At 60.1% G+C, this 115,343-nt stretch carries 95 protein-coding genes (1 of these 95 running past the window's edge); 31 read left to right on the top strand and 64 right to left on the bottom strand.

From position 1 onward, the window contains the following. The 4 genes in view from bioD to bioB are tightly spaced (at most 27 nt apart) and all read right to left on the bottom strand, a layout consistent with a single transcriptional unit that may run on beyond the window. Positions 1-583, bottom strand: the 5' portion of a protein-coding gene (gene bioD, locus DKW72_RS12560; RefSeq protein ID WP_111642730.1) for a dethiobiotin synthase. It extends 95 nt beyond the left edge of the window; 583 of the gene's 678 nt are visible here — the first part of the coding sequence; its start codon is at positions 581-583; the stop codon falls past the left edge of the window. Further along, positions 583-2,214, bottom strand: coding sequence for a malonyl-ACP O-methyltransferase BioC (gene bioC / locus DKW72_RS12555; protein ID WP_111642729.1), 1,632 nt, complete (start codon positions 2,212-2,214; stop codon positions 583-585). Before bioC ends, bioD begins: the two co-directional genes overlap by 1 nt. Further along, positions 2,214-3,416 carry an 8-amino-7-oxononanoate synthase gene (bioF, locus tag DKW72_RS12550; protein WP_111642728.1) on the bottom strand — a complete coding sequence of 401 codons (1,203 nt, stop codon included), beginning with the start codon at positions 3,414-3,416 and terminating at the stop codon, positions 2,214-2,216. The genes bioC and bioF overlap by 1 nt, the downstream gene beginning before the upstream one ends. Positions 3,417-3,443: 27 nt before the next feature. Next, positions 3,444-4,502 carry a biotin synthase BioB gene (gene bioB, locus DKW72_RS12545; protein ID WP_111642727.1) on the bottom strand — a complete coding sequence of 353 codons (1,059 nt, stop codon included), beginning with the start codon at positions 4,500-4,502 and terminating at the stop codon, positions 3,444-3,446. A 176-nt stretch (positions 4,503-4,678) separates the two neighbouring features. On the opposite strand from bioB, the gene DKW72_RS12540 reads away from it, so the two are divergent. Beyond that, entirely contained in the window at positions 4,679-5,476 is a 798-nt protein-coding gene (locus DKW72_RS12540) for a ComF family protein (RefSeq protein ID WP_111642726.1), read from the top strand. Positions 5,477-5,522: 46 nt separating this feature from the next. Continuing rightward, positions 5,523-6,500 (top strand): serine/threonine protein kinase, encoded by a 978-nt coding sequence (locus DKW72_RS12535; protein WP_111642725.1) that lies wholly within the window; start codon positions 5,523-5,525, stop codon positions 6,498-6,500. Between the two features lie 195 nt (positions 6,501-6,695). Here the strand turns inward: DKW72_RS12535 and DKW72_RS12530 are convergent, their stop codons facing one another. Then, complete coding sequence (locus DKW72_RS12530) at positions 6,696-7,451, bottom strand: glycerophosphodiester phosphodiesterase family protein (protein ID WP_111642724.1); 756 nt, start codon at positions 7,449-7,451, stop codon at positions 6,696-6,698. Positions 7,452-7,504: 53 nt separating this feature from the next. Continuing rightward, the gene (locus DKW72_RS12525) at positions 7,505-8,737 is read right to left on the bottom strand and encodes a right-handed parallel beta-helix repeat-containing protein (RefSeq protein WP_111642723.1); all 1,233 of its coding nucleotides are present in this window, start codon (positions 8,735-8,737) and stop codon (positions 7,505-7,507) included. Positions 8,738-8,810: 73 nt separating this feature from the next. Between DKW72_RS12525 and DKW72_RS12520 the strand changes: the two genes are divergently transcribed. From DKW72_RS12520 to DKW72_RS12510, 3 genes are all read left to right on the top strand, one after another. Continuing rightward, a complete protein-coding gene (locus DKW72_RS12520; RefSeq protein ID WP_111642722.1) occupies positions 8,811-10,235 on the top strand; it encodes a phospholipase D-like domain-containing protein in 1,425 nt (474 codons plus the stop codon). A gap of 131 nt (positions 10,236-10,366) precedes the next feature. After that, positions 10,367-11,080: a DUF599 domain-containing protein gene (locus tag DKW72_RS12515; RefSeq protein ID WP_232522402.1), complete on the top strand. Its 714-nt coding sequence runs from the start codon at positions 10,367-10,369 to the stop codon at positions 11,078-11,080. Positions 11,081-11,192: 112 nt separating this feature from the next. Then, positions 11,193-11,408, top strand: coding sequence for a DUF2061 domain-containing protein (locus tag DKW72_RS12510; protein WP_111642720.1), 216 nt, complete (start codon positions 11,193-11,195; stop codon positions 11,406-11,408). Positions 11,409-11,449: 41 nt separating this feature from the next. Here the strand turns inward: DKW72_RS12510 and DKW72_RS12505 are convergent, their stop codons facing one another. From DKW72_RS12505 to DKW72_RS12465, 9 genes are all read right to left on the bottom strand, one after another. Continuing rightward, on the bottom strand, positions 11,450-14,596 hold the full coding sequence (locus DKW72_RS12505; protein WP_111642719.1) for an efflux RND transporter permease subunit: 3,147 nt from the start codon (positions 14,594-14,596) through the stop codon (positions 11,450-11,452). After that, complete coding sequence (locus DKW72_RS12500) at positions 14,593-15,711, bottom strand: efflux RND transporter periplasmic adaptor subunit (RefSeq protein ID WP_198411338.1); 1,119 nt, start codon at positions 15,709-15,711, stop codon at positions 14,593-14,595. The genes DKW72_RS12505 and DKW72_RS12500 overlap by 4 nt, the downstream gene beginning before the upstream one ends. A gap of 196 nt (positions 15,712-15,907) precedes the next feature. Next, positions 15,908-16,714, bottom strand: a complete 807-nt coding sequence (locus DKW72_RS12495; protein WP_111642717.1) for an MlaA family lipoprotein — start codon at positions 16,712-16,714, stop codon at positions 15,908-15,910. Further along, the gene (locus DKW72_RS12490) at positions 16,715-18,052 is read right to left on the bottom strand and encodes an alpha/beta fold hydrolase (RefSeq protein WP_111642716.1); all 1,338 of its coding nucleotides are present in this window, start codon (positions 18,050-18,052) and stop codon (positions 16,715-16,717) included. It abuts the gene before it with no gap. Continuing rightward, positions 18,042-18,203 carry a hypothetical protein gene (locus DKW72_RS12485; RefSeq protein ID WP_198411337.1) on the bottom strand — a complete coding sequence of 54 codons (162 nt, stop codon included), beginning with the start codon at positions 18,201-18,203 and terminating at the stop codon, positions 18,042-18,044. Before DKW72_RS12485 ends, DKW72_RS12490 begins: the two co-directional genes overlap by 11 nt. A gap of 188 nt (positions 18,204-18,391) precedes the next feature. Next, the gene (locus tag DKW72_RS12480) at positions 18,392-19,828 is read right to left on the bottom strand and encodes an efflux transporter outer membrane subunit (RefSeq protein WP_111642715.1); all 1,437 of its coding nucleotides are present in this window, start codon (positions 19,826-19,828) and stop codon (positions 18,392-18,394) included. Then, complete coding sequence (locus tag DKW72_RS12475; RefSeq protein WP_111642714.1) at positions 19,821-22,964, bottom strand: efflux RND transporter permease subunit; 3,144 nt, start codon at positions 22,962-22,964, stop codon at positions 19,821-19,823. Before DKW72_RS12475 ends, DKW72_RS12480 begins: the two co-directional genes overlap by 8 nt. A 2-nt stretch (positions 22,965-22,966) precedes the next feature. Continuing rightward, the gene (locus DKW72_RS12470; protein WP_111642713.1) at positions 22,967-24,097 is read right to left on the bottom strand and encodes an efflux RND transporter periplasmic adaptor subunit; all 1,131 of its coding nucleotides are present in this window, start codon (positions 24,095-24,097) and stop codon (positions 22,967-22,969) included. Positions 24,098-24,190: 93 nt separating this feature from the next. Beyond that, on the bottom strand, positions 24,191-24,808 hold the full coding sequence (locus tag DKW72_RS12465) for a TetR/AcrR family transcriptional regulator (RefSeq protein WP_111642712.1): 618 nt from the start codon (positions 24,806-24,808) through the stop codon (positions 24,191-24,193). Between the two features lie 155 nt (positions 24,809-24,963). On the opposite strand from DKW72_RS12465, the gene cysE reads away from it, so the two are divergent. Next, the gene (cysE, locus tag DKW72_RS12460) at positions 24,964-25,767 is read left to right on the top strand and encodes a serine O-acetyltransferase (RefSeq protein WP_111642711.1); all 804 of its coding nucleotides are present in this window, start codon (positions 24,964-24,966) and stop codon (positions 25,765-25,767) included. 8 nt (positions 25,768-25,775) lie between these two features. Here the strand turns inward: cysE and DKW72_RS12455 are convergent, their stop codons facing one another. Further along, on the bottom strand, positions 25,776-27,422 hold the full coding sequence (locus tag DKW72_RS12455; protein WP_111642710.1) for a cation:proton antiporter: 1,647 nt from the start codon (positions 27,420-27,422) through the stop codon (positions 25,776-25,778). Positions 27,423-27,602: 180 nt separating this feature from the next. Between DKW72_RS12455 and DKW72_RS12450 the strand changes: the two genes are divergently transcribed. The 3 genes from DKW72_RS12450 to DKW72_RS12440 all read left to right on the top strand — a co-directional run bounded on the left by DKW72_RS12450 (position 27,603) and on the right by DKW72_RS12440 (position 30,173). Next, on the top strand, positions 27,603-27,941 hold the full coding sequence (locus tag DKW72_RS12450) for a hypothetical protein (RefSeq protein WP_111642709.1): 339 nt from the start codon (positions 27,603-27,605) through the stop codon (positions 27,939-27,941). Positions 27,942-28,021: 80 nt separating this feature from the next. Beyond that, positions 28,022-28,564 carry a DUF6436 domain-containing protein gene (locus DKW72_RS12445; RefSeq protein WP_111642708.1) on the top strand — a complete coding sequence of 181 codons (543 nt, stop codon included), beginning with the start codon at positions 28,022-28,024 and terminating at the stop codon, positions 28,562-28,564. Positions 28,565-28,646: 82 nt separating this feature from the next. After that, positions 28,647-30,173, top strand: a complete 1,527-nt coding sequence (locus tag DKW72_RS12440) for a methyl-accepting chemotaxis protein (RefSeq protein ID WP_111642707.1) — start codon at positions 28,647-28,649, stop codon at positions 30,171-30,173. On the opposite strand, the gene DKW72_RS12435 is transcribed toward DKW72_RS12440, so the two are convergent. Next, positions 30,170-30,730 (bottom strand): HNH endonuclease, encoded by a 561-nt coding sequence (locus DKW72_RS12435; protein ID WP_111642706.1) that lies wholly within the window; start codon positions 30,728-30,730, stop codon positions 30,170-30,172. The two genes, DKW72_RS12440 and DKW72_RS12435, sit on opposite strands and share 4 nt — an antisense overlap. A gap of 450 nt (positions 30,731-31,180) precedes the next feature. Between DKW72_RS12435 and ahpC the strand changes: the two genes are divergently transcribed. Then, complete coding sequence (ahpC, locus tag DKW72_RS12430; protein WP_408631109.1) at positions 31,181-31,753, top strand: alkyl hydroperoxide reductase subunit C; 573 nt, start codon at positions 31,181-31,183, stop codon at positions 31,751-31,753. 149 nt (positions 31,754-31,902) lie between these two features. Beyond that, positions 31,903-33,495 carry an alkyl hydroperoxide reductase subunit F gene (ahpF, locus tag DKW72_RS12425; protein WP_111642704.1) on the top strand — a complete coding sequence of 531 codons (1,593 nt, stop codon included), beginning with the start codon at positions 31,903-31,905 and terminating at the stop codon, positions 33,493-33,495. Between the two features lie 57 nt (positions 33,496-33,552). On the opposite strand, the gene DKW72_RS12420 is transcribed toward ahpF, so the two are convergent. The 5 genes from DKW72_RS12420 to pomA all read right to left on the bottom strand — a co-directional run bounded on the left by DKW72_RS12420 (position 33,553) and on the right by pomA (position 37,983). Further along, a complete protein-coding gene (locus tag DKW72_RS12420) occupies positions 33,553-33,960 on the bottom strand; it encodes a hypothetical protein (protein WP_111642703.1) in 408 nt (135 codons plus the stop codon). 101 nt (positions 33,961-34,061) lie between these two features. Beyond that, positions 34,062-34,730 (bottom strand): response regulator, encoded by a 669-nt coding sequence (locus DKW72_RS12415; RefSeq protein ID WP_111642702.1) that lies wholly within the window; start codon positions 34,728-34,730, stop codon positions 34,062-34,064. A 1-nt stretch (position 34,731) separates the two neighbouring features. Beyond that, on the bottom strand, positions 34,732-36,156 hold the full coding sequence (locus DKW72_RS12410) for an ATP-binding protein (protein ID WP_111642701.1): 1,425 nt from the start codon (positions 36,154-36,156) through the stop codon (positions 34,732-34,734). A 70-nt stretch (positions 36,157-36,226) separates the two neighbouring features. After that, a complete protein-coding gene (locus DKW72_RS12405; RefSeq protein WP_111642700.1) occupies positions 36,227-37,207 on the bottom strand; it encodes a flagellar motor protein MotB in 981 nt (326 codons plus the stop codon). Positions 37,208-37,218: 11 nt separating this feature from the next. Continuing rightward, positions 37,219-37,983, bottom strand: a complete 765-nt coding sequence (pomA, locus tag DKW72_RS12400; protein ID WP_111642699.1) for a flagellar motor protein PomA — start codon at positions 37,981-37,983, stop codon at positions 37,219-37,221. A 169-nt stretch (positions 37,984-38,152) separates the two neighbouring features. On the opposite strand from pomA, the gene DKW72_RS12395 reads away from it, so the two are divergent. The 4 genes from DKW72_RS12395 to DKW72_RS12380 all read left to right on the top strand — a co-directional run bounded on the left by DKW72_RS12395 (position 38,153) and on the right by DKW72_RS12380 (position 42,947). Further along, positions 38,153-38,404: an exodeoxyribonuclease VII small subunit gene (locus DKW72_RS12395; protein WP_111642698.1), complete on the top strand. Its 252-nt coding sequence runs from the start codon at positions 38,153-38,155 to the stop codon at positions 38,402-38,404. A gap of 7 nt (positions 38,405-38,411) precedes the next feature. Next, positions 38,412-39,299: a (2E,6E)-farnesyl diphosphate synthase gene (gene ispA, locus DKW72_RS12390; RefSeq protein WP_111642697.1), complete on the top strand. Its 888-nt coding sequence runs from the start codon at positions 38,412-38,414 to the stop codon at positions 39,297-39,299. Between the two features lie 60 nt (positions 39,300-39,359). Continuing rightward, on the top strand, positions 39,360-41,267 hold the full coding sequence (dxs, locus tag DKW72_RS12385; protein WP_111642696.1) for a 1-deoxy-D-xylulose-5-phosphate synthase: 1,908 nt from the start codon (positions 39,360-39,362) through the stop codon (positions 41,265-41,267). Between the two features lie 252 nt (positions 41,268-41,519). Beyond that, positions 41,520-42,947, top strand: a complete 1,428-nt coding sequence (locus DKW72_RS12380; RefSeq protein WP_111642695.1) for a cellulase family glycosylhydrolase — start codon at positions 41,520-41,522, stop codon at positions 42,945-42,947. 250 nt (positions 42,948-43,197) lie between these two features. Here DKW72_RS12380 and DKW72_RS12375 read toward each other — a convergent pair whose 3' ends face one another. The 4 genes from DKW72_RS12375 to DKW72_RS12360 are packed head-to-tail and all read right to left on the bottom strand — an operon-like array spanning position 43,198 to position 47,011. After that, on the bottom strand, positions 43,198-43,560 hold the full coding sequence (locus DKW72_RS12375; RefSeq protein WP_111642694.1) for a DUF2750 domain-containing protein: 363 nt from the start codon (positions 43,558-43,560) through the stop codon (positions 43,198-43,200). A 28-nt stretch (positions 43,561-43,588) separates the two neighbouring features. Then, positions 43,589-44,284, bottom strand: coding sequence for a M48 family metallopeptidase (locus DKW72_RS12370; RefSeq protein WP_111642693.1), 696 nt, complete (start codon positions 44,282-44,284; stop codon positions 43,589-43,591). Beyond that, positions 44,281-45,417 (bottom strand): GNAT family N-acetyltransferase/peptidase C39 family protein, encoded by a 1,137-nt coding sequence (locus DKW72_RS12365; RefSeq protein ID WP_111642692.1) that lies wholly within the window; start codon positions 45,415-45,417, stop codon positions 44,281-44,283. The genes DKW72_RS12370 and DKW72_RS12365 overlap by 4 nt, the downstream gene beginning before the upstream one ends. Beyond that, on the bottom strand, positions 45,410-47,011 hold the full coding sequence (locus DKW72_RS12360; protein ID WP_111642691.1) for a Na/Pi cotransporter family protein: 1,602 nt from the start codon (positions 47,009-47,011) through the stop codon (positions 45,410-45,412). Before DKW72_RS12360 ends, DKW72_RS12365 begins: the two co-directional genes overlap by 8 nt. Before the next feature lie 159 nt (positions 47,012-47,170). Between DKW72_RS12360 and asd the strand changes: the two genes are divergently transcribed. Beyond that, the gene (asd, locus tag DKW72_RS12355; RefSeq protein ID WP_111642690.1) at positions 47,171-48,019 is read left to right on the top strand and encodes an archaetidylserine decarboxylase; all 849 of its coding nucleotides are present in this window, start codon (positions 47,171-47,173) and stop codon (positions 48,017-48,019) included. A gap of 6 nt (positions 48,020-48,025) precedes the next feature. Here the strand turns inward: asd and DKW72_RS12350 are convergent, their stop codons facing one another. From DKW72_RS12350 to gltB, 4 genes are all read right to left on the bottom strand, one after another. Next, positions 48,026-49,384 carry an HD-GYP domain-containing protein gene (locus DKW72_RS12350; protein WP_111642844.1) on the bottom strand — a complete coding sequence of 453 codons (1,359 nt, stop codon included), beginning with the start codon at positions 49,382-49,384 and terminating at the stop codon, positions 48,026-48,028. Positions 49,385-49,472: 88 nt separating this feature from the next. Further along, the gene (hemE, locus tag DKW72_RS12345; RefSeq protein WP_111642689.1) at positions 49,473-50,540 is read right to left on the bottom strand and encodes a uroporphyrinogen decarboxylase; all 1,068 of its coding nucleotides are present in this window, start codon (positions 50,538-50,540) and stop codon (positions 49,473-49,475) included. 189 nt (positions 50,541-50,729) lie between these two features. Continuing rightward, the gene (locus tag DKW72_RS12340) at positions 50,730-52,148 is read right to left on the bottom strand and encodes an FAD-dependent oxidoreductase (protein ID WP_111642688.1); all 1,419 of its coding nucleotides are present in this window, start codon (positions 52,146-52,148) and stop codon (positions 50,730-50,732) included. A gap of 32 nt (positions 52,149-52,180) precedes the next feature. Beyond that, positions 52,181-56,632, bottom strand: coding sequence for a glutamate synthase large subunit (gltB, locus tag DKW72_RS12335; RefSeq protein WP_111642687.1), 4,452 nt, complete (start codon positions 56,630-56,632; stop codon positions 52,181-52,183). A 426-nt stretch (positions 56,633-57,058) separates the two neighbouring features. On the opposite strand from gltB, the gene DKW72_RS12330 reads away from it, so the two are divergent. Continuing rightward, a complete protein-coding gene (locus tag DKW72_RS12330) occupies positions 57,059-58,984 on the top strand; it encodes an Ig-like domain-containing protein (RefSeq protein WP_111642686.1) in 1,926 nt (641 codons plus the stop codon). A 53-nt stretch (positions 58,985-59,037) separates the two neighbouring features. On the opposite strand, the gene DKW72_RS12325 is transcribed toward DKW72_RS12330, so the two are convergent. The 8 genes from DKW72_RS12325 to DKW72_RS12290 form a co-directional block, all read right to left on the bottom strand. Continuing rightward, on the bottom strand, positions 59,038-60,513 hold the full coding sequence (locus DKW72_RS12325; protein WP_111642685.1) for an AAA family ATPase: 1,476 nt from the start codon (positions 60,511-60,513) through the stop codon (positions 59,038-59,040). Between the two features lie 52 nt (positions 60,514-60,565). Next, positions 60,566-61,645 carry a 3-dehydroquinate synthase gene (gene aroB, locus DKW72_RS12320; protein ID WP_111642684.1) on the bottom strand — a complete coding sequence of 360 codons (1,080 nt, stop codon included), beginning with the start codon at positions 61,643-61,645 and terminating at the stop codon, positions 60,566-60,568. 80 nt (positions 61,646-61,725) lie between these two features. Then, positions 61,726-62,259 carry a shikimate kinase AroK gene (gene aroK, locus DKW72_RS12315; protein ID WP_111642683.1) on the bottom strand — a complete coding sequence of 178 codons (534 nt, stop codon included), beginning with the start codon at positions 62,257-62,259 and terminating at the stop codon, positions 61,726-61,728. A 6-nt stretch (positions 62,260-62,265) separates the two neighbouring features. Next, a complete protein-coding gene (locus DKW72_RS12310; RefSeq protein WP_111642682.1) occupies positions 62,266-64,416 on the bottom strand; it encodes a type IV pilus secretin PilQ in 2,151 nt (716 codons plus the stop codon). Between the two features lie 36 nt (positions 64,417-64,452). Continuing rightward, complete coding sequence (locus DKW72_RS12305) at positions 64,453-64,983, bottom strand: pilus assembly protein PilP (RefSeq protein ID WP_111642681.1); 531 nt, start codon at positions 64,981-64,983, stop codon at positions 64,453-64,455. Between the two features lie 5 nt (positions 64,984-64,988). Next, positions 64,989-65,597, bottom strand: a complete 609-nt coding sequence (locus DKW72_RS12300) for a type IV pilus inner membrane component PilO (protein WP_111642680.1) — start codon at positions 65,595-65,597, stop codon at positions 64,989-64,991. Further along, positions 65,597-66,169, bottom strand: a complete 573-nt coding sequence (locus tag DKW72_RS12295; protein WP_111642679.1) for a PilN domain-containing protein — start codon at positions 66,167-66,169, stop codon at positions 65,597-65,599. The genes DKW72_RS12300 and DKW72_RS12295 overlap by 1 nt, the downstream gene beginning before the upstream one ends. Next, the gene (locus tag DKW72_RS12290) at positions 66,169-67,236 is read right to left on the bottom strand and encodes a pilus assembly protein PilM (protein ID WP_111642678.1); all 1,068 of its coding nucleotides are present in this window, start codon (positions 67,234-67,236) and stop codon (positions 66,169-66,171) included. The genes DKW72_RS12295 and DKW72_RS12290 overlap by 1 nt, the downstream gene beginning before the upstream one ends. A 215-nt stretch (positions 67,237-67,451) precedes the next feature. On the opposite strand from DKW72_RS12290, the gene DKW72_RS12285 reads away from it, so the two are divergent. Next, a complete protein-coding gene (locus tag DKW72_RS12285; RefSeq protein WP_332835792.1) occupies positions 67,452-69,854 on the top strand; it encodes a penicillin-binding protein 1A in 2,403 nt (800 codons plus the stop codon). Between the two features lie 4 nt (positions 69,855-69,858). Here DKW72_RS12285 and DKW72_RS12280 read toward each other — a convergent pair whose 3' ends face one another. Next, positions 69,859-70,602, bottom strand: a complete 744-nt coding sequence (locus DKW72_RS12280) for a thermonuclease family protein (protein WP_157960484.1) — start codon at positions 70,600-70,602, stop codon at positions 69,859-69,861. Positions 70,603-70,693: 91 nt separating this feature from the next. Continuing rightward, positions 70,694-70,912, bottom strand: a complete 219-nt coding sequence (gene rpmE, locus DKW72_RS12275) for a 50S ribosomal protein L31 (protein WP_111642675.1) — start codon at positions 70,910-70,912, stop codon at positions 70,694-70,696. Positions 70,913-71,174: 262 nt separating this feature from the next. On the opposite strand from rpmE, the gene DKW72_RS12270 reads away from it, so the two are divergent. The 6 genes from DKW72_RS12270 (at position 71,175) to DKW72_RS12245 (ending at position 77,783) form a co-directional block, all read left to right on the top strand. After that, positions 71,175-73,382 (top strand): primosomal protein N', encoded by a 2,208-nt coding sequence (locus tag DKW72_RS12270; protein ID WP_111642674.1) that lies wholly within the window; start codon positions 71,175-71,177, stop codon positions 73,380-73,382. Between the two features lie 81 nt (positions 73,383-73,463). After that, a complete protein-coding gene (locus DKW72_RS12265) occupies positions 73,464-74,060 on the top strand; it encodes an SPOR domain-containing protein (protein ID WP_111642673.1) in 597 nt (198 codons plus the stop codon). A gap of 72 nt (positions 74,061-74,132) precedes the next feature. Beyond that, entirely contained in the window at positions 74,133-74,672 is a 540-nt protein-coding gene (gene hslV / locus DKW72_RS12260; RefSeq protein WP_111642672.1) for an ATP-dependent protease subunit HslV, read from the top strand. Between the two features lie 72 nt (positions 74,673-74,744). Beyond that, a complete protein-coding gene (gene hslU / locus DKW72_RS12255) occupies positions 74,745-76,064 on the top strand; it encodes an ATP-dependent protease ATPase subunit HslU (RefSeq protein ID WP_111642671.1) in 1,320 nt (439 codons plus the stop codon). A 208-nt stretch (positions 76,065-76,272) separates the two neighbouring features. Further along, positions 76,273-76,647: a gamma-butyrobetaine hydroxylase-like domain-containing protein gene (locus DKW72_RS12250; protein WP_111642670.1), complete on the top strand. Its 375-nt coding sequence runs from the start codon at positions 76,273-76,275 to the stop codon at positions 76,645-76,647. A gap of 131 nt (positions 76,648-76,778) precedes the next feature. Then, complete coding sequence (locus DKW72_RS12245; protein ID WP_111642669.1) at positions 76,779-77,783, top strand: sensor domain-containing diguanylate cyclase; 1,005 nt, start codon at positions 76,779-76,781, stop codon at positions 77,781-77,783. Here DKW72_RS12245 and DKW72_RS12240 read toward each other — a convergent pair. Both DKW72_RS12240 and DKW72_RS12235 read right to left on the bottom strand, forming a co-directional pair. Then, entirely contained in the window at positions 77,780-78,031 is a 252-nt protein-coding gene (locus tag DKW72_RS12240; protein WP_111642668.1) for a DUF1244 domain-containing protein, read from the bottom strand. The genes DKW72_RS12245 and DKW72_RS12240 overlap by 4 nt on opposite strands. Before the next feature lie 24 nt (positions 78,032-78,055). Next, positions 78,056-78,856: an undecaprenyl-diphosphate phosphatase gene (locus DKW72_RS12235; protein ID WP_111642667.1), complete on the bottom strand. Its 801-nt coding sequence runs from the start codon at positions 78,854-78,856 to the stop codon at positions 78,056-78,058. Positions 78,857-78,959: 103 nt separating this feature from the next. Here DKW72_RS12235 and DKW72_RS12230 point away from each other — a divergent pair, with 103 nt between their 5' ends. Continuing rightward, positions 78,960-79,508: a DUF4136 domain-containing protein gene (locus DKW72_RS12230; protein WP_111642666.1), complete on the top strand. Its 549-nt coding sequence runs from the start codon at positions 78,960-78,962 to the stop codon at positions 79,506-79,508. Between the two features lie 9 nt (positions 79,509-79,517). Here the strand turns inward: DKW72_RS12230 and msbA are convergent, their stop codons facing one another. From msbA to DKW72_RS12205, 5 genes are all read right to left on the bottom strand, one after another. Next, complete coding sequence (gene msbA / locus DKW72_RS12225) at positions 79,518-81,299, bottom strand: lipid A export permease/ATP-binding protein MsbA (protein ID WP_111642665.1); 1,782 nt, start codon at positions 81,297-81,299, stop codon at positions 79,518-79,520. Next, positions 81,292-82,113 (bottom strand): glycosyltransferase family 2 protein, encoded by an 822-nt coding sequence (locus DKW72_RS12220; RefSeq protein WP_111642664.1) that lies wholly within the window; start codon positions 82,111-82,113, stop codon positions 81,292-81,294. The genes msbA and DKW72_RS12220 overlap by 8 nt, the downstream gene beginning before the upstream one ends. A 78-nt stretch (positions 82,114-82,191) precedes the next feature. Next, on the bottom strand, positions 82,192-83,121 hold the full coding sequence (locus DKW72_RS12215; protein ID WP_111642663.1) for a branched-chain amino acid transaminase: 930 nt from the start codon (positions 83,119-83,121) through the stop codon (positions 82,192-82,194). A gap of 43 nt (positions 83,122-83,164) precedes the next feature. Beyond that, complete coding sequence (gene glnE, locus DKW72_RS12210; protein ID WP_111642662.1) at positions 83,165-86,119, bottom strand: bifunctional [glutamate--ammonia ligase]-adenylyl-L-tyrosine phosphorylase/[glutamate--ammonia-ligase] adenylyltransferase; 2,955 nt, start codon at positions 86,117-86,119, stop codon at positions 83,165-83,167. A 23-nt stretch (positions 86,120-86,142) separates the two neighbouring features. After that, positions 86,143-87,924 (bottom strand): GspE/PulE family protein, encoded by a 1,782-nt coding sequence (locus DKW72_RS12205; RefSeq protein WP_111642661.1) that lies wholly within the window; start codon positions 87,922-87,924, stop codon positions 86,143-86,145. A gap of 228 nt (positions 87,925-88,152) precedes the next feature. On the opposite strand from DKW72_RS12205, the gene argE reads away from it, so the two are divergent. From argE to ilvD, 3 genes are all read left to right on the top strand, one after another. Then, entirely contained in the window at positions 88,153-89,301 is a 1,149-nt protein-coding gene (gene argE / locus DKW72_RS12200; RefSeq protein ID WP_111642660.1) for an acetylornithine deacetylase, read from the top strand. A 554-nt stretch (positions 89,302-89,855) separates the two neighbouring features. Continuing rightward, positions 89,856-91,172 carry an amino-acid N-acetyltransferase gene (argA, locus tag DKW72_RS12195; protein ID WP_111642659.1) on the top strand — a complete coding sequence of 439 codons (1,317 nt, stop codon included), beginning with the start codon at positions 89,856-89,858 and terminating at the stop codon, positions 91,170-91,172. Between the two features lie 125 nt (positions 91,173-91,297). Next, positions 91,298-93,142, top strand: a complete 1,845-nt coding sequence (gene ilvD, locus DKW72_RS12190; RefSeq protein WP_111642658.1) for a dihydroxy-acid dehydratase — start codon at positions 91,298-91,300, stop codon at positions 93,140-93,142. Positions 93,143-93,241: 99 nt separating this feature from the next. On the opposite strand, the gene DKW72_RS12185 is transcribed toward ilvD, so the two are convergent. The 11 genes from DKW72_RS12185 to DKW72_RS12135 all read right to left on the bottom strand — a co-directional run bounded on the left by DKW72_RS12185 (position 93,242) and on the right by DKW72_RS12135 (position 103,756). Next, entirely contained in the window at positions 93,242-94,660 is a 1,419-nt protein-coding gene (locus tag DKW72_RS12185) for a tetratricopeptide repeat protein (RefSeq protein ID WP_111642657.1), read from the bottom strand. 11 nt (positions 94,661-94,671) lie between these two features. After that, positions 94,672-95,292 carry an energy transducer TonB gene (locus DKW72_RS12180; RefSeq protein WP_111642656.1) on the bottom strand — a complete coding sequence of 207 codons (621 nt, stop codon included), beginning with the start codon at positions 95,290-95,292 and terminating at the stop codon, positions 94,672-94,674. Between the two features lie 6 nt (positions 95,293-95,298). Continuing rightward, complete coding sequence (locus tag DKW72_RS12175; protein ID WP_111642655.1) at positions 95,299-95,703, bottom strand: ExbD/TolR family protein; 405 nt, start codon at positions 95,701-95,703, stop codon at positions 95,299-95,301. 43 nt (positions 95,704-95,746) lie between these two features. Next, positions 95,747-96,274: a MotA/TolQ/ExbB proton channel family protein gene (locus DKW72_RS12170; protein WP_111642654.1), complete on the bottom strand. Its 528-nt coding sequence runs from the start codon at positions 96,272-96,274 to the stop codon at positions 95,747-95,749. 10 nt (positions 96,275-96,284) lie between these two features. Beyond that, positions 96,285-97,664, bottom strand: coding sequence for a MotA/TolQ/ExbB proton channel family protein (locus DKW72_RS12165; RefSeq protein ID WP_111642653.1), 1,380 nt, complete (start codon positions 97,662-97,664; stop codon positions 96,285-96,287). Further along, complete coding sequence (locus DKW72_RS12160; RefSeq protein WP_111642652.1) at positions 97,661-98,446, bottom strand: DUF3450 domain-containing protein; 786 nt, start codon at positions 98,444-98,446, stop codon at positions 97,661-97,663. The genes DKW72_RS12165 and DKW72_RS12160 overlap by 4 nt, the downstream gene beginning before the upstream one ends. A 294-nt stretch (positions 98,447-98,740) precedes the next feature. Continuing rightward, on the bottom strand, positions 98,741-99,235 hold the full coding sequence (locus DKW72_RS12155; protein WP_232522401.1) for a dihydrofolate reductase: 495 nt from the start codon (positions 99,233-99,235) through the stop codon (positions 98,741-98,743). Positions 99,236-99,273: 38 nt separating this feature from the next. Then, positions 99,274-100,113, bottom strand: coding sequence for a thymidylate synthase (locus tag DKW72_RS12150; protein ID WP_111642650.1), 840 nt, complete (start codon positions 100,111-100,113; stop codon positions 99,274-99,276). A 22-nt stretch (positions 100,114-100,135) separates the two neighbouring features. Then, the gene (gene lgt, locus DKW72_RS12145; protein ID WP_111642649.1) at positions 100,136-100,936 is read right to left on the bottom strand and encodes a prolipoprotein diacylglyceryl transferase; all 801 of its coding nucleotides are present in this window, start codon (positions 100,934-100,936) and stop codon (positions 100,136-100,138) included. A gap of 49 nt (positions 100,937-100,985) precedes the next feature. Further along, positions 100,986-103,268, bottom strand: a complete 2,283-nt coding sequence (gene ptsP, locus DKW72_RS12140) for a phosphoenolpyruvate--protein phosphotransferase (protein ID WP_111642648.1) — start codon at positions 103,266-103,268, stop codon at positions 100,986-100,988. Next, the gene (locus DKW72_RS12135; protein ID WP_111642647.1) at positions 103,262-103,756 is read right to left on the bottom strand and encodes an RNA pyrophosphohydrolase; all 495 of its coding nucleotides are present in this window, start codon (positions 103,754-103,756) and stop codon (positions 103,262-103,264) included. The genes ptsP and DKW72_RS12135 overlap by 7 nt, the downstream gene beginning before the upstream one ends. Before the next feature lie 190 nt (positions 103,757-103,946). On the opposite strand from DKW72_RS12135, the gene DKW72_RS12130 reads away from it, so the two are divergent. Together DKW72_RS12130 and DKW72_RS12125 are read left to right on the top strand one after the other, a co-directional pair. Continuing rightward, entirely contained in the window at positions 103,947-104,603 is a 657-nt protein-coding gene (locus tag DKW72_RS12130; RefSeq protein ID WP_111642646.1) for a histidinol-phosphatase, read from the top strand. Positions 104,604-104,605: 2 nt separating this feature from the next. Then, on the top strand, positions 104,606-105,748 hold the full coding sequence (locus DKW72_RS12125) for an imelysin family protein (protein ID WP_111642645.1): 1,143 nt from the start codon (positions 104,606-104,608) through the stop codon (positions 105,746-105,748). 10 nt (positions 105,749-105,758) lie between these two features. Here DKW72_RS12125 and DKW72_RS12120 read toward each other — a convergent pair whose 3' ends face one another. Next, entirely contained in the window at positions 105,759-106,202 is a 444-nt protein-coding gene (locus DKW72_RS12120) for a hypothetical protein (RefSeq protein ID WP_157960483.1), read from the bottom strand. Between the two features lie 119 nt (positions 106,203-106,321). Between DKW72_RS12120 and DKW72_RS12115 the strand changes: the two genes are divergently transcribed. After that, positions 106,322-107,557, top strand: a complete 1,236-nt coding sequence (locus DKW72_RS12115; RefSeq protein WP_157960482.1) for a flagella assembly protein FlgT middle domain-containing protein — start codon at positions 106,322-106,324, stop codon at positions 107,555-107,557. Here DKW72_RS12115 and DKW72_RS12110 read toward each other — a convergent pair. The 5 genes from DKW72_RS12110 to DKW72_RS12090 all read right to left on the bottom strand — a co-directional run bounded on the left by DKW72_RS12110 (position 107,551) and on the right by DKW72_RS12090 (position 115,128). Next, on the bottom strand, positions 107,551-108,375 hold the full coding sequence (locus tag DKW72_RS12110) for a hypothetical protein (RefSeq protein WP_157960481.1): 825 nt from the start codon (positions 108,373-108,375) through the stop codon (positions 107,551-107,553). The genes DKW72_RS12115 and DKW72_RS12110 overlap by 7 nt on opposite strands. Beyond that, entirely contained in the window at positions 108,375-108,953 is a 579-nt protein-coding gene (locus DKW72_RS12105) for a hypothetical protein (RefSeq protein WP_111642641.1), read from the bottom strand. The genes DKW72_RS12110 and DKW72_RS12105 overlap by 1 nt, the downstream gene beginning before the upstream one ends. A 165-nt stretch (positions 108,954-109,118) precedes the next feature. After that, positions 109,119-111,587: a glycoside hydrolase family 3 protein gene (locus DKW72_RS12100; protein WP_111642640.1), complete on the bottom strand. Its 2,469-nt coding sequence runs from the start codon at positions 111,585-111,587 to the stop codon at positions 109,119-109,121. A 146-nt stretch (positions 111,588-111,733) separates the two neighbouring features. Beyond that, positions 111,734-113,992: a LamG-like jellyroll fold domain-containing protein gene (locus DKW72_RS12095; protein ID WP_111642639.1), complete on the bottom strand. Its 2,259-nt coding sequence runs from the start codon at positions 113,990-113,992 to the stop codon at positions 111,734-111,736. Positions 113,993-114,111: 119 nt separating this feature from the next. Further along, on the bottom strand, positions 114,112-115,128 hold the full coding sequence (locus DKW72_RS12090; RefSeq protein WP_111642638.1) for a nucleoid-associated protein: 1,017 nt from the start codon (positions 115,126-115,128) through the stop codon (positions 114,112-114,114). Positions 115,129-115,343 lie beyond the last annotated feature (215 nt).

Genomic DNA, 115,343 nt, shown 5'->3' with positions numbered 1-115,343 from the left:
GCCCCAAAGTGCCCAGGTTTTCCTTCAGACAGGGCATATCCGGTTCGAGAATGCTGCCTACCCAGCCCGCCAACGTCAGGCCATCGCGGCGGATCGCCTCGGCGGTGAGCAAGGCATGGTTGAGGCACCCGAGGCGCATCCCCACCACCAGAATCACCGGCAACTTGAGCTCCCGGGCCAGATCCGCCAGGGTTTCGGTCGGGTTCAGTGGCACCCGCCAGCCGCCTGCGCCTTCAACCAGGGAGAAATCGGCTTGCCCCAACACGCCCCGGCAGTAGCCCGCCAGGCGCGAGACCGAAAGCATTTTGCCGGCGTGCTGAGCGGCAATATGGGGCGCGATGGCCGGCGCCAGCGCCACCGGGTTAATCTGCTCGTAGGTGAGCGGGGTATTGATGACCGCCTGCAATTGCAGGGCGTCGTCGTTGCGCAGTCCGTCCGGCGTGTCTTCGCAGCCCGCTGCCACCGGCTTGAGGGCTGCGGTACTCAGACCCTGTTGCCCGGCCTTGTATAGCAGGGCCGAGGCCACCAGGGTCTTGCCGACACCGGTATCGGTGCCGGTCACAAAGTAGGTGCGTTTACTCATCAGCTATCACTCGTTACTTGGGCTTGGGCTTGGCCATAAAACACCTGGTAGCTGGCCGGCAGCCAGCCCTCGGCATCCCGGTGCTGCTCGTAGGCCAACTTCAGGGCGTCGATCTTGTGCCGACCGGTCAGTCCCGCGGCCTGGCCACTATTGATGTTATGAGCCCCCAGCGCTTTCAGCTCCCGGGTCAGCTCGTGCAGTTTCGGGTACCCCAAAACACGTGTTTGCGCCTGCCAGTCGCGCTCCGCCAACCCTGCGGCATCCAAGGCCTGACGCACGGCCGTGGCGGTGGCAAAGCGATTGACATGGGTATAGCCATCGACTTGCTGCCAGGCCCGTTTGAGCTCCCACAAGGTCTGCGGACCCAAGGTACTGAACAGCAGGTGGCCCCCGGGTTTCAGCACCCGGCGCAGCTCCGCGAACAACGCCGGCAGGTCGCTGCACCACTGAATGGCCAGGCTCGAATAGATGATGTCTATGCTCGCGTCCGCCAGCGGCAGGCTCTCGGCGTCGCCCCCGAGCCAGTAGCCGGGACCCGGGCGCTCGCGCCGCGCGAACTGCAACATGCCCTCGGCGATGTCCAGGCCGATCACTTGAGCGCCCGGGCTACGCAGGGCCAATTGCTCGGTGAAATAGCCGGTGCCGCAACCGAGGTCGAGAATCATGGGCGCCTGCGCGTCCGACACAAAAGTCGTCGAAGGCAGTTGGGTCAGCAAGTGCTCACCCACAGCGCGCTGTAGCCGGGCCACGCTGTCGTAGGTCGCCGCTGCCTTGCTAAAAGATTGGGCGACCCGGCGCTTATCAAGCGTGGCCGGACGCAAAAACTGGGCAATCTCCTGCGCTACCGCCTCCGGCTGACTCCAATGTAGAGCATGAGCCGCACTGGGGATCAGCGCCAACTGTTGAGCCGGATTGAATGTCTGCATGGCGCCCAGGGCCTCGGCAGGTACCAGCGCGTCCTGCTCTGCCAGCAGGTGGAGGCCCGGCTGACGCAGTTGCGCATAGGCGGCGCGGTTGTCCATACGCGCCAGCAGCGCCAGCGCAGCAGCCCAATCCGGTGTCAATCGAGCGTCGGTGAACAGCGGTCGAAGCTGTTTGAGCAGAGCCCGCTCGGCGCCGTCGCCCTTGGCGAGCAGCCCGGCGAAATGCTTCAGGGTCTGCTCGGGCTGCTGCTCAAAGCTCTTATTGAACTGGCGGTTGACAGCCTTGGGCATCGCCGCTGGCCACTCAGGGCGGGCGACAAAGCACAGGTTGCTTGCCAAGGTCACCAGGTGCGTGATCCGCTCGGGTTGGCGTGCGGCCAGGGCGGTAGCGAGCATTCCTCCAAACGACCAGCCCAGAAGCACGGCCCGGGCGGGCAGGCTGTCTTCAATACGGGTCAACAGGGCCTCCAATGCACCCTGACCGGCCCCGTCGAGCAGGGGCTCGCTGCCCCCAAAGCCTGGCAGATCCAACGTCCAGACTTCCCCCAGTTGTTGCAGGTGCGGCAGTAGAGGCGCCCAGCTGCGGCTATCGCAGCCCCAACCGTGCAGCAGTACCAGCGGCTCGGCCAGTGCCTGCTCGGGGCGGGTGGCCGGGTGGCGCTGTACGGCCAGTGACAGGCGCTCGGGTCGGGCGGCGGTTAGCGCCATCAAGACGTTACTCCTCGTTGTGTCAGGGTGCGCGGCACCAAGTCTGCCAGAGCGTCGAGCAGCTGATCCACCTGGGCCTCGGTGTGGGCGGCGCTCAAGGTGACACGCAGGCGCGCCGTGCCTTCGGGTACGGTGGGCGGCCGGATCGGGATGACCAGCAGGCCGCGCGCAGCCAGAGCATCGCTCATCGCCAGCGTATCGGCATCCGAGCCAATCACGATGGGTTGAATGGCGGTCGCCGAGTCCATGAGTTGCAGCCCCAGAGATTGCGCCCCCCGACGAAATCGGGCGATCAGGGTATGTAAGTGTTCACGGCGCCAGGGCTCCTCGGCCATCAGGCGTAAGCTGACCCGGCTCGCAGCCGCCACGGCGGGCGGCATGGCGGTGGTGTAAATGTAGGTACGGGCAAATTGGATCAGCGTCTCGATCAGGGTCTCACTGCCGGCGATAAAAGCTCCGGCAGTACCAAAGGCCTTGCCCAGGGTGCCCATCAGGACCGGCAGCCGGTCCTGACCGAGTCCGAAGTGCTCGGCGCACCCGGCGCCGGTGGCCCCCAGACAGCCAAAGCCGTGGGCATCGTCCACCATCAGCCAGGCACCCTCGCGCTCCGCCAGATCAGCCAGGGCCGGCAAGGGCGCGGTGTCGCCATCCATGCTGAATACCCCGTCGACCACGATCAGCTTGCGCCGGGCATCGCTGGCGCCCAGGCGCCGAGCCAGGTTATCGGTGTCATTATGCAGAAAGCGCTGAAAGCGGGCGCCGCTGGCCAGCCCCGCGTCGAGTAGGGAGGCGTGGTTGAGTTTGTCCTCAAACACCCCATCGCCCTTGCCCACCAGGGCACTCACCGCCCCCAGGTTGGCCATATAACCGGTGGAAAACAGCAGCGCGCGCTCACGCCCGCAAAAGGCCGCCAGCTCTTCTTCAAGGGCGTGATGCTCAAGGGAGTGACCGTTGACCAGATGGGAGGCGCCGCTGCCCACGCCCCAGCGCTCGGCACCGGCGTGCAGGGCGGCGGTCACCGCCGGGTGATTGGCCAGGCCCAGGTAATCGTTGCTGCAAAAGGCCAGATAGTCCCGGCCATCGACGCGCACCAGTGGCCCCTGAGCCGAGCCCAGGGTGCGCCGGTGCCGGTAGCGGTGCTCAACCTTGCGCTGTATCAGCGCCGGGCCCAAGACGCTGTCCAGGTGTTGAGAGGGGTTCATCGCCCGATATCCCACGTGCGCAAAGGCTTACTTGACCGCGTCGTAGAAAAACTCGTCGAGCTGGGCCTCCTGCACCGCGCCCAAAAGCGCCGCTTCCTGCTCTTCTTCGTCCTGGTGAACCTCATAGGCCTCAGGCTGGATGCCCAAGCGCTTGAACAGCTGCATATCCTCGTTGGCTTCCGGGTTGGCGGTGGTAAGCAGCTTCTCGCCGTAGAAAATGGAGTTGGCGCCCGCCAGAAAGGCCATGGCCTGCATCTGGTCGTTCATCTGTTCGCGCCCGGCGGACAGGCGCACATGGGAGGCCGGCATCAGAATGCGGGCCACCGCAATGGTGCGGATAAAATCGAAGGGATCGAGATCCGCCTGATCCGCCAGGGGCGTGCCCTCGACCTTGACCAGCATGTTTACCGGCACCGACTCCGGGTGCTCGCTCATGGTGGCCAACTGCAACAGCAGACCGGTGCGGTCGCTGGCTTCTTCACCCATGCCCACAATGCCGCCACAGCAGACTTTCATGCCCGCTTTGCGCACATTGCTGAGGGTATTGAGGCGATCCTGGTAGGTGCGGGTGGTGATGATGTCGCCGTAAAATTCCGGCGAGGTATCCAGGTTGTGGTTATAGTAGTCGAGCCCGGCGCCGGCCAGCTCACCGGCCTGTTCTTCACTCAGCATCCCCAGGGTCATACAGGTCTCCAGGCCCAGGGATTTGACACCCTTGACCATCTCGGTGACATAACCCATGTCCTTGCCCTTGGGAGAGCGCCAGGCGGCCCCCATACAAAAGCGGGTAGCCCCACCGGCTTTGGCCGCTTTGGCTTCTTCGATGACCTTCTCCACCGCCATCAGTTTTTCCCGCTCCAGGCCGGTATCGTAGCGGGCCGATTGGGGGCAGTAGGCGCAGTCTTCCGGGCAGGCGCCGGTTTTGATGGAGCAGAGCGTGCTCACCTGAACCTCATTGGGGTTGAAAAACGCCCGGTGCACGGTCTGGGCCTGGTACATCAGGTCGCTAAAAGGCAGATCAAACAGGGCCTGTACTTCAGCGCGTGTCCAGTCGTGGCGTATCGGGGCTTGGTGAGTTGCGTTCATAACCGCTCCGGTCAATCGTAAAAAGGGCTGTCAAATGTCAAAGCCCTCTATCTTAGCGGCCCCCAAACCGCTGTCAACCAAAAAACTGAAAAAGGGTTAACTGACGCAAACTTGCGTGACGGGCGATCCGATCTATAATGTTAAGCCCTGGCATTGGTAACACGGAGGTCACAACGATGCTCACCTTCCCTCTTCACCGCGTCTCCCAACGCCTGTGGCGCGCCGTGCCGACGCTCGGCAATCAGTTGCTGCCGACCCGCTGCCTGTTGTGCACGACCCCGCTGGGGGGCGAACTGCTGTGCCCGGACTGTGTCCATCATCTGCCCTATCTCGATACCCACCACTGCGTCCAATGCGCCCTGCCTCTGGACAGTGCCGCCGAACGCTGCGGGCAATGTCTGCAGCAACCACCCGGATTTGAGCACGCTGTGGTGCCTTTTCGGTACGCCTTTCCCCTCGACGCTCTGATCCACAACTTCAAGCACAAGCACCAACTGGCGGCTGGGCGCGCCCTGGGACAATGTCTGGCCGCCCACATAGAGCACCATTACGACGAACACCCTGAGCTAACCTGGCCCGAGCTGATCGTCCCTGTACCGCTGCACTGGAGTCGCCGACTGGCGCGGGGCTACAACCAGAGCGACCTGCTCGCCCGACAGTTGCAACGGGCCCTGGACATCCCTGTGGCGACGCGGGTATGCCGCCGGGTACGCCGCACGTCCACGCAACAGGGGCTGAGCCGTCGTCAGCGGTTGCACAACCTGCACTCCGCCTTTCGCATCAACCCGTCGACACTGGCAGCGGTCAAGGGCAAGTGTGTGGCGCTGCTCGACGATGTGATCACCACCGGCAGCACTGCCCGAGTGGTGAGCCAGGTCCTGCTGGGTGCAGGCGCGGCAGAGGTGCACTTGTGGGCGCTGGCGCGCACGCCCGAGCCCGACCGCCGGGACCCGGCTCAACATCCCGAAGCATAAGTGCGTACAATGGCGCTCCACCCATTTGCCAGAGCGCCCATTGATCATGACCCACGCCTACGAACGCCTGACTCCGGACCTGGTGCTCGACGCCGTTGAGGCCTGCGGCTATCTGAGTGATGCCCGGGTGCTGACCCTGAACAGCTACGAGAATCGCGTCTACCAGGTGGGTATTGAGGGCGCAGAACCGCTCATTGCGAAATTTTACCGGCCGGCCCGCTGGCGCGACGCGCAGATTCTGGAAGAGCATGTGTTTACCCAGGCATTGGCGGATCTGGAAGTGTCGGTAGTGCCGCCATTGGCCAACGCCCAGGGCGAGACCCTACACAGCTTCAGCGACTACCGCTTCAGCCTCTACCCGCGCCAGGGTGGCCACGCGCCGAACCTCGACGACTTCGACCAGTTGCTCACCCTGGGCCGGGTGATCGGGCGCATTCACGCGCTGGGTCAAACCCGCCCCTTTGCCGAGCGGCCTTCGGTCGATATCCAAAGCTACGCCCGAGACAGCTACGACTTCCTGCTCAATAACGCTTTTATTCCGGACAACCTGCGCGAATCCTACCGCACTCTGGGCGCCGACCTGATCGCGCGCCTCGAACGGGTGTTTGAGCAGGTCGAGTACACCCCCATCCGCCTGCACGGGGATTGCCACCCGGGCAATATTCTCTGGCGCCACGACGCGCCTCACTTTGTGGACTTCGACGATGCCCGCAACGGCCCGGCGGTGCAGGATTTGTGGATGCTGTTATCGGGCGAGCGCGAGCAGCAGACCGCGCAGCTGTCGGAGATCATGGAGGGGTATCAGGAATTTTGTGATTTCAATTTTGCCGAGCTGAATCTGATCGAGGCGCTGCGCAGCCTGCGCATCATGCATTACAGCGCCTGGTTGGCCCGGCGCTGGGATGACCCGGCATTTCCGCACAGTTTTCCGTGGTTCAATACCGAGCGTTATTGGGGCGAGCATATTCTGGAGTTGCGCGAGCAGCTGGCGGCGTTGGACGAGCCGCCGTTGGCGTTGTTTTAAGTTTTTTGCTTGGGTGCCTCAGTGTCGGATTACGCTTCGCTAATCCGACCTACTCGGACGATGGTGCGGGGTATCGGGTTGGGTGCCTTATTGTCGGATTACGCTTCGCTAATCCGACCTACTCAAGCAATGGCACGGTGTATCGCGTAGGTCGGATTAGCCCGCAGGGCGTAATCCGACACTGAGGCACCTATCCTATTCAATAATATCGTGGTTGGTGAGCACCTCATCGACCCCCACCGCCAACGAGTGGCGAACATCGTCTTCGGTCTCCGGCAGATAGGACAACACCCGGCCACCGTACCGACGGAAACGTGCGATCATCGCCGGGCGCATCAGGTTGATCCCCCCCAGGCGTGGCGGCAGGGCATAAGTTTTTCCCGGTTCAATCCCACCAAACACCGGCAGCCCCAACAAGCAGGCAACACCGGCACGCCGGCACTCACTGACACTGGCCAGACAAACGGCCTCCGGGTGGCGCTCAAGCAGGTATTGCTGCTGACGTTTATCCCAGAGCAGCAAGCGCACTCGACGCTTGAAAAACTCGCGCCAATCCGGCTTCTGCCACCAGTCAAACAGCGTATCGAGCGTGCGCATACCTTGCTCGGGCTTGATATCAAAAATCCAGTGGACGTCGGCAAACTCGGGCAAAAACTGATCAAAAAACAGCAGCGCCTCGCCGCCGTTCAGACGCACTTCGGCCAATTGCTCGCGGGTGCTTTCACACACGTCGAGATCCCAGTCGCTGATGCGGCGCAGGTTCCGGTCATGAGCCAGAACCAGCTCGCCGTCAACCGTCGAGCGCAAATCGGTTTCCAGGTGGGTAAAGCCCCGGGCGCGTGCCGCGCGAAACGCCTCAGCGGTATTTTCCGTCGCCGTCGCGCAGGCGCCGCGATGGCTGATCCAAAGCGCCTGGGGTTGAGCTGTACGAGACCGGGCGGTGCCGCTCATGCTGGATAAACCTCCGGGGTCGATTGGCAGAAACCCTAGCTTAGCAGCTCCCGCTATTCAACGCAGACATTATCGCTCTCGGTATTAGTCGCCCCAATGTCCTTGCAGATTCGACCAAATTCAGTCGAAACCGAGTTGCCGGTCACGGTATTGTTATCCCCATAAATCCGCAGCCCGTAGTTGCGCTCTCCACCCATAGCACGAGTATCTTCAATGATATTATCCCGAATCACATTGCGATCGGCGATTGACGGCGTGGGCGACGATTCGGCCACCGCATCCTGCACCAGGAACGCCTCATCCCCGGCATTGATTACCGTATTGCCCTCAAAGACGTTGTCCGACGCCTCAATAAAGACACCCTGATAGGCGGTGGTATCCACGACGTTGTTGCGCAGCGTGTTATGGGTCGAGCTGGACAATACAAATAACCCTCGACCGTGGTTGGTAATGGTGTTGTTCTCAACCAGGTTGTTGTGCGCATTGTTGGGCAATCGAATACCCGCATACCCGGACTGGATCACGTGATCGGCCGTAATGGTATTGTTCGCCACGTAGCTGTGGGAATGGCGACTGAGATTGATACTGCCATCGACGATTGAGTTGAAGGTGTTATTGGTGAGAGTCATGTGCTCGCACTGGTCGCTGGAGTAGGCGGCGGACGCCTGGTTTTCCAGGAACAAGCTGCTGTCGATAGTGACGTAACTGCTGCCTTCAAAACGCACCAGGCCGCCGTGAAACTCCACTTCCCGAAAGGCCAGGTTGCTGACATTCTGCAACAGTACGGTGCGCACCGGGTTGTGCAAACTGAGTTTGGCGATGACCACGTCCGCAAGATCCCGGTCGCGAGCGGCGGCCACCAGATAGCCATCGGGGTTGTTGCGCACCAGTACCGTTTTGCCGATACCATCACCGACAATATTGACCCCGGCGCGCGGCCTCAGATTACCCGCTACCCGATACACACCTTCGGGGATATACAGGGTATCGAGCCCCTGGTCGTCGTAGACCTGATCGACGGCCGCATTGAGCGCGTCGGTTTGATCCGTGCCGTCATCCGCCACCACGCCCGCCTCAAGCGCATTGAGAGACGCCGACAGATCCCACTCCAAGGTATGCTCAAACTCTGCCCGGGGAATATCGTCCAGTGGCGGCTCGGATGAAGCGCTGCTACTATGCCCGGACTGGTCCTCGGGAGTAGCGGGCGGCGGGCTACTATCACTGCCGCAGGCGGCCAGCAGCAGGCTCACGAGAACCCCCAGAGACAGGTGTCGAAAATTATTCATTGTTAAGCTCCTTGTCGCTTGTTATTGGTTTCACAGATTACTTCACGAAAATCATCAAAGGACGGGTGCGCCTATGCTCTACTGGCTAATAGCCGTTTTTCATTTGGTCGTCATGTCAGCGGCGGTTCTGCACGCACTCATCTGCAAGCGCGATCACCGCGCTGCGCTGGGCTGGATGGGGGTGATCATTATCTTTCCCATCGCCGGACCGCTGCTGTACTTTCTCTTCGGCATCAATCGGGTGCGCACCAAGGCCAAGTCGTTTACCGGTCGCCGTATACCCGCCTTGCATTTTGGTTATGAACGCTCGACCCGCACCGATCGGCCTTTTCACGAGCCGCTACTTGGCCATATGCCCCACCCACACCTGGCTGAAGTCGGAGGCCGGGCGACCCGTCACCCACTGATCAAAAGCAGCCATGTCACCGCGCTTTATAACGGTGAAGCGTTTTTCCCGCGCCTGATCGGCGCCCTCGACGACGCCGAGAACCTGGCTTTTGTTTCCAGCTATCTATTCGCCGCCAACGGCGTCGCCCGCGAGGTCATCGACGCGCTCTGTCGGGCCGCCGAGCGCGGTGTCGACACCCGCGTGATGATTGATGGCGTGGGCGCACTCTATTCGTTTCGCCGTGCCCTGCGACCGCTGCGTCGCGCCGGCGTGAAGGTCGCGCTCTTCGCGCCGCCGCAATTGCTCCCGCCGACACTCGATATCAATCTGCGCAACCACCGCAAAATTGCGGTAATCGATAACCGGGTCGGTTTCTTTGGCGGCATCAATGTTGATCACCGGCACATGGTCGAAGCGGAGGACAACCGCCACCCCACCGAAGATGTACACTTTCAGGCCCGCGGGCCAGTGGTCAGCGCCCTGCATGAACTGTTCGGGCGCGACTGGCACATGGTGACCGGTACCGAAGTTCCTCCCCCCACCCCCCCGGAGCCGAGCGGCAATACCCGCTGCCGGGTGATCGACGACGGCCCGGACGATACCCTTAATCACCTGGCTATGACCTTGAACGGCGTCTTTGCCGCAGCGCGCAAGCGCATCACCATCATGATGCCGTACTTTCTCCCCAGCGCCGATATGATTGCCATGCTCCAGGCGGCCGTGCTGCGCGGTGTACAGGTCAGCGTCGTGCTGCCCGAACGCAGCAATCTGCCCTATGTCGACTGGGCCTCCCGCAACATGCTCTGGGAGCTGGTGCTCTGGGACGTGGCGGTCTACTACAAGCCCGCGCCTTTTGCGCACACCAAACTGGTGATTGTGGACGACCACTATGTGCTGGCCGGTTCGGCCAATCTGGATGCGCGCAGTCTGCGCCTGAACTTTGAGCTGGGCGTCGAAGTCTTCGATGACGAACTGGCGCTGGAGCTGCAGGCTCACGTCCAGCGAGCGATCGCTGTCAGCACCCCGGTAACCCTCGAGTCACTCGACGGGCGTCCGCTGTGGCAACGTATACGCGACGCTGCGTTCTGGCTGTTTTCAAGCTACCTCTAACAACCACCTTAAAATATTATGATAGTACAATATAGGCGAACGAGAGCGCCCGCGCAACCCGCTGTCCGGTAACGCTGTTGCAAGGCTGTGCTATGCTCGCTAAAACAACCCCCTCCAGCGGAACGATGTCGATGACGCCACAGGATCTGACCACCCTGGCCGCCGTGCTTTGGTTTTTTACCGTCTGGCTTGGCTATGCCAGCTTTGCCCGACACCGAGCCCGGCGCTCTTACAACCTGTCCTCGGTGCTGCAAATCTATCGCAAGCAATGGATGCACAACATGTTGCGCCGGGATAACCGGATCGGCGACACCGCACTGCTGGCGGAGCTGGAACGCCAAGCCACGTTTCTGGCCTCTACCTCGATTTTTATTATTGCCGGTCTGGTCACGATCATGGCCTCAATCGAGCAGGTACATAACACCCTGGTGAGCCTGCCCTTTGCCAACAGCGACATGACCCCACGGCACCTGCAGTTTAAAATCATGCTGATGCTGGGCATCTACGCCTATGCCTTTTTCACCCTGACCTGGGCCGTGCGCCAGTACGGCTTTAGCGCCATCCTGCTGGGCGCGGCACCACTGCACAACGATGCCACTGTGTCCGACGAGGCCCGGCACCGCTACGCCAATCACTCGGCCAAAATCATCGACCAGGCCGGACACAGTTACAATTACGGCCTGCGCGCCTACTATTTCTCCCTGGCGGTGTTGCCCTGGATGCTCAATACCTGGCTATTTGTATTGGCCACGACCCTAGTCATGGCGGTGCTTTACCGACGGGAGTTTCGCTCCAAGCCGCTGCAAACGTTGGTGGACGAGATAAGTTCGGAGAAAACGGAGTGACAGGCCGAATCCATACCTTTTTACAATCAAAGATATAAAATCAATTAACTTTATTAAAAATATTGCTTGGTTATTATGGTGAAGAACCTGGTGCCTTCCCTGGAGAACGATAATGACCAAGACCAAAACCTTGTCCTTCGGCTTTGTCCATGTCCTTGTGGCCTTTTCTGTGACCTATGCGATTACCGGCGATCTGGTTATTGGCGGCGCGGTGGCGTTGATTGAGCCAGCAGTGAACACCGTGGCCTACTACTTCCACGAAGTCCTGTGGAAGAAAATGGAGAGCCACAAAGAGACGCTGCAAACCTTCTTTGCCGAGACAGTGTAAGACGCCGCGAAGTCGGATTACGCCCGGCGGGCTAATCCGACCTACGAATCCCGGCGCTGGGTGGCGGTGTCGGGGATGGTGAGCGCTGCGCTCATCTCCCGCGCCAGACGATCGCCTTCGGCGGCGCGCGGCTTGGCAAAGCGGGCCAGCCCGAAATAGACCACTGGCGTGAGGAACAGCGTGAACATCGCGGCCAACCCCAGCCCGCCGAAGATCACCCAGCCGATGGCCCAACGGGCTTCCGCGCCGGCTCCGGTACTGAGAATCAAGGGCAGGCCGCCGAGCACCGTGGACATCAGGGTCATGGCGATCGGGCGCAGGCGCACCTGGGCCGCCGTGCGTACCGCGTCGTAGACAGAGTGCCCCTGATCGCGCAGCTGATCGGCGAACTCCACCAACAGAATACCGTTTTTGGCCATCAACCCGATCAGCATCACCAGCCCGATCTGGGAATAGATGTTGATGCTGGTGCCGGTAATCACCAGCGCCAGGATGGCAGCGGCAATACCGAAGGGCACGGTCACCATCACGATCACCGCACTGGTGAAACTTTCGAACTGGGCACACAACACCAGGAACACCACCAACAGCGCGATGATGTAGGTCAGCGCCACTTCGCGCGAGGTTTCGTCGAGGGTTTGGGCCTCACCCTGGAACACCAGACCGATGCCGTTGGGAAGCACCTCGTTGGCCACAGCGCGAACATCTTCCACCGCCGCCCGCAGGGGATAATCGCTGTCGAGGTTGAAGTCCATCTCGATAGAGCGCCGCTGGGCATTGCGCTCCAGTTCCGCGGCTATGTTGTCTTCGCGCAAACGCACCACACTCGACAGCGGCAAGAGCTCACCGTCGCGGGTGGTGACGTAAAGATTGTTCAGGTCGTTGGGACTGCGAATCTGCCCCGTGGCAGATTCGAGCATCAGCGGAACCGCCTCGTCATCAATACTCAGATCCACCACCCGGAAGCCGTCCACCATGGCGCGCAGGGTGGTCGCCACATCGTTGAGGTCGACCCCCAGCTCCGACGCCCGACGCCGATCAATATCCACGGACAATTGCGGCTTGTTCGGATCGTAGTCAATATCCGGATCAGAGAGGTGTTCGTAGCGCTCTTCAACTTCGCGCATCAGGGTGCGAGCGGCCGCGTAGATGCTCTCGTAGTCAGGGCCGGTCAGGGCCAGCTCGACGCTACTGCCGCCACCGCCGCCGCGCAGGTTCAGACTGTTGCCTGCGCCCACCCACAGGCTGACGCCCGGCAGGTCCCGCAGCGGTTCGCGAATTTCGTCGGCGATTTGCTGTTGCGTGCGTTCGCGCTCACTCCAGTCCGCCAGCGGCAATACGATCAGCGAGCGGTTGGGATCGCGCCAGCCGATGATGGAAAACGCCAGGCGCGCCTCACCCGACTCGAGGATCGGGTGAATGATATCGTGCATGGCGTTGACCTGGCGCTCCATGTACTCGATTCCCACGCCTTCGGGGCCGCGCGCACCGATGTAGAGAATGCCGCGATCCTCTTCCGGCAACAATTCTTGAGGCACCTGGGTGTAGGCATAGCCCGCCGCCGCCACAATCAGTAGCGCCAGCCCAAAGGTGACCCAGGCGTAGCGCAAGGCCCGCTCGATCAACCATTGATAGCCGTTCGCCAGGGCGTGGCCGAAACGCTCCAGGCGATCGCGCAGCGGATGCGCCCGACCGGCAGGTTCCGGAGAAATCCGGGCGGCCGCCGCCGGCACCAGCGACAGGGCGACAAACGAAGAGATGGCCACCGCCACCGCGAGCACCAACCCAAACTCGCGGAACAGGCGCCCGGCAGTACTCGGCAACAGCGCAATCGGCACGAAGACCGAAATCAACACTGCGGTGGTGGCTACCACCGCAAAAAACACCTGCCGGGTACCGAGCACCGCCGCCGCGCGCGCGCCCAAACCCTGCTGACGCCGGCGCTGGATATTTTCCAGCACCACAATCGCGTCATCCACCACCAGCCCGGTGGCCAGCACCAGCGCCAGGAGAGTGAGCACATTGATCGAAAAACCCATCATCCAGATGGCCGCGACGGTGCCGATCAGGGCAATGGGAATGGCCACACTCGGGACCAGGGTGATCCGCAGCGACCCGATAAACAACCAGATGGTGGCCACAACAATCGCCACCGTCAGCAACAAGCTGGTGATGACTTCCCGCACCGAGCTCTTGATAACAATCGCGTCGTCTTCCGTCACGGTCAGCTCGATATCGGCGAAGCGTTCGTTCAGCGGGCCGAGAACCTGGCGAATACTGTCAGAAATTTCCAACGTGTTCGATTGCGCCTGGCGGATGACGCCCATACCCACCACAGGCTGTTCGTTAAAACGGACCAGTGAGTTGGCATTGCGCGGCGCAAAGAACACCCGCGCCACATCACCCACTCGGGTATTGCCGCTAATCACTATGTCGCGAAGATCTTCTTCAGTGACTGCGGTCGCATCAGCGCGCACCAGCAGCTCCTGATCGCTCCCACGAAAACTGCCACTGGGGACGTCAAAAGGGGCGGTGCGCAGGGCATCAGCCACATCGGACATCCCCAGGCCATGGCTGGCCAGGCGTAACGGGTCGATGACCACCCGCAAGGAGCGGGCGCGCCCGCCAAACACCTGGATGTCGGCTACACCTTCAACGGAAATCAATTCCGGGACGATATCGCGCTCGATGCGCTCGGTAAGCTCTGTGTCCGAGAGAGTGTCACTGATGGCGGCAATATTGATGATGGAGCGCGCATCGGGGTCCGCTTTGACAATCGAGAGCTGCTCGACATCTTCGGGCAGTCGACGCTGTACCTGGCTGACCGCCTCGCGCACCTCCGAGGCGGCATCGTTGATCGATACCCCCGGGGAGAACTCGAGCACCATGCGGAAGTTGCCTTCCTCACTGCGTGCACGAATATTGCGCAGACCGGTAACCCGTGAGACAGCGCCCTCAACGATGCTGGTGACTTCCGCATCCATGGTTTCGGGCGAGGCACCCGGGTACTCGGCGCGCACTACAACGATGGGACGATCGACATCGGGCAGTTCGCGCACCTCGACCGCCAGCAGCGCGGCCAGGCCCGCCAGGGCAATCAGAAGATTGATCACCAGCACCAGAATCGGCCGGCGAATACTCAGGCTGGGAAGATCGTTGACTTCGGGGGGTTGCTGCGCAGCGCTCACGACTCGGCTCCGCTCTCAGCCTCTACCTTGGGCGGCGCTTTAAGCTCCTTCCGGGTCAGTGCGGTATTGACCACCTGCACATCCATCCCCGCACGCACGATGTGCACGCCCTCGGTCACGATCGGCAGGCCTTCCGGTAAATCGGCATCCACCAGGACGCCACGGTCCGTGCGCTGTACCACATTGACATAGGTCCGCACGGCTTCGCCGTCTTCTACGGTCCAGACGTAGGCCCCTTCACTACCCCACTGCAGGGAAATATCCGGCACCAGTGGATAACGATTACCCTCGAGGTTGAGCGCAATTCGAAAGCTCATGCCCGGTCGCAACAGATCGCCGGGATTATCCACGTGGGCGCGCAGGGTGAAGGTACGCCGGCTTTCATTCACCCGCGAATCCACATCGACCACTTCGCCATCAAGGCGCAGGGCATTATCGTTCCAGGTGCGCAACTCAATCCTCTCACCTTCGCTCAGGCGTCCGAACAGCGTCTCCGGCAACTGGAAGCTGACCAACAAGGTGTCTCGATCATCCAAGGTGGTGATGACATCGGCAGTGGAAACCCAGGCCCCGGGATCGACGTTGGTGAACCCCACATAACCGGAAAAAGGCGCTTCGATAGTGCGGTACGCCAGATCCACTTCAGCCCGACGCAAGGCAATCCGTGCGCGCTCGACTTCGCTGCGCGCGTCGTCGAGCATGCTCTCGGTGACACCGCCGGCACCGGCGCTACGGCGGTAACGATCGAGACGGCGCTCGGCATCTTCCAGCTCCACCTGGGCCAACTCGACCGCCAGGCGCTGGTCGCGATCATCCAGGCGCAAAAGTACGTCCCCGCGAGCCACCCGCTGGCCCGGGCTGAACTCGACACTCATCACTTCGCCCGTCACCGAGGGGCGCAGCTCGATTGAGCGCAGCGCGCGCGAGGAGGCAACGGCCTCAACCCGCGTCAGCTCGCGCTGGTAGACGATACCTTCGGTCATCACCGGTTGTTTGCGCTCAGAGCGGCCGCCCGGCTCATTGGCGTCCTGGTCAGACTGGGAGCACGCCGTTGCAAACATCAGCGGCACAAAAAGCGCGGCCAGCGCCACAGCCTTACACAGTGGAATATTCATCATCGTAGACGTTTATCAGATTGCATGGGGCCCGGGTAAAGGGCGACTCACTACCCTACGTTAAAATCATACAAATGGCGAGGGCAACACCAGCACGATCGGCACAAGCAACGTAAAGAATGGTTAGCCGGTGTTAGCTGGCCTTTGGTTGTTGAGGGAAGCATTTATAGGGGTACGCAGAGAAGACGCAAAACGATCAAAATCCAGATCGCTCACCGGGCTCACACTCAGGCGCGCGCCCCCACAAGGACGGGCGCCGAGCACGGGCGCCCTCAACCTCTATCGCGCGCTTCTGCATATACAAAAAACGCAGCAGCTCATATTCAAACGGCGACCCGCTTTCGTAGTAGCGGAAATTAATCCCTTCACGCAGGTCCACCGCCAGCAGGGTACCCATGGCCCAGGACTCTTTGCCGGAGTAGATGCCACCGACATTGACAACACGTCCGATCCCCAGGTCTGCCAATTCGCCAACCCCGTCACGCAGATTGGACGGGCCCAGCACCGGCACCACCAGGTAGGGCCCCGCCCCCAATCCCCAGCGCCCGAGAGTATCGCCGAAGCGCGTCGGCGCCGGGTCGATGCCCATCGACGATGCGACGTCAAACAACCCGAGCAGGCCCAGCGTGGTATTGAGCGTAAAGCGGCCTGTGGTACGTACACCGCGCCCGAGTCGCCCCTGCAGAATGTGGTTGGCGGTGTTGGGGATCTCGCGCAGGTTGCTGAAGGCATTGCGAATACCCGCGCGCGCCTCCCGAGGGACATAGCGTCGGTAGCGCACCGCTACGGGCCAATGAATCGCCTCGTCAAAGCGCGCATTGAAGCGGTAAGTGGCCCGATTCATCCGCTCCATCGGGTCGTAGATATCAAACATCAGATCAGCGCCATTATCCACCGCCACGCTGTCGTCATGACAGGCGTCGAGATCATGACTGGCGGTGCTGCTACACCCACTCAGAAAAGCCGAAAAAACCATAAGCAGAAATACACAACGCTTGCGCATCTAGGGCCACCGCCCTTCAAGCATTCTGAGCAGATCGTCGACCTGCTCACGCTCGCCCAGCCCGCCCAGGTGCCCCCCGACAGGATACACTTTCAGACGCTCGCCAAGCGCACCTTTCAGCCAGGTCATATCGTCTGGCCCGAGAATAAAGTCGTCGCGTGAATGCTGCGCAAAAATATCTGAGCCGTCACTGAGCAGAGGCTCGAGCACTCGCAAGTGACTGCGCGCAATCAACGCCTCTTCAGTCAGTTCAGGCTCCCGCGCCAGATAAAAAGGCACAAAAACATGACGCATGTAATCCGCAAAGGGGCGGGCTCGTAGTTCACGTAAAACCGGTTCTAGCGAGCTACTGCGAGTAGGAGGATCATCCGGATCGACCACCACACCGGTGCCGGCAAAATAATCGCCGGCAAAGAACATATTCACGAGCGACACCCGAAACGTGAGCGCGATTGCCGCCGCATACTCTCGGCTACCTTCGAGTAACCGGGCTGCGGCCTCGAGCAGAAACTGTTCATCCATTTCGAGCGATCCAGACTGGCGATACATCCTGACCAGATCCGAATAAAGCCAGCGAAACAGCGCTTCGATGTCTTCCTGCTGGTCACCAATGCTGACCGAAAACAGTTCGTCCAGCCGACTGATGGAAGTAAACAGACTCACCGGTGGGTTGATCATCACGACACGCTCAATACCCAGGCCATCGGGGCGTTGATCGAGCGCCTTGAGTGCGGCAGCGTGGGCGCCACCCAAACTGTAACCAACCACATGCAGGCCGTCGATTTCCAAGCGCCCAGACAGTTGCACAAGAACTTCGGCCAGCAACCGGTGAAGATCCTCCGCATCCTGCAGAAGGTCCCCCGCGACACCGGTACTGGACGCACCCACGATAAAACCGGGAAAGGTCGGAGAAGGCACGGTCAGCACATGGTAACCGGCCTGGTATAACGCCCTGCGTAAGAGCTGATTTTTTTGAGTATTGGCGCCGCCACCGGTACCCGCAACAACAATTACCAATGGTGCCGGCTGGGACTGAGCGGCGTACCAGACACGCACATCACGGTTAAACCAAAACACATCCGGCAACGGGCGGCCGGTGTCTATTTGCACCAAAAGCTCCCGGGCGTTGATACGGTCGGGCAGTTGAGCTCTATCGTCGAGAGCGGGGCCATGGACTGTGCGCGTCAAGGCCGCGCGGGTCGCGAGCGATTCGGGAATCGTATTCCCCGGCACGGTATCGGGCGCAGACTCTCCACCATGCCCGCTCGCTGCCAAAACCAAGAGCGCCAGCAACACATGAGCTTTGACACACAACAACGATGAACGCTTAATGGGCACGCTTCTCCAGGTGTTTGAGGCGCTTGACGATGTCGTCGAGCTGGGTATAACGAACGGTATTCCGGCGCCACTGACCCACCGGCTGGGCCGGCAGAGGCGAAGCATAAACTCCAGGCTCGGTGATGCTGCCGGTTCCACCGGTCATTCCCATCAGGGTAACACCGTCACTGCAACACCCGCATTACTTTTCATACGTTGATCCCTCACTGAATGGACCGGCCGCTGAACACTCAGCTACGCGAATACATGAGTATTGAAAAGGCCCAAAAATTGTTGGATAGCCTAGTAGAATCCGCCGGCTGTGCGAAGCAAAACTCTGTAAAAACGTGTACATCACGCTTACAGAGCCATTGCATCCGGCTGCCAGCCACCCCCCATCGCTTTAAATAAGGTGGCGGTTGCGGCCAGGCGATCGCTGAGGGCTTCGCTCAATGCCATTTCAGCATCGAGCAATGCTCGCTGTGCATCCAATAACTCGTAAAACCCAATGGCGCCGCGCTCGTATTGCAGCTCGGCCAACACCAAGGTCTGCTCAACCGCCTCAACTTGGCGCCGAATAGCGCTTATACGTTCCTCCGCACTGTCATACAACGTGAGTGCATCCCGGGCATCGCGAAAGGCACCCGTCACGGCCAACTGATACTCGGTTTGTGCCACCTCGTATCCAGCCTTGGCAGCCTCAACGCGGGCCCGTGTGCGACCAAAGTCAAACAAGGGCGCCGCCAGGTTGGCCCCCAGACTCCAGGTCTGTGCAGGTGCGGTAAAAAGATCGCTGGTATCAAGGGCCGCACTGCCCACCATGCCGGTGAGATTGAGATTGGGCCAGCGGGACGCTTCGGCCACGCCAATTTGAGCATTGGCCGCGATCAACCCCGCCTCGGCGGCACGTACATCCGGGCGACGACGCAACAGCGCCGAAGGCATGATCGCCGGCACACTGTCGGGCAAGCGAATGTCGGTCAGACGGGTCTCGCCAAAATCCAATTCCCCGAGCAGCTCCGCCGACGAGTAGCCCACCAGCATCGCCAGGGTATTACGGCTCATCGCAGCCTGCTGGCGCAACGCGGGCAACTGAGCACGCACACCCTCAAGCTGGGCTTCCGCCTGACGTATTGCCAGTGGGTTGCTCGCGCCACTGTCGTAGCGGGCCCGCTCGATCTCCAGCGTACGCTCGCGCGAGATGCGGGCATCCCGGGCGAGCGCGTACTGCTGCTCCACCGCGCGCAAATTAAAGTACGCCGTGACCACATCGGCAATCAGACTCAAGCGCACCGCTTGCGCGCCAAAAGCTGATTGCTCCAGCTGGGCACTGGCCGACTCGCGCTCGCGCGCCAGACGACCCCAGAGATCGAGTTCATAACTCAGAGCACCGGCCACCACGAATTGATTGCGCGCTTCGCCACCACCCAGACCCGGGGGCATCAAGGCTTCCGGTTGCTGTTCGCGGCTGGCATCGGCCTGGCCACTCAAGCTTGGCCAGCGATTGGCCCGAGCCAGACCAAGCTGGGCGCGGGCCTGTTCAATACGCTGGACCTGGGCACGTAGAGTCAGGTTATCGTCCAGCGCCCGCTCGACCAGTTGGTTGAGCACCGGATCGTCAAAGCGCGTCCACCACGCTTGCCAATCGAGCAGCGCCTGACCTTGCGCGGCCCCCTCAAGCAGGTCGTGCTCGGGCCAGGCATCGGGCAAATCAAGGGTTTGGGCCTGATAGTCAGGCCCGAGGCTACAGCCACCAAGCAGGGCAATGGCGACCGTCACTGTCATCAGCTTACGCATGCTTCGCATCTCCTGCTTCGGTGTGGTCTTTGCGCGCCTGACGCCAGGTCGCAAGGTCTTCCAAAAGTTTGTAAGCCAAGGGAACAAACAGTAGCGCCAGAGTGCTGGCGGCCACCATGCCACCTACCACCACTGTACCGATTTCCTGCCGACTGGCGGCACCGGCACCGGTGGCAAACATCAGCGGCAAGGTGCCGATGATGAAAGTGGCAGCGGTCATGATGATGGCCCTGAAGCGCTGGCGCGCCGCGGTCACTGCCGCCTCGTGCGAGGTCATTCCCGCACGCCGGTTTTGAGCGGCGAACTCTACGATCAGAATCGCGTTTTTGGCCGCCAGGCCGATCAATACCAACAGCCCCACCTGAAAATAAATATCGTTGGGAAAGCCGCGCAAGGTCCCTGCGAGCGCCGCGCCGAGGACACCGAAGGGCACGGCTGTGGCCACTGCCAGAGGCAAGGTGACGCGCTCGTATTGCGCGGCGAGAATCAAAAACACCATCAACAACCCCATGGCAAAGGCGGCGCCGCCGGTGCCCGCAGCCACGTCCAACTGGTAGGCTTCGCCGGTCCAGCCCAGCTGCATGTCGTACGCCTCCCGCAGCTCAGCGACGACCTGCTCCAGCGCTGCCTTGGCCTCACCCGTGGTATAGCCCGGCGCCGGATCACCCATCAATTTGGCGGCGGGAAAGACATTGAAGCGGTTGATGATGTCCGCCCCGGCGCGACGTTCAAGCGTGACCACCGAACTGAGGGGCACCATCTCGCCGCTGCTGCTGCGCACAAACACATGGCGCAGATCGTCGGGCTGGCTCCGGTATTGGGCTTCCGATTGCAGGTTCACCCGCCACAGACGGCCCTGGTAGGTGAAATCATTCACATACATGGCGCCGAAGGTGCTCTGCAACGTACTGAAAATTTCATTGATGGGCACCCCCATGGCCTTGGCTTTTTCCCGGTCGACCTCGGCGTGGTAGCGGGGAATATTGGTCTCCAGGGTGGTGCGCACATTGGTGAGCGCCGGGTGCTCATTGGCTTTCGCCGCCACCTGGTTGGCAATCCGGGCAATGCCCGCCGTATCGGCGCTTTCGCGCACCTGCAAGTAACCCTCAACCCCACCGGTCAATGACAGCCCCTGAATCGGAGGCGGCGTGAAGGCAAAGACATTGGCTTCCTGAATACCGAAACCCATGCCCATCACCTGCTGGGCAATCTCGGCGGCACTCTGGCCCTCGCTGGTACGTTCGTTCCAGTCGCTCAGGTTGATAAAGCCCGCCAGCGCGTTGGTGCGCAGAGAGCCCGCAATCATGTCGAAGCCGGCAAAGGCGGTGAACTCTTCAATCCCGTCGAGCGCCACCAGCTGTTCGGCCAGTTGGTCGCGCACGGCTTCTGTGCGACCCAGCGCAGACACCGCTGGCAATTGCCCCACGGCCATGGCCACGCCCTGATCTTCCTGGGGCACCAAGCCAGAGGGCATGCGCACCAGAAGCAACACGGTAAGCAGACAAAATCCGGCAAAAAGCGCAACACCGATGATCCAGCGGCGCAACAACCAACTGACTGCAGCCACAAAGCCATGGGTGAGCTTGTCGAACCAGCGGTTAAACAGCTGGAAGGGCTTGGCGACGGTGTGCGGTTCCTTATCGAGCAAGAGCGCGCACATGGCCGGCGTCAGCGTTAGCGCCACAACCCCGGAAACCACCACCGATACCGCAATGGTGACCGCAAACTGGCGATACAACTCTCCACTCAGACCACCGAGGAAAGCCACCGGGGCAAACACCGCCACCAGCACCAGGGTTGATGACACCACCGCGCCGGACACCTGCTTCATGGTTTCAACGGCCGCCTCGCGCGCCTTCATGGATTTTTCCACAATCAGGCGCTCAACGTTTTCCATCACAATGATGGCATTGTCCACGACAATACCGATGGCCAGCACCAATCCGAACAGGGTCAACATATTGACCGAGAAACCCAGGGCCTGCATACCCGCGAAGGTGCCGATCAGAGACACGGGAATAGCCGCGACCGGAATCAACGTAGCGCGAATGTGCTGCAGAAAAAGAAAAGTGACCGCCACGACCAACGCCACGGCAATCAACAAAGTGATGATCACTTCGCGCACGGACACCTGAATAAATTCGGTGGTGTCGTAAGGGACATTGAATTCGAGCCCGTCCGGGAAGCGCGTCGCCAAATCCTCAAAGGTCGCGTGCACCCGCTCGGCGGTCTCCAGGGCGTTCGCGCCCGGCTGCAGGTAGACGCCCATGGGCACTGTGGACTGCCCGTTATAGGTAGCGGAAAAGTCGTAGCCTTGGGGACCCAACTCGGCGCGGGCGACATCGCCCAGGCGCAACGTGGCACCGTCTGAATCACTGCGCAGAATAATCCGCTCAAAGGCTTCTGCGCTGTCCAGCTGGCCCTGACTGGTTACCGTAAAGGTAAACGCCTGACCGTTGGTTGTGGGCTCGGCGCCAATACGGCCAGCGGCGTACTGAGCATTCTGCTCGCGAATCGCGGCGGCCACATCGGTGGGATTGAGTTGATGCTGGGCCAGCTTTTCCGGATCAAGCCAGATGCGCATGGCGTAGTCCTGAGCACCGAACAAGGAGGCGTCACCGACACCCTCCAGGCGCACCAGTTCGTCGAGCACATTGAGCAGCGCATAGTTACTCATGTCGAGTGAACTCAGGCTGCCATCGGGTGAGGTCAGTACCGCCACCAACAGGATATTGGTGTTCTGGGACTGCACCCGCACCCCCATGTCGCGCACCACCTGAGGCAAGCGCGGCAATGCCGCCTGCACCCGGTTGTTGACGTTGATCGCTGCCTGATCCGGGTCGGTCCCCATTTCAAAGGACACAGAAATTTGCAGCGAACCGGCATCGGTACTGGTGGACTCCATGTAAATCATGTCGTCCACACCGTTGATTTCCTGCTCCAACGGTGCGGCCACGGCCTCAGCCAGAACGTCGGCGCTGGCACCCGGATAAGTGGCCGAAACCACAACCTGGGGCGGCACCACATCCGGGTACTGCTCCACAGGCAGGCCGCGCAAGGCCGCAAAGCCCGCGAGCACGATCAGAATCGAGATGACCGACGCAAAAATTGGCCGGTCAATAAAGAACCGCGACATACTTACGCCTCCTCGCCCAGGGTGTGAACCACCTGCACCGGCGCGCCATTCCCCAGCGCCACGTGCCCGTTCACCACCAGGCGATCGCCGCCGGACAGCCCCTCGTGCACCACCTGCTTGCCGTCGACCACCGGACCGAGGCGCACGGGACGAGCTTCGGCGGTGTCATCGGCGACAACAAAGACCTGAGGACCCTCCGGGCCCTGGCTCACCGCCGCCGGATCGATAAGAAAAATATCGTCGTAGACCGCCAGGGTCACCCGCACGCGCACAAACTGGCCTGGCACCAGGTCACCCTCGGGATTGGGAAATTCAGCACGCATGCGCACGCTGCCGGTGGCTGGATCGATCCGGCTGTCGGTGAAATCAATCTGACCCTGCGCGGGATAATCCTCGCCACTCGACAGAATTAGCTGGGCCGCTCTCGCCCCTTCTCGATCGCCGTGCGCACGCTGAATCGCCGCGTCGGTTTCGGGCAAAGCAAAATGCAGGTGTACCCGATCCTGCTGAGTCAGGGTGGTCAAATGCATGCCCGGCTCCACCAGGTTGCCTTCGTTGAAGCCTTCGATACCGGCGATGCCGCTCACGGGTGCCTCCACCCGGGTATAGCGCAAATTGCGCCGGGCATCGTCGAGCGCCGACTGAGCTCTCGCCAGGCGCGCCTTGCCCGCCTCGCGATTGGCTTCGGCCTGATCGCGCTCACGCCGACTCACCGCGTCGCGCTCATACAGACCAGAGACCCGCTCCCACTCGCGCTCGGCCTGGGCGTTAGCGGCACGGGCATCGGCCCGCTCGGCCTCCGCACTGCGCACCGCCAGCTCGTAGGACTCGGGCTCAATCTGAAAAAGGGTCTGGCCCTGCTCGACCACGTCGCCCTCCCGGTAACGGCGCTCCTGCAGGATGCCCGGTACCCGCGCGCGGACATCCACCTCTCGCAGGCCACGCACTCGTCCAGCATACTCGGCGCGGTGAGTCAGGCTCTGCCGGTCAACGGTCTGGACGGTAACCGGCGCGGGCGGCATCCCCTGCTGACCCTGCGTTTGCTGCTCGCTGCTACAGGCGCTGATCAGTGCCAGCGCACACAGAGGCAGACAGGCGCGAATCGCAACCCGGGAAAATGAAAATTGGTTCATTGTCAGACGCTCCAATGGTTTGGTTTAGATGTCAAAGTGATAGCGGTAAATCAGTCAATCTTGCGCACGGCACCCAGAGGGGTCCAACAAGACTCAGTGCGGAGGCTTCAGAATCCCCTGCATGAAAATCTCGAACAAGGTGTCAAAGCGCTCGCTCAGGGGCTTGGTCCGGTGCGGCGAACATTGCAAGAAAACCGCGCCATGGATCAGGTCAGCTCCCGCATCCATAATGTCCTCCAGCGCAAAATCTCGCAGCTCACAGGTCTGTGCCAGACGCTCGAACAGCGGTAAGCCGATTTCCTCGCGCCCTTCGGGGGCACGGGCAAAATAACTCGAGGCCTTGCGATCCGGAAAGGCAATCCGCTCCTCGGCGAGCAACTCGATAACCTCGGGATTGTTTTCAAAGAACAACAGGTAGGCACGCATCAGCTCGCGCAGCTGCTCAATGGGGTCCTCTCGGCTCTCTACGCCCTCGGCAATCGCCTGCATCAGGCGCTCCAGACAATCATCCAGCACGGCCGAAAACAGCTCCTCCTTGCTCGCCAAATGCCGATACACCGTACCCTTGCCAACCCCGGCGGCATCGGCCACCGCCTGCATATCGGCCCGCTGATAGCCTTGCTCGGCAAAGACGCGACAGGCGGCTGCGAGAATTTCGGAACGGCGCTGATCTGCGGGCTTATGGACTCGCTTCGGTTTAAGCTCGGTCATTTCGGGCTGGCCTCAATACGGACGGACTGGTCAGTCCGTTAATGTAATGACTCTGGCCCTTGCTGTCAACCGCGCGATGGCAACGCCGGGGGTAGAAATTCCGCCGCCCACCCCCAATAATGGGGACCTGACACTTATGAGAATCAGGAACCGCCATGACTGCCACCGTCGCGCCGCTGAGCAATGACCCCGTCTGGGAAGAGATTCGTCGCCACACCCGGGACCAAGCCCAGGCCGAGCCGGTGCTGGCGAGCTTCCTCTACACCACCATTCTCAATCACGACACCCTGGAGGCAGCGCTGAGCTTCCACCTGGCGAACAAGCTCGACAGCCCGGCGGTACCCGCCATGCTGGTGCGCGAAGTGATCGAGCAGGCCCTGGCGGATGATCCCGCCATCGGCGCTGCGGTACGCGCCGACCTGATGGCGGTAAACGAGCGCGACTCCGCCTGCCACGCTCTGACCACACCCTTTCTGTTCTACAAGGGCTTTCATGCTTTACAGAGCTACCGTATTGCCCACTGGCTCTGGCAACGGAACCAGCAATCCTTGGCGCTGTATTTACAGAACCGGATTTCGGTGGTGTTCGGTGTGGATATCCACCCGGCCGCGGTCATCGGCAAGGGCATCATGTTCGATCATGCCACGGGCATTGTCATCGGCGAAACCGCCGTCGTCGAAGACGATGTGTCGATGATGCAATCGGTGACCTTGGGCGGCACCGGTAAAGAGAGCGGCGATCGCCACCCGAAAGTGCGCCGCGGCGTACTCATCAGTGCCGGCGCGAAAATTCTGGGCAATATCGAAATTGGCGAGTGTGCCAAGGTGGGGGCAGGCAGCGTCGTACTCAAACCGGTGCCCGCGCGCAAAGTGGTCGCGGGCGTCCCGGCTACCGTCGTAGGTGACAGCAACTGCAACCAACCGTCGCGCTCCATGGACCACCGGCTGCAGGACAAATAGTCATCCGGTCAGGCTTTCTCCAGATGCTCGCAAATCTGTTCCGCAGCATCGATAAAGGGCATCAACACCCGGTCAATACCGGGTTCACGGCGCAGCACCGCAGCTTGGCCTTCATGGTGAGCGGTAACAATGACTTTACCCTCAAAGCCATTCGCGCGTAGGCTTTTTACCAAGCTGCGATTGCCATGCACCATGGGCACGGAGCTGATCACGAAGCGCGCGCCGCTGATGGGCAACTGCTCCGCCAGGTCCGGGTCCTCCAGGTCGCCATACTGGGTATCGATGCCCTCCTCCTGAAACAGACGCACGGCTTGGGGATCAAAATCCACCGCCAGCACACTGTTACCCTGAGCCTTGAGTTTGCGGGCCATGCTGCCGCCATAGCGGCCCAGCCCAAACACAATCACGTCGAACTGGCGCCCGGCATTTTTGCGTTCCTCCGACTCCCGATGCGGCCGATCTTGCTCGAAAATACTGAGCAGGGGCGACAAGCGCTCGAACAGCGGATGGGAATAGAGAATCATGTAGGTAGACATGGCGATGGTGATCAACCCCACCAGGGTAATCAAGCCGACCACCTCGTCACTGATATGGCCAAGGGTCAACCCCAGGGCCGCAAAAATCAAAGAGAACTCACTGATCTGCGCCACCGTCAAACCGGCGAGAAACCCGGTGCGCTTGCGATAGCCCATCAACCCCATAATCACCATGACAATGATCGGGTTGCCCACGAGCACAAAAACTGACAACGCCAACGCCGCCCAGACCTGCGCCCCGAGCAGCGACAGGTCCAGCTGAGAGCCCAGGTGGATAAAGAAGAACAGCAGCAGGAAATCCCGGATACTGACCAGGCGGCCACTGATGACCTCCCGATAGTGGGTCGATGCCAATGAAACACCGGCAAGGAAGGCTCCCACCTCCCGGCTGAACCCCATCAGATCGCTACCGGCGGCCAGCGCCACCGCCCAAGCGATGGCAAAGAGCACCAACAATTCCTGGTTGCCCGCGAGGTAGTTGGTAAAACGCGGCAACACATACTTCATCATCAGGCCGGTGAAAACCACAAGCGCAAACCCTTTGAGCACCACGCCACCAACAATCATCCCCATACTGCCGGTCCCCTCCAGCGCCATGGCCGAAAGCACGATCATCACAAGGATCACGACGATGTCCTGAACGATCAAAAAGCCGATGGCGATCTGCCCGTGCAAGGCGTCGATCTCGCGCTTGTCCGAGAGCAGTTTGACAATGATGATGGTACTGGAGAACGTCAGCGCGATAGCAATATAGAGCGCGGCCATCGCGCTGAAACCGAGCGCGAGGGCAATCAGAAAGCCAAACAGGGACGTAAACAGGACCTGCCCCAGCCCCGTCGACAGCGCCACCCCACCGGTGGTTTTTATCAGGCTGACGTCGAGCTTAAGCCCCACCACGAAGAGCAGTATGGCAATACCCACCTCCGCCAGCAGGTGCACCTGATCGGTGGAGTAGATGAGGTCGAGCGCGGAAGGGCCCGCGATAATACCCAGTGCGATAAACGCCACGATCAGCGGCTGCTTCAAGAAACGGGCAGCGATGCCAAACACCGCCGCCAACAGCAACAAGGCCGAGAACTCCAGGAACGGGTTATCGGCTAATAAGCTGGTATCTAACACTGACTACTCCCCAGTCAATCCTATTGGAAGCCCACATTAAGGCAGAAAACAGATCACCTTGCACCAAATTGGTGCGCCCGCACGGAGACCTGGCCCAGCGACCGGGCACCCGGTACAGCATGGCCAGATTCTTGCTGCATAAAAGCCAATGCGCTTATGCCCTAGTCGTTGGAGTCACCCATGCAATATACCAGAGCCATGATCGAACTGGTTTACGAAATCAGACGCCGGGTACCTTCGGATATGAAACCAAGCATAAAAATGGCCAACCCGGACATGTTCCATGAGCTGGCCGCGTTTTACCATCAAAGCAAGGACGTTATCAGCAAAACCCTGATCAAGGAACTGTTTGAGCTGGCCGGCGAACCCTGGACCGGGGTGCTGGCGGCACACCAACCAGAGCTGCCCAAGCAGACCACAAAAGTCTACCGGGGCCAGGTGACCTTGACCGACAGCAAGCCCAGCGGCGATACCGCCGCCAAACCCAAGCGGATGTATCGGGGGCGGGCGATCGACTGAGCTCGACACCGTCAGGCTGACAGCATGTGCCCGGGCCGCTACAATAGGGCCAGCCGCACCCATGCCGACCAGGTACCCTCATGACACGCCCAGCCACCCTTCGACATCGCGCCCTCGCCTGGCTGGTGGTTGGTTCCTGGCTGCTTATCTGCGCGGTCGCCTTCTGGTATTTTCAGGCCCGCTGGACCGGCGCCTACGACAATAACCAGTGGTACACCTTCCGCACCGAGGGCACGCCGCCGCCCCCGCCTGCAACAGCCCCCGACGGGCAGATTGTAATGGTGCATTTTGTTGACCGCCGTTGCCCTTGCACCCGCTTCAGCTTGCCACACATCGACGTATTAGAAGCTCAATATGATCCTGCCGTACACAGCCTGCGTATTGATGCTTCAGACGCCAAAGCAACTGACTTTGATTGGATCCCGGCTTCACCCGCTGTTGCAATCTGGGACGCCAAAGGCGACCTCGCTTACCTGGGCCCCTATAACAGCGGCGTCATTTGCGGTGTCGGCGACGACCTGGTAGCGCGGGTGATGATCGCCCTGGAAAGCGGCGAGAACCCGCACTGGGTCAATCAGGAAGCGGTCGGCTGTTACTGCCAGTGGCCACTTGCTCATAACTGAGTATTTCAGTTTTAACCGACACGGCCGATCTTGTTGGTAAGCACTCGCACTCCCCCTTGTGTTCTATAGTTACGGTACTTTTATGAACAACGCCTCCCTGCACGCCCACCTGCAAACCCATTACGCCAACGCGGACAGACTGGTCCTTGCCGTGGCCTATGGTCTGATGGTGTACAGCCTGCTCTTGGCCTTCTGGTACAACACCTGGGCGGAGGCCCTGATCGTTGGCGGTGCCACCCTCGCCGCCATGCACGCCCTCAGCCTCATCGCCCCCGGGGAGATCCTGACGCGCGCGGTGATGGGCGCCGGCCTGATGGTCTTTTCCGCCCTTAATATTCACCAGGCTCACGGCATGGTGGAGTTTCATTTCGGCATTTTTGCATTGATGGCAGTACTGCTCTACTACCGTGACTGGGTGCCCATTGTCGCCGCTCTCGCGGTGGTGGCTGTTCACCACTTGAGCTTTTTTTACCTTCAGAGCCAGGGCGCCGGGGTGTGGCTGGTGACCGACACCGCAACGGGCTGGTGGATCATCTGGGTACACGCCGGCTACGCCACCGCCGAGGCCCTGATTCTGATCTGGATTGCATTGCGCGCACGAGGCGACGCCATCCAGGGGCAGGCCTTGATGGCCGCCATCGACGAGAGCACTCGGGACCCGAGGGTGGTCGACTTGCGCCCGCGCACCGATGGCTCGCAGCCAGCCCTGGTGCACTTCAACCGTTATGCGGACGCCCTTGATCAGTTGGTGAGCGAAGTCAAAAGTGTCAACCAGGCGGTTGGCATCAGCGGCCGGCGCGTAGGTGAACTCACCGCCGATATTCACACCCGCGCCAGCGCCCAGCAACAGGATACCGACCGGGTAGCGCGGGCAGCCGAAGAGCTTTCTGTAACCGCACGCGACATCTCGGGCAGCGCCCAACGTGCGGCCGAAACCGTCAATGAGATCGATCGGGACATCGATGCCGCCAGCAACGCAGGCCAACAGACCGAAGAAGCCATTAACCTGATGGCCGAAGACATCCGCTCAGCCGCCGACACCATTCGGGCTCTGGACCAGCGCACCGCCGATATCGACCGGGTACTGGAAGTCATCCAGGGAGTCGCGGAACAGACCAATCTGTTGGCACTTAACGCCGCCATCGAAGCGGCGCGCGCCGGGGAGCAAGGGCGCGGCTTTGCCGTGGTCGCCGACGAAGTGCGCACCCTGGCCCGACGCACCCAGGAGTCAACTCAGGAAATTCGCACCATCATTCAGGACCTTCAGGATGGCAGCAAGCAGGCTGTGGCCGCGATCGATACCAGCCAGACCCAGGTCGCAACCTGCGTGGACCACATCAAAAGCAGCCAGGCGCGTTTGGCCCAAGTCGTGAGCGCCATGGATCGGATCACCCAGCTCAATACCCAGGTAGCCCAAGCCACGGAAGAGCAGGAAAGTACGGCGGGAGAAGTAAGCGCCAGCATTGGCAATATTGTCAGCAGCAGCGCCCAGAATCTGAGCAATGCCGGCAACGCCGCCAATGCGGGGCAAGAGCTGATCGCCTTGGCGCAAGCGCTGGAGCGACTGGCCAACCGCTTTCAGGTGTCAGGGGGCGACTCCGACCGCTAGTGCCAATCCCGTCGCCGACTAAACTGCGGGCGTAAAAACTCCATCTGATCACCGCGAATCCGGTCGCTGTTGATCAGCGCCAGGTACTCGGCGGTATTGGGACAGAAGGGCAGTGCCAGCAACTCCATGTTGATATCACTCAACAGGCGGTTGCCTTTGTGCTGATTGCAACGTTTGCACGCCGTGACCACGTTGCTCCAGATGTCGCGCCCGCCGCGGCTGATCGGGTGGACATGGTCACGCGAGAGCAGGCCAAATTCAAACAGGCGGCCGCAGTACAGGCATTGATGGTGATCACGGGCAAACAATGCCCGATTGGTCAGGGGCGGCACCCGCCGCATTTGGGCCAGACGCCCGCCGCCGCAGGCGATGATGGCCGGTAAGTCCATGGTGGTCTGCTGGCCGGTGATGCGCGAGCGCCCGCCGTGTACCCGGCGCACAAAGCCACCCAGGCTCCAGCAGACCAGATCACGGGCATACAGACAGACCGCATCTTTCCAGTGCAGCCATTCGATGGGCTGCCCCGCCGCATTGAGTCGCAGAATTCTCGCTTCCATCAACACCCCCGGGTAAACAGGCTTTGACGCCGGCTCTTACACCTAAATACTCTTACGGATAACTATGAACATTTAATGACCAAAGCGCCAGTTTTTTGTGCATATTGCCTGCCAAACCCACAAAAAAAGCCCCATACGACAGGGGGATGCCGTATGGGGCTCACTTACAGGATGGGCCTTGCCTGGCCCTGTAGTTGCATTCATCCTTTCCCTCGCTCACACTCCTTGTGCCGTATCCCTACGCTGATCAGTTTTCCCGTTTTAACCGTTTGATTCCAGAGGCAAAAGGCGGAGATTACTGTGGGATATCTCCTACACGCCGGACGTCTTCGGCGGTTATTACCTAAGGCTATTACCGCTATTGGTATTTGTTACTTCAATTAAATCAGCAGATTTAATAGGATACGCACCGTTATCACTTATTCCACCCATCTATGAACAAGGAGCTTCATGACTATGTCACGTTATATCAACTCTGAACTGCAAGCCTTTTCCGCCAAAGCCTACCACAACGGCGAGTTCGTCGACGTCAATGACGCCAGCGTTAAAGGCAAGTGGTCTGTATTCTTCTTTTACCCCGCTGACTTCACCTTTGTATGCCCCACCGAGCTGGGTGACCTGGCGGACAACTATGCCGAATTCCAGAAGCTGGGCGTAGAGATCTACTCGGTTTCTACCGACACCCACTTCACCCACAAAGCGTGGCACGACTCTTCTGAAACCATCGGCAAGCTGCAATTTCCGATGCTGGCTGATCCCACGGGTCAACTGAGCCGCAGCTTCGGTGTTCTGATCGAAGAAGAAGGCATCGCCGATCGCGGTACCTTTGTTGTCGATCCCGAAGGCCGCGTACAGATCGTTGAAATCACTGCCGGTGGTATCGGCCGCAACGCCGAAGAGCTGCTGCGCAAGATCAAAGCTGCTCAGTACGTTGCCGCTCACCCCGGTGAAGTTTGCCCGGCCAAATGGAAAGAAGGCGAGGCCACTCTGGAGCCGTCTTTGGACCTGGTTGGCAAAATCTAAGCTTTGCCCTCTTCGGGCGGCGCCCCCGCTGCCCGGAACCTGTGCCCGGCCAGTCTTTTAGCCGGGTATGTAAGCTCGTGTTTTTGCCCACCGCAAGGTGGGCTTTTTTACCCCCTTTTTAGCCACCCTATCGACGACAGGACACACCGATGTTGGATGCCAATCTGAAGAAGCAACTGGACACCTACCTGCAGAATATCGTCAAACCGATTGAAATCCGTGTGTCCAGTGACGACAGTGACAAAGCCAAAGAACTGCAAAGCCTCGCGGAAGAAATCGCCGGGCTTTCTGACAAAATCGCCCTCCAGCCAGGTACTGACAAGCGCACCCCGAGCATGGCAGTAGGGCCTGCGGGCGAGCAGCCGCGAGTCAACTTTGCCGGCATCCCGATGGGCCACGAATTTACCTCATTGGTACTCGCCCTGCTGCAAGCCGGCGGCCACCCGTCCAAGGCGGACCCCGCACTGCTCCAGCAGATTCGCGAACTCAAGGGCGAGTACCATTTTGAGACCTATATTTCCCTGTCCTGCCAGAACTGCCCGGACGTGGTCCAGGCTTTGAACCTGATGGCGACCCTGAACCCCGGCATCACCCACGTGATGATCGACGGCGGCCTGTTCCAGGAAGAAGTCGAGCAGCGCCAGGTGATGGCAGTACCCGCAGTGTACCTCAACGGCGAGCACTTTGGCCAAGGCCGGATGAGCCTGCAGGAGATCGTCAACAAGGTCGATACTGGCGCCGCCCAGCGCGCCGCCGAGGCCCTGAACGACAAGGAACCCTATGACATGCTGATCGTTGGCGGCGGACCTGCCGGCGCCGCAGCGGCCATTTATGCCGCGCGCAAAGGCATTCGCACAGGCCTACTGGCCGAGCGTTTTGGCGGCCAGGTGATGGACACCATGGGCATTGAGAACTTTATTTCCGTGTCCTACACCGAAGGACCGAAGCTGTCTGCCGCCCTGGAGCAGCACGTCAAGGAATACGGTGTCGACATCATCACCGAGCAGCGCGCGGCCAGCGTCGCCCGCCACAAGCTGGTCGATGTTGAACTCGAAAGCGGTGCCACCCTGTCGAGTAAATCCATCGTCCTGGCCCCCGGTGCCCGCTGGCGCGAACTGGGCGTACCCGGCGAAGCCAAGTACCGCAACAAGGGCGTGGCCTACTGCCCGCACTGCGACGGCCCCTTCTATAAAGGCAAGCACGTGGCGGTGATCGGTGGCGGTAACTCCGGCATTGAAGCGGCCATTGATCTGGCGGGCATTGTCGAGCATGTCACCGTACTCGAATTTGCTGACACCCTGAAGGCAGACGACGTACTCCAGCGCAAAGCCCGTTCGCTCAAGAACGTCGACATCATCCTCAACGCCCAATCCACCGAAGTGAACGGCAACGGCGAGAAAGTGACCGGCATCACCTACAAGGATCGGGTCAGCGGTGAACTGAAAAGCATCGAACTGGCAGGCATCTTTGTCCAGATCGGTCTGGTGCCCAACACCGAGTGGCTCAAGGGCAGCGACCTGCAACTGAACCGCTTTGGCGAGATTGAGATCGACGCTCACGGCGCGACTTCAATGCCCGGTGTGTTTGCCGCCGGTGATGCCACCACCATCCCCCACAAGCAGATTGTCATTGCCATGGGTGCCGGTGCGACTGCGGGGCTGAGTGCCTTTGATTACCTGATTCGTCAGTCGGTCGACGACGAGGTCGCGGCACCCGAAACAGCGGAAGCCGAACCCGCCTAGTACTCCGTGGTTGAACGTCGAGCCCGGGTCCGGGCTCGACTGCATCGGAGAACTGAACTAGCGCGAGCGCCACTCACCGCGTTTGCCCCGGTGCTGACGGGCGTGGCCACGCTCGCCTCGATGGGCATCCATATAGGTCAACAAACCGTCCACTTGCTCGGCTGAGATGACTTCACCCAGGCGATAGGTGAGGGTCTCTCTGGCTTCGGCGCGTGCTTGTTGTCGGTCCTCACGGCTCGGGCGTTCAGCGCCGGCTGTACGCGCTGCGCGCATCATCTCACGTCGTTCCTGCATCACCTCACGCATGACCTCGCGCACCTGCTCGCGCTCGGCATCGGTCAACTCAAGCTGCTCAAAAATGTAAGTGAAGCGCTCGGCACGGGGGTGCTGTTGGCTATCGGCCAGGGCCGGAACGGCACTGGTCATCAGGGCGGCGCTCAGCAAGGCAATGGTCATCAGTTTCATGGCTGTTTCCTCAGGGGTTTGATAATCGGGGCGGGGGTTGCCCTCTCACCGTAGCCACTATGCCCACCACATTTGCACAGAGTGTGGAGAAACCGAGGAACTTAGCCTTCGTATTTGTAACCGGCGCCGTATACCGAGCGCACAAACTCCTGCTGTGGCGCGAGTTGCTGGAGTTTTTTGCGCAGATTTTTGATGTGGCTGTCGATGGTGCGGTCGCTGACCACCCGCTGGTCCGGGTAGACCACATCCATCAACTGATCGCGTGAATAGATGCGCCCCGGACGTTGAATCAGCGTGTCCAGCAGGCGCATTTCAATGGCCGTCAGCTCCACGGAGGCATCCGCCAAGTGCACCCGATTGCTGTCGGGCTCGAGCCTCAATGCCTCGCTGTTCTCCGGCTCGGGCAAGCTTTGCGTTCGGCGCAATACGGCGCGCACGCGCGCAACCACTTCCCGCGGACTGTAGGGTTTGCAGATATAATCGTCGGCGCCCAGCTCCAGCCCCAGCAGGCGGTCAATTTCCTCGACCCGGGCGGTGGTCATGATCACCGGTGTGGTTCTGGTTTTGCGCAGCTCCCGGCACAGGGACAGACCGTCGACACCCGGCAACATCAGATCAAGCAGGATCAGGTCTGTGCTGTTGCGGGCGAGCCAATCGAGCGCGCTGTCGCCCCGGTAACAGCACTGCACCGCGTACCCCTCGCGGATGAGATACTGTTCAAGCACCTGTGCCAGTTTTTGCTCGTCTTCGACAATCAGAATATGGGACATCTCACACCCTCGCGGCAGGCAGTGTCAGTCGCAGGGCCAGACCGCCCAACGGGGAGTGGGTCGCACGAATCTCACCACCGTGAGCGTGCACAATTTCCCGGGCAATGGCCAGGCCCAGGCCCGACCCGCCACTGGCGCGGTCGCGCGACCCATCGACCCGGTACAGACGCTCAAACAAATGGCTCAAGGCCTCGTCCGGCACGCCCGGGGGTGAGTCCTGCCAGGACACCCAGACCTGCTCCGGGGTTACCTGAACCTCAATCACCAATGTTCCCGGCTGCTCGGCACTGCCCTCGGTGTAGTCCAGGGTGTTGCGTATCAGATTGTTGAACAACTGGGTCAGGCGTTCATTGTCGCCACGCACCGGCACGGCTGTGTCGGGCCCCTTGAGCGTACAGCTGATACACCGCTGCGCCATCAGCGGGCGGGCGTGTTCCAGAGCCTGGCGCAGCACCGCCATGAGGTCGAGGGAATGCATGCGGTAGCTGAGCGCCCCGGCGTCGGCGAGCGACAGTTCGTGCAGGTCACCGATCAGGCGCCCCAGGCGGAGAATTTCCTGATGCAATGAATTGAGGGTCTCGGGGTCGGGTCGACTGATGCCGTCGCGCAGGGCTTCGAGCTCCGCTTGCAGCACCGCCACGGGGGTGCGCAACTCGTGGGAAATATCCGCAACCCAGCGTTGACGAGCGCTGAGATTGTCTGCCAACGCCGCGGCCAAATGATTGAAGTCACGGGCCAGGTCGGCCAACTCATCGCGGCCCTGTTCAGGCAAGCGCTGGCTGTAGTCACCCGCGGCCAGGCGCGCACTCGCACCTTGCAAGCGACTGATCGGGCGCACGATGGCGGCCGCGAACGGAATGGCAATCGCCGCCGCGAGACTGAGGGCAATCAGGGTGATCCAAAACAGCTGTCGACGCTGCTGCTCGGCAAAGACCTGATCAAACTCATGCATCAAGCGCAGATTGCGCGGCACCCCGAGCTCGCCCACCGCCTCGCCATCGACCTCAATGGCATACCAGCTCAGCGCTTTGTCGGATGCGCCGATACGCCATACCAACTCACCACTGGCACTGCGTAATTGCATGGGCGGGTCGGGCTTGTCACCGCTCCCCTGCCGGGCGCGCCGATAGTCCGGCTCGCCGGGGCGCTCACTGCGGCCTCTGCGGTGCTCTGGCCAGAAAAAACGCCGCCCGATCCGGGCGAGGTGTTCGGCGCGGTCATCGACAAAGTCCCAGCTGCCCTCGCGCCGGTACTCGTCCGCCAGACGGTCGAGTAAAGGCGAAAGCCGCCGGTATTGCACCTGGTTCAAATAAGTATCGAAACTGTCGCTGAAAGCGCGACTGTTGGCATACAGAATAGCGCTCGCCAGAGCCGCGTTGGCGAGCAGTAGGAGCGCGAAGAGTTTGTACCTCAGACGGATACGCATAACCGGGATCCGGTAGTAACACTGTCGGCCAGACTAGCGGTTAAATGTGCAGACAGTATGAATTCACCAATCAGAAGACCTCATCCTCGTCCAGATCAAAGATGTAATCCGGCTCCAAGTCCAGATCGCGCATGATGTCCTCCCCCTCGGTACTGCGCAGGAGCTCCAACTCTTCGTCCGTGAGTTCGTCGTCCAGGCCCTGACGAATGACAATCTCGACGCGCCGGTTGCGCGCTCGACCATCCGGGGTAGCGTTGGTCGCCAGTGGCCGGGTATCGGAGAACCCGGATACCTGAAAGCGCCGCTCCTCCAGATAGTCTCCGCGCATCAGCTCGTGTGCCACCGACACGGCGCGCGCCGAGGACAGATCCCAATTCGAACGGAAGCGCTCCGAGCTGATGGGCAAGCTGTCGGTATGACCGTGGACTTGAATGCCCCCGGGCTTGAGCATCAGTACCGCCCGAATCTCGTCCATCACGTCAAAATAATCGGGGTTGAGCTGAGCCGACGCCGAGGGAAATGAGCCCTGCTCACGAATACGGATGATAATCTGTCGGCCGCGGGTTTCGATCTCGATTTGCCCGGAAACGATACGACTCTCGAGCCGCTGAGCCAGATCCGCCGCGGCCTCCTCGGTCTGGGCAATCAGCGCTTCCAGCCGCTGGGTGACCGCCTCTCGCCCGGTCTCATCAATTTCGCCGCGCTGAATGTCATACTCTTGCGCACACAGGACTTCCAGGCTCATCTGGGTGATGTCGTCGGTGCTCTGGAAAATCTCATTGATTGGGGTCGGCTCCGGGCGCCCCGGGCTGAACTCCTGGGCGATGATACTGGTGCCTTTGGGGACCTCATCGACCCGAATTTCCTGTTGCACACCAAACGCCTGTGCCAGCGAACCGGCCAAACGCCGGAATTGCATGGCGTCCATCTCGGAAAACGACAACAGCAACACAAAAAAGCACATCAAGAGTGCCATCAGGTCGGCAAAGGTGGCCATCCAGGGTGGCAGCGAACGGGCCTCGGGCGGCTTGAACTCGGTATCGTCACTCATGGCGCCAGCCGTCAGCCTCCAGCGTCAATAACATCGCGCTTGTTCTCGGGCAGGTAAGCACGCAGGATGGCATCGATCACCCGGGGGTTCTGGCCCTGCTGAATCGCCAACATACCATCGATAATCATGTTCTTGTTCATAGACTCCTCTGCCGCACGCAGCTTGAGCTTGTCGGCAATGGGGAGGAATATGGCATTGGCCAGAAGTACGCCGTAGAGGGTGGTCAGCAGGGCGATGGCCATGGCCGGGCCAATGGCCTTGGGGTCGTCCATATTGGCGAGCATCGCCACCAGGCCGATCAGGGTACCGATCATCCCCATGGCCGGGGCCACTTCCCCCAGGGAGGCAAAAATGGAGGAACCGTTGTAGTGCCGCTGCTCCGCCAGGGACTTGTCCTTCTGCAGCATGGTGCGCACCACATCCGCCTCGTGACCATCCACCAGCAGTTGGATGCCCTTGGCCAGAAAGGGGTTGCTGACCTCGCGGTTCTCCAGGGACAGAAGACCGCCTTTGCGGGCATTGTCCGCCAGGTCAACGATCTCATCAATCAGGTCCATCGGGTCATCGTTTTTGAACACGAAGCTCTTGCCGGCGACTTTGAAGGCGCCAAAGTACTGGCCCAGGCTGTATTTGGCCATGACCGCAAAGGTACTGCCCCCGATCACGATCACCAGGGAAGCCGGGTTGACAAACATGCCAAACTCCCCCGACATGTACATGGACACGAAAATCAGGCCGACCGCGCCGACCAGCCCTATGAGTGTTGCCAGATCCACAGAACGACTCCCCAGTTAATCACACATTGCCGGCCATTATCCGCTATCGCCGGGCGCAGGTCATCTTGTTGTACACCGCTGACCGAACTGCCCTGCCAAGATGGCCGCTGCAGGTTTATACTAGGTCATCGGCGGCAACGCCAAATTCTCAACCTGTCAGAGACACATTATGCCAACAAAGAAGAAATCGGCCGATTTTGAGCAGAGCTTGAGCGCTCTTGAAGGCCTGGTCAACCGTATGGAAAGCGGCGACTTGAGCCTGGAGGAGTCCCTCAAGGCCTTTGAGGAAGGTATTGCCCTGACCCGCGACTGCCAGGCCCGACTCGCGGCCGCCGAACAGCAGGTACAGAAACTGACCGAAAACCAGGGCGAGCTGACGCTGCAGGCGTTCGACGCCGAGCCCGACAGCGCCGAGGGCTGAGGGCCGCATGAGCGACGACTTTACGCACTACGCCCAAACCTGCCGCGAACGTGTGGATCGGGCACTGGACGCCTGCCTGCTCGACATCACCGAGGACAATCCGCTCCTGAGCGCCATGCGCTACGCGCTGCTCAACGGCGGCAAACGGGTACGCCCGTTATTGGTCTACGCCGCTGCCCGGGCGCTGGGCCGCAGCGCCGATGCCACGGTGGATCAGGCGGCTTGCGCACTTGAGGCCATCCACGCCTACAGCCTGGTCCACGATGACCTTCCCGCCATGGACGACGACGACCTACGCCGCGGGCAGCCCACCTGCCACATCCGTTTTGGCGAAGCGACCGCCATTCTCACCGGCGATGCGCTCCAGACTCTGGCGTTCGAACTGTTGACCACCTTACCCGCGACCGCCGCAACAGCCCGCCTGCAGGCCCTGCGAACGCTGACCCAGGCGAGCGGCGCGCAGGGCATGGTGCTCGGGCAGGCCATTGACCTGGCCGCCGTGGACAAAACCCTGGACCTGGCTCAGCTTGAACGGATGCACCAACACAAGACCGGTGCCCTGATCCGCGCCAGCGTTACCATCGGTGGGCTGCTGGGCGATGCTGACGCGACCCAGTTGCAGGCGCTGGATGACTACGCAGACGCCATCGGTCTGGCCTTTCAGGTGCAGGATGACATCCTCGACGTCACCACGGAAACTGCCGTGCTGGGCAAGCAACAGGGCGCCGATGTCGCCCGCAACAAACCCACCTATGTCGCCCTGCTTGGACTCGAGGGTGCTCGCACCAAAGCCGACGAGCTGCGCGATCGGGCCCTGAACAGCCTACGCCCCTTCGATGATCGGGCCGACGCGCTGCGCCAACTGGCGCAATATATTGTCGACCGGGGCAACTGAGCTAGGCACAACCGGGCAAACTCCCTACAATGTACCGTTTTTCGGTCAAGATAAGTCGCGATGTTTGACGAGATACCCACAAGCCGCCCCCGCACTCCCCTGCTGGACGCCATCGATTCACCGATAGACGTGCGTGCACTGGCGGAGAAGGACCTGCCCCGACTGGCCGAAGAGCTGCGGGCATTTATGCTCTACTGCGTAGGCCAGACAGGGGGACACTTCGGTGCCGGTCTGGGCGTGGTCGAACTGACCATCGCGCTGCACTACATCTACCACACCCCCGACGACCGCCTGGTATGGGACGTTGGCCACCAGGCCTATCCCCACAAAATCCTGACCGGGCGGCGCGAGCGCATGTTCACCATGCGTCAACAGGGCGGGCTGTCGGGCTTCCCCAAGCGCGACGAAAGCGACTACGACACCTTTGGTGTCGGCCACTCCAGCACCTCCCTGAGCGCCGCATTGGGCATGGCCATCGGCAGCGAAATGGCGGGCAGCAAGCGCAAATGTGCCGCCATCATCGGCGATGGCGCCATGACCGCAGGTATGGCCTATGAAGCCCTGAACCATATCGCCCACACCGACACTGACATGCTGGTGGTACTCAACGACAACAACATGTCCATCTCGCCCAACGTCGGCGGGCTGGCCACCTACCTGTCGAAAGTCTGGGGCAGCAAGTTTTACAACTCCCTGCGCGAAGGCAGCAAACAGGTACTCACCAAAATCCCCACCGCCTGGGAGTTTGCCCGGCGCACCGAGGAGCACCTCAAAGGCTTTGTCTCCCCGGGCACCCTGTTCGAGGAAATGGGTTTCAACTATGTTGGCCCCATCGACGGCCACGACCTGGGCGAACTCACGCACTACCTGCGCAACCTGCGCGCGGTCAAAGGCCCCAAACTGCTGCATGTGATCACCCGCAAGGGCAAGGGTTTTGGGCCAGCGGAGGATGACCCGGTCGGTTACCACGCGCTCACCAAAATCGAGCCGCGCAAAGCCCCGGCCGCCACGACAACAAAACGCCCCAAATACCAACAGGTGTTCGGACAATGGCTGTGCGACACCGCGGCACAGGACCCGCGCCTGGTCGGGATCACTCCCGCCATGTGCGAGGGCTCGGGCATGGTGGACTTTGCCAGACAGTACCCCGAGCGCTTTTACGATGTCGCCATTGCCGAACAACACGCGGTGACCCTGGCGGCGGGCATGGCCTGTGAAAATCAAAAGCCGGTGGTGGCCATCTACTCCACCTTTTTACAGCGCGCCTACGATCAACTGATTCACGATGTCGCGCTACAGAATCTGGATGTGACCTTTGCCATCGACCGGGCCGGCATGGTCGGTGAAGACGGCGCCACTCACAGCGGGGCCTTTGATATCAGCTATCTGCGCTGTGTGCCCCATATGGTAGTCGCCACCCCCAGTGACGAAAACGAATGTCGCCAACTGCTGACCACCGCCTATCAGCACGCCGGCCCGGCGGCCGTACGCTACCCCCGGGGCACCGGCCCCGGCGCCGAGATCGACCCGGCACTTGCGCCGCTGCCCCTGGGTAGAGGCCGACAGCTTCGAGTCGGGGAGCAGGTCGCGATACTGAATTTCGGCACTTCCCTGCCCGCCGCGCTCAGTGCCGCCGAAGCCCTCAATGCCAGCGTCTGCGATATGCGCTTTGTGAAACCCCTGGATACGGCGTTGATCGACCAGATGGCAGAAAGCCATGCACTGCTGGTCACCGTGGAAGAGAATGCCATTGCCGGGGGCGCGGGCAGCGCCGTGAGTGAATACCTGAGCACCCAGGGACGAAATACACCGGTGCTGCATCTGGGCTTTGCCGATACCTTTGTAGAGCATGACACTCAAAGGCAACAACTGGCCGATCAAGGATTGGATGCCGAGGGACTTGAGCAGGCCGTGCGTACACACTTGTCTGGTCTGCCCTTGAGCAGCGCCTTACCCTCAAAAGGGTAACCGCTCACTTCCGCAGCCCCCCTGAGATCACTCCGGCCACTCGTTGGCGGATAAATGCAGAATAGCGACTTCGCTGACAAAAGCCGTTTTTGCCAACAGATTCGCAGATTTTCTCTTTGACATGACTACACTCTGGCCCTGAACGTAACCGGTAGTCACTTTGAGCTCCCCGGAATTGAATACCCTAAGGGATAGCATACCTCGAACTTGTAACCGGTTACAAAACAAGACCAACTCTGAGGATGCATAACGATGATAAGATCCGTAAAAACACTACTCGCGATCACCGCACTGTTGTTGAGCTTCTCCGCGCAGGCTGGCTTTAGCGTCTCTGGCACCCAATTGCTGGACGCCAACGACAACCCCTTTGTGATGCGCGGGGTCAACGTCCCGCACGCCTGGTTCACTCATCAAACGGCACAATCCTTTGAAAACGCTGCTGCCCGCGGGGCCAACAGCGTACGCGTGGTGCTCAGCAATGGCGTCCTCTGGCAGCGCACCAGCGCCGCCGAGGTGGCCGATATCATTGCGATGGCCAAGGCCAGAAATATGATCGCGGTACTGGAGATTCACGACACCACCGGCTGGGGCGAGCAAACCGCCTCGACTCTGGCCCAGGCCGTGGATTATTGGCTGGACATTCAGGATGTCCTGGCCGGTCAGGAACGCTATGTCATTATCAACATCGGCAACGAGCCCTTTGGCAACGGACCCTCAGCCAACGACTGGACCGACGGCCACATCACCGCAATCCAGCGTTTGCGCAATGCCGGCCTGAGCCACACCTTGATGGTGGATGCCGCCAACTGGGGCCAGGACTGGGAGCAGATCATGCTCAACAACGCCCCCACCGTGTTCGAGGCTGACCCGGAACGCAACATTGTGTTCAGCGTACACATGTACGAGGTCTATCCGGATGATGCCGCCGTCAACAGTTACCTATCCGCTTTTCAGGACATGAACCTGCCTCTCGTGATCGGCGAGTTCGCTGCCGACCATTACGGGGTGGCCGTCGCTGCCGAGGCGGCCATTACCCGGGCGGAAGAATATGGCTACGGCTACCTGGGCTGGTCCTGGTCCGGCAACAACCCGGAGCTGGCCTCCCTCGACATCGTCTACAACTTCAGCAACGACCTCACCCCTTGGGGCGAACTGCTTTTTAACAGCACCAACGGCATCAGCCATACCGCACAAATCGCCAGTATCTTTACCGAGGACGATGATGGCAATGGCAATGGCAATGGCAATGGCAATGGCAATGGCAATGGCAATGGTGACGAGGATAGCGGCACCGAGGGACAACAATGCAACTGGTACGGCTCACTCTACCCACTGTGCGAAGCGCAAGATCACAGTTGGGGCTGGGAAAACAATCAGAGCTGTATCGGATCAGAGATTTGCCAGGATATTGTTGGCGACACCGAACCAGCCTGCGGCACAGCCGACAACGGCTACCCCTACTGCTGCGACTCCTCATCGGCCACCGGAGACGGCTGGGGCTGGGAGGACGGGCGCAGTTGTGTCATCAACGACAACGATGACAATGGCGATACCGACCCCACCACCTGCGACTGGTACGGCTCGCTCTTCCCCATGTGCCAACAACAAAGCGATGGCTGGGGTTGGGAGAATGAGCAGAGCTGTATCGGCGTGAATACCTGCAATTCACAGGGTAATTGATAGCTTCCCTTGCTGGATTTGGGTGCCCAACTGTCGGATTGCGCCCTGCGGGCTAATCCGACCTACTTGGGCATGGGCACGGTGTTTTGGGTTGGGTGCCTGACTGTCGGATTACGGCTGCGCCTAATCCGACCTACAGGAGACAGCGCGCCATTGTTCAAGTAGGTCGGATTAGGCGCAGCCGTAATCCGACAATGGAGCACCGAATGCCGATCTACTTGGGGTGAGTGCCGCGCTGCTGCGGGGCGTTTCAGCTCAGTTCTTGTTCGAATTCGTGGAGCAGATCGAGGGGCTCTATTTCTTCACCTTCGAGCTCATCATTCCAATTGACGCCGATCAGCAGTCCGTCATCGTGCATCCCCGGCAGCCAGTCGTCGAGCAACTCTTCCAGAGAAATCGGTTGCGGCTTGTAGTCTTTCCATTCGTCCTGGCAGTGCGCGAGCGCGAATTCCTGCTGTGACCAAAGCGGCATGACATCGCTGGTATTCCAGACCTCGGACGGACACAAAGCCCAACCCTCCGCGCCTTCAAGCCCCCAAACACAGCCGGTCGCTATGGCTTCGACAACAAAGCGGTCGAAATTTTCGGTCAGATCATCGCTCAGGGGTTCCATAGTGATTCCTTTGGGTTGCATCCGGGGGTCATAGCACCAGAGTATGACCTTGAGTTTTTAGCCAGTCGCGCTCGGCACGATAGTTGGGACAGACACTGGCCACACACTGCCAATAGGCTTTGCTGTGATTCGGGTGGCGCAAATGGCACACTTCGTGCGCCACCAGGTAGTCGATCACCGATGCGGGTGCCAGCAGAATGTGCCAATTGTACTGCAGCTCGCCCCGGTGGGTGCAATGGCCCCACTTGCTGCGCGTAGCCCGCACTTTTACATTGGCAACACGAAGCCCCATGCGTTCGGCCAGAGCGTGGCTCTTGGCTGCGAGCAGGTTCAGCGCCTCGGTCCTGTACCACTGCTCCACCAGACGCCGGGCCTGCTCGGTATCGTTGAGCCGGCTGCGTGTGGAAAGCACCACACGCAACGCTGTTCCCGCTCGTTCGATATTGGCTCTCGTCGCGCGCTCGATCACCAGCGACAGTGACTCACCGCAAAACGGCAGCGACTCGCCTGCATGGTAACGGCGCTCGGGTATTTCCGCCAGGCGCTTGCGCTGGCGGGCAAGTTTATCCAGCACCCAAGGCACGCGCGCCTGAAGTAAAGCCAGTACATTCGCCTGGGGAATCGCCCGAGGCGCTCGCACAATCACCTGACCTTTGTTCACTTCCAGGCCAATGGTGCGCCGCCGGTCCGAATGGCGGAGGGTGTAGTCGAACGGCAAAGTCATGTGCGCGGCGTTTCCTCTTGCCCGTACACCATCACCGCCGTACGCAAGCGGCTGCGACCAAAGGCGGTCATATGTTCAAAATCACTGCGCGCCAGCGGCATAAACTGACAGTCGAGCGCGGTCTGGCTGTTATCGTCAGGGTCGGGATCATGCACATAAATACAATCATCGTCGTAACCGCTCATGACTACCCAGTGGGGCGCCTTTTTGCTATCCATACGCCAGGTGCTGATCAGGATCAGGGGAACCGCGCCCTGCTGGAAGGCCGCGATCAGATCCTCCTGACGCACTTCCCGGTAATGCACCGGAATCTCCGCCTGCACCAGCGCCTGACGATAGTCTTCGTGCACGCTCGCCATGACGGTTTTCTTGTGTTCGTCGCGCACACCATCGAGAAACAGCGGCCCCTCCTGACTGACCCAAGCCTCGACTCTGAATCCACGCTTGGCCGCAGCAGCGGCCAAGCCCATGGGGTGGCACCCGCCATGCCCAGAGGTCATAAAAATCGTGGTCGCTTCACGCCAGATGCGCAGCTCTTCCATCTGCGAGGCTTGATAATTTTGATCGAGAGCCGTCATTGCCATCATCAGGGACGCCGGGCCACAAGTGAAGTGTGTGGTCTGGGCCAGCCAGGGAATGGCACCGTGACTGCTACCTTCACCCGCATAGACACGGATACGCTTCTGATAGCGCAAGGCATCACTGTGATCTTCGTAGTAATCGTGATACAGGCCAAAACGCCGATAACCGAGCGTTTCATACAGGCGAATGGCCCCGGTATTGAGGCTGCTCACCTCCAGGCGCATCTCCAACCGGCCACTGGCGCTGGCGCCCTGCTCGCCCGCCGCAATCAGGCGCGCGGCCAATCCTCGCCCGCGCCACTGAGGATCGACCGCGAGCGAATAGAGTCGGGCCAAGCGTGTGCCCCGGTGAAACAGCACCAGGCAGTAACCCACCAGTGCCCCAGCCTTCTCAGCCACCAGAAAGACGCTCTGGTCACTGTCGAGCCAACGCTTGAAACTGCGCCGACTCAGGCGGTCGCTTTCAAAGCAGCGCTTCTCCAACGCCAACAAGGCGTCGAGGTCCTGCGCTTGAGCGCTGCGTAGTGCAATATCGTCGGCAGTGTCAGTCATGATGTCCTGAGCCGGGGTCGGCACTTTGGGGTTGTCGGTAATTGAGCTCACGCATATAGGCGCCGATCTTCTCGATGTGCACCGCGACATGCTGCAACCAGCGGATCAGGTCCATCATGCTCACGCCCTGTTTGAGCTCCATGCGGCCCTGAGCCACTTGCTGTAAGGTCAGTTGGCGCACATTGTCTTCCATTACCGTCAGTTCGTCGACCCATTCACGCACCTGTTCGGCTGTTAATCCCTTGGGATGGAGCAGCTCCGCCGCCATTTGCGACACCAACTGTTTAGCCTCAAGCATGCGCTCTTCGCTGCGCAACGCCATACGGATACTTTTATTTTCGCTCCGATCCTGCAGGCGTTGCAGATGATCGACCACATGCAGAGCCGCCAATAACCGCTCCCACTGGCTGCCCTGGGTCTGCTCCAGGTGGATAGCATCAATATAGTCTTCCACCGCGTCCAGTTCACCGTCCCCCTCTCCCAGAGGGCGCGGGCGTGAACTGTCGCCCAGCAAATAGGCCAACTGTTCAGCGGTTCGCTGCACTTCTTTGGTCAACACCGTATGTACCGCCGTCAGCGCCAATTCCGGGTATTGCAGAAGACCCCGATCCAGAATTTTCTGATAAGGGTACACTTTGTCCGGAAATAGGCGCTCAATAAAGTGGGCGAACTGGCGGGCAAAAGGTAGCACCAACACCACACCGAGCAGATTGAAAGACGTGTGGAAGGCCACCAAAGCGACTTCAGCGTTGGCGTACAACTGCCCCGGTGCCCACCACTGCCACAGCGCGATATAGGGCGTGATCAGAAACACCGCCAGACTACTGACCGTGGTGTTGTAGAGCACATGGGAAAAGCCTGTACGCCGGACATGGATATTGCCGCCGATGGTCGCCGCAGCCGCCGTAAAACTGGTGCCGATATTCATCCCCACGACCAATGCGGCGGCCTGCTCGAAGTTGATGGTCCCCGCAAAGAGGGCGGTCAAGGCCGCGACCACCCCGGCACTGGAGGACTGGGTGATGATGGTAAAGATCACCCCGATCGCCACCAGCTTGAGCTTACCCCAAAGGCTGTCAACCGCGAAGCCGCTGAAGTCCACATAGCCTCGCAGGCCGTCGAGGCCCTCCTGCAACCCGGCGATACCGATAAAAATCAGACCAAAACCGGCCAAGGCGTAGCCCAGGCCACCCCAGCGTCGCCCGGCAAACAGGCGCATCAGCGCACCGGCAAAGACCAGCACGGCCGCCACCGCCGTAATCTGGAGCTTAAAGCCGAGCAGCGCCACCAGCCAACCCGTAAACGTGGTTCCCAATGCCGAACCGATGATGATGCCCAGGGCCTGAGAAAAACTCAGCAATCCGGCCCCCACGAACCCCACCGTCGCGATGATGGTAGCACTGGAAGATTGGAGCACCGCCGTGCCCACAACGCCGGTCAACATGCCGGTGAAGGGGCTCCGGGTAAAGCGCATCAGCGCCCCGCGAATGGCGTCTCCGGCCAGTGTCTTCAGGCCCTCGGTCATGAGTGCCATACCCAACAGAAACAAGCCCAAACCGCCGGCCACGCCGACAAAGACGGTCATCAGATCCATGCGTACTCTCTTTTCAGCTTCTGGTGCACCACACTTTCAGCGCTAGTCGTATAAGCATAACCGAAATTGGCCCCTTGGCCGGTGTGATACAGGCCCTTTCAGCGCGGCTTTTTTTTGCTAAGATGCCTGCCAACCTTCCGACACGATGACCGGCCGTTTATGAACGAGAAACTCTTCGCTGCCCTGCAGTACATCACGCCTCAACACCCGCTTTCGCGCCTGGTGGGGAAAATCGCCAACTGCCGCAAGCCCTGGGTAAAGAACACCTTTATCCGCTGGTTCGTACGCCGTTACCAGGTCAACATGGCCCTGGCCGCACAGGAGAACCCTCTGGCCTACGAGTGCTTTAACGACTTTTTTACGCGCGCCCTCAAGCCCGATGCGCGCCCCATCGCACAGGAGCCAGGGGCCATTGTCTGCCCCGCGGACGGCGCTGTCAGTCAACTCGGAGCGATTCGTGACGGGCGAATCTTTCAGGCCAAAGGCCAGGACTACAGCACCCGGGAACTGCTCGGGGGCGACGCCGAGCTGGCGGCACAGTTTGACGGCGGCCAGTTTGCGACAATTTACCTCTCACCCCGGGACTACCACCGCGTGCACATGCCCTATGGTGGCACTCTCACGCGCATGATCAGCGTGCCCGGACAGCTGTTCTCCGTCAATAATGCCACCGCCAATCAAGTCCCGCGACTGTTTGCCCGCAACGAGCGACTGGTGGCGATCTTCGACACGGATATCGGCCCGATGGCAGTGGTTCTCGTGGGCGCCATGATTGTGGCGGGTATTGAAACCGTCTGGGCGGGAGAGGTGGCGCCTTGCCGGGGCGAGGTGACCGATGCCCACTATGCGGAGCAAAATATCAGCCTGGCCAAGGGCGCAGAAATGGGCCGGTTTAAACTCGGTTCAACGGTGGTTTTATTGTTTCCGAAAGACGCGAATGAGTGGTCGTCGGTATACGGGGCCGGGAGCACCACCGTGATGGGCCAGGTGCTGGGCCGCAAAATCTGATATTGCCTAGCGAGCCAATCCCAGGGAGGGGAGCCAGGTAGGCCAGCGGCGGCTGTGCAGGTAAAAATCGCGTACCAACTCCAGATCAACAGCCAGTCCTTCACTGCGTAAATCGTGCATGATCCGGTAACCGTCAGGATCCGGGAAGCGCTCACCGCGCTCCAGGCGTCCGGCATACGCTGCCAGATCACGCACTTCGTATTCAGACACGGGCTGATGTCGACGGTCGAGCACACACACAACGCGGGGCTTGAGTCGCCACTTGAAGTTCTGTTCCACGACCACGGCAATCTCACCGGTATCCAGCTCCACCAGACTGCCTGTAGGGTAAAGACCAATGGCGCGAATAAATTCCACCACCAGCTGCTCCTGAAAGAAGATATTACGCTGCTCGTAGAGCCGGGCAACCGCCTTCGAGGGGGCCAGTGGTTCTTGCGCCGCGCGCGGATAGGTAATCTCGTCGTAGAAGGTCACGATACCCGCAATACGCCCGAGCAACGGAATCTTGTCGCCTTTGAGCCCGAGGGGAAAACCCGTACCGTTGAGGCGCTCGCAATGGGTTTTGACTATCCCCATCACCCGCGGATCGATATTGGGAACCGTACGCAGTATCTCGACCCCAAAATTGACAAAGCGACGGTACTGTTCTTCTTCCCAAGGCGTGCGCTCGGCGTTTTCCAGGGTCACCCGATCGAGCCGGGTCTTGCCGACATCCTTGAGTAACAAGCCCTGGGCCAACGCCTCCAGGTCGGGTTTTGACAGCCCCATATGCCGCCCCAGCAGAATACCCCAAACACTGGCACGCACGGCGTGATCATAGGTGTGGCGATCATGCCCTTCAATACGGGCAACCCAGGTGATGGCATCGGGATTGCGCAACGCCGAGTCCACCAAATCACCCGCCACCTCACGCAGCTCGGCCACCGAACCATCCGCACCCTCCTTGAGGCGCTCAAAGGTTTGCTCCAGTACCTCACAGGCTTGCAGGTGAGTTTGCCGTGCGACCTGGATCTCGCGCGACAGCTTATGGGTTACCGGGTAGCGGTCAGGCTCGACTTTGATCGGGGCAACCGGCTTGGCCAGCTTGCGCAACTGAGGACGTCGGGTGTCGGGAGCAGTGTCTTGGGATGGTTTTCTATCGGCGTAGGCATAGGCGCGCAGGTTCGCACGCGCCGGGGCATCGCAGCGTGCCACGTCAATGCTCACCTGCTTGCACAGGCTCTGCAGTAGGCGAATATCGTCTTGGGTCTTGACCGGAAAGCCCTGCAGGGCAAAAGGAGTCTGACTCCACGGTCTATCGAGACCGGAGACAAACATGCCTACAGTGACTTGGCTGACGTCCAATTTTACTTGTTTTACGGCCACGCCGCGCTCCACCTAACGCTGATCCATACGCCAGTGTAGCCGGTTATTTTACGGCTTGCTAGAGCGAAAAATGCGCCAAGTTAGCCTATCACTCCCCGTGATAGACTGCCGACAGCTCGTGCACTGCCTCGATAAAAGCCCCGGCATGGGCTGGATCCACCTCAGGGGTGATCCCGTGACCAAGGTTGAAAACATGGCCACTGCCCCGGCCGTAACTCTCAAGAATCTGACCAACCTCGGCCCGAATACGCTCGGGACTGGCATACAGAATGGTGGGATCCATATTTCCCTGCAGCGCCACCCGCTGACCAACCCGGCTGCGCGCCTGACCGATGTCTGTGGTCCAGTCCAGGCCCAGGGCGTCGGCACCGGTGTCAGCCATCTGCTCCAGCCACTGGCCGCCGCCTTTGGTAAACAGAATCACCGGGACCCTCCGGCCATCGTGCTGGCGAATCAGACCCGATACGATCTGTTGCAGATATTTGAGCGAAAACTCCTGGTAGGCCGCGTGAGACAGTGCTCCGCCCCAGGTATCGAAAATCTGTACCGCTTGAGCGCCAGACTCAATTTGAGCATTCAGGTAAGCGGTGACCGACTGCGCCAGGGTGTCGAGCAGCTGGTGCATCACCTCCGGCTGATCATAGGCCATGGTTTTGGCACGGCGAAAATCCTTGCTCGAGCTGCCTTCGACCATGTAGGTGGCCAGGGTCCAGGGGCTACCGGAAAAACCGATCAGCGGCACCCGGCCGTTAAGTTCTCGGCGGATGGTTTTCACCGCGTCCATCACATAGCCGAGATCCTTGTAGGGATCCATGACTTTGAGCGCCTGAATATCGGCCTCGGTGCGTACCGGCTTACGGAATTTGGGCCCCTCGCCGGTTTCGAAATAGAGCCCCAGGCCCATGGCGTCGGGAATAGTCAGGATATCGGAAAACAAAATCGCCGCGTCCAGCGGGTAGCGCTCGAGCGGTTGCAGGGTCACTTCGCAGGCCATGTCGGGGTTGGCGCACAGCCCCATGAAGTTACCGGCGCGCTCGCGTGAGGCGCGATACTCCGGCAGATAGCGTCCGGCCTGGCGCATCATCCATACGGGCGTGACGTCCACAGGCTCACGCATCAAAGCGCGCAGGAAACGGTCGTTTTTGAGTTCGCTCATGTTGTTCACCTGGGGAAATAAAATAAGCCCCGCTCGGGGCGGGGCATTGGTAGCACCTTGAAGGTTGGGTGCCTCAGTGTCGGATTACGCCCCTTTGGGGCTAATCCGACCTACTCAAACAATGGCACGCCGTATCGAGTAGGTCGGATTAGCGCAGCGTAATCCGACACTGAGGCACCTGAAGGTCGATCAGACCTCCAGATAATCCATGATCCCCTCAGCCGCTTCACGTCCTTCCCAAATGGCGGTCACCACCAGATCAGAGCCGCGCACCATATCACCGCCGGCGAAGACCTTCGGGTTCGAGGTCTGGAATTTGAATGTCTGCTCTTCGGGGGCAACCACACCACCCCAATCAGCAACATTGATCTTGTGATCGCCAAACCAGTCGGCCGGGCTCGGGCGGAAACCAAAAGCAATCAATACCACGTCCGCCGGCAGAACTTCCTCGCTGCCCTCAATGGGCTCCGGGCGACGACGGCCGTTTTCATCCGGCTCACCCAACTTGGTGGTTACTACCTTGACGCCCTCGACCTTGTCTTCACCCACGATCGCGACCGGCTGACGATTGAACAGGAACTTGACGCCCTCTTCTTTCGCGTTGGCCACCTCGCGCCGCGAGCCGGGCATATTTTCTTCGTCCCGACGATAAGCACAGGACACGCTTTCGGCGCCCTGACGGATAGAGGTACGGTTGCAGTCCATGGCGGTATCACCACCGCCCAGCACCACCACACGCTTGCCATCGACGCTGATAAACTCGCTCGGATCTTTTTCAAAGCCCAGGTTGCGATTGACGTTCGATACCAGGAACGGCAGAGCATCGTGAACGCCCGGCAGATCCTCGCCAGGGAAACCACCCTTCATATAGGTGTAAGTCCCCATTCCCATGAACACCGCATCATAGTCGCGCAGCAATTCTTCCATGGTCACATCTTTGCCAACTTCGGTGTTCAGACGGAACTCGATACCCATCTCGGTAAAAATTTCCCGACGCCGGGTCAGGACACTTTTTTCCAGTTTGAACTCGGGGATACCAAAGGTCAGCAAGCCACCGATTTCCGGGTATTTGTCGAACACCACGGGCTTGACGCCATTGCGCACCAGGACATCGGCACAGCCGATACCGGCGGGGCCCGCTCCGATGACCGCGACCTTTTTATCGGTCCACTTCACCTTTGACATGTCCGGCTTCCAGCCCATGGCAAAAGCGGTGTCGGTGATGTACTTCTCGGCGTTGCCGATGGTCACAGCACCGAAACCGTCGTTCAGAGTACAGGCGCCTTCGCACAGGCGATCCTGCGGACACACCCGGCCACACACTTCCGGCAGGGAGTTGGTCTGGTGGCTCAGCTCGGCCGCCTCAAAAATGTTGCCCTCGGAAATCAGCTTCAACCAATTGGGAATGAAGTTGTGCACCGGGCACTTCCATTCACAGTAAGGGTTGCCACAGTCCAGGCAGCGGTGCGCCTGACCGGCCACCTGATCCTGGGTGTAGGGCTGGTAGATTTCCACAAACTGATGCTTGCGCGTCTCAATATCCTTTTTTTCAGGATCCTGGCGCCCGACATCAATAAACTGAAAATTGTTGCTTAAACGTTCGGCCATTTTCTACGCCTCTAAAACGGATTAACCGGGAGTTATTCGCCGCGCTTTTGCACGCTGTCGAGCAAACTGGCAAGGCTGGCGGCCTTGGGTTTTACCAGCCAAAACTTACCGACATAGTCGTTAAAGTTTTCCAGCAACTCACGCCCCCAGGCACTCTCGGTTTCATTCACAAATTCGGTAATCACCCCGCGCAGATGATTGCGGTACGCCTCCAGCGACTCGGTGTCGATACGATGGATATCCACCAGCTCGTGGTTGTAGCGATCGACAAAGTCATTGGCCTCGTCCAGCACGAGAGCAAAACCGCCGGTCATGCCCGCACCGAAGTTGACGCCGGTTTTACCCAGCACGGTGACCACACCACCGGTCATGTATTCGCAGCAGTGATCGCCCGCGCCTTCAACAACCACCTGGGCACCGGAGTTGCGAACGCCACAGCGTTCACCGGCAACACCCGCGGCAAACAGCTTACCGCCGGTAGCACCGTACAGGCAGGTGTTGCCCATGATGCTGGTGTCCTGGGACTTGAAGCTGGAGTTGCGCGGCGGACGCAGTACAACTTTGCCGCCGGCCATGCCTTTGCCGACATAGTCGTTGGCATCGCCTTCCAGATAGATTTCCAGACCGCCCGCGTTCCAGACGCCCAGGCTCTGACCGGCAACACCGGTGAGTTTGAGCTTCACCGGCACCTCGGCCATACCCTGGTTGCCGTAACGCTGGGCGATTTCACCACTGATACGCGCACCGATGGAGCGATCGCAGTTGGTCACCCGGAACTCGAATTCGCCACCGGCTTTGGCTTCGATCGCGGGCAACATGGTAGCGACCATGCGTTCCGCCAACTCACCTTTATCGAACGGTTCGTTCTTATCGACCGCGCACAGCTGCGGCTTGCTGTCGAGCAGCGCATCGGTGTACACCATCGGACTCAGGTCGATCTGTTTCTGCTTCTCGGTTTGACCTTCGATACGCTCGAGCAGGTCAACGCGACCCACCAGCTCGGCCAGTGTGCGCACGCCCAGGCGGGCCATCCATTCGCGGGTCTCTTCGGCCATAAAGGTGAAGAAATTCATGGCCATTTCGACGGTGCCGATGTAGTGGTCCCGGCGCAGATCATTGCGCTGGGTAGCGACACCGGTTGCACAGTTGTTCAGGTGACAGATGCGCAGGTATTTGCAGCCCAGCGCCACCATCGGACCGGTACCGAAGCCGAAACTTTCGGCGCCGAGCATGGCCGCCTTGACCACATCCAGACCGGTTTTCAAACCGCCGTCGGTCTGGACCCGCACCTTGTCGCGCAGATCGTTGGCGCGCAGGGTCTGATGGGTTTCACTCAGGCCCAGCTCCCAGGGCGAACCGGCGTAGCGGATCGAGGTCAGCGGACTCGCGGCGGTACCACCGTCATAACCGGAAATGGTGATCAGGTCGGCGTAAGCCTTGGCCACACCGGCGGCAATGGTGCCCACACCCGGGCGCGACACCAGCTTGACCGACACCAGCGCCTTCGGGTTGACCTGCTTGAGGTCGTAAATCAGCTGCGCCAGATCTTCAATAGAGTAGATGTCGTGGTGCGGCGGCGGCGAAATCAGGGTCACACCGGGTACGGAGTAACGCAGACGCGCGATCAGCTCATTGACCTTGCCACCGGGCAACTGGCCGCCCTCACCGGGCTTGGCGCCCTGGGCGACCTTGATCTGAATGACTTCGGCATTGACCAGGTAGTGCGGGGTCACACCAAAGCGGCCGGACGCCACCTGCTTGATTTTGGATGATTTGATGGTGCCGTAACGAGCCGGATCTTCACCGCCTTCACCGCTGTTGGAGCGACCGCCCAAACGGTTCATGGCTTCCGCCAACGCCTCATGAGCCTCGGGCGACAGCGCGCCCAGGGACATACCGGCGGAGTCAAAACGTTTGACGATTTCCGACACCGGCTCGACTTCACTCAGGGGAATCGGCTCGATACCTTCACGCACTTTGAGCAGGTCACGCAGGGTTGCCACCGGACGCTGGTTAACCAGGTCGGCATAATTGCGCCACAGCCCAAAATCACCCGCCTGCACGGCTGCCTGCAAGGTCTGGATCACGTCCGGGTTAAAGGTGTGATATTCCTGACCGTGGACATATTTGAGCAGGCCACCCTGAACGATCGGTTTGCGATCCAGCCAGGCCACTTTCGCCAGGGCTTTCTGATCGGCTTCCAGATCTTCGAAACGGGCGCCTTTGATACGCGAGGGCGTGCCTTCAAAACAGATATCGACCACATCGTCCGCCAGGCCCACAGCTTCAAACAGCTGGGCACCGCGGTAGGAGGTAATGGTGGAAATACCCATTTTTGACAGGATTTTGAGCAGTCCTTTGTCCACACCTTTGCGGTAATTCTTGTACGCCTGATCGACGTCGGTGAGCAGCTCGCCGGTTTCGATCAGTTGGTTGAGCACGTGATAGCTCAGATAGGGATAGACCGCCGTGGCGCCGTAGCCAATGAGCGCCGCCACCTGATGAGAATCCCGGGCGGTGCCCGTCTCAATGATGATATTGGCCTCGCAGCGCAAGCCCACCTTGGTCAGATGGTGATGCACGGCACCGGTCGCCAGCAGCGCATGCACCGGCAAACGCCCCTGCTTGATACCGTTGTCTGACAGCACCACCAGAACGGTGCCCTGTTTCACGGACGCCGCCACCTGCTCGCACAGATCGGCGATCGCCTGCTGCAGGCCCTTCTCGTTCGGATCGTAGGACAGATCAAAAGTCTCGGCGTCGTAACCGGTACGGGGCAAGTTGAACAGTGCACGGAATTTTACCGGCGAGAGCACCGGCGAACGCAGAATAATGCGATCGGCGTGCGCCTCGGTTTCTTCGTACACGGACAGCTCACGGCCCAGACAGGTTTCCAGGGACATGACGATGGCTTCGCGCAGCGGATCGATAGCCGGGTTGGTCACCTGAGCGAACTGCTGACGGAAATAATCGTAGAGCGGGCGCTGCTGGCGTGACAGCACCGCCATGGGGGTATCGTCACCCATGGAGCCCACGGCCTCCTGGCCGCCTTCCGCGAGCGGACGCATCACCTGGTCGCGCTCTTCGTTGGTGACCTGGAACAGCTTCATGTAAGCCTTGAGCTCACCGTTGTGAATGCCGTTTTCAGCTTCGTCATTGGCCAACGTCGACTCGATCCGCAAGGCCTTGTCTTTCAGCCACTGCTTGTAAGGCTTGGTGCCTTTGAGCTGCTCATCCACGTCTTGGGTGTGATAGAGCTTGCCAGTCTCGGTATCGACAGACAGGATTTGACCCGGGCCGAGGCGCCCCTTGGCCACCACGTCTTCGGGCTTGTAATCGTACACACCCACTTCCGACGCGACGGTAATGACGTCGTCTTTGGTAATGACCCAGCGAGAAGGGCGCAGGCCATTGCGGTCCAGAGTACAGACAGCGTAGCGGCCATCAGTGATAACCAGACCTGCCGGGCCATCCCAGGGCTCGACGTGCATGGAGTTGTATTCGTAGAACGCCCGCAGCTCGGGATCCATGTGCTCGACGTTCTGCCACGCCGGCGGCACCAGCATACGGATGGCGCGGTGCAGCTCCATGCCGCCGGTGAGCAGCACTTCGAGCATATTGTCCAGGCTGGAAGAGTCAGAGCCGGTGCGATTGACCAGCGGCGCAACGCTCTCAAGCTCTGGCAGCAGATCCGTACTGAATTTGGAGGTGCGCGCGACCGACCAGTTGCGGTTCCCCATCACGGTGTTGATCTCACCGTTGTGTGCCAGCATACGGAACGGCTGCGCGAGCGGCCACTCGGGCAGGGTGTTGGTCGAGAAGCGCTGATGGAACACACAGATCGCCGTCTCTACCCGTTCATCGGCGAGGTCGGCAAAGAACTGCGGCAGATCCACGGGCATCATCAGGCCTTTGTAGGAGATGACGGTGGTGCTCAAGCTGGCAATATAGAAGGCCTTGTCGCCCTCCAGGCGCAACTCGGTCTTACGCCGGGCCATAAACAGGCGGGCGTTGACCTGCGCCAGCGGCAGCGTGCTGTCGGCGTTGATAAACACGTGATAGAACGACGGCAGGGACTTGAGCGCGATCGGGCCCAGGCAGCTACTGTCCACCGGCACTTCACGCCATCCAGCAACCTCCAGGCCCTGAGCGGTCAATTCTTCGCTCATGATCTTGCGTGCGGCCTCGGCCTTGTCGGCATCCCGGCTCAGCATGACCGCACCGACGCCATAAATGTCGCTCAGCTCGGCGCCACACACCTCTTTGGCCACGGCACGCAGGAAGCCGTCGGGCTTCTGCAGCAACAATCCGCAGCCGTCACCGGTTTTGCCGTCTGCGGCGATACCGCCGCGGTGGGTCATGCAAGTCAGGGACTCGATGGCCGTTTCCAGCAACCGGTGGCTGGTTTTGCCCTTTAAATGGGCAACCAGGCCGAAACCGCAGTTGTCTTTAAACTCGTCTAACCTGTAGAGGCCAGTGGTCATACGCTGTCTCTCAATCATCGTTCGGGTTACTCAACGACTCCAAGCCACGGCCCACGCGGGCCCCAGCATCTAAAATCGCACTTCAGACAAAAAAGCCCCTGACAAAAACGGGGCTCAAATGGGCGCAGAATATTACCCGTTACCCTGCCTGATAGCAAGTTTCGCGGTGTAGACCTATCGCCGCAGGCGGGATAGTGGAGCAAGATTCCTGCCGATTTCCATACGCCGAAAATGAATCATTGCTCAAAACCCGCACGAGAACAAAGTGTGAACCAGTTCACAAAGCCTGTATTTTCCGCCAGAATGCGGCTGTTAAACGCTCTACATGGTACGGCAGGCGAGCTAGGATAGGCCTAAGGCTCGTATTCCAGCCCTCAGAGGAATATATAGAAAGGCCAATAATCTCAAACCAACAAGGAATTCAAGATGATCGGTATGCGCTTACCCATCAAACGGGGGCTTGGCAGCACCCTTCTTATGGCTGTCCTCAGCCTTACCCTCGCCGCCTGCGGCAGTAGCTCCGACGGCCCCTCAAGGCTGGACAACATCAACAACGGCGGCTCCGGCCAGAATGGTAATGGAGCGGGCACTAATGGCAACGGTTCCGGTGAAAACGGGAACGGAAGCGGGGGCGACGACGGCTCCAGCATACCTGAACTCAACCTCTACTTCGGGAGCGGTTCAGGTGACGACTTCCAGGAAGGCGTCATAGGAAAATCGGTCACCGCCGCACTCACTCCAGGCGGCAGCGCGGGCCTCAACGTAACATTGGTTGACGAGGACGGTGCGCGCGTTAACGAGCCCCTCGAGGTCAGCTTCGAGTCACCCTGTTTGAGATCAGGCGACGCCATCATCAGCGACATATCCAGCGGTTTCGGCCAGGCCAGCGCTACCTACACCGCGAACGGCTGCGCCGGAGAGGACTCGATCACTGCCTACCTGGGAATCGGTGACACCACCCTGGCCGCTTCAACAACCCTCGACATCGACGCCGACGTTGAAACCGCCATCAGCTTTATCGAGGCCGACACCAACTTCATCAGTATCAAACATGTCGGCGGCACCGAAGTTGCCACTGTCACTTTCCAGGTGCTGGGTAGAACACTCGAGCCCATTCGCGGCGCCCAGGTCAACTTTTCTTTGAGCGGGGCGAATCGCGACGTCATGCTCCTGGACGAGACCGGTATCTCTGATCGCGAGGGCATGGTCAGAGCACGTGTCGAATCGGGCTACGCGGCAACGACCGTCAGGGTCACCGCTAAACTCGACGAGGCGGATGCCTTTACCCAATCGAGCATGCTGATAGTATCGAGCGGGATTCCGGTCCAAAGCCATTTCAGCGTGTCCGCCAGTGACCTGCACCCTCTGGGTCTGGGTATGGACGGCGTGCCTTCAGAGATCACGGTCCGCATGGCCGACCAGTTTGGCAACCCTGTGCCTGACGGGACCGCTGTTTATCTGACCACAAATAGCGGCGCGATCGAACCGGGCTGTATGACGGAAGGCGGAGCCTGTACAGTCCTCTGGACAAGCCAGAACCCTCGGCCGTCCGGGACCGGCAACTTCACTGTCAATCAGTTGGGCGACACAACATGCCTTGAAGGCTATGAGTGCCGCGCTGGGCGGGTCCTGATCATGGCCACTGCAATAGGCAATGAATCCTTTATCGACCTGAATCAGAACGGTCGTTACGATCATGGCGTCGACTTCTTTGGGCTCAACGGCAACTGCGCCCCCAATGTGCCTCGCAGTGCCGCCGACTTGCACCAGGATCTCAGGGAAAATCACGCCTGCGACGATCTGGGCGACGCTTACCTGGACACCAACCGCAACGCCTCTCACGACGACGGCCTGGAGCCTGTGTGGAAAACGGCCGAGATGAGTGGCGGCACCGCCAGGGAGCCAGGCAACGAGATTTACGACGGCATCCTGTGCCGAGAAGGTGACGCCGACGCTGGCCATTGTACCCGCGAAACGGTGGTGGTCCGTGGCGAAACCGTACTGGTAATGCCCGATGAAAACGTCTATGTAGACCCGATAACCGAACGCCTTCCCGGCCAGCCAGCATCCGTAGCCCTGGGACTCGGTGAAAGTGTGGAATTCTCCGTGGGTCTGGCTGATATCAATGGCAATCTGCTGCCCCCAGGCACTACTATCTCCGTAGACACAAGCAGCGCGGAAAATATTGAAGCCCGAGCGATGCCAGAGGACCTGGCGGTAAGAGTCAACGGGGAGCCCAACAGAGCGACCATTTTCTTGACTGCAAGCCAAGATGAAGCTGCATCCGGGATGATTTTCATTGAGGTTGATACCGGCGGCCTGATCAGCAACTTTCGCGTCAACATCAACTAGACAGCGTTTCAGTTAGAATAAAAAAGCCCCGGCTACCGCCGGGGCTTTTTGGTTTACAACCCTCTTTCCCGCTCAATCTCTTCCTGAATCCCGCTCAATGGCCGCGCCCAGGGGCCGGCCTGACGCTGGGCATCGGGCAGATTGGCAACCGCTGCGCGGGCGCTGTCGGCGTCGCTGAAGCGTCCTGTGACCACCACATACCAGGGGTTGCCCTGGCGCTGAGTGCGGAAACTCAGTAACTGGGCACGATTGGGCTGACGCTGGATGAAGTCGCGCACGGCGGACTCACTACTCGCGCCGAGCAACTGCAACGTGTAATCGCTGGCGCGCCAGGACAGGAGCCGCTGTTCGTCATCGGTCACTTGAGGCGCACTGGGCGCAGGTGCCGGCGGAGGCTCAGGCGCGGGCGCAGGTTCCGCCGGCACAGTTGGCTCGGATGGCGCCTCGGCCTGGGGCGGCGCCTGGGGCTCGGGCGCTGGCACGGGGCTCAGCGCCGGCACTTGAGGGTCGATTTCCGCGTCGGGGCGAGCATCGGTCAAGGGGTCGGGAGCCGGGGCTGACTCAGGCTCTGGAGTCGGCGCAGGCGCTTCTACAGGCGTCTCGAGCACCTCGGGAACCGGCTCTAGCGCCAGCGTTTCGCTTGCCCGATCGCTGTCACCACTGCGATAGAGAAACGCCAGCGCCAGTATCGTCAACAGCGACGCCACCGCGATAATATGAATCACCGGCAGCGGTTTGCGGGCAGGCGTCTCCGGCTCCTGCAATGAGCTGAGCAACCACTGATGGGCCTGCTGATGGAGCCGTCCGAGGTGTCCTTCGGCGCGGCGCCACCAAGGCTCGACGCCGTCTTCGGTAAAGATTTCCGGGCCCAGGTAGTCCGCCATTTCAATGCGAAAGTTGAGGTAATCGGTGGCCTCTTCCAGGGTCATGGGCTCAAGCACCAGATCGTGAATCATCACGTCGGGCATATTGAAACTGTCGAGCCGCTGAATCAGTGACGGCTCCCCTATCAACACCAAGTGCAAGCAGCCGTCCTGCTGGCCCTGAAACAGGCTCACCAGAGCTGCGAGGGTTTTGTCGTCGAGATGGTGAGCGTCATCAATGATCACCAGCGCGGTGTTGTCCAGCTCATCCGCAGACTGACTAAAGCGGCGCAGCCCGGCGACCATTGGCCCCAGGCCTTTGGGCTCAGGGCCGGCGAGGCCGAAGGTTTCCATGATGGCAGTAAATATCTGCTCTGGCTCGGCGCCGTCCCAGGCCGTGATAAAGCAGTGGTCGATTTCCTCGGGCAGGCTCTCGATAAACACCCGTGCGATGCGCGTCTTGCCGGTACCCGGCTCCCCCAGAACCGCAAGCAAGCTGCTGCTGAACTGGCTCAAGTGCAGCAACTGGTCCATCAGGGCCCGGCGTCCGGCGCCGGTAAACAGGGGATACTCGGGGTCGTCGGCAAAGGGATCCTGCGCCAAGCCATAGTACTGGCGATAATCGACCGGTTCGGAGGCTTCTCGATAGGGTGATTCCGTTGCCATAGGTGTCAACTCCGGGTAGACGGCGGCTCCCCGTTATTGGAGATCCGCCTATTCAGGCCGAGCAGGCGGCAAAGGTCTCTTGCAGTAGCTGCGGCTCTATGTCTGATGTCACGATCGCCTCGCCCACGGCCGCCAGTAAAACCAGGCGCAACCGACCATCGAGGACTTTTTTATCCACCCCCATCAGATCGATAAACTGACCGGGAGTCATGTCTGCGGGTGCCTTAACCGGTAAGCTCGCACGCTCAAGCAGCACACGTGTGCGCTTCAGATCCTCGGCACTGATGGCTCCGCGGCGATGCGAAAGGTCGGCGGCCATGACCATACCGGCCGCCACCGCCTCACCGTGCAACCAATTACCGTAACCCTGGGCCGTTTCTATCGCGTGACCGAAGGTATGCCCCAGATTGAGGATGGCACGAATACCGCCCTCGCGCTCGTCCTGGGCCACCACATCGGCCTTGTTTTGACAGGAGCGCTCAATAGCGTAAGCCATCAATTCGCGCTCACCCGCCAGCAGACCATCCATGTTCGCTTCGAGCCACTCGAAAAACGGACGGTCAGAAATCAATCCGTATTTGACCACCTCGGCAATACCGGCAGACAATTCACGCGGCGGCAGCGAAGCCAAGACGCCGGTGTCGGCAATGACGCAGCGGGGCTGATAAAATGCCCCAATCATGTTTTTGCCCAGCGGGTGATTGACCCCGGTTTTGCCGCCTACGGATGAATCCACCATGGACAACAAGGTCGTTGGCACCTGAATAAAGTCGACACCGCGCTGGTAAGTCGCCGCCGCAAAACCGGCCATGTCACCGACCACGCCACCACCGAGGGCAATCACGGTGGTGGTGCGGTTGTGGCGCGCCTCAAGCAAGCCATCGTAAATACGTGCCAATACATCCAGGGTCTTGTGGGCCTCACCGTCAGGCAACACAACCTCGGCGACCTGGTAGTCGCTCAGGCCCGCCTTAACCTGTGCCAGGTAAAGCGGGGCAACGGTCTCGTTGGTGACAATGCAAACCTGTTTGCCACGAATATGTCGGGTCAGCAACTCGGGCTGTGCCAGCAACTGATCGCCAATATAGATAGGGTAGGAGCGATCGGCCAGATCGACTTTCAATTCACGCATTATCCGTCTCTTACGCTGTTCAGGGGGGGATGTACCATGGGCCCTACTTTAGCACAAAGCGCCCCCGAGCAGCAGAGCCGTCAGTGCCCGGAGATCGCATTCGCGGCGCGCACGCGCTCGGCAATTTCCTGGGCCACAGCACGAGGCGAACGCTTTTCGGTACTGACCACCAGATCGGCAACTTCGCGGTACAGGGGATCGCGAGTCTCGATCAACTCACGGATTTTGGCACGGGGATCCGGCACCTGAAGCAGGGGCCGCTTTTTGTCTTTGGCAGTGCGCTCCACCAACTGATCGATAGAGGCCGTCAGATAACACACCAAGCCACCCCGGTGCATCAGCTCACGGTTTTGCGCACGCTGAACGATCCCGCCGCCGGTCGCAATAACCAGGCCGTCCGCTTCGATCAACTCCGCCAGAATATTGGTTTCCCGGTCGCGAAAACCCTCTTCGCCTTCGACATCGAAAATCCAGGGAATATCCGCACCGGTGCGCTCTTCAATCACCCGGTCACTGTCGCGAAACGGGTAGTCCAGTTCGGCTGATAACAGCCGCCCGATGGTGGACTTGCCGGCCCCCATGGGGCCGACAAGGATTACATTGGTCTTGGGCATGAATCTCTAATTGGTCAGGGTATCGGCCATAATTTTGGGCGTAATAAAGATCAGCAGCTCGCGCTTTTGTTGACTGTTGATGTCTTGACGGAACAGTCGCCCCAGGAACGGTAGGTCACCCAGGATTGGCACCTTGTTCTGTTCGCGAAACTGTTCCACTGTGAACACACCACCCAGTACAACAGTCTGCCCGTTCGAAACCAGGACCTTGGTTTCCAGCTGGGTCACGTCAATGGTCGGGATACCGGTTTGCGGGTTGAGTGCACCAATGGAATCCTGGTTGATCACAAGGTCCATAATGATACGGTTGTCCGGCGTAATCTGCGGCACAACGTCCAGCTTCAGTACTGCTTCCTTGAAAGCAGTAGTGGTACCACCCGCGGGCGATACTTCCTGATAAGGCACTTCTGTACCCGACTGGATACTGGCGCGCTGTTTGTCACCGGTAATCACTTTCGGTTGAGAGACGATCTCGGCGTAGCCCGTGTTCTCGAGTGCGGACAGTTCCAGATCGAGGAACGCGTTGTCGGTAAGTATACCCAGAGCCAGACTTCCGGCCGGGTTCTGCACACCCAGATCGACAATCATGTTTTCATTCAGATCAATCGCACCTTGACCGGTCAGGTATTCAAAGGGCGAACCGGGGTTGGAGTCCAGGCCGGCGGTTGAGCCCGCCACTTCAACCAGACTACCCCCGGTTTGACGATAGCCGACACCCCCCCAGCGAATACCCATCTCACGGCGGAAGTCGGTATTCGCGATGACCACACGGGCCTCGATCATGACCTGACGAATCGGAATATCGATCTGGTCGACCATGCGCCGGAAGTTTTCAATGCGTTCGGCCGTGTCAGTGAGAATAATGGAGTTGGTGCGCTCGTCCACCACCGCTGAGCCACGCTCGGACAGGACACTGCCCGTGGAGAGGCTGCCGCCGCGCTGACCGCCACCCGCACCGCCGGCGCCACCAGCCTGCTGGCCACCAGAACGACCCCGGAAGAGTTCAAACAACTCCCGAGCGTTGGCGTAGCGCACTCGGATGTATTCGGTGCGCAGCGGCGCCAACTCTTCCAGCTGACGGCGCGTGGTCAATTCTTGACGCTCGCGCTCGGCAATTTCAGCTGCAGGAGCCACCATCATGACATTGCCGACCACGCGTTTGTCCAGACCCTTGGTACGCAACACCAGGTCGAGCGCCTGATCCCAGGGGACATTTTCCAGGCGCAGAGTAATCCGGCCGCTGACGGTATCACTGGCCACCAGGTTGAGCTCGGTAAAGTCTGCAATCAGCTGCAAGACCGCGCGCACTTCGATATCCTGGAAGTTCAAAGAGAGGCGCTCGCCGGTGTAGGCGAACATCTCTTCGCGCTCTTCCCGCTCACGCTCGCTCAACGGTTTGACACTCAGGACATACTCGTTGTCAGTTTGATAGGCGAGATAATCGTAGTCACCGCTCGCGCGGATATTCAAGGTTGCCCCGCGGCTGTCATGCGTCGCGGCGATCAGCGATACCGGGGTCGCAAAATCGACCACGTCCAGGCGCCGACGCAGCTCCTGGGGCAGATGCACGTCGTTAAAGTTGAGTCGCACACCCTCACCGGTTTCGTCCATATCGACGCTGACATTGGGCTGGGACAGCTGGATGATCACCCGGCCCTCACCAGCTTCGCCGCGCCGGAAATCGATATTTGTGATTGCCGGACCGCGCTGCGCCGGTGCTTGACGCTCGGCCTGACGCGTCTGGCGCACGGGCACGGCCTGCGCGGCCGGAGCCTCGACGTAACCGCCGCGGCTGGCGCCGACCTCAACAATGTACTGGTTGCCTTCGACCCGAGTGTCGTAACCGGTCAGTTCGTTGAGGTTGAGAATCAGACGCGTGCGGCCTTCCGAGGTCAGCACCATGGCGCTATCGGAGTTATCGAACGACAGCGGAAAGCGGCGCTGGGTCAGCGCGCTGTCAACATCCGGGAAGTCGAGCACAATCCGGGCAGGCTGCTCAATGGTGTACCCCTGAGGCTCCGGCGGCGCCCCCGAGAACCCCATGCGCACCTCAAAGCGCTCACCAGGCAGCTCTGCAAAGCGAATATCATCGAGAGTGTTGGCCCATAGCAGGGGCGACACCAATAGCATGAGCAGTAGAGTAGTTATATTTCGCATAGTTAACCCCAATAAAGACAGAGCGCGCATGACGGCTTAATCCCTTTCTTGCAAACTGACAATTCTTGGCCGCTCGACCCAGCCACCTGAGCCGTCGGAGACGATTTCGAGCACTTCGATCTGAGTGCGGCTGGTCGAAACGATCCGACCATGGTTACGCCCCAGATAATTACCTTGAGTCACGGCGTGCACGCCACCCTGACCGTCATCAATCAACACCCACAAACCACCACCGCGATTGAGGGTCCCCACCATCCGCAGGTTGGTGATCGCAAAACGCTCGAGATACTCGCGCTCGCGGTCCATGTCCGGCTCAACCGAGCGGCCACTGAGTTGAGAGCGCTCCTCTTCCCGGACCGGACGCTCAAACGGGCTGCGCAGCGTCATCGCACTGTAGCTGTAGGGCTGGTAAGGGCGAAAAGTCGGCAACTCATCCACCTGCCCAACCGGGCGGGCTTTGGTGTCGCGAATAAAGTTCTGCAGGTCCTGGTTGCTGTTGCTACCGCCACACGCGGACAGCAGCAATACTGCAGACAATACACCGACGGTAAAACGGGTCTTTTTCATTGTCATCAGTCCTGTGAACGGTAGCGGTAGGTTCTAGCGGCAATCTGCATGCTCAGCTCCCCCGAACCCTGCCGGGTGGTAATGGTGTAATCGTGCAGGGTGACGATGCGCGGCATGCCCGCAACGCCGCTGACGAAACCACCCAGATCGTGATAGGAGCCCTCGACGTCAATGCTGATTGGCAGCTCGATGTAATACTCGGCCTGGCGCTCGGACTCGAGCCGGATGCTGTTGATGGTCAGCCCGGACTCAGAACCGCGCGCGTCGATGTCTTCGAGCAGGCCCGGCACTTCAGTGTCGCTGGGCAGGCGCGCCAGAAGTGCCCCGAAGGACTCTTCCATCTCTACCATCTGCTCCCGGTAGGCATCCAGATTCGACGCTTGGAACACGCGCTGGCGGAAGTTTTCCCGAAGCGTATTCTCCTGGGCGGCGGCGCGCTGAAGCTGGGTATTCATATCGCGGATTTTGAAGTAATAGGTGCCCGCCAGAACGATGGCAACCAGCAACACACAGACAAATATCTTGCCCGGCAGTGGCCACACGCCCATACGGTCGAAATCAATATCATTGACGTCGAAGTTTTTCAGCTGTTCGAGGGAGTCTTGAAAGGCCATTATTGTTCATCCTCCGGGAGCTCGGCCGGAGCCGAGGTGCGCACAGTCATCCGAAAAGCATTGGCCTGTTCGCCCATGCCCGCACCGGGTGCAGCGGTGACCGATGCCAGGCTGGGCTGGGAGAACCAGTCCGAGGCTTCTAGGTTCCGCATAAAACTTGACACCCGCATGTTGGACTCGGCCACACCCTCCAGGGTGATCACCTGGCCTCGGCGACTGAGGCTGCGCAGGAAAACGCCATCAGGCACCGCGCGCACCATGTCGTCGAAATAACGCACTATCACCGGGCGTGTGCCTTCGAGCTCCTGAATGACGCGCATGCGTGCCAGCAACTCTTCGCGTCGTTCACGCAATTCGCGAATCTCGGCGACCTGCTTGTCCAGGTCGGTGATCTCGTTCTGCAAAATGCGGTTGCGTTGATTCTGGTTGGCAATATCCGACTCCACCTGGGACACCCAGAGGTAAGCCCCAACGGCGGCGGCAATGACCACCACCACCAGAATGCCGATAAATTCTTTTTTCTTCTCCTGGCGGTGGGCTTCGCGCCAGGGCAGCAGGTTAATCTTTGCCATCAGTCAAAACTCCTCAGCGCCAGGCCGGCTGCAATCATCAGCGATGGCGCATCACTGGCCAGTGCCGAGGCATTGACCTTGGAGGAAACCGCCATATTGGCAAACGGATTGGCCACCAGAGTCTGGGTGCCCAGTTTCTCTTCGATCAGCCCCGCCAGACCGTCCATTGAAGCAACGCCGCCCGCCAGCACAATGTAATCGACATCGTTGTACTGGCTGGCCGCAAAGAAAAACTGCAGGGAGCGTGTCACCTGCTGCACCACACCGTCCTGGAAGGGCTGCAAGACCTCGCTCTCATAGTCGTCCGGCAGGCCGCCCTGCTTTTTGGCGAGTCCGGCCTCGTCCATGGACAGGCCGTAGCGGCGCTGAATTTCCTCGGTCAACTGCTTGCCCCCGAACAATTGCTCGCGGGTGTAAATCGTTTTGCCATCGACAATGACACTCAAGGTGGTCATGGTCGCGCCGATGTCGAGCACGGCAACCACCTGCCCGCTCTGATCTTCGAGTTGCTCGGCGATCAGGCTGAAGGCCCGCTCCATAGCGTAGGCCTCAACATCGACCTTTTCCTCAGCCAGTCCCGCCAACTGCAGCGCGGCGACCCGGGACTCAATATTTTCACGCCGACAGGCGGCCAGAAGCACTTCAACCTGTTCGGGATTGCGAGGCGATTCCCCTTGAACTTCAAAATCAATTGCAACTTCTTCGAGCGGGAAGGGTATATATTGGTCAGCCTCAAGCGAAATCTGCGCTTCGAGGGCGTCGTCGTTCAGGCCTGCGGGCATATCGATGGTCTTGGTAATGACCGCCGAACCGGCCACCGCCACGGCCGCATGCTTGACCCGGGTGCGCGCTTGCTTGACCATGGCCTTGATGGCCTCGGCCACCGCTTCCTGGTCGTTGATGTTTTTCTCGACCACAGCGTCCGCAGGCAGGGGCCGGACAGCATAGCTCTCCACCCGATAGCGGCCGCCTTGACGACTGAGTTCGAGTAATTTGACCGAGGTTGAGCTGATGTCTAGCCCAAGCACCGGTTTCGATTTTTTATCCAGGAAGCCCAAGATGCCCATTTTTCTATCTATTTCCGTGACTTAGACGCAGTTTATGTTATAGCACTTTAAATTAAGCGTGCAACAAGAGAACCCGTATGTAAACAGTCAAAAAGCCCTTATAATGGCCGCCGTTTGACACAAAATTCGCTAACTTGCTAATTAACTTAGAAAAAATGCCCCTAAAAAAATCCGTACTATCTGTCTTTTTTTGGCTCGTCGTCGCCGGCTCCGGTGTGACTTTTGTCACACTTGGCGGGATGTATCTCTATTTGAGCCCCCAGTTGCCCCCGGTTGAGAGCCTGCTGGACGTTCAATTACAAACCCCTCTGAGAGTTTATTCAAGCGACAATCGACTTATTGGCGAATTTGGTGAACAGCGTCGCACACCGGTCGCTTACGAGGACTTGCCCCCCCTCTACATCAAGGCACTACTGGCCGCCGAAGACGATGAATTTTACGCCCATAGTGGCGTTTCTATTAGAGGTTTGGTGAGAGCTGCGTCACAATTATTGCAAACAGGGCAAATTCAGTCGGGGGGAAGCACCCTGACCATGCAGCTGGCGCGGGATTTCTTCCTCTCCCGCGAACAAATATTCTCCCGCAAATTCAATGAAATCCTCCTCGCCCTCAAGATTGAACAGACCCTGTCCAAACAGGAAATCATGGAGCTGTTCAGCAACAAAATGTTTTTCGGCAACCGGGCCTACGGCATCCACGCTGCCGCCCAGATCTACTATGGCGAGAGCTTGCAGGACCTGAGCGTTGAGCAATACGCCATGATTGTCGGCGTCCTCAAAGCGCCTTCAGCCTACAACCCGCTGGCCAATCCGCGGCGGGCCATGATCCGCCGCAACTGGATTCTCGGGCGCATGCTGGAACTGGACTTTATCGACCAGGCCACGTGGGAGCAGGCCGTAAACACGCCAGATACCGCCCGCTATCACGGCCTGACGCTGGAAGTATACGCCCCCTACGTAGCCGAAGCTGCGCGCATGGAGATGCTGGAGCTCTATGGCCCCGCCGCCTACACCGACGGCTACAAGGTCTACACGACCATCGACAGCCGCTTGCAGCTCGCGGCACAACAAGCGGTAGCGACTGGCCTGATGACTTACGACCGCCGACACGGCTACCGGGGCCCAGAGCGGCGCCTTGACGTCCCGGCCGATGGCGATTTCAGCGCTTGGGCCAGCGAACTGCGCAGCATTCCGGTGTTCGGAGGCCTGCACCCGGCCGCCATCACACAGGTGCGAGAGCGGTCTGTCGACCTGATTACCGCCCAGGGTGAGGCGTTCGAGCTGGGCTGGGACCAAGGAATTTCGAGCCTGCGCCGCTACATTAACGAAAACGCCCGCGGCCCGGCGCCGGAGAGTGCCACCGATATCCTTCGCCGGGGAGACGTGGTGCGCCTGATCAACCAGGACGGCGAGTGGCAACTGAGCCAGGTGCCCGATGCCCAGGGCGCTCTGGTAGGCCTGGATCCCAGCAACGGCGCGATCCGCTCGATTGTTGGTGGCTTTGACTTCCGTCAGAGCAATTACAACCGCGCCATTCAAGCCGCGCGCCAGCCCGGCTCCAGCTTCAAACCGTTCATCTATGCCTCGGCCCTGGAGAACGGCTATACCCCCGCCACCTTGGTCAACGATGCACCTATTGTCATTGATGACGCCAGCCTTGAGGGTGCCTGGCGCCCCGAGAACGACGGTGGCACCTTCCTGGGGCCGACCCGGGTACGCGAGGCCCTGTACCGGTCGCGCAACCTGGTGTCGATCCGGATGATGCGCGCGGTGGGTATGAATACCATGCTTTCCAGCCTGGAACGCTTTGGCCTGGACCCCGACGATATGCCCCGCAACCTGTCATTGTCGCTCGGCAGCTACGCGCTGACGCCTCTGCAGATGGCTCAGGGGTACGCGGTATTTGCCAATGGCGGCTATCGGGTAGAGCCCTATATCATTGAGCGGGTGGAGATGGACGAAGGCAGCATCGATTACATTGCCAAGCCCTACACTGTCTGCCGCGACTGCCAGGCCACAGAGCCGACGACGCCGCCCGATGTGATCGCCTCGCTCAGCGCACCGCTGGACGGCGACGAGCCCGGCGCACTCGCTGAGCCGGTCGACCCGATGTTCGCACCACCGCCCCCGGCTCCCCGGGTCATGGACGAACAGACGGCTTACCTGATGGACTCCATGCTGCGTGACGTTATTCAGCGCGGCACCGGACGCCGGGCGCGAGTGCTTGAACGCAGTGACATTGGCGGCAAGACCGGCACCACCAACGGCCCGCGCGACGCCTGGTTTGCCGGCTACAGCCCGGATATGGTGACGGTCGCCTGGGTCGGTTTTGATCGCAACACGTCGCTCGGCCGGGGCGAATACGGCGGTGTGGCTTCGCTGCCCATCTGGATCGAATATATGCGCACCGCACTCGCGGGCGTACCGGAGCGCCCAGCCAACCAGCCCGATGGCATAGTGACGGTGCGCATCAACCCGGAGACCGGGATGCGAGCCCGCCCGGGCGACACTCAGGCCGTGTTTGAAATTTTCCGGCGCGAAGATGTTCCGCCCTATCATAACGACGGCAATGGCGGAAACGATGGCCGGGAGGAAACTCTACCGGACGAGCTGTTCTAGGGACCTAGTCCAACACCAACCACTGGAACGGGGTGCGCAGCGGCATCAGCAGGGGCTTGAAGCCCCGCTGGGCTGCTGAGGAGTCGCTGCGGTCTACAACCCACCCTTGGACCTCTACCCGCCGCCCGACCAAGGCGGTCCAATCTTCAAGGGTGAAGCGCTCGCGATCATCAGCACCGATACGCAACACCAGAGGCCCGTCCAGCTCCAGCCAAATATCCCGCCCAATGCTGACACCGGTGACGCGCCCGACAACTCGACGAAAGCCCGCGTCAGCCGCCCCCAACGCCGCTGCCGGCCGCACCCGCCAATAAGGTTCGCCCCAAACGCCCCGCTGTGCATCTCGGGCTTCGCGCTCGATCACAGCAAAACAGGAGGCCTGCGCAAGATTGGGCGGCACCGTCACATGGAAAGCCAAGCCGCGACGCAATAGCAGAGCCTCCAGGCTCTCGCGTTCGCCGTTGTAGACGTATGCCAGGGTGCGACCATAGTGGTCCCGGGGTTGCTCACCAAACACCAAATACGCCTTACCACCCGCCAGAAATTGCTTGACCGCCGCGCTTGCGGCTTCGGCCAAGGGCTCATGCCGGCCCTCCTGGTGGTCCAGCTCGGGCGCATCAACCCCAATCAGGCGCACCCGGGAGCCGTCAGCCAGGCGCAACGTATCGCCGTCGATAACCCGCTCGACAAGCACCGCTTGCGTTGGCCCTGAGGGCGGGCAGTCGCGCGCCCAAGCAGCACTGGACAAACTCAGAACGCAGACACCAAAAAAAACGCCGAGAGCCCTTGCTCTCGGCGTTTTCAGTCTTGCGATCCGCATACTAACGGTACACAAACGCTTACTTTTTGGCGTTGATACGGCTGCCAAAGCGCTTGGTGAAACGGTCGATACGACCACCGGTGTCAACGATCTTCTGCTTGCCCGTGTAAAACGGGTGGCAAGCGGAGCACACGTCAACCAAAAAATCTTTGCCCAGCGTGGAGCGGGTCTTGATAACGTTACCGCAGCTGCAGGTCGCAGTAACATCGACGTAATTCGGATGGATATCAGCTTTCATGTCTAGGCCTTGTCTACTTTGCCCGCCACCCGATCTTTTGCCGGGCACGGAACAACGGTTAATGGAACGGCGTTGAAGGTCGGCGATAGTACCAGAATCCGCGCACAACGCAAGCATCCAAGCCCCTTTTCTGGTCACTTTTTCACCACCTGACAGCAAAATGGGGCCGCGCGCACAAGCCCGCCAAAGTACGTTATCCTGCGCTCCTGAATCGAGCCCGCACTCGCCACCAATATACGTGATCAGACTATCGGGATGCCCCATGGCCCAAGGCCCCTACCTGCACATCGCCCTGCCAACCCCGCTGCGCCGGTTATTCCACTACCGGGTACCCCCGGGGGTGGACGCTGCCACCTTGGCCCCGGGCATGCGCGTGCGTGTGCCTTTTGGACACCAGCAACTGCTGGGCATTCTGGTACGCGTCAGTACCCACAGTGACCTCCCCCCCGAGCAACTGCGGCCGGCGCTGGCGGTCATTGACCAGAAAGCGGTCGTGCCCAGCGAGGTCCTGAGCGCCGTGCTTTGGGCCGCGCGCTACTACCAGAGCCCACCCGGGGAGGCCCTGCATACCGCCCTGCCGGTGCTGTTGCGCCAGGGTGAGGCCGATCAACTGCGCCCGCAAACCGTCTGGGCACTGACCCACGAAGGCAAGGGCCTGCCCGAAGGCGCCCTCAAGCGCGCGCCCAAACAGGCGGCCCTGCTGAGTGCTCTGCAGCGCCACCCGCACCTCAACAAAGAAGACCTGGACGCGCTCGAGATCAACCGGGCCACGGTCAAGGCGCTGGAAGACAAAGCCCTGGTCACGGCATTCGAGCACTGGCCCGAAGTCGCCCACGAAACCCGGATCCTGGCTGAGCCCCCCCTGACGCTGAACAATGAGCAGCGCGAAGCATTGGCCCAGATCGCCACCGAAGGCTTTCAGGTCAGCCTGCTCGACGGCGCCACCGGCAGCGGCAAAACCGAAATCTACCTGCAGGCCATCGAGCGAGTCCTGGCCCAGGGTCGTCAGGCGCTGGTGCTGGTGCCGGAAATCGGTCTCACCCCGCAAACCCTGGCGCGCTTCAAGGCCCGGTTCGCCCAACCGGTGGTGGCAATGCACTCGGGCCTGAACGACCGCGAACGACTGGACGCCTGGCTGATGGCGCGCAGCGGTCAGGCGCGTATCGTTATCGGCACCCGCTCGGCCATTTTCGCCCCTTTGGCGCAGCCCGGCATCCTGATTGTGGACGAAGAGCATGACACCTCTTTCAAGCAGCAGGACGGCTTCCGCTACAACGCCCGGGATCTGGCGGTAGTACGTGCTCACAAACTGGGGATTCCCTTGATTATGGGCACCGCCACGCCCTCACTGGAAACCCTGCACAACGCCCGCACCGGACGCTATCAGCACCTGCGCCTGACCGCCCGCGCCGGCAACGCCCGCGCGCCGGCAATCCATTTACAGGACATCCGTCGCCAGCCCCTGGACAGCGGCTTCAGCCAGTCCACCCTCGATGCCATCGGTGCGGCCCTGGCAGACGGCAATCAGGCGCTGGTGTTTCTCAACCGCCGGGGCTACGCCCCAACCCTGATGTGCCACGACTGCGGCTGGCTGGCGGAGTGCAGCCACTGCGACACCCGCATGACCGTGCACCAGAGTCCACGCCACCTGCACTGTCACCATTGCGACCACCAGCGGGCTCTTCCCCAGCGCTGCCCCAACTGCAAGAGCAGTCGGCTGCAGGTACAGGGCCAGGGGACCGAGCGCAGTGAGGAGCGTTTGCAACAACTGTTTCCCGAGTACCCGGTGCTGCGTATCGACCGGGACTCTACCCGGGGCAAAAACCGCCTGCACAACTTACTGACACAGATTCACAAAGGCGAGCCGGGGATTCTCGTGGGCACCCAGATGCTGGCCAAAGGGCACCACTTCCCGAAAGTGACACTGGTGGTGATACTCGACGCCGACGCGGGACTGTTCAGTGCTGACTTTCGCGGCCCCGAGCGTATGGGGCAACTGCTGCTTCAGGTAGCCGGACGGGCCGGGCGGGCAGAAGATCCGGGCGAGGTCATATTGCAGAGCCACTACACCGAGCATCCGCTGGTGCTCACGCTGATGCGCCAGGGCTACCACCCTTTTGCCGACCTGATCCTCCAGGAGCGCCGTGCCACACGCCTGCCGCCCTTCCGCCACCTGGTGCTGATCCGGGCGGAATCCAAGCGCCCCGAAAACGCCGCCGACTTTTTACAGGTGGCCCGGCGCGAAAGCGAACAGTTACTGCCACCGAGTCCGAAAGCCAGTTATGTTGGCCCCCTACCCGCGCCCATGGAAAAACGTGGTGGGCGCTTCCGCTATCAGCTGCAAGTGGGTGCTGACCGGCGCCAGGACCTGCAGACGATACTGCCCACGCTGGCTGAACGCCTGGAGCAGAGCCCGCTGGGCAAGCGCGTGCGTTGGTCCATTGATGTCGACCCCCAGGAGCAAAGCTGAACACGGCCGGCAATCGGTCGCCTCCGCCCAACGAAAGCAGTACAATAGCGCCACCTCAACCTGCAGTGCACAAACAACCCTATGACCCGAGACTACGCCAAAAAGAATCGCCGCCGCGCACCCACCAAGAAGAAGAGCCAAGTTCCCGGCTGGGTGTGGCTGTTTACCGGCTGTGTACTGGGCGCGTTTGTGATGTTTCTCATCTACCTGTGGGAGCTGCCCGAACCCTCGGATGAGCCGCGTACGGCCAGTGTCAGCGCGCCCGAAACACAGACCCAGCGCGCCGCCGAGCCCGAACCGAGCCGTCCGAAGCCCCGTTTCGATTTCTATAAACTGTTGCGTGATAGCGAAGAAATCGTCCCCGCCACCGAACCGGAGCAACCCCTGCGCAACCGCAGCCAACCTCAGGACAGTGCGCCCAGCAGCCCGGCCGAGCGGGTCGAGTATATTTTGCAGGTGGGCTCCTTTCGCAACCCCACCGATGCCGACCGCCTGCGCGCCGAGCTGTTGCTACTCAACCTGAACGCCTATACCGAGCAGGTCAATATTCGCGACGGCGAACTCTGGCACCGGGTATTGGTCGGCCCGTTCGATAACCAGTCGCGCCTGGCCAGCGCCCGCTCAACCCTGGTATCCAATGAGTTCAACGCACTGGTGTTGAAGCGCGCGCCGGAATAACCGGCACCGCTTGAAATCCTCCCCCGCCGCCCCCACCTTCAGCCATTACACTCGCTAACTGAAGGAAACAACGTGGAACAGTATCGAGGCACAACGATTCTCTCCGTGCGCCGGGGCAACCAGGTGGTGATTGGCGGCGACGGCCAGGTATCCCTGGGCAACACTGTCATGAAGGGCAACGCTCGCAAGGTCCGCCGCCTGTATAAAGACCAGGTGATTGCGGGCTTCGCCGGTGGCACCGCCGATGCCTTCACCCTGTTTGAGCGCTTTGAAGCCAAGCTCGAAGCCCACAGCGGCAACCTGACCCGCGCAGCGGTCGAGCTGGCCAAGGACTGGCGCACCGATCGCGCCCTGCGCCGACTCGAGGCCCTGCTGGCGGTAGCCGATAAAGAGGCCTCACTGATCATCACCGGCAACGGCGACGTGATTCAGCCCGAGGACGATCTGATCGCCATCGGCTCCGGCGGTCCCTTTGCCCAGTCCGCCGCCCGCGCACTGCTCGACAACACCGAGCTGGATGCCAGCAGCATCGTCAAGAAAGGCCTGACCATCGCCGGCGACATCTGCATCTACACCAACCACAATCACACCATTGAGACGCTCGATTACTGAGCCTTGGCCCGCGCCTTGGGCGCGCCCTCAATACTGCCCTGACGGCACCCAAACACGACGGAAGGTTTCTGTATGTCTTATATGACTCCCCGGGAAATTGTGCACGAATTGGACAAATACATTGTCGGCCAGCAGGAGGCTAAACGCGCGGTGGCAATCGCCCTGCGCAACCGCTGGCGGCGCATGCAGGTCAGCGAAGACCTGCGCGCTGAAATCACCCCAAAAAATATTTTGATGATCGGCCCCACCGGGGTCGGCAAAACTGAAATTGCCCGGCGCTTGGCCAAACTGGCCAACGCGCCCTTTATCAAGGTCGAGGCCACCAAGTTCACCGAGGTCGGATACGTCGGCCGGGATGTCGAATCGATCGTCCGCGATCTGGTAGACATGTCGATCAAGCTGCACCGCGAGCAGGCCATGAAAGGCGTCCAGCACCGGGCCGCCGAAGCCGCCGAGGAGCGCATCCTCGACGTCCTGTTGCCCCCGGCGCGCAGCGGTGACACCAGCGAGCAGACCCAGTCGAGCACTCGGCAGATTTTCCGCAAAAAGCTGCGCGAGGGCGATCTCAATGACAAGGAGATCGAGATCGATGTGTCCGCCAGCCCCATGGGGGTCGAGATCATGGCACCCCCCGGCATGGAGGATATGACCAGCCAGTTGCAGAATATGTTCTCCTCGATGAGCAAGGACAAAACCAAAAAGTCCACCATGACCGTCAAACAGGCGTTCAAGCTGGTGCAAGAAGAAGAGGCCGCAAAGCTGATCAACGACGAAGAGATCAAGGCGCAGGCCATCGAGGCGGCCGAACAGAACGGCATCGTATTTCTCGACGAAATCGACAAAGTCGCCAAACGCGAAGGCACCAGCGGCGCCGATGTGTCGCGGGAAGGGGTTCAGCGCGATCTGCTACCCTTGATTGAAGGCTGCACCGTGAGCACCAAACACGGCATGATCAAAACCGATCATATTCTGTTTATCGCCTCCGGTGCGTTCCACCTGAGCAAACCGTCGGATCTGATTCCGGAGCTGCAGGGACGTCTGCCCATCCGTGTCGAGTTGAGCGCTCTGACCCCGGATGACTTTGAACGCATCCTGACCGAGCCCAGCGCCTCTCTGACCGAACAGCAACAGGCCCTACTGCACACCGAAGGGGTGACGCTGAGTTTCTCCAAAGACGGTATTCGACGCCTGGCGGAGACCGCTTTTGAAGTCAATGAACGCACCGAGAATATTGGTGCCCGGCGCTTGCACACGCTGCTTGAGCGCTTGCTGGAAGAGGTGTCCTTCGATGCCGGCAACAGCCAGACCGCGCTTGAGGTCACCGCGGCCTACGTCGATGAGCATTTGGGCGAGCTGGCCAAGGATGAGGACCTGAGTCGGTATATTCTGTAATAGCCGGCGACGGTTCTCGTCATTGCCAAGGACCGAGCCTCAGTGTCGGATTACGCCCTTCGGGCTAATCCGACCTACGCGGGCATTGGCACCTTGTTTCCAGTAGGTCGGATTAGCCCGAAGGGCGTAATCCGACAAAACGGCACAGTCCCCAACTGGCGCACCGACGCAATCAACGAACCAGCAGGGTTCACAACCGGAAACGCCCATGACTCCCGACAAAATCCAGCTGCACAAAAAATCTCGCACTCTGGAGCTGCACTTCGGCACCCAGGTGTACCACCTGAGTGCCGAGTACCTGCGCGTCCACTCTCCCAGTGCCGAGGTCAAAGGCCACGGTCCCGGGCAGGCGATCTTGCAGCACGGCAAGAAACGGGTTGGTATCGCGGATATCCAGATGGCAGGTCACTACGCCCTGACCATTCACTTTGACGACGGCCACGATTCGGGTATCTTCACCTGGGCCTATCTGCACGATCTTTGCGTCAACCAGGACGCCCACTGGCAGGCCTACCTCGACGCACTCGACCGGGCCGGACAGTCCAGAGACCCGGATACCTCGGTGGTCAACCTTATCGGCTGACTCCAAACACAATAAAAAAGTCTTTCAATCAGATGTTTACATAGCTAATCGATCTAACGCCACTGCCGCTCGCTCTTTATACTGAGGCACATGAATCGACAAACAAGAGAGATACTGCCAAGGAGCACCTTGTGAATGGCACCGAGTTTCCCACCTGTGGACTCGCCTTTACCGACCTCAGCCAAGCGTCTATCCACGCGCTGATTAATGGCTTGTGGCACCACTTTCCAGAAAACATGTTTTTAATCCGCGTCGAGGGTTATCGTCGCTTCCGCGTGGCAGCGACCAACCCGGCTCAGGCGGAGCTGTTGAGTACAACCCCCGAAGCGCTGGCGGGCAAGCGCTTAGAGGAAGTTATGCCAGCACCCGAAGTCGATGCGGTTATCGGCAATTACCAGCGCTGCGTCGAGAGTGGCGAGCCAACCCGGTATGAAGAGAAAGGGGTCTATCAGGATTCAGAGGGCCGCTTTTACGATGGCTACTGGCTCACGTTGCTGGTCCCCTTGGCCAACAGCCAGGGGGAAGTAGACACCCTTTTTGGTATCTCCCAGAACATCACGCGCCTGCACGATGTCCAGAACGCACTGATCCGACAGAATCGGCGCCTTGAACGACGTGTAGCCGAGCGCACTGCCGAGCTCGAGCAGGTCAACCAGCAACTGCAGCGCCTGGCGGCCCGAGACCCCTTAACCGATACCTACAATCGGCGCACCCTCAGCAGCCTGGCCGAAGGCGAATTTACCCGGGCCCAGCGCTATGGCACACCATTGTCAGTCATTATGCTGGATATCGATGAGTTCAAGCAGTTCAATGAAATTCATGGTCACGCCTACGGTGACCGCGTACTGGTGGACACCATTGGCGCCGTGCGCCAGGCGCTGCGCACCAATGACATTCTGGCACGCTTTGGTGGCGATGAGTTTGTGGTGTTGCTCCCGGAAACGCCTTTACCTGCGGCGCTGCAGGCCGCAGAACGCTATCGTAGCCTGGTGGCGGCGTCAGGCCACTGCACCATCAGCCTCGGTATAGCCGAACAGCGCGCAGATGACCGTGAGGTGTCGCAATTGATTGAGCGCGCCGACGCCGCCCTGCGCCAGTCCAAACGCCAGGGCCGGGATCAGGCCAGCGAACACTAGCGCGGTGTCTGGTGCTCGGCCTTCCACTGAGCGTAGGGCATCCCGTAAACCCGTTCGCGCGCAGCCTCTTTATCGATATTTTCACCGCGTGCCTGGGCCTCCTCCATATACCAACGCGCCAGGCAATTGCGGCAGAAGCCGGCAAGCTCCATCAAATCGATATTCTGTACATCCTTGCGCTCATCCAGATGCTTGAGGAGACGCCGAAAGGCCGCCGCTTCAATGTCGGTATGGGTACTATTGGTCATGGGGTCATTCTCCTTCAGGGACCTTTACCAGAACAACACCAGTAGCAAAATGCCCAACGCAATGCGGTAGGCAACAAACGGCTGCATCCCGATGCGCTTGATAAAAGCCAAAAAATAATGAATACACAGGTAGGCGCTGAGACCGGACAGCACGGTGCCGATGGTCACCGCGAGCCAATCGACACCGACACCCTCCACGATCATGCCACGGGTTTCAAAAGCGCCGGCGAGCGCGATCACCGGGATCGATAACAAAAAAGAAAAGCGTGCCGCCGCCTCGCGGTTCAAGCCCATAAACAGCGCCGCGGTGATGGTGATACCGGAGCGGGAGGTGCCGGGAATCAGCGCCAGAGCCTGGGCGAAAGCAATCACCGCCACATCGCGTGCGCGCATCTGATATTCCGTGCGCTGACCGTGCTTACGCCAGTCAGCCCAGCCCAGCAGAATGCCAAAAACGATCAACCCGAAAGCGACCACCACCGGCGATCGGAAGGCGTCGGCAACCAGATCCTTGATCAGCAGGGCCACCACACAGACCGGAATGGTACCCAGAATGACTGCCCAGGCCAGCTTGGCATCGGGGTCCTGAATCCGGCGCTCGATCACCGAGCGCCACCAGGCGCTCCACATGTCTGCAATTTCGCGACGAAAATAGAGGATGACCGCCGCCAGGCTACCCAAGTGAACCGCCACATCAAAGGCCAGGCCCTGATCGTCCCACGCGGTGAACACCGGTACCAGAAGAAGATGAGCGGAACTGGAGATCGGCAGAAACTCAGTCAATCCCTGCACAATGGCAAGCACAATCGCCTGAATAATGTCCATAAAAGTCTGCTATGTTTGAGTCAGTGACAGGGCCGGAAACCCAACGCGGTTTTACGGGTCTCAGAGTACAATAGGCCGCTTGTTTACTCCACAGGAGCTACCCATGAATTCTTCCATCCTGCGCGCTGGCACACTGACAGCATTGATTGCCGGACTTCTATTGAGTGTCGGCTGCAGCTCGGTGCGCTATGAACAGGACTACCGCCCGGACACCACCTTCGAGCGCTATCAAAGCTTCAGCTGGCGCAGTGCCGAATCCGAGTTTGAGGACGCCGATATGCGCCGCATTCAGCGCCTCGCGCGCACCCAGCTCGAAGCTCAGGGCTACCAATACCAGGCGGAGGACGGGGAGCTGTTGATCGACCTCAACCTGGTCACCCGCCTGTCCCAGGGCGGCTCTTCCGGCATCGGTCTGTCAATCGGATTACCCGTAGGCCGCCACGGCAGCGTCGGGGTGGGTGGCAGCCAGGCTTTGGGAAGCGGCACCAAGGAAGAAGCGGTGATCATTGCCGATATCACCGAACGCGCCAGCAACACCATTCTCTGGCGCGGCACAGCCAGCGGCGTACCCACAGGCCATTTCACGCTGCGCAATGAAGCCCGCCTGAGCGAGGTACTGAGTAAACTGTTCGCGCAGTTTCCGCCAGAGTAGCCCGGCGCCCTAAAGCGCCTCGTCCTTGAATTGCATAGCGTGAAGGCGAGCGTAATGACCGCCTTTCGCCAGCAACTCGGCGTGAGTGCCAACTTCAGCCACTTCGCCGTCGGCCATCACCACAATGCGATCTGCCCGCTCAATGGTCGATAGCCGATGCGCCACCACAAAAGTGGTACGCCCTTCCATCACCCGCTCCAACGCCTGCTGAATATAGCGTTCCGATTCGGTATCCAGGGCCGAGGTGGCCTCGTCGAGAATAAGGATGGGCGCGTCTTTGAGCAGGGCACGGGCAATCGCCAAGCGCTGGCGCTGTCCGCCGGAGAGACGGGTGCCCGCCTCGCCGATCACGGTATCAAAACCCTCGGGCATCTGTTCGATAAAATGGGTGGCATAGGCTGCATCCGCGGCCCGCTTGATCGCCTCGCGGTCGCACTCGGCAAGATCACCGTAAGCAATATTGGCAGCGATAGAGTCGTTAAAGAGCGTCACCTGTTGGCTGACCAGTGCAATCTGGTGGCGCAGACTGGCCAGTGTGTAATCCTTGACCGGCGCACCGTCGATACGCACCTCACCGCCCGTGGCATCGTAGAAGCGCGGTATCAGGCTCACGAGGGTCGATTTGCCACTGCCCGAGCGGCCCACCAGTGCGATCACTTCACCCGGCTGAACCGAAAGGTTGACGCCCTTCAACGCCAGAGTGCCATCGTTACCGTAGGCAAAATCAACATCACAGAACTCCACCGCGCCCTCGGCGCGCTCGATTTCACGGGTTCCTGTGTCGGCTTCTACTGGCTCGTCGATCAATTGGAAAATACTGTCAGCAGCGGCTACACCTTTCTGAATCGTGGGCACGACTTCACTGAGCTGACGCATGGGTTTGAGGATCATCCCCACGGCCACAAAGTAAGCCACAAAGGCAGCCGCATTATCAATTTCCACAACCGTCAGCGCTGCCAGCAACATGCTGCCCATGGCAATGGCGATCAACAGCTGCACCGCCGGGGTGTTGAGGGAGGAGGTCAGCACGATTTTCATATTCTGACGGAAGTTGTTCAGGCTCGCCTCGAAGAACCGGCGTTTCTCGTAGCGTTCGCCCCCAAAGCCGCGCATCACCCGGTAGCCGTTGATCATCTCGGAAGACACCTGAGTTATATCACCCATGCTGTGCTGCACGCGCGTGCTTAAGCGCCGCAGGCGTTTACCCACAAAACCCACCAGCACCGCAATAAAGGGCGTCACCAACAACATCAACAGGGTGAGCTGCCAATCTTTGTAAAACAGGTAACCGAGCAGTGCGATGACCGTCGTGCCTTCGCGAATCAGAGTTTTCAGCGCATCCGTCGCTGCGGTGGTCACACCGTTGACGTTGAAAGTAATCACCGACACCAGGTGCCCGGAACTGTGGTTATCGAAATAACGCCCAGGCAGGCCGGTCATGCGATTGAACAACTCGACGCGCAAATTGTGCACCACCGAAAACGACACCCGTTGAATCAGGTAGTTGCCGAGAAACGCCCCGACGCTGCGCACCGTGACAATCGCCATGATGATCAGCGTAGGCATATACACGGGTGAGTCGCCCCGGTCGTTGATAAAGTCCAGCAGGTACTCCATAAACTGGGCCAACGCGGGCTGCGATGCCGAGTAGAGTACAAAACCAAAGATACTGAAGACGAAAATCGCCCAATAGGGCTTGAGGTAGGCGAGCAGCCGCGTATACACCTTGAGCGATGTCTGTGACGACTGACCCGGTTGTGCGCCCGGGGCCCGGACTGGCTGATCAGACATGGTCGGCGTGGTTATCCTCGGGGGCTTGAGCACGCGAGCGGGTCCACAGCTCCGCGTACTTGGCAAAGGTCGCCTGGGACATCAGTACCGCCAACAAAAATCCCTGGCGGCCATCAAGCAGCCCCAAGCGCAAAAAATACATGCGCACAAAACAGAAGATCGCGTGCAGGTACGCGCTGCTCAGGCTGGTGCTTTCGCCCTTGGCCGCACGCTCGGCCGCCCACTCCTCAGCGTAGTGCGCGGCTTTGCGCTTTTGATGCGCAACACTGTCGTACACCCAATGCAGGAGTTTGCCCTCAAGCCGGTACTCGGACAAGCCTTTGGGGTTGTGCAACTTTTCGTGAACCCGCTGGGTCGGAAATTCCGCCTGCCCTTTGGGGTACAAACGGGCCACCCAATCCGGATGCATATCCGAATGGCGGATGTAGCGACCAAAACACCAGCACAGGCGGTTGGCCCGGTAGATGGCCGGGATACCGCGCGCGACAGCGGCGAGAATACTGTCGCGCAGTGCCGGTGTTACTCGCTCGTCGGCGTCGATCATAAAGATCCAGTCACCCGTGGCCAGTGCTTCGGCGCGGCGGCGCTGCTCGCCAAACCCCTGCCAATCGGTGCGCACACTGACGCGCGCACCGTGCTCGCGCGCGATCGCACAAGTGTTGTCTTCGCTGCCCGAATCCAACACAACGACTTCGTCTGCCCAGTCCAAAGTGGCCAGACAGTCCGCAATTTTTTGCGCCTCATTGCGCACGATCAGCACCGCTGAAATCCGCTGCCTTGCGTTTGACTGTTCATAATCCTGGGGTGCACTCATGGGCCGTCCACTTGTCGCCATTCCGTTTGAAGAGTGAGGCGCCCACGGCCCCTCACCCTGCAGCTCAAAGGCTTGCAATCACTCGCTCACTGGGCTCAACCACTGACCGTGCTCAGCCAGATTACCCTTGACCGCTTTGAAGTACAGCGTTTGCAGATCCGTCGTCACGGGGCCACGACAGCCCTCGCCAATCTGTCGACCGTCGAGTTCGCGAATCGGCAACACTTCGGCAGCGGTACCTGTGAAAAACGCCTCGTCCGCCACATAGACCTCATCGCGGGTAATCCGTTTCTCCCGAATTTCATAGCCGCAATCGGCGGCTAACTGAAAGATGGTATTGCGAGTAATCCCATCCAGGCAGGACGTCAGCTCCGGAGTGTAGATCACACCATCGCGTACCATAAAAAAGTTTTCGCCACTGCCCTCGGCCACATAGCCTTCGTTGTCCAGCAGCAGCGCCTCTTCACAACCGCTATCGAGCGCTTCGCGCAATGCCAACATCGAGTTGATGTAGTTGCCGTTGGCTTTAGCCTTGCACATGGTGATGTTCACATGGTGACGGGTAAAGCTGGAGGTGCGTACCTTGATACCCATGTCCCGCGCCTCCGGTGACATGTAGGAAGGCCAATGCCAGGCGGCAACCATCACGTGCACTTGCAGGTTGTCGGCGCGCAGGCCCATACCTTCTGAGCCGTAAAACGCCATGGGCCGCAGATAGCTTTCTTCCAGCTGGTTTTCACGCACCACCAGTTTTTGAGCTTCGTTGAGCTCATCTTTGCTGTAGGGCATAGCCATGCGCATGATATGCGCAGAGCGGAACAGACGGTCGGTGTGCTCCTTCAGGCGAAAGATGCAGGTGCCGCGATCGGCGCTGTTGTAGGCGCGCACCCCCTCAAACACGCCCATGCCATAGTGCAGGGTGTGAGTGAGCACATGGACCCGGGCGTCGCGCCAGGGCACCAGTTCGCCATCCAGCCAGATTACGCCGTCGCGATCGGCAAATGACATAGAGAACTCCTAGAATACGAGAAAGAAAACCGATTAGCGTGCCTCAAGAGTCGGACTCCAGCAGCTGCTGCCACAGGCCACGCACCAATTTGCGCTCGGCGACAAAGTGCTCGTCGCCGTGCAGAACTGCCTCCTGGCGCTGTAGCGCGAGGCGGTGCCCGGTGGACCGGTAGGCTTTGTAAACCTCAACCAGTTGGGCAACTGAATCACCAGCCAGCAGGCTGGCCGCTTCCAGGGAGCCGAGGATGCGGATGTTGTCCGTGTACTCGGTCAGGGCGGGCGCCTTGTGGGCCCAAGCTAAAACCGCGTATTGAACCATAAATTCAATATCGACGATACCTCCGGCATCCTGTTTGAGGTTGAATAACCCGCTTTTTTCGCGGGTGCCGAGGTGTTCGCGCATTTTCACCCGCATCTCCTTCACTTCGTCCCGAAGCTTGGGCAAGGGCCGCTCCTGGCTCAGCACCGTGCGCCGCACATCGCCGAAGGCCTGCGCCAGTGCCGGGTCGCCGGCAACCACCCGAGCGCGCACCAGAGCCTGATGCTCCCAGGTCCAGGCTTCGCCCAATTGGTATTTTTCAAAGGCTCCCAGCGACGTGACCAACAATCCGGCATCGCCGGACGGACGCAGGCGCATATCCACCTCATAGAGCTTGCCAGAGGGTGTCTGAGTATTGAGGATATGAATGATGCGTTGCCCCAGGCGGGTATAGAACGTCAGGTTATCAACCGACTTCTCGCCGTCGGTGGATTGGCCGGCTGCGGTGTTGTGAATAAAGACCAGATCCAGATCCGATCCGTGGCCGAGCTCGATACCTCCGAGTTTGCCGTAGCCGACAACCACAAAACCCGGGCTCTGCTCACGTCCGCCATCGGCGGTCTGTGGGTAGCCGTGGCGGCCGGTGAGCTGCTCCCAGGCAAGTGTCAGCACGTGTTCGAGGATCACCTCGGCCAGATCGGTGAGATAGTCACTCACCTTCATCAGCGGCAGGGCATCGGTGACCTCACTGGCGGCCACCCGCAGGGCGTGGGCAGAGCGAAAGTAACGCAGGGTCTCCATATGCCCTTCCAGGTCATCCCAGGTCAAGCGCAGGGTGTCACGCCGCAACTCGTCTCGCAGCTCGTCCTTGCCCGGGGGTGCGTAAAGACTTTCCGGGGTTAGCAGTTCGTCGAGCAGGGCCGGGTGGTGCGTCAACTGATCGGCAATCCAGGGGCTGGCCGCACACAGGCGGACGAGCTGCTGCAGGGCGACCGGGTTCTCCACCAGCAATACCAGGTAGGCACTGCGCCGGACGATGGCCTGCACCAACGGCAGAATCCGGGTCAGTGTACTGGCCGCGCCCGCAGGCAACTCTCCCGCTTCGGCTTGTTCGGCGAGCATACCCAGCAGGCGCGGCATGAAAGCGTCAAGGCGCGTGCGACTGCTGGCCTGCATAGCCATTACCGCACGGCTGGTACGCAGCTCTTCAGACTGCTGGATAATGCGCTCGGGGTGGTCGCAAGCGTGCGCCTCAAGCAGTTCAGTCGCCGAATCATCGTCCAGACTGCCCTCCCAAATGGCGAGCCAAGCCTCCAGATTCTGATCGTCTGTGGACTGATCTTCATCCGGCTCGGCAATCACCGCCTTGAACTCGTGGTTTACCCGCTGACGCTGTAGCTCCAACTCAGCGGCAAACTCATCCCAATCGTCAAAGCCCATAACCCAAGCCAGGCGCAACTGCCCGACCACATCCAGGGGCAGCGCCTGGGTTTGGCGGTCCTGATAGCCCTGAATAGCATGCTCCGTATTGCGTAGAAACTCATAGGCCTCAAGCAAAGCCCTGGCACAGCCCTCGGGCATAAAGCCCTCCCGCTCCAGCAGGGGCAGCATCAAGCGCACTCGGCGCTCGCGCAGCCGCGGGTCGCGCCCGCCGCGAATCAACTGGAACACCTGCACCACAAATTCCACTTCGCGAATACCGCCCTCGCCCAGCTTCACATCCAGGTGCATACCTTTGCGCTGCACCTGACGGCTGATCATGCCTTTCATATCGCGCAGCGATTCAATCACACTGAAATCGATGTACTGGCGGTAGGTGAACGGTCGCAGTAATTCCATCAAGGTATCGGCGGCGCCCTGGGGGTCACTGCCGCCAAAAGCGGCGACCGGCCGCGCCTTGATCATGGCATAGCGCTCCCAGTCCCGCCCCTGGGTCTGGTAATAATCTTCAAGTGCATCATAGTTGTGCACCAACGCGCCGCTGTCGCCGTAGGGACGCAGGCGCATATCCACCCGGAATACAAAACCGTCGGCCGTGAGTGCATCCAGACTTTTGATCACTTTCTGCCCCAGACGAACAAAAAACTCCTGGTTGCCCAGCGCCTTTTTTCCGCCTTCAGTTTGGCCACTTTCGGGGTAAGCAAAGATAAGATCGATATCCGAGGACACATTGAGCTCAAAAGCCCCGAGCTTGCCCATACCTAACACCACAAAGGACTGCGGCTCACCACTGTCCTCCCCCGTGGGCTGCCCCAGGGTTTGCACGAGACGGGGGTAATGAAAGGCCACCGCCTGCTGAATCATGGCACCGGCCAAGTCGGACATATCCTGGGTAATTTCCCACATGTCCGCCGACCGGTTAAGGTCACGCCAGATAACGCGCACCATCGCCCGACGCCGATAGCGGCGCAGCAAGCGATCGAACTCGGCTTCATCGGCGCAGGCCCCGGCCCGCTCGGCCAGATCGGCGTAGCCCTCGTCGCCGAGAGCCCGGAACAGGTCACCGCTCTCCACCAGGTCCGGTAGCAACTCGGGTTGAATTGCACAGGCCTTGGCCACGAACTCGCTCGCAGCCAGCACCCGGGTCAGCTGTTCGGCAAAAAGCGCACCGTCTTTGGACTGGGCGATGGCGTCCTCCAGTCGCTGCTGCAACTCGGCACCCGCGCGTTCACACCACTGGTCGTAAAAACGTTGGGCCTGCTCGCGCAGGGGTTCGGGCAAAAGGGCTAGCTCTAACATCGGCGTCCTGTCTTCTGTATCGGTTATCGGTCAGCTTTTTCCGGCGGCGGGGCAACCCGCATCACCTCTTCGAGGGTGGTCAGTCCCGCGGCCACTTTCTGCGCGCCGGACAGGCGCAGGGTGCGCATGCCCTCTTTCATGGCATGGCGGCGCAGCTCCTGCAAATTAAAGTTGGCGTCAATTCGACCCTTGAGGGAATCATCGAGCACCAAAATTTCATACAAGCCCTGACGCCCCAGGTAACCGGTATTGCGGCACTCGAGGCATCCCACCGGACGGCAAATGGTCTTGGGCGGCGATACCTTCCAGGGGTGCACCAACTGTTGCCAGTCACCGTGACTGATGGTGTCCTCTTCCTTGCAATGGGGACAGAGGGTGCGCACCAGGCGCTGAGCCATAACACCCAGCAGGGTGGCATTGATCAGGTACGAGGGAATGCCCAGATCGAGCAGGCGCGCCACTGTCGCCGGGGCGTCGTTGGTGTGCACCGTGGACAATACCAGGTGGCCGGTAAGCGCCGCCTGCACCGCCATCTGTGCGGTTTCCAGGTCGCGAATCTCGCCCACCATAATGATGTCGGGGTCCTGGCGCATCAGGGTCCGGATACCGGCGGCAAAATCCAGGCCGATCTTGTGGTGCACCTGAGTCTGGTTAAAGGCTTCTTCCACCATTTCGATGGGATCTTCAATAGTGCTGACATTGACCTCTTCGGTGGCCAGTTGGCGCAGGGAAGAATACAGGGTGGTGGTTTTACCGGAGCCGGTCGGACCGGTCACCAGGACAATGCCGTTGGGGCGACTGAGCATGGTGTGCCAGCGCTCGTAGTCGTCCCCCACCAGGCCCAGATCATGAAAGCTACGCAGGAGCACGTCCGGATCGAAGATCCGCATCACCATTTTTTCGCCAAAGGCGGTCGGCAGGGTCGACAGTCGCAATTCGATTTCACTGTCATCGACGCGCCGGGTTTTGATGCGCCCATCCTGGGGTTTGCGCTTTTCGGCGATATTCATCCGCGCCAGCACCTTGAAGCGACTGGTCACGCCGGTGGCGACGTTGGCGGGCAACTCATATACCGTGTGCAGCACCCCATCGATACGAAAGCGTATGCGGGCAATCTCGCGCCGTGGCTCGATGTGAATATCGCTGGCGCGCTGATCGTAGGCATACTGGAGCAGCCAGTCCACGATTTTGACGATATGCTGGTCATTGGCATCCGGGTCATTGCTGAAACTGCCCAGATCCACCAACTGCTCCATATTGGTGACCTGGGAGGCGCCCGGCCCGCCGCTGGCATGACTGACCGAGCGCGCCAGGGTGTAAAACTCCAGGGTATAACGCTGAATGTCCGCCGGGTTGGCAAAGACCCGTTTGACGGGCTTGCGCGCCACATGCTCGAGCTGGGACTCCCAGCCGGTGACAAACGGCTGGCTGCAGGCCACAATCACCTCCTCGGCGGTGATCTCGACACAGAGTATCCCGTGACGCTTGGCGAAGGCATAAGACATCACCTCGGTGATTCGCGGCACATTCACTTTGAGCGGATCAATATGCACCAAGGGCAGATCGGCCTTGTCCGCCAGCCACTCGCTCAGGCAATCGCCGTCCAGCGGCTTGCCCGGGCGTCCTGCATCATCCAGGCTTTGACTGGCAATATAGGCGAGCGGATGCAGCGCGGCCTGATCGCGGTTACGCGGACGGCCCAGGAGGTAATTCGCGTCCTCTGGGCGCAAACGGCCGTCCGCCTGCAGGTCGGTGACCAGCTGGCGTAAATCCAGCACCCGATTGGGTGTTGCGGCTTGGTTCATAACAACGAGTCTCTGTGCTCCGTGTTCTGGAATTGTAGCCTGTCCGCGCACCGGCGAACACCGGCGGGCGGGCCCTTGCCGATTCCAATGCCACTCTAGCAGGCCCCGCAAGGCCTGTGGGTCACTAAATTGTAAAAATTGTGGTGTCGGCCACGCCCCCTGAGCAGGGCGTGGCTTTTCTGCTAGTATCAGGGGCAATCCAATCCCGACCGCTACTGCAGGCCCCGCATGACTTTCGATGCCAAACGCTACCGCGAACAACTCCAGGCCCTGGTGGCCCAGCCCTCCGTGAGCTGTGCTGTACCCGACTGGGATATGTCCAACCTCGGAGTGATTGAGCTGCTCGCCCAATGGCTTGAAGATCTGGGCTTCCGCACCCAGGTCATCCCGCTGGCACAGAAGGGCAAAGCCAACCTGATCGCCACCCTGGGCCAGGGCGACGGTGGACTGGTGCTCTCCGGCCACAGCGACACCGTGCCCTACGACGCGGGGCGCTGGCAGAGTGATCCGTTCAAGCTCACCGAAAAAGACGGCAAGCTTTACGGCCTGGGCGCCACAGATATGAAGGGGTTTTTCCCGGTGGTGCTTGAGGCGGTGCGGGCGTTTACCGACGCCCCCCTGAAGCAGCCCATTATCGTGCTCGCCACCGCCGACGAGGAAAGCAGCATGAGCGGCGCCCGGGCGCTGGTGGACGCCAGCGCTCTGAAAGCCCGCTACGCGGTGATCGGCGAGCCCACGGGCCTGCGCCCGGTGCATATGCACAAGGGCATCATGATGGAGTCCTTACGGGTACGCGGCCAAAGCGGCCACTCCTCGAATCCCGCGCTGGGCAAAAATGCGCTGGAGGTGATGCACACAGCCATGGGCGAGCTCATGGCGCTGCGCAGCGAATGGCAGGAAAAGTACCGCAACCCGGCCTTCGCGGTGCAGGTACCGACCATGAACCTGGGCTGCATTCACGGCGGCGACGGCGCCAACCGGATCTGCGGCGAGTGCGAGCTGCACTTCGACCTGCGTGCCCTGCCGGGCATGGACAACGCCGAGCTGCACGCCGCCATCGACGCCCGCCTGCGCCCCCTGGCGGAGCGTTCGGGCACGGATATTGTGCTTTCGGAGCTGTTTGAGAGCGTCGCGCCTTTTGGTGAGAGCGCCGATAGCGAGCTGGTGAAAGCCTGCGAGGCGTTGACGGGGCAGTCGGCGGAGGCGGTGGCGTTTGCGACCGAGGCGCCTTTTATGCAGTCGCTGGGGATGCAGACGGTGGTGATGGGCCCAGGCTCGATCGATCAGGCCCACCAACCCGACGAGTTTATCGACACCCGCCAGCTCGAACCCGCCGTCGAGGTCATCCAAGGCCTAATCCGCCGCTTTTGCTTATAGTGCTGATTGGTTGCTTGGTAGCAGGGCAAGGGGCTTTTGTGCGCTGTAAGTAAGAACGGTGCGGTGCGGGGTAGAGGGTTCTGGAACCGCATGAATACATCCCTGTAGCTCTCTGACTTCATCCATGAAGTCAGAGTTCCAGAAGCCCCTACCCCGCACTGCGCCTCTGCAGAGGCTGAAGTACCACTACTCTGTTTTGGATACGCCCCAAATCAATAAGGGGTGGTGGTGATGTGATGGGGAGAGTACTGCAAGACAGTCACTCCGACCCTCCACACCCCCCCTCACCCGCTAGTTTGGTTTTTTGTGCCCGGATAAGAAGAGGGAATGCAAAGCTTACGGCAAGTGACTTGAGGGGGTGAAGGCTTTTGAAACTCTGACTTCATGGATGAAGTCAGAGAGCTACAGGGACGTATTCATGCGGTTTCAAAAGCCTTCACCCCCTCAAGTCACGCTCTCACTTACGAAGCGCCACGAACAAACAAAAAAACCAAACTAGCCGACAGCCCTCTTTTGCCGGTAAGCTTAGGACTTTAACCAACGAGACCGATACCGTGACCGCCAACACCCAGGACTACGTCAAATGGTTCCGGCACTCATCGCCCTACATCAACAGCCATCGGGGAAAGACCTTCGTCCTGATGCTGCCCGGCGAAGCGCTGAGCCACGACAACTTTTATAACATCGTTCATGACATCGCCCTGCTCAGCAGCCTGGGCGTGCGTCTGGTGTTGGTTCATGGCGCCCGCCCGCATATCGACGCCCGACTGGCCCAACAGGGCAGCGTCAGCGGCTTTCACCGCAACCTGCGGATCACCGACTTTGAACACCTGAGCAGCATCGTACAGGCCATCGGCGAGGCGCGGGTGAGCGTGGAGGCGGCACTGTCGACGGGCCTGCCCAACTCCCCCATGCACGGTGCGCGCATGCAAGTAGTCAGCGGCAATTTTGTCGCCGCCATGCCCCACGGCGTACTCGACGGTGTCGATCTACAGCACACGGGAAAAGTGCGGCGAGTCAATACCCAGTCTCTACACCGGGCGCTCGACTCGGGCGCAATCGCCCTGCTCTCGCCCTTGGGTTACTCCGCCACCGGCGAGGTATTCAACCTGTCGTTTACCGATGTTGCTACCCAAACCGCGATCGCACTCAAGGCCGACAAGCTGCTCGCCTATATTGATCGGGACGGCATTGTTGACGCCGAGGGCAATCTCGTGCGCCAGCTCGCCCTGGGGGAATGCAAACGGTTTCTGGAGCGTGAAGGGGAACACATCAACCCGGACTGGCAGCAGGCCATCAATGCCTGCTACCTGGCGTGCCTGCAGGGTGTCCCCCGGTCCCAGCTGATCAGCTATGCCACTGACGGCGCGCTCTTGACCGAGCTGTTTACCCGCGACGGCCTGGGCACCATGATTTACTCCGGGCGCTACGAACAATTGCGCACCGCCACCATCGATGATGTCGGCGGCATTCTCGAGCTGATAGCACCCTTGGAACAGGACGGCATTCTTGTGCGCCGGTCGCGGGAGCTGTTGGAGACCGAAATCAACCTGTTCAACGTGCTCGAGAAAGACGGCACCATCATCGCGTGCGCCGCGCTTTACCCCTACGGGGATACGGCAGAGCTGGCCTGTGTCGCCACCCACCCGGACTACCGCAAGGGCGGGCGAGCGGCGATGCTGTTGCAGGATCTGGAGGCGCTGGCAAGGCGCCAGGGGATTGCGCGGCTGTTTGTGCTGACCACCCAGACCGCCCACTGGTTTATCGAGCAGGGCTTTGTGCCGGGCGAACTGAAGGATCTGCCCAGCGATCGGCAAAGCCTGTACAACTACCAGCGCAACTCCAAGATTTTTATCAAAGCCCTGAGCTGAGCCTCCCCTGAAACGGGTCTGCCAGCCTTGCCGCGCTGGCAGACCCCGTTTACCGCATCTGTTATCATTGCGACTTTTTAGCGGGCGTGTCCGCCCATCTTCACGTACCTGAGAACGAGATTGCCATGCCTGCTTATCGCTCCAGAACCACCACCGCCGGTCGCAATATGGCCGGGGCCCGAGCCCTGTGGCGCGCCACCGGAATGAAAGACGGCGATTTTGAAAAGCCGATCGTCGCCATTGCCAACTCCTTTACCCAGTTTGTCCCCGGCCACGTGCACCTGAAGGACATGGGCCAACTGGTCGCCCGGGAAGTCGAGAAAGCCGGGGGCGTGGCCAAGGAATTCAACACCATCGCGGTAGACGACGGTATTGCCATGGGCCACGATGGCATGCTCTACAGCCTGCCCTCGCGCGACATCATCGCCGATTCCGTAGAGTACATGGTCAATGCCCACTGCGCCGATGCCATGGTCTGTATTTCCAACTGCGACAAAATCACCCCCGGGATGTTGATGGCCGCGATGCGCCTGAACATTCCGGTGATTTTCGTTTCCGGCGGACCGATGGAAGCGGGAAAAACCAAACTGCTCGACCACGGCCTGGATCTGGTAGATGCCATGGTGATGGCGGCCGACGACAGCGTTGACGACGCAACCCTCGCCGAAGTCGAGCGCAGTGCCTGCCCCACCTGCGGTAGCTGCTCAGGTATGTTTACCGCCAACTCCATGAATTGCCTGACCGAGGCCCTGGGCCTGTCCCTGCCCGGCAACGGCACCACCCTGGCGACCCACGCCGACCGCAGACGTTTATTCGAGACTGCTGGCCACAAGATCGTCGAGCTCGCCAAGCGCTATTACGAGCAGGACGACGAGCGGGTGCTGCCGCGCAACATCGGTTCGAAAACTGCGTTCGAAAACGCTATGGCGCTGGATATTGCCATGGGCGGCTCCACCAACACCATTCTTCACTTGCTCGCGGCGGCACAGGAGGCGGAACTGGATTTCGGCATGACCGATATCGATCGCCTGTCCCGCACCGTCCCCCAGCTGTGTAAAGTCGCACCCAACACACAGAAGTACCATATCGAAGACGTCCACCGGGCGGGGGGTATCATGAGCATACTCGCCGAGCTGGATCGCGCTGGGGCACTCGACGCTTCCGTGCCCACGGTTCACAGCGAAACGCTGAAAGCCGCCCTGGACACCTGGGACATCATGGGCGATCCCTCGCCGGAAGTGGTGGAGTTCTTCAAGGCCGGACCGGGCGGCGTCCCCACTCAAGTGGCGTTTTCCCAGAGCGCACGCTGGCCCAGCCTGGACGGCGACCGCGCCACCGGCTGTATTCGCGACCTGGAGCACGCCTTCTCCAAAGAAGGCGGTCTCGCCGTTCTTAGAGGCAATATCGCGGAAGATGGTTGCGTGGTGAAAACCGCCGGGGTCGACGAAGATATTCTGGTGTTCGAAGGCCCTGCGAACGTCATTGAAAGCCAGGATGCGGCGGTTGAGAATATTCTCGCTGGCAACGTCAAACCCGGCGATGTGGTCGTGATTCGCTACGAAGGACCGCGCGGTGGTCCGGGCATGCAGGAAATGCTCTACCCCACCAGTTACCTCAAGTCCAAAGGACTCGGCAAGCAATGCGCGCTGCTCACGGATGGGCGCTTCTCAGGCGGTACCTCAGGCCTCTCCATCGGCCACGTATCACCTGAAGCGGCCGCCGGCGGGGCGATCGCTCTGGTGGAGAACGGCGATCGAATTCGTATCGACATTCCCAACCGCACAATTGACCTGCTGGTCTCTGATGAGGAGCTGGCCAAGCGCCGTAGCGCCATGCAAGCCAAAGGCAAAGACGCCTGGAAACCGGTAGAAGCTCGCCCGCGCAAAGTCAGTGCGTCACTCAAAGCCTATGCGATGCTTGCTACCAGCGCCGACAAAGGGGCCGTGCGGGATCTGTCGAAACTGGAATGATCGAGGTCTGGGCATAAAAAAAGCCGACAACCCAGGTTGTCGGCTTTTTTTTGGGCTGGCAACGCGCGCCTGGCGGGCGTTGCCGAGAGCTAATGAACTCTAGCCCTCTGCCCCTTGACGCAAACGCTCTTGACGACGACGCTCGCGCTGAGTGTAGTCGATCCACTGCTCGGCAGCTGTTTCACTACGCTCATCTTTCTTGGCTTCTTCGAACGCTTCCACCGCCTCTTCGTAATTGCCCAGGTTAAAATGGGCTGTACCGAGTACGATATAGGCCTGATCCTCACGGCGCAAACCACCGCGACGGATAGCTTCCTGCGCTGAGTCAAGCACTTGCTCAAACTGCTCGTTGAGGCTGTAGAAAGACGCCAAACGGAACATCAACTCGCCGTCTTCAGACTTCTCAGCGGCACGCTCCATTTCAACCAAGGACCGGTCAATTTCCTGCGCCATGCGCCAGGAGTTGGCAAGCAACTCCAGGTTGCGCACATTCGGCTCAATGATTTCATCCTCATTGATCCCTTTATGCAGAATCTTGGCCGCCTTGTAGGGCACTTCTTTCTCGAGCAGGAAGTAAGCCAGGTTGAGCAGATCCCGCTCTTCCGACAGCCCACCCATCACATAGGTGGCCTCAAGCGCGTGCAGGCGATCGTCTTCCCGCTCGAGCAGGCCGAGAATCGCAGACATCTGACGCCAGTACGCGAAACTTGGATAGTCCCGAACCAGATTCCTCATGACACCCAGAACAGCCTGGTAGTCTTCACGCTCGAAGTGAATCGCGCGCTGCAAACCGTACCAGTTTTCTTGGGGCGTACGGCCCGCTTCGTTATACAGACGCACCGCCTCATTGATATGCAGCAATGAACGCTCAACATCGTCCACCTGATAAAACAGTTGGGCGAAGAGTGCATATTGCTCGGCGTTGATAGAGCCTGGCGTTACATCTGCCCAACGTTCGAAGGTCTCAAGTGCATCTTCGTAGCGCTCTTCAGCCATCTGCAACTGACCGATAGTGAAAATCGTCTGCGCCTCAACACTCAGAGGAATCTGAGGGCTTTGCGCAATCACGTTCTCATAGGCTTCAATCGCCCGGTCATACTGCTCGCGGTTGTAATAGATAAACGCGTAGTAGTTGTAAACCTGGGACAGTTCATATTGGTTGAGGCGGTCGCGCCGGCGTTCCAGCAAACGATCGAGCACCTGAATGGCTGCCTCGAAGTTGGGCTCAGGCGTGGTGCCATCTTCCTGCTCTTCGGGCTGAACAAAATCCTGCACTTCGGTCAACTGATCCACGCTGGCATCAGTCAAAGCGGGAATCCGTCGCGGCTGGCGTTCTACGCCCGTACGAGCTCGCAGCAGACGGTCATCCGCTTGAGCGACGCCCGTCGTAAACCAGGTCTGGTTCGGAGCTACGCTCTGCACAGCCAAGCCTGACACCACAGGTGTGGTAACCAGCGCCGCCGCCAGTAACGTTTTACTGAATGCGCCGGTCGCGAACGTTTTAATACATGTCTTCATCGCCGGTCACCTTATTCCGCAATTTCAAATGTGAATCGGTTACGGACGCCAGGGACTTCCACCGGATTACCGTCGATCACCCGCGGGCGGTACTTGAAACGTTCCGCCGCACGAACGGCCGCACGGTTAAAGATCGTGGTCGGGTTACCGTCTTTGGTCACCGCTTCGATCACCTGCACGTCACGTACAGAGCCGGTTTCGGTCACAGTAAACTCAACCGTCACGTAACCTTCAATGCGCCGGGAAAGGGCGTTGCTCGGGTACTCAGGAGCGACCCGCACGATGGGCAAGAACTCACCATCACCGCCGAGGCCCACACCGGCAATACCTTCACTGCCCGTACTGGTTGGCGCCGCCATACTGAGCGCTTCCGGGTTGATATCCGGCGACTCAAACTCTGGCTCTGGCATATCCGGTGGCGGCTGATCCACGTCTTCCGGGCGATCTGGACGTTGAGTATCGCGACGGGTCTCAATCTCTTCATCCATCATATGAATGTCGGGCATGCGAGTTTCCCGAACCTCGTCCGGCTCCCCCAGATCAACGTTGACCAAGGAGTTCATCAGCAACAGAAGGCCGAAGGTCGTCACTGCGGCCAGTGCTACTGCGATAGCTAGTCTTGCAAAATTCATAGCAGCTTAGTTCCTGTCAGTCGAGACAGCGACATCAAGCACACCGGCCTCACGCGCAGCATTGGTAATATCGGCCAAGCGTTGGACACTGGCTTCTTCATCAGCCTGAATGACCACAGTGCTGTTCGGGTTTTCTGCCAGCAGACGTTCAATTTGAACGCGCACCGCTTCCCGGTCAACACGCTCGCGGTCGATCCAGATCTCATTGTTCTCATTGACAGCAATCAGAATCTGGGCCCGCGGGCGGTCTTCAGCCATTGTCGCTTCAGGCCGATTTACCTCGATACCGGTCTCTTTGATGAACGTAGCAGTCACGATGAAGAAGATCAGCATGATGAACACAACGTCCAACATGGGCGTCAAGTCGATGGCGCCAGCCTGTTCTTCTTCAGAATTATCTTTCCTGCTCATGGCAAATCTCTTAATTACCGGTTAAATACTTAGTTACCAGCCTTTAGTGATCCATTGTCAGATGGTCTTCAATCAGCTGATTTTCACGCTTGGCAATCCGGGTCAGGTAAGTGTTCGCAAACAGACCAGACAGTGCCGCAACCATACCCGCCATTGTCGGGATAGTGGCGCGGGAAACACCGCCAGCCATGGATTGCGCATCACCACCACCGGTGAAAGCCAGCACGTTAAACACGTCGATCATACCGGTAACGGTACCGAGCAACCCCATCAAAGGACAGATCGAGATCATGGTCGCGATCATGTCCATATTGGCGTTAATCTTTTCCGATACCCGTGAAATCAGCGCGTAGCGCACTTGGCGGGCATTCCAGGATTTGCGCTCAGGGCGCGCCTCCCAGGCGTCCAGGGTGGTTTGTACATCACCTTTCAGACCGCCTTTGAAATACCACACCCGCTCGAAAATCAGGGTCCACATGACAAAGGTAAGGGCGGCTATCAAATACAGCACAGGGCCGCCCTGATCCATAAAGGCTCTAATGGCTCCAAGTGCGTCCATTAATGCCAGCATGCGTTATCTCCTACTTATTTTCCGCGTTTTCGGCAATGATACCGGCGGTCTGCTCTTCGATCACATGGATCACACGCTTGGCGCGACCGTTAACAATGGTGTGCATCAGTACGGTCGGGATCGCAACGATCAGACCCATTACTGTGGTTACCAGAGCGCTTGAGATACCACCTGCCATCGCAGTCGGGTCACCGGCACCAAAGATTGTGATGGCCTGGAAGGTCTGGATCATACCGGTCACGGTACCCAACAGACCCAGCAGCGGTGCCACAGCGGCGATGATCTTGATCACGGCCAGGCCGCTTTCGATCGCCGGACGCTCTTTCAGCACAGCCTCTTCGAGTTTCAGCTCGAGGGTTTCCGGATCAACACCTTTGTTGTCTTCAGCCACCTTGAGCACGCGACCCAGCGGGTTGTTCTCGTTGGCTTCTTTGGTTTTCAGCTGTTTGCTGACTTTCGCACCAACACTGCTCAGTACGATCACACGCCAGATACCCAGAAGGATACCGAAGATACCCACAGCAGTAATGATGTAGCCGACTACACCACCCTGATGCCAGCGCTCTTCCAGCGACGGAGTGTTAATAATGGCAGACAGGTAGGAGCCACCGCGCGGACCAGTGGGGTCAATACCCACTTGCACCAGGCCTTCGCTCGCGTTCTGCAGGTTCGCTGCACCACTCAAGATGCCGCGAGAGGGCTGACGGGGCAGCTCTTCAATTTTGTTGCCCGCGGGATTAAAGCTCAGGTAGCGACCTTCAGATACCAGGTTATAGTTACCGATACGGACGATATCCTGGGTCTCGCGGTCACCGTCGGGCTTGATCACGATACCTTCAAACTTGACTACACGACCGCTTTCGACCATCTCACGCTGAAGTTCGAACCACAGGCGCTCGATGTCGGCCATGCTCGGCAGGCGAGTCTGGCTGTTCATGGTGTCAATAAGGTCGTTCAGGAACTCGCCGCGATCCGGCAGTTGAGCGCTGACCAGCGAGTTGCGGGTCAAGGTGCGCAAGTCACCGGCAGTCGATGTCAGGTGACCAAACATCTCGCGCAGTCCGCCCATACGCTCTTGCAATTGGCGACGACGGTTCTGGATCGCCGTTTCGTTCTCGGAGTAAGTCTCTTCCAGACGCTCAGAGCGCGCTTCTTCAGAAGCCTGGGTGTCACGGGCTTCGCTCAGAAGGTTGTCCTGATTCTCGCGCTCCTGACGGAAGCGGCGCTCGCGGTCGCGATGCTCCTGGCTTTCCTGGACGCGGGATTCTTCGATCATACGCAGCAGCTCGTCGAGCGTGGCCGCACGTTCACTCTGTGCCACAGCAGCGCCACTGGTCAACAGGCCAGCGGCCAAGACTGCCAGACAGCCTTTAACAAACTTCATCTTCATTGTGCTGCCTCCGGAGCCTGAATGGGAAGTTCCATGATATCGATGGCCGCTTGCTGACGGGCGATACGAATACCTTTCAGGATTTCGTTGCGATACGCACGCGACGGCAATTCAACCCACGCCTCACGCTGGGTATCCCAAGCGCCGGACAGTTCAGTATCAGTGGTTTGATACATCAGGGCGATGCGGCCAACACGCAGGACGTTCACTTCGCGTTCACGACCGGCGACATTCAATGTCTCGGTGTAAATGTCGATGCTGCGAGCGTACTCTGACTCGATTTTGTAAGCCTCGAGGACCTGACGGAACTTCTCAGCCACGGAGATATCCGCACGATCCTGGTTGGCACGAAGATCGGCCAAACGTTGACGGCGGCGCTCAAGGTTGAAGGGCTTGTCCAATTCTACGAACTGCTCCAGGCCATCCAGCATGCGCAGCACCAACGGCTGGATCTGACGCTCGATGATGGTGACGTCTTCAATCGACTGCTCCAGATCGTTGAGGATCTCGACCTGGTTCGCGATCTGACGCTCCAGCTGGCTGTTGTAGACCCGCAGATCTTCAATCTGCTTGCTCACTGTGCGGTATTGCTGCAGGAGGTCGTTGGTCTCGTTGGCGAGCCGGTCGATCCGACGCTGGGACTCTTGGGCCATAGTCGTCTTGGCCTGCCCCACCTGGAGAATTTCATCCAGAGTTTGATCTGCCACGGCAGCGCTTCCCAAAAGCGCCCCGGCAGACAGCGCAGTGGTCAATGCCACGGCTTTAAATCGCTGCTGTTTCATATTTCCCCCAACTCGGGTGCTTGCAACTGACTGAATAGTTCGCGACAGGGTAAACCGTCACATCACTGGGTTAATTGTTGCCTCACAGAGGCATCTAAGGACGCAGCATTGTAATAACAGGCCTCGCTTACATTCAATGCTTTATCCAAAAGCCACCCCGGGTGTGTATTTTGGTAGCGAAACGGTAACACTTGTATCAATCCACCCCACCCAAAGGTAACACTTGCGGCCCGCTTCTGGTCAAATCTACTTTATGATGCGGGTTTTTAATAACCCCCGGTTATTACCGAGGCGCTACACCTGTGCTTTCACACGCTCCAGAACCTCAAATCGATAGGCCACTGGCGATTCAGGGTCGCCCTCACGGCGGGAAACACACTGCCACTCCGCCGCCGGTAACACCGGAAAAAACGTGTCGGCCTCGGGCGCCAGATCAACTCGGGTGAGATACACCCGTTGAGCCAAAGGCAGGGCCTGCTGATAAAGCTCGGCACCGCCCATTACCATGATCTCGTCCCCCGGCTCCTGCTCGGCAAGCGCCAAAGCCTGATCGAGCGAGTGCGCGAGCAACACACCCTCCGGCGCGGGCCAGTCACGCTGCCGACTGACCACGATGTTGCGCCGCCCCGGCAGTGGCCGCCCAATTGAGTCCCAGGTTTTGCGGCCCATAATGATGGGCTTACCCAGGGTCACCGACTTAAAGTATTGCAGATCACCGGACAAGCGCCAGGGCAACTGGTTGCGATAACCGATGGCCTGATTTCGACCCGCCGCTACTATTAGTGCCAAGGTGGTCAACTTTTGTTCCTCTTTTGTTCAAAAAACAATCAAACAGAGATCGGAGCGACAATTCGGGGGCAGGGCTCATAGCCCAAAAACTCGAAGTCTTCGAGGGTGTAATCAAACAGGCTCGCCGGGCGCCGCCGAATGTGCAGCTGCGGCAGCGCACGCGGTTTGCGGCGTAGCTGCTCATAGACGATATCATCGGTGATATGGTCATTGTAGAGATGACAATCGCCAAACGTGTGCACAAAGTCGCCCACCTCCAGATCACATTGCTGAGCGATCATATGGGTCAGCAACGCATAGCTGGCAATGTTAAACGGCACCCCCAGAAACAGGTCCGCACTGCGCTGATACAGCTGGCAGGACAGGCGACCATCTGCCACGTAAAACTGGAACAGGGTGTGACAGGCCGCGAGAGCCATACGCCCGGCGTCGACGTTTTCCTGGGGCGACTGCGCTTCGTCAGGCAGGTCCGCCGGGTTCCAGGCACTCACGATCAGCCGCCGGGACGTGGGTCGGGTCTTGATTTGCTCAATCACGTCACTGATCTGGTCGATGGTGCGGCCATCGGGGCAGGCCCAGCTACGCCACTGTTTGCCATACACCGGCCCCAGGTCGCCTTCAGCGGTCGCCCAGGCATTCCAGATTCGGCAGCCGCGCTCCTGCAACCACTGAACATCGGTCCGCCCCTGCAAAAACCAAAGCAGCTCGACGATCACACTTTTAAGATGCACCTGCTTGGTGGTCACCAGCGGGAAGCCCGCACGTAAGTCAAAGCGCAGCTGGCGCCCAAACACAGAGCGGGTCCCGGTACCGGTGCGGTCGCCGCGCTCAACGCCGTTGTCGAGCACATCCTGCATCAGTGCCAAATATTGTTTCATACCCTACTACTCCCACCCGGCATCAGCCGCCCTGTTGGGCGCGTCTGCGGTAATACGCAAAAAACATCAGCCCGGCACCCGCCAGCACCAGTGGCAGCGACAGCCACATGCCCCGAGTTACCCAGCCAAACAAGTCGAACGCGATATGGGCGTCCGGCTCACGGAAAAATTCACTGAAGATCCGAAACGCGCCGTAAAGCAACAAAAACAGGCCACACACGGCGCCCCGTGGGCGCGGCTTGCGTGAAAACCAGAAGACTGCTGCGAACAGCACACCGCCTTCAAGCGCGGCCTGATAAAGCTGGGACGGATGGCGCGCCAGCCCCGAGGGATCATTGGGGAAGACCATGGCCCAGGGGACATCTGAGGCGCGGCCCCACAATTCCTGGCCAATAAAATTACCCAGACGCCCAAAACCTAACCCCAAGGGCACTGTCGGCGCGACAAAGTCACCCAACGCCAAGAGTGAACGCTCCGTCCGCCAGGCGTAAATCACCAACGCGATAATCACCCCGACCAAACCACCGTGGAAGGACATACCGCCTTCCCAGACCCGAATCAGCATCAGCGGGTCGGACAGAAAATCCTCAAGATGGTAAAAAAGCACTGAACCTACCCGCCCGCCGAGGATCACCCCGAAGGCGACATAGGTCACCAGACTCTCCAACTGTGCCTTGCTGATCACAGCATCAGTGGTTTTGATCCGGTGCATGGCCACCCACCAGCCGCCGGCAAAACCCAGCAGGTACATGATCCCGTACCAGTGCACATCAATGGGCCCGATTGAAATTGCGACGGGGTCAAAATCCGGGTGTATCAGCATAAACAGTGAGCCTATTAAAAGTTGTCCATAAATAGTCGCGTGCCGACGCCTAGCTCGCAGAGGCCGGCAGGGCGTCGTCAACCTGAGGGCGAATCAGGCGGGTCGCACCGGCATCACGCAGCGCCTGATTGACTTTGTCGGTCACCTGATCGGCATCGGAGAGCACCATCACCTCGTCGAGCAGGGATTCGGCCTGCTCCATCGTGATACTGCGGATGACCGCCTTGACCTTGGGCAGGTTGGTGGCGTTCATGGACAGGACATCGTAGCCCATGGCCATCAGCAATACCGCCGCACCCGGGTCGCCGGCAAGCTCGCCACAGATCCCCACACTCACGCCCTGAGAATGGCCATCGTTGGCCACTTGTCGCAGCGCCCGCAAGACCGCCGGGTGATAGGCCTGATACAGGTCCGCAACCCGCGCATTGTTGCGGTCCACCGCCAGTAGATACTGGGTCAGGTCATTGCTACCGACTGAGAGAAAGTCCACCCGAGCGGCCAATTCCCGCGCCTGATAAACAGCCGCCGGGACTTCGATCATGACCCCGATGGGGGGCAGGCGCACGTCGTGATTTTCTTCAAGCAGTTCGTTAAAGGCGCGATAGATCAGGGATTTGGCAATCTCCATTTCCGGCACGCTGGTAATCATCGGCAGCAGAATGCGCAGGTTATCCAGACCTTCACTGGCCTTGATCATGGCGCGCACCTGGGCCAGAAAAATTTCGGGATGGTCGAGGGTCACCCGGATACCGCGCCAGCCGAGAAAAGGGTTCGCCTCTTCGATCGGAAAATAAGGCAGCGACTTGTCACCGCCGATATCGAGTGTGCGCATCGTGACCGTATGGGGTGCAAAGGCCTCGAGCTGCTCGCGGTAAATCACGCGCTGCTCCTCCTCACTGGGGAAACGGTCACGCAACAGAAACGGCACCTCGGTGCGGTACAGGCCCACCCCTTCAGCGCCGCGCTCCAGGGAGCGTACCACGTCGGTCATCAGGCCGGTGTTCACCCACAGGGGCAAGCGGTGTTTGTCGAGCGTCTCACAGGGTAGATCCTTAAGTGCTTCCAGCCCTTTGACCAACTCCTGCTCTTCCTGATAGATCGCCTTGTAGTGCTTGAGCAGCTGGTCACTGGGGTCGCTGTATACCACCCCCTTGTAACCGTCGACGATGGCCGTGCGACCTTCCATCTGGGTGTAGGGCAGATCCACCGCACCCATCACCGTTGGAATATCCATTGCCCGTGCCAGAATCGCCACGTGCGAGTTACTTGAGCCCTGGACCGACACCAACCCGACCAACTTGTCCTTGGGGATTTCACCGAGCATGGAGGCGGTCAGCTCCTCGCCAATCAGCACCGTGCGATCAGGGTAGATCCGACACTTCTGCGTCGACTCCTGCAGATAGGACAGCACCCGCCGCCCCAGATCCCGCAGATCGGTTGCCCGCTCGCGCAGGTAGGCATCGTTCATACTGTTAAACGTGCGCTCGTGCTCGAGGATAACCTCGGCCCAGGCGTACGGGGCGTTGGTCCCCTGACGAATCCGCTCGGTAACCTCACCCCCGAGCGAGGCGTCGTCCAGCATCGCCAGGTAGGCATCGAACAGCGCCTGTTCCTCGCGGTTCAGGCGGGTCTTGAGCTGCTCGCCCAAGCCCTTGATATCATTGCGCACCGCTGCCAGGCACTGCTGGAAAAACTCCAGCTCGGCGTCAACGTTGTCACATTTCTTGTAGGGCACCGAGCGCAGATCCGCTGGCGGCGTCATCACCACCGCCTCGCCCACCGCAATGCCCGGCGCGCCCGAGGCACCCAGGAATTTGGCTTCTGCGGTTTTCTGCCCGAAGGCCACCATCACGCCGGTCGCCTCGGCGTGGGCAATCACCCCGGCCAGCTGGGCCGACATGGTCACCAGGAAAGCTTCGTCACCCTCGTCGAAACGGCGCCGCTCCACCTGCTGGACAACCAGTACGCCGAGCACTTTCCGGTGGTGAATGATGGGCACACCGAGAAAAGAGCTGTAGCGCTCCTCGCCCGTCTCCGGGAAGTATTGATAGCTCGGGTGGCTTTCGGCTTGCTCCAGGTTGATGGGCTCCTCGCGGGTGACCACGCGGCCTACCAGCCCCTCATCCGGTCGCAGGCGCACCTGGCCGACCGCGCTGGTGTTCAGGCCTTCAGTGGCCATAAGCACGTAATTACCGTCGGGGTCGCGCAGGTACACCGAGCACACCTGCGTTTCCATCGCGGCACGCACCCGGGTAACAATGATCTCCAGCGCGGATTTCAGATCCCGCGCACCGTTGACCTCCTGAACGATCGAGCGAAGCGAATTCAACATAACGCGGTTTCCAGCTTGCTGTGGGCTGGCGACAGTTCACGCAATGCCCGGCGATAGACATCCCGTTTAAACGCCACCACCTGACCCAGCGGGTACCAATAGCTGACCCAGCGCCAGTCATCGAACTCGGCGCGCCCGCCATTGTTGAGACTGACCTGGGCGTCGTCAGAGCGCAGACGCAACAGAAACCACTTTTGCTTCTGGCCAATACACAGAGGCTTGGTATTGTGGCGCATCAGGCGCTTGGGCAGGCGATAGCGCAGCCAGCCTCGGGTGCAGCCGAGCACCTCGACATCGCCCGGGTGCAGACCGACCTCCTCGTGCAGCTCGCGATACAGCGCCTGTTCGGCGGACTCGTTGTCGTTGATGCCACCCTGAGGAAACTGCCAGGCATCCTGACCACCCACACGCCGGGCCCAAAGCAACTGGCCCTGATCGTTGGTCAGAATTATGCCCACATTGGGCCGGAAACCATTGGCATCAATCACGGAACTCATCCTGTGGTCATTATAGTCGGTGCCCGGGTCAGCCGGATCCGGAAATAGTAGCGGGCTATTGTTCCACAAACCGCCGCCCAACAGCAATCAGCGCTAACCCCATTCCCGACGCAGTTGAGCCGAGGCAGCCCAAGGGCTATGCTAGCGCCCTCAGATATCACCCCGACCCTGGAGACTGCCTGTGACCCTGGCCATATTCGACCTCGACAACACGCTGATAGCCGGCGACAGCGATTACAGCTGGGGCGAGTTTATGATCCACAAAGGCATCGTCGAGCGAGCCAGCTACCAAGCGGCCAATGACCGTTTTTACGAGGAGTACAAAAACGGCACGCTGGATATCTACGCGTACCAACGCTTCGTGCTTGAGCCCTTGACCCGCCTTGAAGCCAACGAGCGGCGTGACCTACACCGGGAATTTATGGCTGACTGGATAGAACCCCTGATGCTCGATAAGGCCCGTGCGCTGCTGGATTCCCACCGCGACCAGGGTCACACTCTGCTCATCATTACCGCCACCAACAGCTTTATCACTCACCCGATCGCCGAGCGTCTGGGCGTTGCCAACATCTTGGCGACTGAGCCGGAGTTGGTTGATGGCAACTTCACCGGCAGCATCACCGGCGTGCCCTGCTTTCAGGAGGGCAAGGTCCAGCGCCTGCACGACTGGTTGCGCAGCCACAGTTTTGATTTGACCGAGAGCTTTTTCTACAGCGACTCAATCAATGACCTGCCGCTGCTTGAGCACGTCGGCAAACCCGTGGTCGTGGACCCGGACGAACGCCTGCACGCCGTGGCTATCACCCGGCAGTGGCCTGTTATCAGCCTGAGGGACTAGCCATGAGCGCAAATTTGGTCAGACGCTGCCGCCCCGCACTGGCGCTAGTGCTGGTTCTGGCTCTGGCGTCAGGGTGCGAGCGCAGCGAAACATCGTCCCCCATCGAGCCTACGGTAGACGCCAATGCGGTAGAGCCCCAGGCGGATGACCCGACCCTTGCGCTCGAGACCCTCGCCGTATGGCAGCGCACTGCCGAACGGACCGACGCCCTTGCCCAAAGTGCAGACGAGTTATACGAAGCCGTTCTCGTATTGCTGGATCGCCCAAGCGTCGAGAGCTTGACCCAGGCACGCCAGCATTGGCACCAAACCCACGATCAGTGGCTTGCTCTCACCCCTCTCAGCGCCTTGGCCACACGCCACCGTCAGGCGTTCCCGGAGTTGGCCACCCTGGTGCGGCGCATCGACGCCCAACCGTTTGAGCCAGGCTATCTGGATGGGGTAGCCGGCTACCCCTATTCGGGGCTGGTTCACGACATCAGCCTGCCCATTACCCGCGACACTCTGCTTGAGCAGCACGGTTTGACTGACGACAGCGATGTCAGCCTGGGGTTTCATGCACTGGCATTTATGCTCTGGGGGGAAAACCTGGAACGCCCTGTGGTCGACTTTCGCGCTCGCGAACGCCTGTCGGCGGAGCAGTCCGAGATGGGACTCACGGTCGAGGAAATTCCCAATAACCGCCGCCGAGACCTGGTTCAGCTGATCGCTCGCCAACTTCTGGATGACTTGCGACAACTGAACGACAATGAACTGGCCGCGCACGGTGTAGCGACGCAGACCTACGAACAGCTGAACGCCGCTACCCGCTTGCTGCTGCTGGCATCCGCCAGCGACGACTTGCTGCGCGAGCGTGCCCCCGGCTACCTGACCCCCTCAAGCAGCTATCGCATGGGACGCTTCGGCGGTGACGAAAGACGCCAGTTGGCGCATATTCTGGAACACCTGAACGCCGCCTGGAGTACGGGCGAGGCACCGCTCCTGAGCGCCATAGACGACGATGTTGATACCTGGCGGGATAACCTCGAGCACCTGGTGGCGGAGCTGCGCAGTGAAACGCTCACCAGCGACAATCGCGCGCGCTGGCTCGACACCCTGGATGTCCTCGCCGGCCCCTTCAACAGCCAGGCCACACCCGATCCCTGAGCCATCGCACTCAGGGACGCCGAAAGTCGTCAGGCAAAGGCAACTCGGCCCGCTCCCCAAAGCGGGTGCGATCCTCCTGGGTCGCACCCTCCCGGCATTCACCGCGGATCCACATCAGCGCCCGGTTTAACCGCCGATCCAGCTCGAGATAACCCTCGCGGCAAAAACCGGTATGCGCCAGCGCCAGATCGACATTGCGCTGCAAGTGACGATACGCCCTGTCGGCGGGAAGTTCAGAGGGCGGGCGCTGCCGGCCAGACCGGGATAGATCAATGCGGGGAGCGTAGTCAGAGCTGAGTCGATAGACGAATTCCTTGCTGTCGTTGGGCCAGATCTGCACCGACAGCTGCTGATCCATGTCGGGAAACGCTCGGCCGGAGGAGCTGCATCCGCCCGTCAGAGCCAGCGCCAGCACGAGCACCGCGAGTAGCCGACACCTGTTATAACCTTTCACACCCATTCTCTCCTGCCCCAACACCGTCTCTGCCGTTAAAGAAATCGGCCGTGAGGCCGATGGCTAGATATCGGAAAGCCTACTGCATTCACAGGCAACTATCCACAAAGAGACCAGCCATGTCGGCGCGCCAGACACTGCCACTGTTATTGCTATTCGGACTTGCGGGCGCAGCGCCAGCCAGCGCCGGTGAAGATTTTTTGCAGCCGTCACTCCCCGACAGCGGCGATACCCGTCCCGCCCTGCTTACCGGCACCGGCAGCCCGACCATCATCCGGCTACCGGAGCCGACAGACGACGGCGACGCCGCTTCCGACCCGGATCAGCCCATAGAGGTCAGCCCGTTGTACTCGCCGCTGCTGTTACCGGTGGCGGCAGAGCCGACGCTGGAGCAACCCGAAACCCCGAGCGCCGAGCCCGAGGCGGGCGAACCGACTGTGACACAGGCCAGCGCACCGGCACCCGTAACGCCCCCTCAGTGCTACCGCCCCGAGGACAATCCCAAACACCTTGTGTTCGCGGCCTTTGGACACAGCCGCACTCAACCGGGCCGCACCGGTCAGCTCACCGGTATCGAGCGCGAACTGCCCAGCCGCCTGAGTCGTCAACTGGCCGGCGAACACCGCCTGGCAACTCGCGCGCATATACCCCATACCCTGGCTCCCAATGGGGCCGACAGGGCCGTACCCGCCGACCATCAGGCCCGGCAACTGGCGCGCGACCACCGCGCGCAACTCGTGGTCAGCGGTGAGATTCTGGATCTGAGCATGGCCAACCCCCAAGATACCTACAGCCCCGGGACAGGTACCCGCTGGCGCAACCGGGCCATCGACCAGCGCGGCTGGCTGCGCAGCCGTGAAAGTCGACAGCGGGATTTTGTGTTTCGTTTGAGCGTGCGCGAGGGGCTGACCGGGGCACTCGTGTTTGAGCAGGACTACCAGACCTACGGCGTCTGGAACGCCAAAGATCCGGATGCACACGTGTTTGGTTCGCGCGCCTTCGCGGAGACCGACTACGGGCAAGCTGTGGAACAACTGCTCGCCCGCGCAGCCAACGACCTGGCACAAACCGCGTACTGCCACCCCCATTGGGTGACACTCGATAACCGTTCCCAGCGGCAGCTACGCCTGCAGGGCGGACGCGATCAGGGCCTCAAGACGGGCGACACCCTGCCGCTCTACCAGCTGGTTCGGCACCCGCGCCCGAATCGCTATCAAGTGTACGATATTGCACTGACCCCCAGCACTCTGCAGGCCCGCGTCCAAGCTGTCTACGAGGATTACAGCGTTATCGAGTTACCGGGCAACCCGCTCCTGAACGGTCACTTTGTGGCCCGCATTCCACTGCCTCAGTGAACCCGATAGTCGGCACCGCCAAGCAACCGGGGGCGCTCGCCGACACTGTAGACCTCTACCTGATAGTGCCCCGGGGCCCAATCCTCCGCCGGACGATACCAGGCCTCCTGGAGCAACCCGGGTGACTCGGTCAAGCCATGCCAGTCAAAGTGACGCAACTGCCCCTGGTCATCACTCCAGCGAATCAACACCGAATCCGCGCTGTAGTCCTCGGGCACCGAGTAGCGTAGGTACAGCGTGCGATCTGTTTGGCGAAAGCTGTCCTGCAGGCGCAGGGTGCCACCGTCTCGCTCAGCCGAGAAGCGACTGATATAGGCCGGCTCGCTCGCCTCGGCCAGCGCCTCGAGCCCCGCACCGGCCCCCCAAAGCGCATAAAGCTCGGACAGCAGGGACGCATCCAGACCCTGCCGATGCAGCCAATCACGATCGATATGACTGTGGCGAGCAAAGAACCGGTTGAGCACGTCGGTATCAATTTCTGCGGCAAAGGCGCGCAGCTCTGCGCGGCTGAAGCCCAGAGACAGTGCGGCATGTAGCTGCTCAAGCGGATGACTGCCGGGATATGCTGCCGGCGCTCGCGTGCTGCTCTGGTAGCTTGCCGGCGCCGACGACGCCGACCCCGACAGGGCAGCGGGCGCATCGCGGACATCCCTGACTGTCGGCCAGATCGCCGCCGCGTCACCACCGCGCGGCGCCTCACTCGACGCGAAGTACCCGATCACAGGGTCAGCGCCGCGCTCCGGGTAAAGCAGCAACCCACTCAACACCGCCAGGAGCACGGCAACAGCAGCCATCCGGACAAACGTTGACGTCAACATCAGTAGTTATCCAGATAGTCGTCACGGGCCCGGGTACAAGCGGCACTGGAATCGTAACGGCGCAGATAATTGTAGGAGACCTCTCCGCCGGAACCACAGCTGCTGTTGGAATACTGGACCGGACCGTAGCAGGCCGCGTAAATATGGGTGCTGGTTTGGCCGACGCACAGGTTGTAGTAGGTTGTCGAGCTGGTGTCTTCAAAACTGGTGCCACCTCCACCGCCTCCGCCACCGCCGCCGGAGGTGCAGTTAAAGCCCTCGGCCACCGTGCGGGCGTGACTCACCTGCTGTTCGTAATTGCTGTAGTACTGATTGGCTGCAGCGGTCTCACCTTGACGGCAAGCCTCCAGTGCCGCCTGCAGATAGGCGTCCGCCGCGGCGAACTGGGTCGATACCTGAGTGCCACAGGCATTGGCTGCCTCGCGCTCATTGGCACTGATCAGATCGCGGTAATCGCCACTGCAATTACCACCCCCGCCACCGCTGGAAGCGGCCACTGTATCGTCGCCAACATCCTCAAAGCAGCCGGAAAGCAATAGGCCGATAACCACGATCGGCACCCCAAATAGACGTTTCATGTCAAACCCCCGCTCGTAAGCTATTACTTTTTCAGTTTACGAGAGGTGGTTTTTGACGTCATACCCCATATGGGGGAAATTGCACTAATCCGTTATACCCATTGGAAGTAAGCACGAAAAAGATGTTTTACGCGACAGCATATCACCTTGGCCTATGAGCGATGACTAGCGGCGCTGATGCAGAAGTTCGCCCTTGCCGGCGCCCTTTTCCAGGCGGACATGCCCGAAAGTGAGCTGCAGCTCGCCCTCCGTAACCAATGTAAAGGGTTCCATCACTCTCTGCAGAAGGTCGTCCGGTGTCAATGCCATACCAAAGTTGGAGGTGGCGTCGGGCAACTGGGCGAGGTCGACCTCGAAAGTGTGCCACTGACCGACCGTCAGCGCCCCTAGCGACGGGGTCAAATCGACTTCGGCGTAACAGAAAGCCGCACTGGCCACACGCAGTTGCACCGGCTTGGTCGGCGCCTGCTGGACACACAGGTCAAATACCAGCGCCGCGTTGGCCTGCAAGTAGTCTCTCAGATCCTGACGCCCGGGCGCAGCCAGGGTCAGCTTGCCAAAGCCCTCGCCGTTCCAGGTGACCCGGCGCACATCCTCCTGCATCTCCCGATCTACAGCCTGAACACTGAGACTCGACACGCTCACCTGGCTGCCGGTCATGGCGGCCCGGTCGTTGCGCGCGCCCTCGACCTCCAACTGCCAGGGGGCGATGGCGCGACGGTAGAAAATGTCCAGCACGTCGCTGGACTGGTGGGCGGCCATACCCTCCTCCGGCAACTCATCCAGACGGTCCACCTCACCAAAGCGCAGGCCATAGCCGTAGGGGAAGAGGGGATCGTAATCCGCGTCGCCGCGATTGATGGGGCCCTGATCCGGGCGCTTGGGCCAGGTAAAGGTCAGGCGACCCTGCACGGGTTCGCGCACCTGGCCTTCCGCATCCGTAAACAGCACTTCGGCCACACCGGCACCCTCCGTGCCCGGCTGCCAGACCACCACGAAGGCATCGCTGGCATTGATCTCCCGGTTGACCCACAGGGGTCGACCGGTGATAAAGAGCGCCACCACGGGAATCCCGTCAGCGCGCAGCTTGCGCAACAGGGCCAGATCCGACTCGTCGCCGGGCTTATACAGGGTATTGGGCATATCCCCCTGGGCCTCGGCGTAGGGATCCTCGCCAAAGACCACAATGGCCACATCCGGACGCTGTTCGTAATCGCCCGCCGGGCTGAGCTGAACCTGACCACCGGCCGCGGTCACCGTCTCGGCGATACCCTGATAAATGGAGGTCGCGCCCGGAAAGTCTTCGTTGCGCGTACCGATCCCCTGCCAGGTCAGACTCCAGCCACCGCACTGCTTACCGATACTGTCAGCGCCGTCGCCGGCCACCAACACCCGCTGCGCGGGCGACAGGGGCAGCAACTGATCCCGGTTTTTCAGCATCACCAGGGATTCGCGCACCGCCTGACGCGCCACCGCGCGGTGTTCGGCCGCGCCCAGCAACTCCGGCGACTTGCCCAGCACCCGCGCCGAGGGCGCGACGCTTTCGAACATGCCCGCCCGCAGCTTGACCCGCAGCACCCGCCGCACCGCGTCTTCAAAGCGCTCGGTGGTAACAACCCCGCGGGTGACCTGATCCACCAGGTTGTGGTGCAGATCCTTCCAGTTTTCATCGGGGATCATGTAGATGTCCAGACCGGCCATCAGGGCGTCCGGACAATCCTGGGGGGTACAGCCCGGCAGAAACCCGTGCCCGCTCCAATCGCCGATCACCACACCATCAAAGCCCAGGCGCTCCTTGAGCACGTCGGTGAGCAGGTATTTGTGACCGTGCATCAGCTCGCCGTGCCAGCTGTTAAACGAGGCCATGACCACTTGAACACCGGCCTCAATCGCACTGAAATAACCTTGGGCGTGAATATCGCGCAGGCGCTCTTCGTCATCGCGGTTGTCACCCCGATCGATACCATCCACTGTGCCGCCGTCTCCGATGAAGTGCTTGGCGGTGGCGACCACATGCCAATCCTTCAGGAAGCTTTCCTGCTCCGGGTCCCCCTGCAGACCCCGCACCATTTCTGCCGCGTACAATCGCACAATTTCGGGGTCTTCCGAGTAGGCCTCATAGGCCCGTCCCCAGCGCTCATCCCGCGCCACCGCCACCGTGGGGGAGAAATTCCAGTCCAGCCCCGTGACCGAAATTTCCCGAGCGGTCACCTCGCCAATGCGGCGAATCAGGGCCGGATTGTGGGTCGCCCCCAGGCCGATATTGTGTGGGAACAGGGTAGCGCCGGTGACATTGCCCAGTCCGTGCACCGCATCCGTCCCCCACATAATGGGAATCGCCGTACGCCCGCCGCGGGTATCCACCGACGCGTGATAGTAGGCGTCCGCGGCCGCCAGCCAATCGCTCACCCGCGCGCGCTGGTCGCCGCCGGGGAAGGAGCCGCCGCCGTTGAGTACCGAGCCCAGGTGATAGTCGCGCACATCGTCCGGCGTGACATGGCGCAGCTCAGGCTGAATCAGCTGGCCGACTTTTTCTTCCAGCGTCATCCGTGCCAACAGTTTATCGATTCGGGCTTCGACCTCGGGGTCGCTCGCCACCGCACTGGTCAACCTGGGCCAGGTCACTTGCCGCATGAAAGGAAACTCCACTGCCGTTGATTATTGGAGGCGGATTTGACCGCTCTAAGTAAAAGTGCAAACTACTATAACATGACAGCGCTGTCAAACCGATCTCAAAAAAACCGGCACCCAAAGGCGCCGGCACATGTCCAGAAGACGGCTCACTCCCAGCGCTGGGGAGGGGCCTCGATATCCCAGGATTCGACCTGCTCGACCAACAGCTCTCCCTCTTCCGCCACCAGGTTGACCTGGTCACTGTCAGGCCGCTCGGGATAGATCCGAAAGCCGATAGTGGCGGCATCATTGATAAAAACGTCGATCACCGAGTGGTCAATAAAGATATGAAAGGTTTCAGGTTTGCCAAAGGCCTGCTCGTCATAGTCACCCCGGTACACCACCTTATCCTCTACCGTTTCCGACTGTGAAGACGCGCGCTTGTCCAGAATGAACTCGCGGCTGTTGGCATCGTATAGCAAGCGGGTAAATTCGCTGCGATCATCGGCCACCCCGAGCTCAATACCGTAGCGCGCCGCGCCGCTGTCCGGATCGAAAGTCACGATCAGTTCGCGCTGGCGCCCGCGGCCTTCTACAGCTTGTCGCCCGGCCAGAGTCTTCGGACCCTGCTCGCGATGGCTACTTTGCTGGCGCAGCGCACGCAGCGCGGCAACGGGCTCCTGACCCAGAGTTTCGCGGTCGGGCATCAACTTCCACTGGCGGGGCAGACTGAAAGTGTGCGCCCAGCCGGCGTCCTTCTGGGCGTGCAATGAGCGGCGTTCGTCGATGATCCCGATGCCCACCAGCTCACCCTCTTCGGTGCGGGTTACGGAAGGTGATAGATGACCAAAAATGATATCCAGGTTTTTGCCTTCCGGATAATCCGGGTGAAACTGGCCATCCACAAATTGGCCGGTCCAATAGATCGGGCGCGTCGGGCGCTGCTCGTCGTACTTGTGTACTTTATTGCCCACCGGATTCACCACCAGCACAAAGGTATCGCCGTCCAGGCGCTCGAACACCGGCATTTCCCAGACATCCGACTGAATATCCATTTGCTCGAACGGCAGAGAGGTGAAGCGCGGCTGGCGCTCCCACTCGACCAGGTCCTGGGAGCGGTAGTAATCGACACCACCAACACCCTCGATTTTGGCCCCCACGATCAGATGCCACCAACCATTTTCACGAAAAATATAGGGGTCGCGGTAATCCGCCAGGTCGCGCGCATCAATCACCGGTCCGCGCTTGTCCCAGTAGTCCAGGTGCTCATCTTCACTCACGGCCAGGGAAATCATGGGCGTGTGCTGTCTCGGGCCGTCGTAATTGGCACTGGTGTACAAGGCATAACCCTTGCCGTCGTGGTAGACCACATCCCCGGACCAGATCCCTTTCATATCGAAACCGTAGTTGTCGGAATCTTCCAGCGTGGGCCAGAGTGCATCGCGCCGATGCACCCAGTTCACCAGATCCCCGGAGCTCATGTGCCCCCAGTGCATTTTGGTTTTAAACGGGCCGTTGGGTGTGCGCTGGTAATACATATGGTAGTGGCCATCCACCTGAACCAGACCGTGGGGCTCATTGGTCCAGTTGGCCGGAGGCATGGCGTGGTAACGCGGACGCTGCAGGTCCCCGGCGAAGCGTTCGGGCGACACCACCAGTGACGCCATGGTCAGGTCGGCGGCCCGATCCGCGCCGTCGCGGTAACGGGCCGCAACCGCTTCGCTATCAAGCGCCCGATCGAGCACCCGGGTTTCGTCAAACGCACCGTTGAGGGCATTGACCAGAAAAACATCAATCATGTAGCGGTCGAAAGAGCTCTTGCCCACAAACAGGGGGACATCGGCGCCGCGTACACGGGCGCCGCTCGGCACAGACGCCTCGCCCACGGACTCGCCATTGAGATACAGCGCCATGACGCCGCGGGAACCGTCAAAAGTCGCCGCAATATGGGTCCACTCGTACACCGGAAAAGGCTCCAGCACCGCGACCTCATGCCGGTCGCCGTCAAGGTAGAGCGCAAAGGCCCACTGGCCGTAGGTATTGATCTCAATGGCAAAGCCCTGCTCGCCATCGGTTTGGCTGATAAACGCCGAGGGCTGGAGCTGGTCATAGGGAACCTCGCGGTCGGACGGGTGGCTTTCCAATATGACCCAGGTTTCCAGCGTCAGCGCATCAAGCGAATCGAAAGCCAAATCCGTCTCGACCCAGGAGGAAAAGCCGTCCGTGCGCAGCGCCTGCCCTTCGATACCTGGCACCCTTTCGATCACATCGAAAGCACTGACCGCGTCGAGGGGCCGTCCCTCCTCATAGGTCAGGTGGAGCCCGGTAAAGTCCGAGCCAGAGCCCCCCTCGTCAGAGCAGGCGGAAAGGCCCAGCGCAAGAGCGCCTGCCCAGACTACGGCGCCCAGTGCACGTTGAATCTTCATAAAACTCCCCCGGCCGCACGCAGCGGCCCTTGATTGCCTATCGTTATGTCCCCCAACCTTAACTAACAGTGAGTTAATAAGTCAATAGACAAACCCTTTGCGCGTCGCGCAAGGGTCAATTAGCGCTGTTTCAGGTGCTTAAGAAGGCGCGACTTGAGCGCGGGCGGGAGCTTGGTGATGGTAAGGACATCCTGATCCGGGTCGTAAACCACCTCCTTGCCCAGGCACTCGGAGGCGAAGCTCATGCTGAGCGAGTCGGTGCGCCCGCTGATACGCACGTAGCTGCGAATCTGTCCGGCATCGGGAATAAACTCGGGTTTTTTCTCACTCTGACGCTCTTCAACAAAGCGGGAAAAGTGCGCAGGTTCAGGGGTTTTCAGCGCTTGCGAGAGAGTATCGGACAGCTCGGTGATCACCACCGGTCTGCCGGCCTTGTCCTGCTCAAGGCAGTAATCCACCACCTGTGTGCGCGCCAGGCGGGCGCTGGACTCGTCCAGTGACTCACTGTAGTTGTCTACCAGGGCCAGAAATTCGCTGGTGTCGGTTTTGATGTCGTGCTTATCGCTGAAGCCCAACAAGTGACTGAACACGTCCGCCAGCTCTTTGTCCCCACGCAGGCGCATCATGGTCAGATAGGTGGCCGAGTCACCGGCTTCCCAGGCTTGAAGATCAATTTTGGCGGCAAAGCGAAACCCGGCAGTGTCCAGATAACGACTGGTGTCCGGTTCCATATCCGCATCCAGATAGAGACCACTCATATGCTCGAGCAGGAACACATAGAGGAACTGCCCTGCCTCAATGTGTTCTTCCACAAACATCAGGTGGGCGTCGAGCGGGCTCTGGGTCTTTTCCAGCTCACTTGCACATTGCCCCATGGCCTTTTGGGTAAAGCTGGTAAAGCCCAGACGCTCGGCCCGGTACTCAGCAAGCCAGGCAGAAAAGGGATGCTCGGCGGTTTCCGCCGAGAACCGGCCGTAGTTCTTGCCTCCCTTGCGCACGAACTGGCTTTTGAGCTCATACACCAGCTCTTCCAGGTAGCCTTCTATTTTATTGGGCTCTGGCCGACAGTGAGTGGTTACTGACTGGGTCGGACTCGGGTGTTGAATCTGGTGTGTAATGATGGTTTTCAGGGCCATGGTGTCGGGTCGCGATGTTGGGTATGTGAGGGGGCGTAGCTTAAAGGATTGGGGGCTGAGGATAAATGGATGGCCCGAGTCAATCGAACCACCGAGGAAAGAGTGTTCGATTACGCGCAGAGGTCGGCTGCGAGGCCGAGGGCGGAATGCTCGCCCCATCCTTGGGGCTCGGCCTTCGGCCCGCCCTGCGGGCGTCCAAAATTGCTCCCGGCAAT

This window comes from Marinimicrobium alkaliphilum (assembly GCF_003259155.1).
GTDB classification, from domain to species: domain Bacteria; phylum Pseudomonadota; class Gammaproteobacteria; order Pseudomonadales; family Cellvibrionaceae; genus Marinimicrobium_A; species Marinimicrobium_A alkaliphilum.
Note: the sequence above shows the minus strand (reverse complement) of the source record. Positions and strands in the feature narration are given on the sequence as shown.

What these genes read in the sequence shown, in the direction of transcription:
- DKW72_RS12240 (WP_111642668.1), bottom strand. Translation starts at nt 78,031, where the DNA reads ATGACCAATAGTACCCATACCGACATTGAAGCGGCGGCCTTTCGGCGT.
- DKW72_RS12370 (WP_111642693.1), bottom strand. Translation starts at nt 44,284, where the DNA reads ATGACTTTGCCGTTCGACTACACCCTCCGCCATTCGGACCGGCGGCGC.
- DKW72_RS12295 (WP_111642679.1), bottom strand. Translation starts at nt 66,169, where the DNA reads ATGGCAAAGATTAACCTGCTGCCCTGGCGCGAAGCCCACCGCCAGGAG.
- DKW72_RS12465 (WP_111642712.1), bottom strand. Translation starts at nt 24,808, where the DNA reads ATGACCGAGCTTAAACCGAAGCGAGTCCATAAGCCCGCAGATCAGCGC.
- DKW72_RS12445 (WP_111642708.1), top strand. Translation starts at nt 28,022, where the DNA reads ATGACACGCCCAGCCACCCTTCGACATCGCGCCCTCGCCTGGCTGGTG.
- DKW72_RS12435 (WP_111642706.1), bottom strand. Translation starts at nt 30,730, where the DNA reads ATGGAAGCGAGAATTCTGCGACTCAATGCGGCGGGGCAGCCCATCGAA.
- DKW72_RS12230 (WP_111642666.1), top strand. Translation starts at nt 78,960, where the DNA reads ATGAATTCTTCCATCCTGCGCGCTGGCACACTGACAGCATTGATTGCC.
- DKW72_RS12530 (WP_111642724.1), bottom strand. Translation starts at nt 7,451, where the DNA reads ATGAGCGGCACCGCCCGGTCTCGTACAGCTCAACCCCAGGCGCTTTGG.
- ptsP (WP_111642648.1), bottom strand. Translation starts at nt 103,268, where the DNA reads ATGTTGAATTCGCTTCGCTCGATCGTTCAGGAGGTCAACGGTGCGCGG.
- DKW72_RS12440 (WP_111642707.1), top strand. Translation starts at nt 28,647, where the DNA reads ATGAACAACGCCTCCCTGCACGCCCACCTGCAAACCCATTACGCCAAC.
- gltB (WP_111642687.1), bottom strand. Translation starts at nt 56,632, where the DNA reads ATGACCACTGGCCTCTACAGGTTAGACGAGTTTAAAGACAACTGCGGT.
- DKW72_RS12125 (WP_111642645.1), top strand. Translation starts at nt 104,606, where the DNA reads ATGAGCGCAAATTTGGTCAGACGCTGCCGCCCCGCACTGGCGCTAGTG.
- DKW72_RS12250 (WP_111642670.1), top strand. Translation starts at nt 76,273, where the DNA reads ATGACTCCCGACAAAATCCAGCTGCACAAAAAATCTCGCACTCTGGAG.
- DKW72_RS12360 (WP_111642691.1), bottom strand. Translation starts at nt 47,011, where the DNA reads ATGGATCTGATGACCGTCTTTGTCGGCGTGGCCGGCGGTTTGGGCTTG.
- DKW72_RS12115 (WP_157960482.1), top strand. Translation starts at nt 106,322, where the DNA reads ATGTCGGCGCGCCAGACACTGCCACTGTTATTGCTATTCGGACTTGCG.
- rpmE (WP_111642675.1), bottom strand. Translation starts at nt 70,912, where the DNA reads ATGAAAGCTGATATCCATCCGAATTACGTCGATGTTACTGCGACCTGC.
- DKW72_RS12520 (WP_111642722.1), top strand. Translation starts at nt 8,811, where the DNA reads ATGCTCTACTGGCTAATAGCCGTTTTTCATTTGGTCGTCATGTCAGCG.
- ilvD (WP_111642658.1), top strand. Translation starts at nt 91,298, where the DNA reads ATGCCTGCTTATCGCTCCAGAACCACCACCGCCGGTCGCAATATGGCC.
- DKW72_RS12325 (WP_111642685.1), bottom strand. Translation starts at nt 60,513, where the DNA reads ATGGCAACGGAATCACCCTATCGAGAAGCCTCCGAACCGGTCGATTAT.
- DKW72_RS12540 (WP_111642726.1), top strand. Translation starts at nt 4,679, where the DNA reads ATGCTCACCTTCCCTCTTCACCGCGTCTCCCAACGCCTGTGGCGCGCC.
- DKW72_RS12290 (WP_111642678.1), bottom strand. Translation starts at nt 67,236, where the DNA reads ATGGGCATCTTGGGCTTCCTGGATAAAAAATCGAAACCGGTGCTTGGG.
- cysE (WP_111642711.1), top strand. Translation starts at nt 24,964, where the DNA reads ATGACTGCCACCGTCGCGCCGCTGAGCAATGACCCCGTCTGGGAAGAG.
- DKW72_RS12090 (WP_111642638.1), bottom strand. Translation starts at nt 115,128, where the DNA reads ATGGCCCTGAAAACCATCATTACACACCAGATTCAACACCCGAGTCCG.
- dxs (WP_111642696.1), top strand. Translation starts at nt 39,360, where the DNA reads ATGTTTGACGAGATACCCACAAGCCGCCCCCGCACTCCCCTGCTGGAC.
- hemE (WP_111642689.1), bottom strand. Translation starts at nt 50,540, where the DNA reads ATGAGCGAACTCAAAAACGACCGTTTCCTGCGCGCTTTGATGCGTGAG.
- DKW72_RS12310 (WP_111642682.1), bottom strand. Translation starts at nt 64,416, where the DNA reads ATGCGAAATATAACTACTCTACTGCTCATGCTATTGGTGTCGCCCCTG.
- DKW72_RS12265 (WP_111642673.1), top strand. Translation starts at nt 73,464, where the DNA reads ATGACCCGAGACTACGCCAAAAAGAATCGCCGCCGCGCACCCACCAAG.
- DKW72_RS12525 (WP_111642723.1), bottom strand. Translation starts at nt 8,737, where the DNA reads ATGAATAATTTTCGACACCTGTCTCTGGGGGTTCTCGTGAGCCTGCTG.
- DKW72_RS12330 (WP_111642686.1), top strand. Translation starts at nt 57,059, where the DNA reads ATGATCGGTATGCGCTTACCCATCAAACGGGGGCTTGGCAGCACCCTT.
- DKW72_RS12100 (WP_111642640.1), bottom strand. Translation starts at nt 111,587, where the DNA reads ATGCGGCAAGTGACCTGGCCCAGGTTGACCAGTGCGGTGGCGAGCGAC.
- DKW72_RS12170 (WP_111642654.1), bottom strand. Translation starts at nt 96,274, where the DNA reads ATGCTGGCATTAATGGACGCACTTGGAGCCATTAGAGCCTTTATGGAT.
- ahpF (WP_111642704.1), top strand. Translation starts at nt 31,903, where the DNA reads ATGTTGGATGCCAATCTGAAGAAGCAACTGGACACCTACCTGCAGAAT.
- DKW72_RS12470 (WP_111642713.1), bottom strand. Translation starts at nt 24,097, where the DNA reads ATGAACCAATTTTCATTTTCCCGGGTTGCGATTCGCGCCTGTCTGCCT.
- aroK (WP_111642683.1), bottom strand. Translation starts at nt 62,259, where the DNA reads ATGCCCAAGACCAATGTAATCCTTGTCGGCCCCATGGGGGCCGGCAAG.
- DKW72_RS12420 (WP_111642703.1), bottom strand. Translation starts at nt 33,960, where the DNA reads ATGAAACTGATGACCATTGCCTTGCTGAGCGCCGCCCTGATGACCAGT.
- DKW72_RS12515 (WP_232522402.1), top strand. Translation starts at nt 10,367, where the DNA reads ATGACGCCACAGGATCTGACCACCCTGGCCGCCGTGCTTTGGTTTTTT.
- DKW72_RS12340 (WP_111642688.1), bottom strand. Translation starts at nt 52,148, where the DNA reads ATGGCCGAACGTTTAAGCAACAATTTTCAGTTTATTGATGTCGGGCGC.
- DKW72_RS12095 (WP_111642639.1), bottom strand. Translation starts at nt 113,992, where the DNA reads ATGAAGATTCAACGTGCACTGGGCGCCGTAGTCTGGGCAGGCGCTCTT.
- DKW72_RS12220 (WP_111642664.1), bottom strand. Translation starts at nt 82,113, where the DNA reads ATGAGTGCACCCCAGGATTATGAACAGTCAAACGCAAGGCAGCGGATT.
- DKW72_RS12380 (WP_111642695.1), top strand. Translation starts at nt 41,520, where the DNA reads ATGATAAGATCCGTAAAAACACTACTCGCGATCACCGCACTGTTGTTG.
- DKW72_RS12160 (WP_111642652.1), bottom strand. Translation starts at nt 98,446, where the DNA reads ATGAAACAGCAGCGATTTAAAGCCGTGGCATTGACCACTGCGCTGTCT.
- DKW72_RS12165 (WP_111642653.1), bottom strand. Translation starts at nt 97,664, where the DNA reads ATGAAGATGAAGTTTGTTAAAGGCTGTCTGGCAGTCTTGGCCGCTGGC.
- bioF (WP_111642728.1), bottom strand. Translation starts at nt 3,416, where the DNA reads ATGAACCCCTCTCAACACCTGGACAGCGTCTTGGGCCCGGCGCTGATA.
- DKW72_RS12235 (WP_111642667.1), bottom strand. Translation starts at nt 78,856, where the DNA reads ATGGACATTATTCAGGCGATTGTGCTTGCCATTGTGCAGGGATTGACT.
- bioB (WP_111642727.1), bottom strand. Translation starts at nt 4,502, where the DNA reads ATGAACGCAACTCACCAAGCCCCGATACGCCACGACTGGACACGCGCT.
- DKW72_RS12450 (WP_111642709.1), top strand. Translation starts at nt 27,603, where the DNA reads ATGCAATATACCAGAGCCATGATCGAACTGGTTTACGAAATCAGACGC.
- aroB (WP_111642684.1), bottom strand. Translation starts at nt 61,645, where the DNA reads ATGCGTGAATTGAAAGTCGATCTGGCCGATCGCTCCTACCCTATCTAT.
- DKW72_RS12180 (WP_111642656.1), bottom strand. Translation starts at nt 95,292, where the DNA reads ATGAATTTTGCAAGACTAGCTATCGCAGTAGCACTGGCCGCAGTGACG.
- DKW72_RS12185 (WP_111642657.1), bottom strand. Translation starts at nt 94,660, where the DNA reads ATGAAGACATGTATTAAAACGTTCGCGACCGGCGCATTCAGTAAAACG.
- DKW72_RS12405 (WP_111642700.1), bottom strand. Translation starts at nt 37,207, where the DNA reads ATGAGTGACGATACCGAGTTCAAGCCGCCCGAGGCCCGTTCGCTGCCA.
- DKW72_RS12375 (WP_111642694.1), bottom strand. Translation starts at nt 43,560, where the DNA reads ATGGAACCCCTGAGCGATGATCTGACCGAAAATTTCGACCGCTTTGTT.
- glnE (WP_111642662.1), bottom strand. Translation starts at nt 86,119, where the DNA reads ATGTTAGAGCTAGCCCTTTTGCCCGAACCCCTGCGCGAGCAGGCCCAA.
- DKW72_RS12105 (WP_111642641.1), bottom strand. Translation starts at nt 108,953, where the DNA reads ATGAAACGTCTATTTGGGGTGCCGATCGTGGTTATCGGCCTATTGCTT.
- DKW72_RS12500 (WP_198411338.1), bottom strand. Translation starts at nt 15,711, where the DNA reads ATGAATATTCCACTGTGTAAGGCTGTGGCGCTGGCCGCGCTTTTTGTG.
- asd (WP_111642690.1), top strand. Translation starts at nt 47,171, where the DNA reads ATGAACGAGAAACTCTTCGCTGCCCTGCAGTACATCACGCCTCAACAC.
- msbA (WP_111642665.1), bottom strand. Translation starts at nt 81,299, where the DNA reads ATGTCTGATCAGCCAGTCCGGGCCCCGGGCGCACAACCGGGTCAGTCG.
- DKW72_RS12150 (WP_111642650.1), bottom strand. Translation starts at nt 100,113, where the DNA reads ATGAAACAATATTTGGCACTGATGCAGGATGTGCTCGACAACGGCGTT.
- DKW72_RS12365 (WP_111642692.1), bottom strand. Translation starts at nt 45,417, where the DNA reads ATGACTGACACTGCCGACGATATTGCACTACGCAGCGCTCAAGCGCAG.
- bioC (WP_111642729.1), bottom strand. Translation starts at nt 2,214, where the DNA reads ATGGCGCTAACCGCCGCCCGACCCGAGCGCCTGTCACTGGCCGTACAG.
- ispA (WP_111642697.1), top strand. Translation starts at nt 38,412, where the DNA reads ATGAGCGACGACTTTACGCACTACGCCCAAACCTGCCGCGAACGTGTG.
- DKW72_RS12205 (WP_111642661.1), bottom strand. Translation starts at nt 87,924, where the DNA reads ATGAACCAAGCCGCAACACCCAATCGGGTGCTGGATTTACGCCAGCTG.
- DKW72_RS12305 (WP_111642681.1), bottom strand. Translation starts at nt 64,983, where the DNA reads ATGAAAAAGACCCGTTTTACCGTCGGTGTATTGTCTGCAGTATTGCTG.
- DKW72_RS12415 (WP_111642702.1), bottom strand. Translation starts at nt 34,730, where the DNA reads ATGTCCCATATTCTGATTGTCGAAGACGAGCAAAAACTGGCACAGGTG.
- DKW72_RS12535 (WP_111642725.1), top strand. Translation starts at nt 5,523, where the DNA reads ATGACCCACGCCTACGAACGCCTGACTCCGGACCTGGTGCTCGACGCC.
- DKW72_RS12175 (WP_111642655.1), bottom strand. Translation starts at nt 95,703, where the DNA reads ATGAGCAGGAAAGATAATTCTGAAGAAGAACAGGCTGGCGCCATCGAC.
- DKW72_RS12495 (WP_111642717.1), bottom strand. Translation starts at nt 16,714, where the DNA reads ATGCGCAAGCGTTGTGTATTTCTGCTTATGGTTTTTTCGGCTTTTCTG.
- DKW72_RS12485 (WP_198411337.1), bottom strand. Translation starts at nt 18,203, where the DNA reads ATGGGAATGACCGGTGGAACCGGCAGCATCACCGAGCCTGGAGTTTAT.
- DKW72_RS12510 (WP_111642720.1), top strand. Translation starts at nt 11,193, where the DNA reads ATGACCAAGACCAAAACCTTGTCCTTCGGCTTTGTCCATGTCCTTGTG.
- DKW72_RS12270 (WP_111642674.1), top strand. Translation starts at nt 71,175, where the DNA reads ATGGCCCAAGGCCCCTACCTGCACATCGCCCTGCCAACCCCGCTGCGC.
- ahpC (WP_408631109.1), top strand. Translation starts at nt 31,181, where the DNA reads ATGACTATGTCACGTTATATCAACTCTGAACTGCAAGCCTTTTCCGCC.
- lgt (WP_111642649.1), bottom strand. Translation starts at nt 100,936, where the DNA reads ATGCTGATACACCCGGATTTTGACCCCGTCGCAATTTCAATCGGGCCC.
- DKW72_RS12410 (WP_111642701.1), bottom strand. Translation starts at nt 36,156, where the DNA reads ATGCGTATCCGTCTGAGGTACAAACTCTTCGCGCTCCTACTGCTCGCC.
- DKW72_RS12480 (WP_111642715.1), bottom strand. Translation starts at nt 19,828, where the DNA reads ATGCGTAAGCTGATGACAGTGACGGTCGCCATTGCCCTGCTTGGTGGC.
- DKW72_RS12395 (WP_111642698.1), top strand. Translation starts at nt 38,153, where the DNA reads ATGCCAACAAAGAAGAAATCGGCCGATTTTGAGCAGAGCTTGAGCGCT.
- DKW72_RS12300 (WP_111642680.1), bottom strand. Translation starts at nt 65,597, where the DNA reads ATGGCCTTTCAAGACTCCCTCGAACAGCTGAAAAACTTCGACGTCAAT.
- DKW72_RS12215 (WP_111642663.1), bottom strand. Translation starts at nt 83,121, where the DNA reads ATGTCATTTGCCGATCGCGACGGCGTAATCTGGCTGGATGGCGAACTG.
- DKW72_RS12475 (WP_111642714.1), bottom strand. Translation starts at nt 22,964, where the DNA reads ATGTCGCGGTTCTTTATTGACCGGCCAATTTTTGCGTCGGTCATCTCG.
- argE (WP_111642660.1), top strand. Translation starts at nt 88,153, where the DNA reads ATGACTTTCGATGCCAAACGCTACCGCGAACAACTCCAGGCCCTGGTG.
- DKW72_RS12110 (WP_157960481.1), bottom strand. Translation starts at nt 108,375, where the DNA reads ATGTTGACGTCAACGTTTGTCCGGATGGCTGCTGTTGCCGTGCTCCTG.
- hslU (WP_111642671.1), top strand. Translation starts at nt 74,745, where the DNA reads ATGTCTTATATGACTCCCCGGGAAATTGTGCACGAATTGGACAAATAC.